This is a genomic window from Photobacterium panuliri, from assembly GCF_059920555.1.
Map to the genome: position 1 here is coordinate 573051 of NZ_CP197192.1, position 115343 is coordinate 688393.

Annotated in this window: 108 protein-coding genes and 4 tRNA genes (2 of these 112 cut by a window edge); 63 read left to right on the forward strand and 49 right to left on the reverse strand. The window is 52.0% G+C overall.

Going from position 1 to position 115343, the window contains the following annotated elements; genetic code table 11:
- Together pssA and ACSF8X_RS02865 are read right to left on the reverse strand one after the other, a co-directional pair.
- A protein-coding gene (pssA, locus tag ACSF8X_RS02860) for a CDP-diacylglycerol--serine O-phosphatidyltransferase (RefSeq protein WP_500850652.1) crosses the window boundary here: on the reverse strand, positions 1-1295 show its 5' portion. The gene continues 55 nt to the left of window position 1, outside the view; only the first 1295 of its 1350 coding nucleotides appear in the window; the start codon lies at positions 1293-1295; its stop codon lies beyond the left edge, outside the window.
- A 130-nt stretch (positions 1296-1425) separates the two neighbouring features.
- Positions 1426-1845: a GNAT family N-acetyltransferase gene (locus ACSF8X_RS02865; protein ID WP_500850653.1), complete on the reverse strand. Its 420-nt coding sequence runs from the start codon at positions 1843-1845 to the stop codon at positions 1426-1428.
- A 72-nt stretch (positions 1846-1917) separates the two neighbouring features.
- On the opposite strand from ACSF8X_RS02865, the gene murB reads away from it, so the two are divergent.
- From murB to rpoC, 16 genes are all read left to right on the forward strand, one after another.
- On the forward strand, positions 1918-2967 hold the full coding sequence (murB, locus tag ACSF8X_RS02870; RefSeq protein ID WP_500850654.1) for a UDP-N-acetylmuramate dehydrogenase: 1050 nt from the start codon (positions 1918-1920) through the stop codon (positions 2965-2967).
- Positions 2954-3916 carry a bifunctional biotin--[acetyl-CoA-carboxylase] ligase/biotin operon repressor BirA gene (gene birA / locus ACSF8X_RS02875; protein ID WP_500850655.1) on the forward strand — a complete coding sequence of 321 codons (963 nt, stop codon included), beginning with the start codon at positions 2954-2956 and terminating at the stop codon, positions 3914-3916. The genes murB and birA overlap by 14 nt, the downstream gene beginning before the upstream one ends.
- Entirely contained in the window at positions 3916-4647 is a 732-nt protein-coding gene (locus ACSF8X_RS02880; protein WP_047881217.1) for a type III pantothenate kinase, read from the forward strand. The genes birA and ACSF8X_RS02880 overlap by 1 nt, the downstream gene beginning before the upstream one ends.
- Before the next feature lie 96 nt (positions 4648-4743).
- Positions 4744-4819: transfer RNA gene (locus tag ACSF8X_RS02885), tRNA-Thr, on the forward strand.
- Between the two features lie 37 nt (positions 4820-4856).
- A tRNA-Tyr gene (locus ACSF8X_RS02890) sits at positions 4857-4941 on the forward strand.
- Positions 4942-4980: 39 nt separating this feature from the next.
- Positions 4981-5055: transfer RNA gene (locus ACSF8X_RS02895), tRNA-Gly, on the forward strand.
- Positions 5056-5067: 12 nt separating this feature from the next.
- Positions 5068-5143, forward strand: a tRNA-Thr gene (locus ACSF8X_RS02900).
- 107 nt (positions 5144-5250) lie between these two features.
- Positions 5251-6435, forward strand: a complete 1185-nt coding sequence (gene tuf / locus ACSF8X_RS02905) for an elongation factor Tu (protein ID WP_500850656.1) — start codon at positions 5251-5253, stop codon at positions 6433-6435.
- Between the two features lie 211 nt (positions 6436-6646).
- Positions 6647-7024 (forward strand): preprotein translocase subunit SecE, encoded by a 378-nt coding sequence (gene secE, locus ACSF8X_RS02910; protein ID WP_047878450.1) that lies wholly within the window; start codon positions 6647-6649, stop codon positions 7022-7024.
- 11 nt (positions 7025-7035) lie between these two features.
- The gene (nusG, locus tag ACSF8X_RS02915) at positions 7036-7581 is read left to right on the forward strand and encodes a transcription termination/antitermination protein NusG (RefSeq protein WP_047874630.1); all 546 of its coding nucleotides are present in this window, start codon (positions 7036-7038) and stop codon (positions 7579-7581) included.
- Between the two features lie 120 nt (positions 7582-7701).
- Entirely contained in the window at positions 7702-8130 is a 429-nt protein-coding gene (gene rplK, locus ACSF8X_RS02920; RefSeq protein ID WP_047878449.1) for a 50S ribosomal protein L11, read from the forward strand.
- A 4-nt stretch (positions 8131-8134) separates the two neighbouring features.
- On the forward strand, positions 8135-8836 hold the full coding sequence (gene rplA, locus ACSF8X_RS02925; RefSeq protein ID WP_047878448.1) for a 50S ribosomal protein L1: 702 nt from the start codon (positions 8135-8137) through the stop codon (positions 8834-8836).
- 245 nt (positions 8837-9081) lie between these two features.
- Positions 9082-9576 carry a 50S ribosomal protein L10 gene (gene rplJ, locus ACSF8X_RS02930; RefSeq protein ID WP_047878447.1) on the forward strand — a complete coding sequence of 165 codons (495 nt, stop codon included), beginning with the start codon at positions 9082-9084 and terminating at the stop codon, positions 9574-9576.
- 59 nt (positions 9577-9635) lie between these two features.
- A complete protein-coding gene (gene rplL, locus ACSF8X_RS02935; RefSeq protein WP_047878446.1) occupies positions 9636-10001 on the forward strand; it encodes a 50S ribosomal protein L7/L12 in 366 nt (121 codons plus the stop codon).
- Between the two features lie 224 nt (positions 10002-10225).
- Positions 10226-14251 (forward strand): DNA-directed RNA polymerase subunit beta, encoded by a 4026-nt coding sequence (gene rpoB, locus ACSF8X_RS02940; protein WP_047878445.1) that lies wholly within the window; start codon positions 10226-10228, stop codon positions 14249-14251.
- A 100-nt stretch (positions 14252-14351) separates the two neighbouring features.
- A complete protein-coding gene (gene rpoC / locus ACSF8X_RS02945; protein ID WP_047878444.1) occupies positions 14352-18569 on the forward strand; it encodes a DNA-directed RNA polymerase subunit beta' in 4218 nt (1405 codons plus the stop codon).
- 178 nt (positions 18570-18747) lie between these two features.
- Here the strand turns inward: rpoC and rsd are convergent, their stop codons facing one another.
- Positions 18748-19236, reverse strand: coding sequence for a sigma D regulator (gene rsd / locus ACSF8X_RS02950; RefSeq protein ID WP_205626065.1), 489 nt, complete (start codon positions 19234-19236; stop codon positions 18748-18750).
- A 150-nt stretch (positions 19237-19386) separates the two neighbouring features.
- Between rsd and nudC the strand changes: the two genes are divergently transcribed.
- Complete coding sequence (nudC, locus tag ACSF8X_RS02955; RefSeq protein WP_500850657.1) at positions 19387-20163, forward strand: NAD(+) diphosphatase; 777 nt, start codon at positions 19387-19389, stop codon at positions 20161-20163.
- Positions 20164-20387: 224 nt separating this feature from the next.
- The gene (gene hemE / locus ACSF8X_RS02960) at positions 20388-21455 is read left to right on the forward strand and encodes a uroporphyrinogen decarboxylase (protein ID WP_500850658.1); all 1068 of its coding nucleotides are present in this window, start codon (positions 20388-20390) and stop codon (positions 21453-21455) included.
- Between the two features lie 166 nt (positions 21456-21621).
- Here the strand turns inward: hemE and ACSF8X_RS02965 are convergent, their stop codons facing one another.
- Both ACSF8X_RS02965 and ACSF8X_RS02970 read right to left on the reverse strand, forming a co-directional pair.
- Positions 21622-22233 (reverse strand): uracil-DNA glycosylase family protein, encoded by a 612-nt coding sequence (locus tag ACSF8X_RS02965; protein ID WP_500850659.1) that lies wholly within the window; start codon positions 22231-22233, stop codon positions 21622-21624.
- 17 nt (positions 22234-22250) lie between these two features.
- Positions 22251-23165, reverse strand: a complete 915-nt coding sequence (locus ACSF8X_RS02970) for a D-2-hydroxyacid dehydrogenase (RefSeq protein ID WP_500850660.1) — start codon at positions 23163-23165, stop codon at positions 22251-22253.
- Between the two features lie 97 nt (positions 23166-23262).
- Here ACSF8X_RS02970 and ACSF8X_RS02975 point away from each other — a divergent pair, with 97 nt between their 5' ends.
- Both ACSF8X_RS02975 and brnQ read left to right on the forward strand, forming a co-directional pair.
- Positions 23263-23850 (forward strand): YjaG family protein, encoded by a 588-nt coding sequence (locus ACSF8X_RS02975; protein WP_047878439.1) that lies wholly within the window; start codon positions 23263-23265, stop codon positions 23848-23850.
- A 481-nt stretch (positions 23851-24331) separates the two neighbouring features.
- Positions 24332-25642, forward strand: coding sequence for a branched-chain amino acid transport system II carrier protein (gene brnQ / locus ACSF8X_RS02980; protein ID WP_500850661.1), 1311 nt, complete (start codon positions 24332-24334; stop codon positions 25640-25642).
- Positions 25643-25702: 60 nt separating this feature from the next.
- Here the strand turns inward: brnQ and ACSF8X_RS02985 are convergent, their stop codons facing one another.
- A complete protein-coding gene (locus ACSF8X_RS02985; RefSeq protein ID WP_047878437.1) occupies positions 25703-26758 on the reverse strand; it encodes a CNNM domain-containing protein in 1056 nt (351 codons plus the stop codon).
- A gap of 227 nt (positions 26759-26985) precedes the next feature.
- On the opposite strand from ACSF8X_RS02985, the gene hupA reads away from it, so the two are divergent.
- Together hupA and ACSF8X_RS02995 are read left to right on the forward strand one after the other, a co-directional pair.
- Positions 26986-27258 carry a nucleoid-associated protein HU-alpha gene (gene hupA / locus ACSF8X_RS02990; RefSeq protein WP_047878436.1) on the forward strand — a complete coding sequence of 91 codons (273 nt, stop codon included), beginning with the start codon at positions 26986-26988 and terminating at the stop codon, positions 27256-27258.
- Between the two features lie 40 nt (positions 27259-27298).
- Positions 27299-27997 (forward strand): DUF1481 domain-containing protein, encoded by a 699-nt coding sequence (locus tag ACSF8X_RS02995; RefSeq protein WP_500850662.1) that lies wholly within the window; start codon positions 27299-27301, stop codon positions 27995-27997.
- 64 nt (positions 27998-28061) lie between these two features.
- On the opposite strand, the gene purD is transcribed toward ACSF8X_RS02995, so the two are convergent.
- Together purD and purH are read right to left on the reverse strand one after the other, a co-directional pair.
- Positions 28062-29354 (reverse strand): phosphoribosylamine--glycine ligase, encoded by a 1293-nt coding sequence (gene purD, locus ACSF8X_RS03000; protein ID WP_500850663.1) that lies wholly within the window; start codon positions 29352-29354, stop codon positions 28062-28064.
- A 218-nt stretch (positions 29355-29572) separates the two neighbouring features.
- The gene (gene purH / locus ACSF8X_RS03005) at positions 29573-31165 is read right to left on the reverse strand and encodes a bifunctional phosphoribosylaminoimidazolecarboxamide formyltransferase/IMP cyclohydrolase (protein ID WP_500850664.1); all 1593 of its coding nucleotides are present in this window, start codon (positions 31163-31165) and stop codon (positions 29573-29575) included.
- Positions 31166-31361: 196 nt separating this feature from the next.
- Between purH and zntR the strand changes: the two genes are divergently transcribed.
- On the forward strand, positions 31362-31823 hold the full coding sequence (gene zntR, locus ACSF8X_RS03010) for a Zn(2+)-responsive transcriptional regulator (RefSeq protein WP_047878433.1): 462 nt from the start codon (positions 31362-31364) through the stop codon (positions 31821-31823).
- A 7-nt stretch (positions 31824-31830) separates the two neighbouring features.
- On the opposite strand, the gene ACSF8X_RS03015 is transcribed toward zntR, so the two are convergent.
- Positions 31831-32040 (reverse strand): hypothetical protein, encoded by a 210-nt coding sequence (locus ACSF8X_RS03015; protein ID WP_047878432.1) that lies wholly within the window; start codon positions 32038-32040, stop codon positions 31831-31833.
- A gap of 174 nt (positions 32041-32214) precedes the next feature.
- On the opposite strand from ACSF8X_RS03015, the gene ppnP reads away from it, so the two are divergent.
- Complete coding sequence (gene ppnP / locus ACSF8X_RS03020; RefSeq protein ID WP_500850665.1) at positions 32215-32496, forward strand: pyrimidine/purine nucleoside phosphorylase; 282 nt, start codon at positions 32215-32217, stop codon at positions 32494-32496.
- 63 nt (positions 32497-32559) lie between these two features.
- On the opposite strand, the gene ACSF8X_RS03025 is transcribed toward ppnP, so the two are convergent.
- Both ACSF8X_RS03025 and ACSF8X_RS03030 read right to left on the reverse strand, forming a co-directional pair.
- Positions 32560-33081, reverse strand: a complete 522-nt coding sequence (locus ACSF8X_RS03025; RefSeq protein WP_047878430.1) for a fasciclin domain-containing protein — start codon at positions 33079-33081, stop codon at positions 32560-32562.
- A gap of 163 nt (positions 33082-33244) precedes the next feature.
- Positions 33245-33712 carry a hypothetical protein gene (locus ACSF8X_RS03030; RefSeq protein WP_500850666.1) on the reverse strand — a complete coding sequence of 156 codons (468 nt, stop codon included), beginning with the start codon at positions 33710-33712 and terminating at the stop codon, positions 33245-33247.
- Positions 33713-33855: 143 nt separating this feature from the next.
- Here ACSF8X_RS03030 and ACSF8X_RS03035 point away from each other — a divergent pair, with 143 nt between their 5' ends.
- The 3 genes from ACSF8X_RS03035 (at position 33856) to ACSF8X_RS03045 (ending at position 37811) form a co-directional block, all read left to right on the forward strand.
- Positions 33856-35082, forward strand: a complete 1227-nt coding sequence (locus tag ACSF8X_RS03035; RefSeq protein ID WP_500850667.1) for a vWA domain-containing protein — start codon at positions 33856-33858, stop codon at positions 35080-35082.
- 114 nt (positions 35083-35196) lie between these two features.
- The gene (locus ACSF8X_RS03040) at positions 35197-36303 is read left to right on the forward strand and encodes an AAA family ATPase (RefSeq protein ID WP_500850668.1); all 1107 of its coding nucleotides are present in this window, start codon (positions 35197-35199) and stop codon (positions 36301-36303) included.
- A 281-nt stretch (positions 36304-36584) separates the two neighbouring features.
- On the forward strand, positions 36585-37811 hold the full coding sequence (locus ACSF8X_RS03045) for a tyrosine-type recombinase/integrase (RefSeq protein ID WP_500850669.1): 1227 nt from the start codon (positions 36585-36587) through the stop codon (positions 37809-37811).
- Between the two features lie 289 nt (positions 37812-38100).
- Here ACSF8X_RS03045 and ACSF8X_RS03050 read toward each other — a convergent pair whose 3' ends face one another.
- From ACSF8X_RS03050 to ACSF8X_RS03150, 21 genes are all read right to left on the reverse strand, one after another.
- The gene (locus ACSF8X_RS03050; protein WP_500850670.1) at positions 38101-38784 is read right to left on the reverse strand and encodes a hypothetical protein; all 684 of its coding nucleotides are present in this window, start codon (positions 38782-38784) and stop codon (positions 38101-38103) included.
- Positions 38785-38843: 59 nt separating this feature from the next.
- On the reverse strand, positions 38844-38978 hold the full coding sequence (locus ACSF8X_RS03055) for a hypothetical protein (RefSeq protein WP_500850671.1): 135 nt from the start codon (positions 38976-38978) through the stop codon (positions 38844-38846).
- Between the two features lie 10 nt (positions 38979-38988).
- Positions 38989-39129 carry an alpha-amylase gene (locus ACSF8X_RS03060; RefSeq protein ID WP_500850672.1) on the reverse strand — a complete coding sequence of 47 codons (141 nt, stop codon included), beginning with the start codon at positions 39127-39129 and terminating at the stop codon, positions 38989-38991.
- A 188-nt stretch (positions 39130-39317) separates the two neighbouring features.
- Entirely contained in the window at positions 39318-42563 is a 3246-nt protein-coding gene (locus ACSF8X_RS03065; protein ID WP_500850673.1) for a type I restriction endonuclease subunit R, read from the reverse strand.
- Positions 42560-43948, reverse strand: coding sequence for a restriction endonuclease subunit S (locus ACSF8X_RS03070; protein ID WP_500850674.1), 1389 nt, complete (start codon positions 43946-43948; stop codon positions 42560-42562). The genes ACSF8X_RS03065 and ACSF8X_RS03070 overlap by 4 nt, the downstream gene beginning before the upstream one ends.
- The gene (locus ACSF8X_RS03075) at positions 43948-46344 is read right to left on the reverse strand and encodes a type I restriction-modification system subunit M (RefSeq protein WP_500850675.1); all 2397 of its coding nucleotides are present in this window, start codon (positions 46342-46344) and stop codon (positions 43948-43950) included. Before ACSF8X_RS03075 ends, ACSF8X_RS03070 begins: the two co-directional genes overlap by 1 nt.
- A 293-nt stretch (positions 46345-46637) precedes the next feature.
- Complete coding sequence (locus ACSF8X_RS03080) at positions 46638-47258, reverse strand: YagK/YfjJ domain-containing protein (protein ID WP_500850676.1); 621 nt, start codon at positions 47256-47258, stop codon at positions 46638-46640.
- A 171-nt stretch (positions 47259-47429) separates the two neighbouring features.
- Positions 47430-47654 carry a helix-turn-helix transcriptional regulator gene (locus tag ACSF8X_RS03085; RefSeq protein ID WP_500850677.1) on the reverse strand — a complete coding sequence of 75 codons (225 nt, stop codon included), beginning with the start codon at positions 47652-47654 and terminating at the stop codon, positions 47430-47432.
- A gap of 2 nt (positions 47655-47656) precedes the next feature.
- Complete coding sequence (locus ACSF8X_RS03090; RefSeq protein ID WP_500850678.1) at positions 47657-47842, reverse strand: helix-turn-helix transcriptional regulator; 186 nt, start codon at positions 47840-47842, stop codon at positions 47657-47659.
- A 125-nt stretch (positions 47843-47967) separates the two neighbouring features.
- Positions 47968-48615: a hypothetical protein gene (locus ACSF8X_RS03095; RefSeq protein ID WP_500850679.1), complete on the reverse strand. Its 648-nt coding sequence runs from the start codon at positions 48613-48615 to the stop codon at positions 47968-47970.
- Between the two features lie 98 nt (positions 48616-48713).
- Complete coding sequence (gene fis, locus ACSF8X_RS03100) at positions 48714-49010, reverse strand: DNA-binding transcriptional regulator Fis (RefSeq protein ID WP_005372656.1); 297 nt, start codon at positions 49008-49010, stop codon at positions 48714-48716.
- Between the two features lie 22 nt (positions 49011-49032).
- On the reverse strand, positions 49033-49998 hold the full coding sequence (gene dusB / locus ACSF8X_RS03105) for a tRNA dihydrouridine synthase DusB (protein ID WP_500851135.1): 966 nt from the start codon (positions 49996-49998) through the stop codon (positions 49033-49035).
- Positions 49999-50146: 148 nt separating this feature from the next.
- Positions 50147-51031 carry a 50S ribosomal protein L11 methyltransferase gene (gene prmA / locus ACSF8X_RS03110; RefSeq protein ID WP_500850680.1) on the reverse strand — a complete coding sequence of 295 codons (885 nt, stop codon included), beginning with the start codon at positions 51029-51031 and terminating at the stop codon, positions 50147-50149.
- 99 nt (positions 51032-51130) lie between these two features.
- The gene (gene panF / locus ACSF8X_RS03115; protein ID WP_047878428.1) at positions 51131-52588 is read right to left on the reverse strand and encodes a sodium/pantothenate symporter; all 1458 of its coding nucleotides are present in this window, start codon (positions 52586-52588) and stop codon (positions 51131-51133) included.
- Positions 52581-52862: a YhdT family protein gene (locus ACSF8X_RS03120; protein ID WP_047878427.1), complete on the reverse strand. Its 282-nt coding sequence runs from the start codon at positions 52860-52862 to the stop codon at positions 52581-52583. Before ACSF8X_RS03120 ends, panF begins: the two co-directional genes overlap by 8 nt.
- Positions 52863-53076: 214 nt before the next feature.
- Positions 53077-54420, reverse strand: coding sequence for an acetyl-CoA carboxylase biotin carboxylase subunit (gene accC / locus ACSF8X_RS03125; RefSeq protein WP_047878426.1), 1344 nt, complete (start codon positions 54418-54420; stop codon positions 53077-53079).
- A gap of 16 nt (positions 54421-54436) precedes the next feature.
- Complete coding sequence (accB, locus tag ACSF8X_RS03130) at positions 54437-54898, reverse strand: acetyl-CoA carboxylase biotin carboxyl carrier protein (RefSeq protein WP_047878425.1); 462 nt, start codon at positions 54896-54898, stop codon at positions 54437-54439.
- 18 nt (positions 54899-54916) lie between these two features.
- Positions 54917-55372: a type II 3-dehydroquinate dehydratase gene (gene aroQ / locus ACSF8X_RS03135; RefSeq protein ID WP_047878424.1), complete on the reverse strand. Its 456-nt coding sequence runs from the start codon at positions 55370-55372 to the stop codon at positions 54917-54919.
- 345 nt (positions 55373-55717) lie between these two features.
- Positions 55718-57667, reverse strand: coding sequence for an acetate--CoA ligase (gene acs / locus ACSF8X_RS03140; protein WP_500850681.1), 1950 nt, complete (start codon positions 57665-57667; stop codon positions 55718-55720).
- A 266-nt stretch (positions 57668-57933) separates the two neighbouring features.
- Positions 57934-58563 carry a 3'-5' exonuclease gene (locus ACSF8X_RS03145; protein ID WP_500850682.1) on the reverse strand — a complete coding sequence of 210 codons (630 nt, stop codon included), beginning with the start codon at positions 58561-58563 and terminating at the stop codon, positions 57934-57936.
- A gap of 24 nt (positions 58564-58587) precedes the next feature.
- A complete protein-coding gene (locus ACSF8X_RS03150; RefSeq protein ID WP_500850683.1) occupies positions 58588-60393 on the reverse strand; it encodes a DUF294 nucleotidyltransferase-like domain-containing protein in 1806 nt (601 codons plus the stop codon).
- A gap of 234 nt (positions 60394-60627) precedes the next feature.
- Here ACSF8X_RS03150 and ACSF8X_RS03155 point away from each other — a divergent pair, with 234 nt between their 5' ends.
- Both ACSF8X_RS03155 and ACSF8X_RS03160 read left to right on the forward strand, forming a co-directional pair.
- Positions 60628-61794: a 3-phenylpropionate MFS transporter gene (locus ACSF8X_RS03155; RefSeq protein WP_047878420.1), complete on the forward strand. Its 1167-nt coding sequence runs from the start codon at positions 60628-60630 to the stop codon at positions 61792-61794.
- 141 nt (positions 61795-61935) lie between these two features.
- Positions 61936-65412: a PAS domain-containing hybrid sensor histidine kinase/response regulator gene (locus tag ACSF8X_RS03160; protein ID WP_500850684.1), complete on the forward strand. Its 3477-nt coding sequence runs from the start codon at positions 61936-61938 to the stop codon at positions 65410-65412.
- Between the two features lie 102 nt (positions 65413-65514).
- Here ACSF8X_RS03160 and flhA read toward each other — a convergent pair whose 3' ends face one another.
- The 7 genes from flhA to ACSF8X_RS03195 are packed head-to-tail and all read right to left on the reverse strand — an operon-like array spanning position 65515 to position 71837.
- The gene (flhA, locus tag ACSF8X_RS03165; protein ID WP_047878418.1) at positions 65515-67617 is read right to left on the reverse strand and encodes a flagellar biosynthesis protein FlhA; all 2103 of its coding nucleotides are present in this window, start codon (positions 67615-67617) and stop codon (positions 65515-65517) included.
- A gap of 18 nt (positions 67618-67635) precedes the next feature.
- Entirely contained in the window at positions 67636-68763 is a 1128-nt protein-coding gene (flhB, locus tag ACSF8X_RS03170; RefSeq protein ID WP_047878417.1) for a flagellar biosynthesis protein FlhB, read from the reverse strand.
- Positions 68763-69539, reverse strand: coding sequence for a flagellar biosynthetic protein FliR (fliR, locus tag ACSF8X_RS03175; RefSeq protein ID WP_500850685.1), 777 nt, complete (start codon positions 69537-69539; stop codon positions 68763-68765). Before fliR ends, flhB begins: the two co-directional genes overlap by 1 nt.
- A 2-nt stretch (positions 69540-69541) precedes the next feature.
- Complete coding sequence (locus ACSF8X_RS03180; protein WP_047878415.1) at positions 69542-69811, reverse strand: flagellar biosynthetic protein FliQ; 270 nt, start codon at positions 69809-69811, stop codon at positions 69542-69544.
- A gap of 21 nt (positions 69812-69832) precedes the next feature.
- Positions 69833-70567 (reverse strand): flagellar type III secretion system pore protein FliP, encoded by a 735-nt coding sequence (fliP, locus tag ACSF8X_RS03185; protein ID WP_047878414.1) that lies wholly within the window; start codon positions 70565-70567, stop codon positions 69833-69835.
- Positions 70564-70923 (reverse strand): flagellar motor switch protein FliN, encoded by a 360-nt coding sequence (gene fliN / locus ACSF8X_RS03190; RefSeq protein ID WP_047878413.1) that lies wholly within the window; start codon positions 70921-70923, stop codon positions 70564-70566. Before fliN ends, fliP begins: the two co-directional genes overlap by 4 nt.
- Positions 70924-70931: 8 nt before the next feature.
- Positions 70932-71837, reverse strand: a complete 906-nt coding sequence (locus ACSF8X_RS03195; RefSeq protein ID WP_047878412.1) for a flagellar motor switch protein FliM — start codon at positions 71835-71837, stop codon at positions 70932-70934.
- A gap of 644 nt (positions 71838-72481) precedes the next feature.
- Between ACSF8X_RS03195 and ACSF8X_RS03200 the strand changes: the two genes are divergently transcribed.
- Genes ACSF8X_RS03200 through ACSF8X_RS03235 form a run of 8 tightly spaced genes read left to right on the forward strand, consistent with a single transcriptional unit; the run spans position 72482 to position 80306 of the window.
- On the forward strand, positions 72482-73324 hold the full coding sequence (locus ACSF8X_RS03200) for an OmpA family protein (RefSeq protein WP_047878411.1): 843 nt from the start codon (positions 72482-72484) through the stop codon (positions 73322-73324).
- An 11-nt stretch (positions 73325-73335) separates the two neighbouring features.
- On the forward strand, positions 73336-74727 hold the full coding sequence (locus ACSF8X_RS03205; protein ID WP_500850686.1) for a sigma 54-interacting transcriptional regulator: 1392 nt from the start codon (positions 73336-73338) through the stop codon (positions 74725-74727).
- Between the two features lie 27 nt (positions 74728-74754).
- Entirely contained in the window at positions 74755-75099 is a 345-nt protein-coding gene (gene fliE / locus ACSF8X_RS03210; RefSeq protein ID WP_047878410.1) for a flagellar hook-basal body complex protein FliE, read from the forward strand.
- A gap of 20 nt (positions 75100-75119) precedes the next feature.
- A complete protein-coding gene (gene fliF / locus ACSF8X_RS03215) occupies positions 75120-76844 on the forward strand; it encodes a flagellar basal-body MS-ring/collar protein FliF (protein WP_500851136.1) in 1725 nt (574 codons plus the stop codon).
- Positions 76831-77838, forward strand: a complete 1008-nt coding sequence (fliG, locus tag ACSF8X_RS03220; RefSeq protein WP_047878409.1) for a flagellar motor switch protein FliG — start codon at positions 76831-76833, stop codon at positions 77836-77838. Before fliF ends, fliG begins: the two co-directional genes overlap by 14 nt.
- Entirely contained in the window at positions 77838-78542 is a 705-nt protein-coding gene (gene fliH, locus ACSF8X_RS03225; protein ID WP_047878408.1) for a flagellar assembly protein FliH, read from the forward strand. The genes fliG and fliH overlap by 1 nt, the downstream gene beginning before the upstream one ends.
- Positions 78535-79878 (forward strand): flagellar protein export ATPase FliI, encoded by a 1344-nt coding sequence (gene fliI, locus ACSF8X_RS03230; protein WP_500850687.1) that lies wholly within the window; start codon positions 78535-78537, stop codon positions 79876-79878. The genes fliH and fliI overlap by 8 nt, the downstream gene beginning before the upstream one ends.
- Positions 79878-80306, forward strand: a complete 429-nt coding sequence (locus ACSF8X_RS03235; protein ID WP_047878407.1) for a flagellar FliJ family protein — start codon at positions 79878-79880, stop codon at positions 80304-80306. The genes fliI and ACSF8X_RS03235 overlap by 1 nt, the downstream gene beginning before the upstream one ends.
- 55 nt (positions 80307-80361) lie before the next feature.
- On the opposite strand, the gene ACSF8X_RS03240 is transcribed toward ACSF8X_RS03235, so the two are convergent.
- The 3 genes from ACSF8X_RS03240 to flgA form a co-directional block, all read right to left on the reverse strand.
- A complete protein-coding gene (locus ACSF8X_RS03240) occupies positions 80362-80796 on the reverse strand; it encodes a flagellar protein FlgN (RefSeq protein WP_500850688.1) in 435 nt (144 codons plus the stop codon).
- A complete protein-coding gene (locus tag ACSF8X_RS03245) occupies positions 80796-81056 on the reverse strand; it encodes a flagellar biosynthesis anti-sigma factor FlgM (protein ID WP_047878405.1) in 261 nt (86 codons plus the stop codon). The genes ACSF8X_RS03240 and ACSF8X_RS03245 overlap by 1 nt, the downstream gene beginning before the upstream one ends.
- Positions 81057-81136: 80 nt before the next feature.
- The gene (gene flgA, locus ACSF8X_RS03250; RefSeq protein ID WP_500850689.1) at positions 81137-81847 is read right to left on the reverse strand and encodes a flagellar basal body P-ring formation chaperone FlgA; all 711 of its coding nucleotides are present in this window, start codon (positions 81845-81847) and stop codon (positions 81137-81139) included.
- 109 nt (positions 81848-81956) lie between these two features.
- On the opposite strand from flgA, the gene flgB reads away from it, so the two are divergent.
- From flgB to ACSF8X_RS03370, 24 genes are all read left to right on the forward strand, one after another.
- Entirely contained in the window at positions 81957-82331 is a 375-nt protein-coding gene (flgB, locus tag ACSF8X_RS03255) for a flagellar basal body rod protein FlgB (protein ID WP_047878457.1), read from the forward strand.
- A gap of 2 nt (positions 82332-82333) precedes the next feature.
- Positions 82334-82753 carry a flagellar basal body rod protein FlgC gene (gene flgC, locus ACSF8X_RS03260; RefSeq protein WP_047878404.1) on the forward strand — a complete coding sequence of 140 codons (420 nt, stop codon included), beginning with the start codon at positions 82334-82336 and terminating at the stop codon, positions 82751-82753.
- An 8-nt stretch (positions 82754-82761) separates the two neighbouring features.
- Positions 82762-83439 carry a flagellar hook assembly protein FlgD gene (locus tag ACSF8X_RS03265; RefSeq protein WP_500850690.1) on the forward strand — a complete coding sequence of 226 codons (678 nt, stop codon included), beginning with the start codon at positions 82762-82764 and terminating at the stop codon, positions 83437-83439.
- A gap of 27 nt (positions 83440-83466) precedes the next feature.
- Positions 83467-84678: a flagellar hook protein FlgE gene (flgE, locus tag ACSF8X_RS03270; protein WP_500850691.1), complete on the forward strand. Its 1212-nt coding sequence runs from the start codon at positions 83467-83469 to the stop codon at positions 84676-84678.
- A 9-nt stretch (positions 84679-84687) separates the two neighbouring features.
- Positions 84688-85419, forward strand: coding sequence for a flagellar basal body rod protein FlgF (locus tag ACSF8X_RS03275; RefSeq protein ID WP_047878401.1), 732 nt, complete (start codon positions 84688-84690; stop codon positions 85417-85419).
- 62 nt (positions 85420-85481) lie between these two features.
- Complete coding sequence (flgG, locus tag ACSF8X_RS03280) at positions 85482-86267, forward strand: flagellar basal-body rod protein FlgG (protein WP_047878400.1); 786 nt, start codon at positions 85482-85484, stop codon at positions 86265-86267.
- Positions 86268-86280: 13 nt separating this feature from the next.
- Complete coding sequence (gene flgH, locus ACSF8X_RS03285) at positions 86281-86943, forward strand: flagellar basal body L-ring protein FlgH (protein WP_047878399.1); 663 nt, start codon at positions 86281-86283, stop codon at positions 86941-86943.
- Positions 86943-88049, forward strand: a complete 1107-nt coding sequence (locus ACSF8X_RS03290; protein WP_500850692.1) for a flagellar basal body P-ring protein FlgI — start codon at positions 86943-86945, stop codon at positions 88047-88049. The genes flgH and ACSF8X_RS03290 overlap by 1 nt, the downstream gene beginning before the upstream one ends.
- A gap of 12 nt (positions 88050-88061) precedes the next feature.
- Positions 88062-88571 carry a rod-binding protein gene (locus ACSF8X_RS03295; protein ID WP_053062418.1) on the forward strand — a complete coding sequence of 170 codons (510 nt, stop codon included), beginning with the start codon at positions 88062-88064 and terminating at the stop codon, positions 88569-88571.
- Entirely contained in the window at positions 88568-89971 is a 1404-nt protein-coding gene (gene flgK / locus ACSF8X_RS03300) for a flagellar hook-associated protein FlgK (RefSeq protein ID WP_500850693.1), read from the forward strand. Before ACSF8X_RS03295 ends, flgK begins: the two co-directional genes overlap by 4 nt.
- Positions 89972-89983: 12 nt before the next feature.
- Positions 89984-90898 (forward strand): flagellar hook-associated protein FlgL, encoded by a 915-nt coding sequence (flgL, locus tag ACSF8X_RS03305; RefSeq protein ID WP_047878396.1) that lies wholly within the window; start codon positions 89984-89986, stop codon positions 90896-90898.
- Positions 90899-90925: 27 nt separating this feature from the next.
- The gene (locus ACSF8X_RS03310; protein WP_500850694.1) at positions 90926-92017 is read left to right on the forward strand and encodes a hypothetical protein; all 1092 of its coding nucleotides are present in this window, start codon (positions 90926-90928) and stop codon (positions 92015-92017) included.
- Between the two features lie 410 nt (positions 92018-92427).
- The gene (locus ACSF8X_RS03315) at positions 92428-93771 is read left to right on the forward strand and encodes a flagellin N-terminal helical domain-containing protein (protein ID WP_500850695.1); all 1344 of its coding nucleotides are present in this window, start codon (positions 92428-92430) and stop codon (positions 93769-93771) included.
- A gap of 223 nt (positions 93772-93994) precedes the next feature.
- Positions 93995-95608 (forward strand): flagellar filament capping protein FliD, encoded by a 1614-nt coding sequence (gene fliD / locus ACSF8X_RS03320; protein WP_500850696.1) that lies wholly within the window; start codon positions 93995-93997, stop codon positions 95606-95608.
- An 84-nt stretch (positions 95609-95692) separates the two neighbouring features.
- Positions 95693-96100, forward strand: coding sequence for a flagellar export chaperone FliS (gene fliS, locus ACSF8X_RS03325; RefSeq protein WP_047878392.1), 408 nt, complete (start codon positions 95693-95695; stop codon positions 96098-96100).
- A complete protein-coding gene (locus ACSF8X_RS03330) occupies positions 96097-96402 on the forward strand; it encodes a hypothetical protein (RefSeq protein ID WP_500850697.1) in 306 nt (101 codons plus the stop codon). The genes fliS and ACSF8X_RS03330 overlap by 4 nt, the downstream gene beginning before the upstream one ends.
- A gap of 12 nt (positions 96403-96414) precedes the next feature.
- Entirely contained in the window at positions 96415-97617 is a 1203-nt protein-coding gene (locus ACSF8X_RS03335; RefSeq protein WP_500850698.1) for a flagellar hook-length control protein FliK, read from the forward strand.
- 43 nt (positions 97618-97660) lie between these two features.
- Positions 97661-98149, forward strand: a complete 489-nt coding sequence (locus tag ACSF8X_RS03340) for a flagellar basal body-associated FliL family protein (RefSeq protein ID WP_500850699.1) — start codon at positions 97661-97663, stop codon at positions 98147-98149.
- Positions 98150-98158: 9 nt separating this feature from the next.
- Positions 98159-98914: a FliA/WhiG family RNA polymerase sigma factor gene (locus ACSF8X_RS03345; RefSeq protein ID WP_500850700.1), complete on the forward strand. Its 756-nt coding sequence runs from the start codon at positions 98159-98161 to the stop codon at positions 98912-98914.
- 12 nt (positions 98915-98926) lie between these two features.
- Entirely contained in the window at positions 98927-99775 is an 849-nt protein-coding gene (motA, locus tag ACSF8X_RS03350; RefSeq protein WP_047878390.1) for a flagellar motor stator protein MotA, read from the forward strand.
- A gap of 2 nt (positions 99776-99777) precedes the next feature.
- Positions 99778-100806 carry a flagellar motor protein MotB gene (locus ACSF8X_RS03355; protein WP_500850701.1) on the forward strand — a complete coding sequence of 343 codons (1029 nt, stop codon included), beginning with the start codon at positions 99778-99780 and terminating at the stop codon, positions 100804-100806.
- 1 nt (position 100807) lies between these two features.
- The gene (gene fliB, locus ACSF8X_RS03360) at positions 100808-101995 is read left to right on the forward strand and encodes a flagellin lysine-N-methylase (protein WP_500850702.1); all 1188 of its coding nucleotides are present in this window, start codon (positions 100808-100810) and stop codon (positions 101993-101995) included.
- 163 nt (positions 101996-102158) lie between these two features.
- The gene (gene parM / locus ACSF8X_RS03365; protein ID WP_500850703.1) at positions 102159-103190 is read left to right on the forward strand and encodes a plasmid segregation protein ParM domain-containing protein; all 1032 of its coding nucleotides are present in this window, start codon (positions 102159-102161) and stop codon (positions 103188-103190) included.
- The gene (locus tag ACSF8X_RS03370; protein ID WP_047878386.1) at positions 103183-103983 is read left to right on the forward strand and encodes a hypothetical protein; all 801 of its coding nucleotides are present in this window, start codon (positions 103183-103185) and stop codon (positions 103981-103983) included. The genes parM and ACSF8X_RS03370 overlap by 8 nt, the downstream gene beginning before the upstream one ends.
- Positions 103984-104104: 121 nt before the next feature.
- On the opposite strand, the gene ACSF8X_RS03375 is transcribed toward ACSF8X_RS03370, so the two are convergent.
- From ACSF8X_RS03375 to ACSF8X_RS03385, 3 genes are all read right to left on the reverse strand, one after another.
- The gene (locus tag ACSF8X_RS03375; protein ID WP_500850704.1) at positions 104105-105808 is read right to left on the reverse strand and encodes a sodium:solute symporter family protein; all 1704 of its coding nucleotides are present in this window, start codon (positions 105806-105808) and stop codon (positions 104105-104107) included.
- Between the two features lie 10 nt (positions 105809-105818).
- Complete coding sequence (locus tag ACSF8X_RS03380) at positions 105819-106085, reverse strand: DUF4212 domain-containing protein (protein WP_500850705.1); 267 nt, start codon at positions 106083-106085, stop codon at positions 105819-105821.
- Positions 106086-106300: 215 nt separating this feature from the next.
- Positions 106301-106936 carry a response regulator gene (locus ACSF8X_RS03385; protein WP_500850706.1) on the reverse strand — a complete coding sequence of 212 codons (636 nt, stop codon included), beginning with the start codon at positions 106934-106936 and terminating at the stop codon, positions 106301-106303.
- Positions 106937-107115: 179 nt separating this feature from the next.
- Here ACSF8X_RS03385 and ACSF8X_RS03390 point away from each other — a divergent pair, with 179 nt between their 5' ends.
- A complete protein-coding gene (locus tag ACSF8X_RS03390) occupies positions 107116-108255 on the forward strand; it encodes a membrane-associated sensor domain-containing protein (protein WP_500850707.1) in 1140 nt (379 codons plus the stop codon).
- A 71-nt stretch (positions 108256-108326) separates the two neighbouring features.
- Here the strand turns inward: ACSF8X_RS03390 and ACSF8X_RS03395 are convergent, their stop codons facing one another.
- The 4 genes from ACSF8X_RS03395 to aspA all read right to left on the reverse strand — a co-directional run bounded on the left by ACSF8X_RS03395 (position 108327) and on the right by aspA (position 114829).
- A complete protein-coding gene (locus ACSF8X_RS03395) occupies positions 108327-110213 on the reverse strand; it encodes a protein-disulfide reductase DsbD (protein WP_500850708.1) in 1887 nt (628 codons plus the stop codon).
- 143 nt (positions 110214-110356) lie between these two features.
- Positions 110357-111247 carry a LysR family transcriptional regulator gene (locus ACSF8X_RS03400; RefSeq protein ID WP_240478280.1) on the reverse strand — a complete coding sequence of 297 codons (891 nt, stop codon included), beginning with the start codon at positions 111245-111247 and terminating at the stop codon, positions 110357-110359.
- Positions 111248-111955: 708 nt separating this feature from the next.
- Positions 111956-113263 (reverse strand): anaerobic C4-dicarboxylate transporter, encoded by a 1308-nt coding sequence (locus ACSF8X_RS03405; RefSeq protein ID WP_047878380.1) that lies wholly within the window; start codon positions 113261-113263, stop codon positions 111956-111958.
- A 102-nt stretch (positions 113264-113365) separates the two neighbouring features.
- Positions 113366-114829 carry an aspartate ammonia-lyase gene (aspA, locus tag ACSF8X_RS03410; protein ID WP_047878379.1) on the reverse strand — a complete coding sequence of 488 codons (1464 nt, stop codon included), beginning with the start codon at positions 114827-114829 and terminating at the stop codon, positions 113366-113368.
- A 458-nt stretch (positions 114830-115287) separates the two neighbouring features.
- Here aspA and ACSF8X_RS03415 point away from each other — a divergent pair, with 458 nt between their 5' ends.
- On the forward strand, positions 115288-115343 hold the start of the coding sequence (locus ACSF8X_RS03415; RefSeq protein ID WP_500850709.1) for an FxsA family protein. It continues 511 nt past the right edge of the window; 56 of the gene's 567 nt are visible here — the first part of the coding sequence; the start codon lies at positions 115288-115290; its stop codon lies off the right edge, out of view.

Genomic DNA, 115343 nt, shown 5'->3' on the forward strand with positions numbered 1-115343 from the left:
AGCTTCCTTACCTGTGCCGGGTATGTATCGATTTTCTCTATGAACTTGTAGCTGCCCACTAGTTGGGTATGTTCGAGGATCCTATCCAGTTCTTGCTGTTTTTGTTCGGCAAGTAATTGATTTTTATCGTTAACGAGAATGGCGTTTTCTAAATCAAGTTTCCAGGCTCGAGGATTAAGGTTATTACCTGTTATTAGCATGAAAGTTCGGTCAACCCAAATTCCCTTGAGGTGGAAACTATTATCGCCGTCTTTCCATAAATGAATGGCTAATTGACGTCGTGCAATTGCTGATTCATTTTGCTTTGCGAAATGGCGCAGATTTACTTCATAAAGATAGGGGAGTCCCGCAATCGTTTTAAAGGGTTCGCTAGGCGGAATATAAAAGTCGTTGGCGGTTTTATCACCTACTACAATTGTGACTTTTACACCGCGTCGCAATGCGCGTTTAACTTCCCGACTTATCGAACGCGGGAAGTTAAAATATGGAGTGCAGATAGTCAGCTCTTGTTGGGCACTGGCAATTAAGGTGCAGATATGCTGGTTCAGTGTGTTTTTGCGCTTACCTAGGCCGACCAACGGTGTCAAACCGACTTCCATTTCGCTGATGGCGTCGGGGCTGTATTGGTAGCTTGCCCTACTGAGTTGTTGGCGGAAGGCTTTAATTGCACCCTTCAGTGTCTTCGTTTCAGGCCGAAGGGGCTGACTGAGGCAATTCACAGCATCGTTATTAACCAAATTATTGATAATAAACTCAGCCATACTGTTTGCTAATTTTGCGTTACTAATGACATGGTAACGATCGTAGCGGTAGCGGTTGTGTTTTGCCAGATAGACGTCGTTGAGGCTTGCGCCGCTATAGATCACCTTCTCGTCAATGACAAAACCTTTGAGGTGCAGGACACCAAAGACTTCACGATTACGGACCGGGACGCCAAGAACTTGGATTTGATGGGTATAGCGTGAGGCGAATTCTCGATAAACCGCAGTATTGCCATCAGATTGGGCCGCGCCGATAAGGCCGCGTTGTGCACGGTGCCAGTCTACCAATACTTTGATATCAAGCTCCGGTCTGGCCTGTTTCGCTTCGTAGAGTGCCGTCAGTATCTCACGACCCGCATCATCATCTTGCAGGTAAAGGGCTACGAGATAGATACGATTCGTAGCATTGCCAATTTCGTGATGAAGACGCTTTCGGAACGACTCGGCGTCAAAAAGGGTTTCTAAATCTTCTGGGTTGTGTGCAATACACGGCAGCTGCTCAATGCGTTGCTTGTTAGCAATAGCTGAATCCATTATCGCCTCGTTTACGCGACCCTATTTCAGGTAATCGATGAATTAAGGGGGCAATTATACCAGAAAATCCCCCGAGTCAATCTATCAGACGCTGCTTGCAGCATGGATAGTTGAAAGATCCGTCATATCTTTACAATTTCATTGCGATAAGATCTTTTCCTGCTGCACGGTATCGGACTAGGCGAGATAGGAGAGCTTCAGGAAGATCGTGGTCCCCAATTCTGGAAAAACCGGCTGACTCGTAAAATTGTTCAAGATAACTGAACGCCAAGCAGTAGCACGGCTGCAGTGTCTGCTGGGGACGACTGGCATGCAAAAGTTGGCGACCGATCCCTGTACCGCGTCGTTCTGGAGCGACGACCATTCCTGTTAGGAGTTGGAAACCATCAAATAGCTTGAATCTAACACAGCAGCATATTTGTTTGTTATCTTCACCTGTCCATATGATTTCGTCTTTCTTGGCTTTACCTGCTGGGTAATGCTGTTTGTAAAAACGGTTGACTAGGGGGAAGCGGAGAGGTTCAAGAGGATGAAAACTAAGCTTGTCCATGGGAAAACACTGCCAAGAGAGAATGAATCAGTTAAAATGCAGCCCAAGTATAAGGTATAGGTCATAAAACGCATGAAGGTTTTGCAAGATAGATCGCTGGCACCGTTTCATACATTTGGACTTGATGTAAAAGCCAAGCAAATTGTAATGGTTGAGACAGATGCGGAGTTGGTGTCCGTCTGGCTGGACGACAGTTATCGTGATTGGCCGAAGCTGATTATCGGGCAAGGCAGCAACCTTCTGTTTTGTGAGGACTTCGATGGGCTGGTTATCGTAAACAGAATTCGGGGTATTTCTATTACCGAAACTGACGAGGCATATTGTTTGCATGTTGGCGCGGGAGAGGATTGGCACGGACTGGTTGAGATGACTGTCCATGCTGATATGCCGGGACTGGAGAACATGGCGTTGATCCCGGGGTGTGTGGGATCATCTCCGATCCAGAATATCGGTGCCTATGGGGTTGAGCTTAAGGATCGCTGCCAATATGTAGACACCGTAGTCCTTGCTACGGGTGAGCATCGACGTTTGATGGCGGATGAATGCCAGTTCGGTTACCGAGACTCTGTGTTCAAGCATGCGCTGCAGCAAACCCATGCCATCACGGCCGTGGGTTTGCGTCTGGCGAAAGAGTGGCACCCTAATATTAGCTATGGCCCTCTAGCACAGTTTGATGCAGATAGCGTAACGGCGGCTGAAATCATGGCTACGGTGTGTGCGGTGCGTATGGAGAAACTGCCTGACCCTAAGCAGTGGGGTAATGCCGGGAGCTTTTTTAAGAATCCGGTTGTGCCGGCAGCGCTAGCCGAGGAGCTTGCGGGCCAGTTCCCTTCGATGCCTGCCTATCCGGCAGGTAGCGGCTGCAGCAAACTGGCTGCGGGCTGGTTGATTGATCAGTGTGGCCTTAAAGGACACCAAATTGGCGGTGCGCGCGTTCATGACAATCAAGCTTTGGTCTTGGTGAATTATCAGGGCGCATCATCAGCTGATTTGCTGGCGTTGGCAAAGTATGTCGTCGAGAGTGTCGAACGACGTTTTGGTGTGACGCTTGAGCATGAAGTTCGATTCATGGGACGGCAGGCCGAGACATCATTAGCCGAGGTCTACAATGAGAGATCATAGCACACGACTGGCGCTGATCCAGATGCTGGTTGACGGTGCGTTCCATTCGGGGGAGGAGCTTGGAGAGGCTTTGGGGATCTCGAGGGCTGCCATTAGCAAGCATATGAAAGTGCTGCGTTCATGGGGGCTGGATATCTACCGGGTTCAGGGTAAGGGATACTGTCTGTCGGGTCAGTTTGAGCTTTTGGATGAAGCGAAAATAGCCGCATTGGTTTCGTGCCCGAACCTGGATGTGATTCCGGTGATTGACTCTACGAATCAGTATTTGCTTGAACGTGTTGGGCAGTTGCCAAAAGGGGCTGTATGCCTGGCGGAGTATCAAGCAGCCGGGCGTGGCCGCCGGGGACGTCAATGGCTGTCGCCATTTGGCAGTAACCTCTATTTGTCCATGTACTGGCGTCTGGACGCCGGGATGGCAGCTGCGATGGGCTTGAGCCTTGTTGTTGGGGTTGCGCTAGCCGAGACGTTGCAATCCTTCGGTGCAGCTGATGTGAAAGTCAAATGGCCGAATGACCTTTACTATCAAGATAAAAAGCTGGCAGGGATCCTAGTTGAAATGACAGGGCAGGCCGGAGATGCAGCACACCTTGTGATTGGGATGGGCTTGAATATTGCCATGCCGGAACACGAGGGAGAGAGCATCGGTCAGGCCTGGACTAATTTGACTGAGGCGTGCGGCGCGTTGCCTGGCCGGAACGCACTTGCTGCCAGCTTAATTGAGCGGCTTCAGCGAACATTGGAAGATTACGAAGAAAAAGGACTCGAGGGGTTCCTCGATCGCTGGAATCGTCTGGATAATTATTTGGATCGCCCCGTGAGGTTGCTGATGGGAAACCGCGAAGTTGAAGGCGTAGCTCGTGGGATCAATGCACAGGGGGCGTTGTTACTGGAAACCGTCGATGGGCTTGTTCCTTTTATCGGTGGTGAAATCAGCCTCAGAGGTTGTTAATGCAGATTTTGATTGAAGCGGGCAATACCTATGTCAAGGTTGCCCAGTTTTTGGATGGCGGGAATTTTACTCTATTAGGGCGTTACCCTAGTCGTAAGCTTGAAATGGTATTAGAGCCATTGCTGGAAAAAGGGATCGAACGGATTGTCTTTGCCAGTGTCGGGCCGGTAGAGGTGGATAACTCGATACAGCGCATTTCGCAGTTGGCCAATATTCCCGTTTTGCAGGTCAAGACATTACGCAAGGACTTCGGAGTCAAGAACGCCTATAGCGAATACCAATACCTTGGTGTCGACCGTTGGCTGACATTAGTTGCCGTGCACCAGCAGTTCAAACGCCCTACGGTGATTGTTGATATCGGCACAGCCTTGACCTTTGATGTAATGACCGAGGAAGGTAAGCATCTTGGTGGGTGGATAGCCCCTGGTTACCAGTTGATGATGAAGTCAGTACTTGAGAATACAACGAAAGTATTTTCAGATCGTGAGCATAGCGATACCCTGACATTTGCAGACAACACGGCGGATGGCTTAAAAAATGGATGCCGAGCGGCGTTGGTTGGCTTGATTGAGTTTGGTTTGGCACAAGCTCGTGATCGATTCAAGGTTGAGCCCGATGTGATTCTTTGCGGCGGCGGTGTTCGTCATTTGCCGGCCGGGTGGGGGAAACACTTCTTGCGTCGTTCTGATCTGGTTCTGGAAGGCTTAGCTTTATACGCAAAATGCCGATAACGGCTGTTTTTCGAGCGGGCGAATAAAAAAACATAAAAAAAACACGATAACCTATTGCAAGGGTTGTGATAGTTATCTAGAATGCGCAGCACTTACGCCGACTTAGCTCAGTAGGTAGAGCAACTGACTTGTAATCAGTAGGTCACCAGTTCGATTCCGGTAGTCGGCACCATTTCCTCCATTGGGCGGAAATGTTAAAAAAGAATTTTGGAGGGGTTCCCGAGTGGCCAAAGGGAGCAGACTGTAAATCTGCCGGCTCCGCCTTCGATGGTTCGAATCCGTCCCCCTCCACCATTTTCAAACGATTGAATAGCTTAAAGAGTTACGAGTTTTGCGGGCATCGTATAATGGCTATTACCTCAGCCTTCCAAGCTGATGATGCGGGTTCGATTCCCGCTGCCCGCTCCACACATCTTGTGTGCTGATATAGCTCAGTCGGTAGAGCGCACCCTTGGTAAGGGTGAGGTCGGCAGTTCGAATCTGCCTATCAGCACCACTCTCCTCTCTTAAGTTACTTCCACTCTTTTGATATATACTCTACAAAACCCATGATTGGTTGTGTGGTCGTAATGCCACCAAATACCGTGCCTAGAGGGACAATCCATGTCTAAAGAAAAATTTGAACGCGTAAAACCGCACGTTAACGTTGGTACTATCGGCCACGTTGACCACGGTAAAACAACTCTAACTGCAGCTATCTGTACTACTCTTGCTAAAGTTTACGGCGGTGCTGCTCGTGACTTCGCATCAATCGACAACGCTCCTGAAGAGCGTGAGCGTGGTATCACAATCTCTACTTCTCACGTAGAGTACGATACTCCGACTCGTCACTACGCACACGTTGACTGCCCAGGACACGCCGACTACGTTAAAAACATGATCACCGGTGCTGCTCAGATGGACGGTGGTATCCTAGTTGTTGCTGCAACTGACGGCCCTATGCCTCAGACTCGTGAGCACATCCTACTAGGCCGTCAGGTTGGTATCCCTTACATCATCGTGTTCATGAACAAGTGTGACATGGTTGATGACGAAGAGCTTCTAGAGCTAGTAGAAATGGAAGTTCGTGAACTTCTATCTGAGTACGACTTCCCAGGCGACGATTGCCCAGTAATCATGGGTTCTGCTCTAGGTGCACTTAACGGTGAAGAGCAGTGGGAAGCTAAAGTAATCGAGCTTGCTGAAGCGCTAGATAACTACATCCCAGAGCCAGAGCGTGCGATCGACCGTCCGTTCATTCTTCCAATCGAAGACGTATTCTCAATCCAGGGCCGTGGTACTGTTGTAACTGGTCGTGTAGAGCAGGGTATCATCCGCGTTGGTGACGAAGTTTCTATCGTTGGTATCAAAGACACCATCAACACTACTTGTACTGGTGTTGAGATGTTCCGTAAGCTTCTAGACGAAGGCCGTGCTGGTGAGAACGTTGGTGTTCTTCTACGTGGTACTAAGCGTGACGAAGTTGAGCGTGGTCAGGTTCTTGCTAAGCCAGGTTCAATCACTCCACACACTACTTTCACTTCAGAAATCTATGTTCTTTCTAAAGATGAAGGCGGCCGTCACACTCCATTCTTCAAAGGTTACCGTCCACAGTTCTACTTCCGTACAACTGACGTAACTGGTACTATCGAGCTACCAGAAGGCGTTGAAATGGTAATGCCTGGCGATAACGTTTCTATGACTGTTACTCTAATCGCTCCTATCGCGATGGACGAAGGTCTACGTTTCGCTATCCGTGAAGGTGGCCGTACAGTTGGTGCCGGTGTTGTTGCTACAATCGTTGAATAATATTTGACGACTAGGTACTAAAAAGGGCATCATTTGATGCCCTTTTTCTGCGCTATAGCATAAAATTGTACGATTTTTACGCTATGGTGTAGAGGAAACCTTTTACGATGAAGTTGTTATTGTAATTAAAGCCTTAGGCTTTCCTTCATTACTGGCCTCGCATATGCGGGGTTATTTTCGTCTATATTGAGACTAGTTACAGGTTGGTTGTATGAAAGCGAATGCCGAAAACCAAAGCAGCTCCAGCAGTGTCGATGGCCTTAAGTGGGTTGTTGTCTTTGCTTTGCTAGCTGCCGCTGTGGTTGGTAATTACCTGTACAGTGATGTTTCTGTAGTGCTCCGAGCTGCTGCTGTCGTTGTCCTTGTGGCAATTGCAGGCGGTGTTGCTGCACTCACAGCAAAAGGTAAAACCGCGATTGCGTTTGCCCGCGAATCGCGCATGGAAGTCCGCAAGGTAGTATGGCCTACTCGTCAGGAAGCTACGCAGACAACCTTTATCGTTTTAGCTGTCACTGTCATTATGGCGTTAGCCTTATGGGGCATCGACGGCATCATGGTCCGTCTAGTCCGCCTAGTTACCGGTGTATGAGGTAAGAGTTCATGAGCGAAGCTCCAAAAAAACGATGGTATGTAGTACAGGCCTTTTCCGGTTTTGAAGGTCGTGTCGCCCAGTCACTACGTGAGCATATCAAAATGCACGGCATGGAAGAGCATTTCGAAGAAGTGCTAGTGCCTACTGAAGAAGTAGTCGAAGTTCGTGCCGGCCAGCGCCGTAAGAGTGAGCGTAAGTTCTTCCCAGGCTACGTGCTTGTTCAAATGGTGATGAACGACGAGACATGGCATCTGGTACGCAGTATCCCTCGTGTAATGGGGTTCATCGGCGGTACTTCTGACCGTCCGGCTCCGATCTCTGATAAAGAAGCAGATGCTATTCTTAATCGTCTTGAGAAAGCGAGTGAGTCACCAGTTCACAAAACTGTCTTTGAGCCGGGTGAAGTTGTCCGTGTTACTGATGGTCCGTTTGCTGACTTTAACGGTGTCGTGGAAGAAGTCGATTACGACAAGAGCCGCGTGAAAGTATCTGTATCGATCTTCGGTCGTGCAACGCCAGTTGAACTGGAGTTTGGCCAAGTCGAAAAGAGTTGAGCAATTAGTAATCAATTCTAGTTGTCAGGGGCGTGAAGTTGTTCTATAATTTCGCGCCCTTTCGTTAGACGGGGAGTCTATCTCTGATAGACGTTTGAACCCAAATTAAGGTAAATAGCAATGGCTAAAAAAGTAGAAGCTTATATTAAGCTACAAGTTGCCGCTGGTATGGCGAACCCAAGTCCACCAGTTGGTCCAGCTCTTGGTCAACACGGTGTTAACATCATGGAATTCTGTAAAGCGTTCAACGCAAAAACAGATTCTATGGAGAAAGGTCTACCTACTCCAGTAGTTATCACTGTATACAGCGACCGTTCTTTCACGTTCATCACTAAGACTCCTCCTGCTGCTGTTCTTCTTAAGAAAGCTGCTGGCGTTAAGTCTGGTTCTGGCCGTCCAAATACTGAGAAGGTTGGTACTATCACTGACGCACAGATCCAGGAAATCGCAGAAACTAAAGCTGCGGACATGACTGGTGCAGACATCGAAGCTATGAAGCGTTCGATTGCTGGTACTGCTCGTTCAATGGGTCTAGTGGTAGAGGGTTAAGACAATGGCAAAACTAACTAAGCGTATGCGCGTTATTCGCGAGAAAGTTGATGTTAACCGTGAGTACGACATCAATGAAGCTGTTGCTCTTCTGAAAGAACTAGCTACTGCTAAATTCACTGAAAGCGTTGACGTTGCTGTTAACCTTGGCATCGATGCACGTAAATCTGACCAGAACGTTCGTGGCGCAACAGTGCTACCACACGGTACTGGCCGTGACATCCGCGTAGCGGTATTCACTCAGGGTGCAAACGCTGAAGCTGCTAAAGAAGCTGGTGCTGATCTAGTGGGTATGGAAGATCTTGCTGAGCAAGTGAAGAAAGGCGAAATGAACTTCGACGTAGTTATCGCATCTCCTGATGCAATGCGCGTTGTTGGTCAGCTTGGTACCATTCTTGGTCCACGCGGCCTAATGCCAAACCCTAAAGTTGGTACTGTAACTCCTAACGTTGCTGAAGCGGTTAAGAACGCTAAAGCTGGTCAGGTTCGTTACCGTAACGACAAGAACGGTATCATCCACACTACTATCGGTAAAGTGGACTTCGATGCTGCTCAACTAAAAGAGAACCTAGAGTCTCTTCTAGTTGCTCTGAAGAAAGCGAAGCCTTCTTCAGCTAAAGGTACTTTCATCAAGAAAGTAAGCCTGTCTACCACTATGGGTGCAGGTGTAGCGCTAGACCAGAATACTCTGGAAACTAACGTTTAATGATTTGCAGAAACGTCAAATTTGTGTATAATTTGGCGTTTCCGAATTCATGGCTGAGGTTGCAGCGTAAGTTGTGACCTTCGTCAAAGACCGTAGGCGTTTAGACCCTTTGGGTAGAAACTTAATATCACCTACGTAGACGGTGCCAGAACATGATTGATGTAAGTCTTTCTTGGATCTGCGCCGTACAAACTCTCCTGCCATTTCGGCAGTGAGTGGTGTCAAACAATCCAGGAGCAAATCCAATGGCATTAAATCTTCAAGACAAAAAAGCAATTGTTGCTGAAGTCAACGAAGCTGCCAATGGTGCCCTGTCTGCAGTTGTTGCTGACTCTCGCGGCGTTACTGTGGGTGCGATGACTTCTCTACGTAAACTAGCTCGTGAAAACGGCGTTTACCTGAAAGTTGTTCGTAACACACTAGCACGTCGTGCTGTTGAAGGTACTGATTTCGAATGTCTTACTGAGACTTTCGTAGGTCCTTCACTAATCGGTTTCTCTAACGAGCACCCAGGTGCTGCAGCGCGTCTTTTCAAAGACTTCGCTAAAGAGAACAAAGATTTCGAGATCAAAGCTGCTGCATTCGAAGGCGCTATTGCTAACGTTGAAGTACTAGCAACTCTACCAACATACGACGAAGCTATCGCACGCCTAATGATGTGCATGAAAGAAGCGTCTGCTGGTAAACTTGTACGTACTATCGCTGCAGTACGTGATCAGAAAGAAGAAGCTGCTGCTTAATTGCCGCACTTTATCTGATTACTATTTAAACTATTTGTTGATTTTTAAAGAGAATTGTTATGTCTATCACTAACGAGCAAATCCTAGACGCAGTTGCAGAAATGTCTGTAATGCAGGTTGTAGAACTAATCGAAGCAATGGAAGAGAAGTTCGGTGTAACTGCTGCTGCTGCAGTAGTAGCTGGCGGCGCTGCTGCTGAGTCTGCTGAAGAGCAAACTGAATTCGACGTAATCCTAACTTCTGCTGGCGCTAACAAAGTTGCTGTAATCAAAGCAGTACGTGGCGCAACTGGTCTAGGCCTGAAAGAAGCTAAAGCTCTAGTAGACGGCGCTCCAGCACCTCTGAAAGAAGGTGTTGAAAAAGCTGAAGCTGAAGCTCTTAAAGCTCAGCTAGAAGAAGCTGGTGCTTCTGTTGAAGTTAAGTAATAATTACTTAATTTCTTAGCCTTAATTGGCTAATGGCTGGTGGCAAAAATGCCACCGGCCTTTTTGCGCTGTAGGGTGGTGGTGTTTTCACATTGTTTTGCGACCTCCACTCGTGCAAAAAGCAGTCCATCTTTCTCAGGACTGTTCCTACAACAAACAGTGTTATTAGTCACTGCTCCTCGTTTTGAGCAGTTTGGATCACTTATCAGCGATCTGAGGAACCTATGGTTTACTCTTATACCGAGAAAAAGCGTATCCGTAAGGATTTTGGTAAGCGTCCACAAGTCCTGGATGTTCCATATTTGCTGTCGATCCAGCTTGAGTCCTTTGATAAGTTCATCGAGCAGGATCCAGAAGGGCATTACGGTCTAGAAGCTGCCTTTCGTTCTGTTTTTCCAATTCAGAGCTATAACGGCAATTCCGAGCTGCAATACGTTAGCTATCGTCTCGGTGAGCCGGTCTTCGATGTCAAAGAATGTCAGATTCGTGGCGTAACCTACTCTGCACCACTTCGCGTTAAACTACGTCTTGTGATGTATGATAAAGACGCGCCTGCGGGCACCGTTAAAGACATCAAAGAACAAGAAGTTTACATGGGCGAAATTCCGCTCATGACAGATAACGGTACATTCGTTATTAACGGTACCGAGAGGGTTATCGTATCCCAGCTGCACCGTAGCCCGGGTGTGTTCTTCGACAGCGATAAGGGTAAAACCCACTCCTCAGGTAAAGTGCTATATAACGCACGCGTAATCCCTTACCGTGGTTCATGGTTGGATTTCGAATTTGATCCTAAGGATAACGTATTCGTACGTATCGACCGTCGTCGTAAGCTTCCAGCATCAATCATTCTGCGTGCGCTAGGTTACAGCACCGAGCAGATCCTTGACATGTTCTTCGAAAAAGTAAACTTCGAAGTTCAGGGCAAGTCTCTTGTGATGGAGCTGGTACCTGATCGCCTACGTGGTGAGACCGCTAGCTTCGATATCGTTGCTAACGGCACCGTTTACGTAGAGCAGGGCCGCCGTATTACAGCTCGCCATATCCGCCAGCTGTCTAAAGACGGTGTTGACCACATCGAAGTACCTGTTGAGTACATCGTGGGCAAGATTGCCGCTCGTGACTACGTGAACGAAGAAACTGGCGAACTGATCGCCGCTGCTAACCAGGAACTAAGCCTGGAAACGCTAGCGATGCTGTCTCAGGCTGGTTACAAGTCATTGGAAGTTCTATTTACCAATGATCTAGATTTCGGTCCGTACATGTCAGACACCCTACGTGTCGACAACACGACTGACCGTCTAAGTGCGCTAGTAGAAATCTACCGCATGATGCGCCCTGGCGAGCCGCCAACGCGTGAAGCCGCTGAGCAGCTATTCGAAAGCCTATTCTTTACAGAAGAGCGCTACGACCTGTCTGCTGTTGGCCGCATGAAGTTCAACAGCTCTCTGGGCCGTGAAGAAACTACCGGTGCCGGTACTTTGGATCACGCGGATATCATCGACGTAATGCGTCGTCTGATCGACATCCGTAACGGTAAAGGCGAAGTGGACGATATCGACCACCTTGGCAACCGTCGTATCCGTTCTGTCGGTGAAATGGCAGAAAACCAGTTCCGTGTTGGTCTAGTACGTGTTGAGCGTGCAGTTAAAGAGCGTCTAAGCCTAGGCGATCTTGATGCTGTAATGCCTCAAGACCTGATCAACGCCAAGCCAATTTCTGCGGCAGTGAAAGAGTTCTTCGGCTCTTCTCAGCTGTCTCAGTTTATGGACCAGAACAACCCACTGTCAGAAGTTACTCACAAACGTCGTATCTCGGCGCTTGGCCCAGGTGGTCTGACTCGTGAGCGAGCTGGCTTTGAGGTTCGAGACGTACACGCGACCCACTACGGTCGTCTATGTCCTATCGAAACGCCTGAAGGTCCAAACATCGGTTTGATCAACTCACTGTCAGTATTTGCTCAGTGTAACCCATACGGTTTCTTGGAAACTCCATACCGTAAAGTGGTTGACGGCAAAGTGACAGAAGATATCGACTACCTGTCAGCGATCGAAGAAGGTCAATACGTTATTGCACAGGCGAACGCCGTGCTTAACGAAGACGGTTCTTTCGCCGATGAACTGATCACCGCTCGTCAGAAAGGTGAATCAGGTCTGCACCCACGTGACCATGTCCAGTACATGGACGTTGCAACCAACCAGGTTGTATCGGTAGCAGCCTCGCTAATCCCGTTCCTTGAACACGATGATGCTAACCGTGCCCTTATGGGTGCGAACATGCAGCGTCAGGCCGTTCCAACACTGCGCGCTGACAAGCCGCTTGTAGGTACTGGTATCGAGCGTAACGTAGCGGTTGACTCCGGTGTAACGGCAGTTGCTAAACGTGGCGGTATGGTTCAGTCAGTAGATGCATCTCGTATCGTTATCAAAGTTAACGAAGACGAGTTGGTACCAGGCGAAGCGGGTATCGACATCTACAACCTAACTAAGTACACCCGTTCTAACCAGAACACTTGTATCAACCAGCGTCCAACTGTGATGCCGGGTGAACCTGTGGCTCGTGGTGACGTGCTGGCCGATGGTCCTTCAACAGACCTTGGCGAACTAGCACTAGGCCAGAACATGCGTATCGCGTTCATGCCTTGGAACGGTTACAACTTCGAAGACTCCATCTTGGTATCTGAGCGTGTTGTACAGGAAGATCGCCTGACAACTATCCACATCCAAGAGCTATCTTGTGTGGCGCGTGACACCAAGCTAGGCGCAGAAGAAATTACAGCCGATATCCCTAACGTGGGTGAAGCTGCACTTTCTAAGCTGGATGAGTCAGGTATCGTTTACATCGGTGCTGAAGTTAAGGGTGGCGACATCCTCGTTGGTAAAGTGACACCTAAGGGTGAAACTCAGCTAACTCCTGAAGAGAAGCTACTACGTGCAATCTTCGGTGAGAAAGCCTCTGACGTTAAAGACTCTTCTCTACGTGTACCAAACTCAGTGTCTGGTACGATCATCGACGTTCAAGTCTTTACTCGCGATGGCGTAGAAAAAGACAAGCGTGCGCTTGAAATCGAAGAGATGCAGCTGAAAGAAGCGAAGAAAGACATCACAGAAGAATTCCAGATCCTTGAGGGTGGTCTTCTTGCTCGTGTACGCACGCTTCTACTTGCTTCTGGCTACAGCGAAGATCGACTAATGTCGATGGACCGCGAGAAGCTATTTGCACAGACGTTGGATGACGAAGGTCAGCAAAACCTACTTGAGCAGCTTGCTGAGCAGTACGACGAACTGAAAGCTGAGTTCGATAAGAAATTTGAAACCAAGCGCCGTAAGATCACTCAGGGTGATGACCTAGCGCCGGGTGTCCTTAAGATTGTTAAGGTATACCTAGCTGTTAAGCGTCGTATCCAGCCTGGTGATAAGATGGCGGGTCGTCACGGTAACAAGGGTGTAATCTCTAAGATCAACCCTGTTGAAGATATGCCGTACGATGAAAAAGGTCAGACAGTTGATATCGTACTAAACCCACTGGGTGTACCGTCTCGTATGAACATCGGTCAGATCCTGGAGACTCACTTGGGTCTTGCAGCGAAAGGTATCGGTGACAAACTTAACGAGATGCTAAAAGAGCAGCAGGAACTGCATCAGTTCCGTAACTTCCTGCAGAAGGTCTACGATCTAGGTGATACTCGCCAGAAAGTTGACATCGCAGAGCTAAGTGATGCTGAAGTACGCACTCTGGTACAGAACCTGCGTAAGGGTCTACCAATCGCGACACCAGTCTTCGACGGTGCGCCAGAATCTTCTATCAAAGAGCTTCTGAAGTTGGGTGATCTACCAGAATCTGGTCAGCTAACACTGTTTGACGGTCGTACCGGTGACAAGTTTGAGCGTCCTGTAACTGTTGGTTACATGTACATGCTGAAACTGAACCACTTGGTTGACGACAAGATGCACGCCCGTTCTACCGGTTCTTACAGCCTTGTTACTCAGCAGCCGCTAGGTGGTAAAGCTCAGTTCGGTGGTCAGCGTTTCGGTGAGATGGAAGTGTGGGCACTAGAAGCATACGGTGCAGCATACACCCTACAGGAAATGCTAACTGTTAAGTCGGATGACGTTAACGGCCGTACGAAGATGTACAAGAACATCGTCGATGGCGACCATCGTATGGAACCTGGTATGCCGGAATCGTTCAACGTATTGTTGAAAGAAATCCGCTCGTTGGGTATCAACATCGAGCTGGAAGACGAATAAGCCTCGGTTTCATACCAAGATTTATTAGTTACTCCGGTATAAATATGAAGGCGCCAGTAGACTGGCGCCTTTATGGGTCAACTCCTCACAGGAGCCGAATGTGAAAGACTTACTTAAGTTTCTGAAAGCACAGCACAAGACTGAAGAATTTGATGCAATCAAAATCGGTCTTGCTTCACCTGACATGATTCGTTCATGGTCTTTCGGTGAAGTGAAAAAACCAGAAACCATCAACTACCGTACCTTCAAGCCTGAGCGTGACGGCCTTTTCTGTGCACGTATCTTTGGCCCGGTAAAAGACTACGAGTGTCTTTGTGGCAAATACAAGCGCCTGAAGCACCGTGGTGTTATCTGTGAAAAATGTGGTGTTGAAGTTACTCAGACCAAAGTACGCCGTGAGCGTATGGGTCACATCGAGCTAGCTTCTCCTGTTGCCCACATCTGGTTCCTGAAGTCACTGCCATCTCGTATCGGTCTGCTAATGGACATGCCGCTACGTGATATCGAGCGTGTACTTTACTTCGAATCATACGTTGTTATCGAACCAGGTATGACCAACCTTGAGCGTAGCCAGCTGCTTTCTGAAGAGCAGTACCTGGATGCACTTGAAGAGTGGGGCGACGAGTTCGACGCGAAGATGGGTGCCGAAGCTGTTCAAGCATTGCTTGGCAACATGGACCTAAGCGCTGAAATCGAACTGATGCGCGAAGAGTTGGAAGAAACTAACTCTGAGACCAAGCGCAAGAAGCTAACCAAGCGTCTGAAGCTTGTAGAAGCATTCCTGCAGTCAGGTAACAACCCTGAGTGGATGATCCTGTCTGTTCTGCCAGTTCTGCCGCCGGATCTACGTCCGTTGGTACCGCTGGACGGCGGCCGTTTCGCAACGTCTGATCTGAACGATCTGTACCGTCGCGTAATCAACCGTAACAACCGTCTGAAGCGTCTATTGGATCTGGCTGCTCCTGATATCATCGTACGCAACGAAAAGCGTATGCTTCAGGAATCTGTTGACGCACTGCTTGATAACGGTCGTCGCGGCCGCGCTATCACGGGTTCAAACAAGCGTCCTCTGAAATCTTTGGCTGATATGATCAAAGGTAAGCAGGGTCGTTTCCGTCAGAACCTACTTGGTAAGCGTGTAGACTACTCTGGCCGTTCTGTTATCACCGTAGGTCCATACCTGCGTCTGCACCAGTGTGGTCTTCCTAAGAAGATGGCACTAGAGCTATTTAAGCCATTCATCTACGGCAAGCTGGAAACTCGTGGCCTAGCGACGACAATCAAAGCTGCCAAGAAGATGGTAGAGCGTGAAGAAGCGGTAGTTTGGGATATCCTGGACGAAGTGATTCGCGAACACCCAGTAATGCTTAACCGTGCACCAACACTGCACCGTCTAGGTATTCAGGCATTTGAACCAGTACTGATCGAAGGTAAAGCGATTCAGCTTCACCCACTTGTGTGTGCGGCATACAACGCCGACTTCGATGGTGACCAGATGGCGGTACACGTACCTCTGACTCTGGAAGCGCAGCTTGAAGCTCGTGCTCTGATGATGTCTACCAACAACATCCTATCGCCAGCGTCTGGTGATCCGATCATCGTACCTTCTCAGGACGTTGTATTGGGTCTTTACTACATGACGCGTGACAAGATCAACGCGAAGGGTGAAGGCATGTACCTAGCGGGTCCTGCGGAAGCTGAAAAAGCTTACCGTACAGGCAACGCTGAACTGCACTCACGTGTAAAAGTACGTATCACTCAGTTTGTGAAAGATGCACAGGGCAACCTGACTCCTGAAACTAAGCTAATTGATACGACTGTTGGTCGTGCAATGCTATGGAAGATCGTACCAAAAGGTCTGCCATACAGCCTAGTGAACACAGAAGCACTGGGTAAGAAGCAAATTTCTAAGCTACTGAACACCTGTTACCGTGAACTGGGCATGAAAGAGACAGTCGTCTTTGCTGACCAGATCATGTACACCGGTTTTGCTTACGCGGCACTGTCTGGCGTATCGGTTGGTATCGACGACATGGTTGTACCTGAAGCCAAGTACACCAAGATCGCAGAAGCAGAAGCGGAAGTTGCTGAAATTCAGGAGCAGTTCCAGTCTGGTCTGGTTACTGCCGGCGAACGTTACAACAAAGTTATCGATATCTGGGCAACAGCCAACGAGCAGGTTGCTAAGGCGATGATGGATAACCTGTCTTTCGACACCGTTATCAACCGTGACGGCGAAGAAGAACAGCAGAAATCGTTCAACAGCGTATACATGATGGCCGACTCTGGTGCGCGTGGTTCTGCCGCTCAGATCCGTCAGCTAGCGGGTATGCGTGGTCTGATGGCTAAGCCGGATGGCTCGATCATCGAAACACCGATCACAGCGAACTTCCGTGAAGGTCTGAACGTACTTCAGTACTTTATCTCAACCCACGGTGCTCGTAAGGGTCTTGCGGATACCGCACTTAAGACTGCGAACTCCGGTTACCTGACTCGTCGTCTAGTAGACGTTGCGCAGGACGTTGTGATCACGTCTGACGATTGTGGTACACACGCTGGTATCACTATGATGCCTCTGATCGAAGGTGGTGACGTTAAAGAGCCTCTAGGTTCTCGCGTACTAGGCCGTGTTGTTGCTGAAGATGTGATGAAGCCAGGTACTGAAGAAGTACTTGCTCCACGCAACACCCTTCTTGACGAGAAATGGTGTGACATTCTAGAAGCCAACTCTGTTGACTTCGTGAAAGTACGTTCTGTTGTTACCTGTGAGAACGACTTCGGTTGCTGTAAGTTCTGTTACGGTCGTGACCTAGCTCGTGGTCACCTGGTTAACCAAGGTGAAGCAGTTGGTGTTGTAGCGGCACAGTCAATCGGTGAACCGGGTACACAGCTGACAATGCGTACGTTCCACATCGGTGGTGCGGCATCTGCGGCAGCGGCTGAAAACAGCATCCAGGTTAAGAACAACGGTTCTGTGAAACTGCAAAACGCTAAGTTCGTTATCAACAACGACGGCAAGCTAGTTATCACATCTCGTGCGTCTGAAATGACCATCATTGATGAATTTGGTCGTACGAAAGAGAACTACAAGCTACCTTACGGTTCTCACCTGTCTAAAGCAGACGGTGAAGAAGTGGCAGCTGGCGAAGTAGTTGCGAACTGGGACCCACACACAATGCCAATCATCACTGAAGTGGCAGGTCGTGTGCAGTTTGTTGACCTGATCGACGGTGTGACAGTTTCTCGCCAGACTGATGAGCTAACAGGCCTGTCTATGATCACTGTACTTGACGCTGCAGAGCGTACCGGTGCGGGTAAAGACATGCGTCCTACCATCAAGCTGGTTGACGAAAGCGGCAACGACGTGATGATCGCGGGTACTGAAATGCCGGCACAGTACTTCCTACCTGGTAAAGCAATTATCCAGCTAGAAGACGGTGCAATGGTTGGTATCGGTGATACGCTATCTCGTATTCCACAGGCATCTGGCGGTACTAAAGATATCACCGGTGGTCTACCTCGCGTAGCCGACCTGTTCGAAGCACGTAAGCCGAAAGAGCCTGCAATCCTAGCGGAAATCACAGGTACTGTATCGTTCGGTAAGGAAACTAAAGGCAAGCGTCGTCTGATCATTACGCCTGCTGAAGGTAACGCTTACGAAGAGATGGTTCCTAAGTGGCGTCAGCTGAACGTGTTCGAAGGTGAGCGCGTAGAGCGTGGTGATGTTATCGCCGATGGTCCAGAGTCTCCACACGATATCCTGCGTCTGCGTGGTGTTCACGCGGTAGCGGATTACATCGTGAACGAGGTTCAGGAAGTTTACCGTCTACAGGGCGTTAAGATTAACGATAAGCACATCGAAACGATCATTCGCCAGATGCTGCGTAAGGTAACGATTGTTTCTGCGGGTGACTCTGAGTTCCTACCTGGTGAGCAGGTTGAATACTCTCGCGTAACTATCGCGAACCGTAAGCTTGAAGCTGAAGGTAAGCTAGTTGCGACTTACGAGCGTGACCTACTGGGTATCACGAAGGCATCGCTAGCAACTGAATCGTTCATCTCTGCGGCATCGTTCCAGGAAACAACGCGCGTTCTAACAGAAGCCGCTGTATCTGGTAAGCGCGATGAGCTACGTGGTCTGAAAGAGAACGTAATCGTTGGTCGTCTGATCCCTGCAGGTACCGGTTTCGCGTACCATCAGCAGCGTCAGCGCCAGCGTGATGCGGAGCTTGAGCCAGTAGCACCTCAGGTAGATGTTGAGCAAGCGTCTCAGGATCTTGCAGCATTGCTAAATGCTGGTCTGAGTGACGAGAACTAATCTCGGTCGTTAAGACAATGAAAAAAGGGTACCTTCGGGTACCCTTTTTTATTATCTGTTATTTTTGATTGGGCAAGTCATAAAGCTAGCTATCTGCAGCAAGTATGCTGGTGGAGAAAGCGTCTGAAAGCCCCCGCCTTGCATTTGCAGGGCAGGGAGTGCTTCAGAGGTTGCTGTATCAGGCACCTGGTGGACAGGCTAGACTTTCACCGATCAGATCAATCAGGGTATCTTCAAGCGCGAAACGCAGCTCAATGAGTTCACCGATTGCCGACAAATCATCATTGAAGTCTGGCAATTCATCGTCATCTTTGACTTCGGTATATTTATCGGCGAAATTGAGAAGTGGATCAGTGGTTTGGGTAATTGTAGCGTAGAGTTGGGAGATTTCTTCGGTAGGCGAGTAGCCAGTCGCATTCCAGCGAGCCATTACCATATCGTAGATTTTAAAATGGCCTTCAGAGATGTAATCAACGAGTTGTTGGCAGAAAAGCTGGAGTTGGGAGGTGGTTGGCAGTTGTCGGCTATTGTGTTCGAATGGCGGCATGCCGGCCAGCTTGCAGTAATCTATCAGTAATTGCTGCCTCGACATCAGCCAGTGGTCAATCACATCGCTGCTGCCGCCCCATTGCTTTTGTACTTGCTCAAATTTGCTTAACATGACCATGCCCTCATGATCTACAGTACCGAAACGGGGGTACTGATAACAATACCTGTTAATCTCTTATAAAAGAGAACCTTGGATTACGGACTCACTTCCGTATTACGTTTAGATTGCCAGCAAAAGCGATACCCTGCAAGGATGGATGTGAAGTTGATGTTAAAAAATCAAGAATTAGCCTATTGGTGCATTGTTAGAGAACGCCTTATTTATTTGGAAGATCAACAGCTTCCCCTGACTTCCCGAGCTACGGCGGCGTTTTCGTCGGAGAACGCCGTTGAAATTGGACAATATCAAGGCCGCCCGGTTTACTGGCTTGAGGCGCCGGAGTCTCTGCCTGACGAGAAATTCCATAGCCTGAGAGCATTGCTTAGTTGCGATGCCAGCTTGTTCAACTTGGCCGGACGGGCCTCCCAGTTATCTCATATGCGCCATACCCAAGCCTATTGCTCCCAGTGCGGATCGCGCTGTCGGTTTGATACGCAAGCCGTGGCAATGGTATGTGAGCAGTGTCATGGGGTGCATTATCCCCGTGTCTCGCCTTGTGTGATTGTCGCTGTTCGCAAAGACGATAAAATTCTGCTGGCCCAACACCCTCGTCATAAAAATGGTATGTACACGGTGATCGCTGGTTTTGTCGAAGCGGGCGAAACGCTGGAGCAGTGCGTGGTACGTGAAGTGCGTGAGGAGACAGGGATAGAAGTGACCAATGTTCGGTATTTCGGTAGCCAACCTTGGGCGTTTCCGTCCAACTTGATGATGGGTTTTCTGGCCGACTACCAAAGTGGCGAACTCAAGCCGGATTATGCCGAGCTGACGGATGCGATATGGGCGACCAGGGAGACACTGCCAGAGGTTGCCCCAGCCGGTACGATTGCTCGCGGTCTGATCGAGGAGACCTTGGTTCTGATAGCAGATAAAGGCCAAGCATAAAAAAACCCTCCGATAGGAGGGGTAAGGTGCAGTTATTTTGCCTTCTACGAGCAAAATCATTGTTATTATTGCTAGCGCGCAGAATTTGTACCACGATAAGGCGACTTGCCGCAAATTTGGTGAATGGATTGTTGCTCTAAACTTGATCCGCTTAACAAAGCGCTTCTTTAGTTGCGATAGGTTAGTGATACAATAGCTCGCTGAAACACACCATGGAGTCCCTAATGAGTGAATTAAAGAATGACCGCTACCTGCGTGCTTTGCTGAAGCAGCCAGTAGACTGCACACCTGTATGGATGATGCGCCAAGCTGGCCGCTACTTGCCAGAGTACCGGGCAACCCGCAGCGTGGCAGGTGACTTCATGTCGCTATGTAAAAATGCCGAGTTGGCCAGTGAAGTGACTTTGCAGCCGCTGCGCCGTTTTCCGCTGGACGCGGCGATCCTGTTCTCTGATATCCTGACGATCCCGGATGCGATGGGATTGGGATTGCGTTTTGCTGCAGGCGAAGGCCCGGTTTTTGACCGCCCGATCACCTGCAAGGCCGATGTCGACAAGATTGGTCTGCCTGATCCTGAAGGCGAGTTGCAGTATGTGATGAACGCCGTGCGCCAGATCCGCAAAGATCTTCAAGGCGAAGTGCCATTGATCGGTTTCTCCGGTAGCCCGTGGACGCTAGCGACTTACATGGTTGAAGGCGGTAGCTCAAAGGCATTCACCAAGATCAAGAAAATGATGTACGCCGAGCCGCAAACCCTGCATCTGTTGCTGGATAAGTTGGCAGACAGCGTGACCGAATACCTGAACGCTCAAATCAAAGCCGGTGCTCAGTCGGTGATGATCTTCGATACTTGGGGTGGTGTACTGACACCGCGTGATTACAACGAGTTTTCACTGCGCTACATGCACAAGATTGTCGATGGTTTGATCCGTGAAAACGAAGGCCGTCGCGTACCAGTAACGCTGTTCACCAAAAACGGCGGCATGTGGCTAGAGCAAATCGCAGCAACGGGCTGTGATGCAGTCGGCCTAGACTGGACCATTGATATTGCTGATGCCAAGCGTCGCGTGGGTGATAAAGTTGCCCTGCAAGGCAACATGGATCCATCTATGTTGTATGCCCAGCCTGAGCGTATTTGCCAAGAGGTGGCAACAATTCTCGAGGGATACGGCAACGAAGGTACCGGCCATGTGTTCAACCTTGGTCACGGTATCCATTTGGACGTGCCGCCTGAGAATGCGGGCGTGTTCGTGGAAGCGGTGCACGAGCTGTCTAAGCCGTACCACAAATAATACCTTGATGCTTCACGGCTGGGCTCAATGGCAGCATCGAAAGTGCCCATTTATGCTTATAAACTGCGCGCTTTCTCTTTGCTCTTAACCCCAGCCGCTCTGCCTCAATGCATTATTGCTCCCTGATAAAGCCCACACAATGAAAGTTGTGTGGGCTTTTGTTTATCTATTCCTTTGTTAATCCAAGGTGCTGGTGGACGTAATCGCGGATATAGGGCACGACCTCTTCCTCGAACCACGGGTTGCGCTTGAGCCAGAGGGTGTTGCGCGGCGAAGGGTGCGGCATCGGGATAAAACGCGGTGCCCACTGCTGCCACCGCTTGACGGTGTCGGTGAGGGCCTTGGGTTTGTCACTGAGGTAACGTTGCTGGGCATATTGGCCGATCAGCAGCGTCATGCCGATCTGTGGCAGCAAAGGCAGAACTTGTGGGTGCCATTGTGGGGCGCATTCTGGTCTGGGCGGCAAATCACCGGATTTTCCTTTGCCCGGATAGCATAACCCCATCGGCATAATGGCAATGTGTTGTGGGTTGTAGAATGTATCACGGTCAATCTCTAGCCATCGGCGCAGGCGCTCACCGCTTTGGTCGTCCCAAGGGATCCCGCTGGCGTGGACACGGGTGCCGGGTGCCTGACCGATAATCATCAGCTTGGCACTGTTGGCGGCTTGGATCACAGGGCGGGGGCCGAGCGGCAGGTGATCCTTGCAGATCTCGCAGCTGCGTATTTGATCGAGCAGTCCATCTAGCGGTGCTGCATGGCTTGTACATGTCTTCATTGATGCTTGTCGGCTTGTCAGTATCCTTGATTGAAGTCTATCAGGTACCGGAGCGGCTTGTTGTTCGCCAGCAGAGAGTAGTTGTCGGCGAAGATATCGACAACATCCTCGGGAAAGCTGACTGCAGCAATATGAGGGGTGACGGTGATTTGCGGGTGCTGCCAGAAAGGATGCTCCTGCGGCAACGGTTCTTGTTTGAATACATCGAGGAAGGCATGGTGGATTGCGCCGCTAGCGAGTGCTTGAAGCAGGCCTTCCTCGCACAGGGCATTGCCTCGACCGACATTAAACAGCAAGGCTCCTTGGCATAGTCCTAGCCGCTCGGCATTGAGCAGATCATCGGTTTTCGGGGTTGCGGGTAGGGTTGATACCACTATATCGGCAACGGGAAGCCAGCGATCCAGCATATCTATCTTGGCTATATCATCAAAACCTCCGGCGTTGCTCGACTGACCGCTACGGTTGACGCCAACAGAGCGCAATCCCAGTGCGCGTGCAGCGGTGGCGAGTTGGTTGCCGATACTTCCGGTGCCGAGGATCAGCATGGTCAGCCCGGCCAGACTTCGGTAGGGTTTGGGAGACCACTGATGTTGCATTTGCAGCTGGTGGTAATCGCGTAAATGGCGGGTAAGAGCAAGCATATTGCCGAGCACGTATTCGCTGATGAGCTGGCCGAAGCAGCCTCGGACATTGGTAAGGAGATAGTCCCGGCGCAGTCCCGGTGCGGTTAGGGTGTCAATGCCGGCATAGGTCGACTGCAACCACTGTAGGCGGGGAAAGTCTTCTAGCCTATTTGCGACAGCGGGTGGGTCAGCCAGCAGGATGGTGGCAAGGCGAGGATCGTCGGTCAGCTCCATACCGGGGAGTTCAAGGGCTTCGATCTGTTGCTGGTATCGGTGCGGATCATTGGTGCAGATCATCAGATTGTGCATAGGAAATCCTTCTATGGATGCAGGGGGTGTTCCATGTATTGCAGTAGGTATAGGATCAAAGTAAGATCCGGGGCAAACCATAACTGCAGATGATCCTATGCTAAAGAATCCTGTTCAGCTTCGTCTAGAAAAATTAGAACCATGGCAACACATTACCTTTATGGTATCGCTTTGTGAAAGAATGTACCCAAACTACGCATTCTTCTGTCAGGAAACCGAATTTGCAGAGGCGCATAAGTACCGCTCTATTCTCGACAGTATCTGGGAGATACTGACGGTCAAAACAGCGAAGATCAACTTCGAAAACCAGTTGGAGAAGCTCGAAGAGCTAGTGCCAAACGCTGAAGATTTCGATTTGTACGCCGTAAACCCGGCTATTGACGCCTGTGTTGCGTTGGCCGATCTGCTGCATGCGATGCTTGATCGTGACTTGATGCTGGAAACCTTGGTCAAACTGAGCTCGCTGTCAGCGGAAACGGTGGCCGATCTGGAATATGCCCAGACTGGAATCGAAGTGACCAATGAAAACCAAAAAGAAAATGAGGCGATCTGTGCCGAATGGGATATGCAGTGGGCTATCTTCCGTGCACTGAAAGAAGCCGAAAGACGTGACATCGAGTTGATCAAGGGTTTGCGCAAAGAGCTGCGTGATGAACCTGTCAGCAACATCGGTATCGAGCTGTAATCGGGTACTTGCGTTATCAAAAGAAGAGCCGTCAGCGGCTCTTTTTTTACGCCTCAATAAATACGCAAAAAGAATATAACTGCCATTGCTAGTTTAATGTTTTAATTCTTTGTGAGAATTTGGCGTTAAATGCTGGTTTTTTACCGCCATTCAGGGTCTCTACACTTATTTTATATTGCCGCTTGTTTTCGGGGGCGGCTGGCGTTTATAACAGTAGACGAACCGGAAAGCGTCATGCTTTCTTTTTACTGACCTGTTAGCGAGGAATGAGCATGCGCGGATTGATAGCAATATCACCTCTTGCCCACAATGGGATCTCTCCTGTTGTTGCCAGCCTACTCCTCCTGCTCCCTCTGGAACTTATCCGGGGCTGACAGGCCGCACCTATTTTCTGTCAGCTTGCGTTGAAGCTGACAGGTCAAATTTTCCCTCCGATTTTTTCCTCTCACTTTACGCCAAGCGACTGCTGTAGAGGATGACTATGCTAAGCATTCGTAATATCGCCGCACTGGGTTTCATGACTTTTGCCATGTACTTGGGGGCGGGTAACTTGATCTTTCCGCCATTCTTGGGCTTTCAATCTGGCGAGCACTTTGTCAGTGGGATGGCCGGATTCCTTCTTACCGGGGTGGGTTTGCCGGCTTTGGCACTGGTGATGGTAGCCTTGGTTCGTGGGTCGGATAATCTGACGGCGGTACTGCCACGGCCGCTGGCAACCAGTTTCTGGGTGATGGTATTTGTGGTGATTGGCCCGGCATTTGTCGTGCCTAGGGCGATCACCGTTGCTTACCAGTTCAGCTTGGCCCCTTTTTTCGGCGATGATTTCCTGCTGCCGTTCACGGTCATTTTCTGTCTGCTTACCATCTTTTTTGCCTTGCATCCGGGCAAGCTGATCGACAGCCTTGGCAAGTGCCTGACCCCTTTGCTGGTGGTGATATTGGCGGTGTTGGTGACCGCGGCATTGGTGTCACCGGCGGGTGAACCGTTGGTCGCCCAAGGTCCCTATGTGACGGGTGCCTTGGCAGAAGGGTTGACCCAGGGTTACATGACGATGGATGCCTTGGGTTCGATTGGCTTTGGCTGGATTATTTTCAGGGCAATCCAGTCTATGGGGGTGAGTTGCCCGCGAGCTACGGCAAAATACACCCTGATGGCGGCCTTGATGTATGCCGTTGCAATGACAGTCGTTTATATCGCGTTGGCCTATGTCGGCTCAACCAGTGCCTATCTAGGCACGGCATTTACCAATGGTGGCGATATCCTGACGGCGTTTACCCGTTATCATTTCGGCAATGCCGGGACGGTTCTGCTTGGCGTGGTGATGGTACTGGCTTGTCTGACGACAGCGATCGGGGTAACAACCGCGGGCAGCGAATTTTACAGTCGGACATTTTCACGGGTGCCTTATCGCGCTGCGGTTTGGGTTGCAATGGCTCTGGCTGGGCTGGTGGCCAATATCGGTCTTGAACAATTGTTGGCGATAACCTTGCCTGCAGTTGTTGCCCTGCACCCGGTTGCGATTGCCCTTTTGTTGATCGCACCGCTACGAAAGCACATCGCATCGGCATGGGTACTGGCGGTAATGGCAACAGCATTGGGCTTCGCGGTGCTGGATGCCGTTCATATTCTGGGAATTATGCCAAGTGCTGCGGATCAGGCTCTGAACGCCTGGTTGCCGCTGTATGGTTACTTTGCAGGATGGCTTGTACCTACGCTTATCGTATTGGCCGTTGGCCTTGTGGCAAGCCGTCAGAGGGCTTATATGGCGAATGTCGGACAGTGTTATCGGTAAATATCAGTGATAGCGATAAAAAAAGGGGCCTGGAGGCCCCTTTTCTGTATGTTGCAACGGTTATTCGTCGTCTTTGCTTTCGATAACGCCGTGGGTTTGCTTCCAGCGCTCCCAGCGTTGGAATGCTAGTTGCTGCATGTCGGTATTCTTGTCGGCCTCGTCGACAATTTCCTCGCCGACCAGATGCTCGAAGATATCTTCCATGGTCACAAGGCCTTGTACCGTACCGTATTCATCGACGACCAGTACTAGCTGAGAGCGCTCTTTCATGAGCTGCTCGAAGGCCTTTGGTACGCTCGAGGTGTTCATGATCACCGGCAGCGGGCGCATCAGGGTGCCCAGTTCACGCTGGCCTCGGCCTGCTTGGCTTTCGGCAAACAGTTCCAGGCGGTGGACAAAACCGATGATGTTGTCTTTCTGTTCGGTGTAGATCAGCGGGCGCGAGAACGGGCTGTCCTTGTGCTGGGACAGGAACTCGTTGATTGGCTGCTCGGCATCAACTCGGAACAGAACTGGGCGCGGGGTCATTATCTTGGTGACATTGACATCGCGGAACTGCAGCAAGTTAGCAAGGATTTTTGACTCGCCTTCGGCAAGTTCGCCGGATTCCTGGGCAAGCATCGCCATTGCAGACAGTTCGTCGCGAAGCTTGGGTGCTTGATGGCCACGAGACAAGCGGCGGGTGATTTGCTCAGAGACCCAGACCAGTGGCATCAGCAGCAGTACCATCCAGCGCAGCAGGCTTGCTGTCACTGGTGCGAGCTGGCGCCAGTAGGTTGCACCGATAGTTTTTGGGATGATCTCAGAAAGAAGCAGGATACCCACGGTGAGCGCGGCAGAGAATACGCCGAGCCACTCGCTGCCGAACACAACGGTTGCCTGGGCACCGGCCGTTGCCGCACCGATGGTGTGGGCGATAGTGTTCAGGGTCAGGATCGAGGCGAGCGGGCGGTCGATGTTATCTTTGAGTTTGCTTAGGCGCTCTGCCGCCGGGTGGCCCTGGTGGCGCAGCGTACCAATGTAGCTAGGGGTGATGCTCAGGAGGACCGCTTCCAGAACCGAACAGATGAACGAAACACCTATCGCGACAGAGATGTAAATCGTAAGGAGTATCATGCTTACCTTAGTTGGCTAGTATCAGGGACGCCTATATTAATCGGGCTTCGAGCGAATAAATACAACTATTTCACATGCTAAATGCGTAACATTTTGTGAACTTGCGCTCAGTTTGTGGTTAAAGAGCCCGCACCTAACCACATCATAGCCGACAAACCTTTGCCACACGGGCTTCTTTTGAATTAGAGTTGATGCGTCTTAAAGAAAAACCTTAGAAGGGAAACCTAATGAACAAGACCCAACTGATTGACCTGATCGCAGAGAAAGCTGATCTTTCTAAAGCTCAAGCTAAAACTGCACTAGAGTCTGTACTTGACGGTATCACTGATGCCCTTAAGGAAGGCGACCAGGTTCAACTAATTGGCTTTGGTACATTTAAAGTGAACCACCGCGCAGCACGTACTGGCCGTAACCCACAAACTGGTCAGGAAATTCAAATCGCGGCGGCAAACGTACCTGCATTCGTAGCAGGTAAAGCACTGAAAGACTCAGTGAAATAATCTATACTCCGCCAGATAAAATTATCTGGCGGAGTTTTTCATGAAACATCTCATCCCTTTTGCCTTCTTTGCCCTTCTTGCGGGCTGCACCTCCACTCCGACCATTCCGGAAAACAACCTGACTCCTATCGTGACCCATACCGGCGGTCAACGCCAGGGTGACACGACCTTGCTCTATTGGTATACCTCGCAGCAGAATCGTCCTGTGCGGCTGTCTGACAGGGTTTTTGCCGGGGATTCTGGCAACTATCACTCCGACTACCTATGGCGCGAGGGATTGCTGCGCGAGATCAAGCGTCAGGGCCAGGCACTTGACGAGCAGAAGCTCAAGCCCTACACCCTTCATGTGCGTTACGATACCCGAGGCAGTGCGGTATTCCAGCGTTATACTTTGGCTGGCGACGTGATCCCGCTAACCAATGGCCAGCTTGAACAGTTGCGCAAGGAAGCAGAGCACGGCATGGCAGTCGTCCAACAATTACGCGAAGAAGATATGGCGATGGTGCAGGGGCACTGGAAGCAGGGCAAGTTCTACCGCTGTGGTGATAATCGAGAATTGAGCGTGACATTCAACCCGGTACTGTCGTCCCAGTTAGCCGGACAGGTCGCTGAATATCAGGATCAGGGGTTTATGGCGGTGAACGGTCAAGTTCGCCGTGATAGCCTGACAGCCAGCCAATTGCTGGTTCTCAAGGCACCAGAAATGCAGTGTCTGGCTGCGCCGGTCTTGATTGATTGATGCATTCAGTATGGTAATAAAAAACGCGCCTATAGGCGCGTTTTTTATGGCAATCGCCTTGGCGTTATTTGGATGCCTGCTCGCGGGCAATGGCCCGGTAGCCGATGTCGTTGCGGTGGAACATGCCATCCCAACTAATCTGCTTGGCTAGCGTATACGCACGTTGCTGGGCTTCTGAGACGCTGTGGCCAAGTGCCGTGGCACACAGCACTCGGCCGCCGTTGGTCACGACCTCACCGTTGCGGTTGGCCGTACCGGCATGGAATACCTTCTCGCCCTCGGTTTCATGCTGGGGCAGGCCAGAGATCATATCCCCCTTGTCGTAGGCTGACGGATAGCCACCGGCTGCCAGTACGATCCCGATAGAGGCGCGTGGATCCCATTTTGATTCAACGTGATCCAGCTTGCCGTCAATGGCGGCCAGGCACAGTTCGACCAAATCCGATTCCATCCGCATCATGATCGGCTGGGTTTCCGGATCGCCGAAACGGCAGTTGTACTCAATGACCTTCGGTGTGCCGTCAGTGTCAATCATCAGACCCGCATAGAGGAACCCTGTGTAAGGGGTGCCTTCGGCGGCCATTCCTCGCACCGTTGGGTAAATCACTTCCGCCATAATGCGATCGTGGATAGCGGGCGTTACTACAGGGGCAGGAGAGTAGGCACCCATGCCACCGGTGTTAGGGCCGGTATCTTTGTCGCCCACGCGCTTATGATCCTGGCTGGTGGCCATTGGCAGCACATTCTCGCCATCCACCATCACGATGAAGCTCGCTTCCTCACCCTCAAGGAATTCCTCGATCACCACGCGGCTTCCGGCATCCCCGAATACGTTGTCTGCCAGCATGTCCTTAATGGCGGCTTCGGCTTCCTCTAGCGTCATCGCGACGATAACGCCTTTACCGGCGGCTAGACCATCGGCTTTCACCACAATCGGTGCACCTTGCTCACGTACATATGCCAAGGCTGGCTCGATCTCGGTAAAGTTCGCGTAGGCACCGGTAGGGATCTGGTGACGGGCCAGAAAGTCCTTGGTGAAGGCTTTAGAGCCTTCCAGCTGCGCCGCCGCTTCGGTCGGGCCGAAAATGGGCAGCCCGGCTTCGCGGAACGCATCGACCACGCCGATAACCAACGGGGCTTCCGGGCCGACAATGGTCAGCTCGATTTGTTTCTCTTGTGCAAAGGCAACCAGTGCCGCGATGTCTTCCACGCCAATGTCGACGTTTTCCAGTTTCGGCTCTAGCGCGGTACCGGCGTTGCCCGGTGCAACGAATACGGTCTCAACGTTAGGGTTTTGTGCGGCCTTCCAGCCCAGTGCATGTTCACGACCGCCAGAACCAATAATCAATACATTCATGTTTTAAAATCCTTATAGCATCGTCAGTTTTTTAATTTCGGCATCAAAAGTGCTCATTTATGCTTATAAACTGCGCGCTTTTTCCTTGAACTTAAAGTCACTGACTTGCTCTATGTATTTCAAATATCGGAATACTTAAAAAACCAAATTATAAGTTTTGCTCAAAGTAGTTGGTGAAAGCAGCTAACGGCGCCACAGTGCCAAATACGAAGAGGAAATTAGTGGCGGAAGTGACGCATGCCGGTAAAGATCATCGCCATGCCGTGTTCGTCAGCGGCGTCGATCACCTCTTGGTCGCGCATTGAGCCACCCGGCTGGATCACACATTTGATACCGGCTTCGGCAGCGGCGTCGATCCCGTCGCGGAACGGGAAGAAGGCATCGGAGGCCATCACGCTGCCAGCGACTTCCAGCCCTTCGTCGGCAGCTTTGATACCTGCGATCTTGGCCGAGTACACGCGGCTCATCTGGCCGGCACCGACGCCGATGGTCATGTCACCCTTGGCGTAGACGATGGCGTTCGATTTCACGTACTTGGCCACTTTCCAGCAGAACAGCGCATCTTTGAGCTCGTCCTCGGTTGGCTGACGCTTCGAGACCACGTTCAGATCGCCCAGTGTCACCATGCCTTGGTCGCGTTCTTGCACCAATAGGCCGCCGTTAACGCGCTTCACGTCAAAACCGGTGGTCTTGCTTGACCACTGGCCGCACTCCAGCAGGCGCACGTTTTTCTTTGCGGCAACCACCTCAATAGCTTCAGCGGTCACTGTCGGCGCGATGATCACTTCCACGAACTGGCGATCGACAATGGCTTGTGCCGTGGCAGCGTCAAGCTCACGGTTGAAGGCAATGATGCCGCCAAACGCAGAGGTTGGGTCGGTCTGGTAAGCGCGGTTGTAGGCTTCTAGAATGTTTTCCCCTAGCGCCACACCACATGGGTTGGCGTGCTTGACGATCACACAGGCAGGCTCGTCGAACTCTTTCACACACTCCAATGCGGCATCGGTATCGGCGATGTTGTTGTAAGACAGGGCCTTGCCCTGAATTTGGCGTGCAGTGGAGACAGACGCTTCTTCAGGGGTCGCTTCCACGTAGAAAGCGGCCGCCTGATGGCTGTTCTCGCCATAGCGCATGTCTTGTTTTTTCTCGAACTGCTGGTTGAAGGTACGTGGGAAAATGGACTCCTCGTCGCCTTCTTTGTTGTCGCCGTAAGATGGCACCATGGTGCCGAAGTAATTGGCGATCATGCCGTCATAGGCCGCAGTGTGTTCAAATGCAGCAATGGCTAAATCAAAGCGGGTTGCGTGAGTCAGTGAGCCATCGTGGGTGGCCATTTCGGTCAGCACGCGGTCGTAGTCGTGGGCATTAACCACAATGGTCACGTCTTTGTGGTTTTTCGCGGCAGAGCGAACCATTGTCGGGCCGCCGATATCGATGTTCTCGATGGCGTCTTCCAGTGTGCAGTTCGGGTTGGCTACCGTCGCAGCAAACGGGTAGAGGTTCACCACCACCATGTCGATAGGGGCAATGCCGTGCTCGGCCATGACTGCATCATCGGTACCGCGACGGCCCAGCACCCCGCCGTGGATCATCGGGTGCAGGGTCTTCACTCGGCCATCCATCATTTCCGGGAAGCCAGTGTGGTCAGAGACTTCGGTGACGGCAATGCCTTGTTCGGCGAGCAGGCGTGCGGTGCCGCCCGTTGACAGAATAGCCACGCCACGATCGGCTAGGGCCTTGGCGAACTCTACAATACCGGTTTTGTCAGACACGCTGATCAGTGCGCGGCGGATAGGACGAGCGTTTTCCATTGCAACCATCTCTCTAGTGAACACGGGGATTATTTGCCAAAAGACACCGTGTGCAGTGGCTTTTGGCAAATACCCTCGGCTAGAATCGGTTAAGGGTGTCCCTGTTGGTTGTTGTGTGATCAACGCGGCATATTTTACATGAATCCATGATTTGCGCAAACGTTTGCTTTTTGTCGCTATCGAAGAAGGAAATGAGATGTACCTGATTGGTCAATTGGCAAAACGCTCAGGGATAAGCAGCGATACATTAAGGTTTTATGAGAAAAATGGCTTGCTGGAGCCAGCCGGCCGCAGTGAAAGTGGCTACCGCCTGTACAGTGAAGAGAACTTATCGCGGGTGCAGTTTATCATGCGCTCTAAGGCGGTGGGGTTGAGTTTGGACGAGATCCGGGAGCTGCTCGATATCCGTTTGGAGGCAAGTCGGCACAGTTGCGCTGAAGTGAAAGCCATTACCCAGGCTAAGCTTGACGAGGTCGATACCAAGATTGCTGAGCTGAGCCGAATTCGGGTGGCGCTGAAGAAAATTAATGATGCGTGCTGTGGGCATGCCGATGATGATGCTAGCCACTGTTCTATCTTGGAAGCGCTGGGGGATGAGCATGGCAGTGAGGGAAAATTCCCGGCAGAGCAATGCTGTACCGGGAAGTGTCGTCGGTAACGCCTAATTAACTGTCATTTGACGAGGTCGTTTCTTTGGCGTTCTTGATGACATCTTTAGTGGTGTCTCGGAAAAAGTGCCCCGTGGCTTTCGATGCATCGCGGGTAGCATGGCCAATATCACGAAAGCCCGCTTTGATATCTTGTTTCTCCTGCGCCGAACATCCCATCAAAACTAGGCTGCTGAGGGCAGCAACTAGCAGAATTGCTTTTTTCATTGTTGTTTTCCAATTAGTTAAGTGAAAAATATTGCCGTAGTGTATCGGAATATGACGGTTAAAAACTTTCCAGATTGTCAAAAATTCGTCTAATAAAGGTCGGTGTTTTTGCTAGGGAATGATATGTAAGTGTGATAGCTTCAAAGCATGGCATTGTTTTTGATAGGGAAAGTCATGTTGAAAGTGAATGAGTATTTTGATGGTCAGGTGAAGTCGCTCGGTTTTGAATCATCGGGCGAGCGTGCCAGTGTGGGGGTGATGGCTCCCGGGCTGTACACTTTCGGAACGGCGGCGCCAGAGAAGATGACGGTAGTCAAGGGTGCGTTGACCGTGAAGTTGCCGGGCCATATTGATTGGGAAACCTATTATGCCGGCGATGATTTTGAGGTAGCGGGGGATTCATCGTTCGAAGTGAAGGTTGATGTCCCAACAGCTTATCTGTGTGACTACCTATAACCTGCCCGCTAAAAAAGCTTCGCCTTGGCGAAGCTTTTTTTATTGCTGCTATACCTTGCATTGTTATTCTGCTTTTTGAGGTGGGATCAGTACCGTGTCGATAACATGGATGATCCCGTTGCTGGCCGGAAGATCGGCAATCAGGACTTTCGCCCCGTTAATCGTCACTCCGTCATCAGTATTTTCTATTTTCAATGTATCGCCTTGCACCGTTGCCGGGAGTTTCAATTTGCTTACTTCTTTGGACGAGATCGCCCCTGGCAGAACATGGTAGGTAAGCAGCGCCTGAAGTTTTTCTTTGTTCTCGGGTTTTAGCAGTTCGGCCAAGGTGCCCTCTGGCAGTTTGGCGAAAGCCTCATCAGTCGGAGCCAGTACGGTAAACGGTCCTTTGCCCTCGAGGGTTTCAGTGAGGTCAGCTGCTTTGATGGCCATTACCAGCGTCTGGAAGTCATCGTTGTTGGCGGCTACTTGGACAAGATTCTTCTCGGCTTGGGTTTGCTCGTGGTGATCAGCAAGGGCAAGGGTGGGTAGGCAAAGGAGCCACAGCATTGCGGTACGGCGGAAAAAAGTAAATATGTTGTTCATGAATAGAGCCTCATTGTGATTAACGCCTAAGGGGGAACGTTCAAAGAGGGAGTATGGTTCACTCTAGGTGGGTAGGTGTCTTAACAATGAGAGCCGCGCCGGATCCTGAAAGATAGCCGCCAGCAATAGCTGGCGGCGAGTGCTGTGACAACGGGGGAAAGAACTATTCGTCGATGACTGGCGTGTTCTCGTCGGTGAGGATCTGACAGTCAGGATTGGCCTTGCGAAATGCTTCGGGTATTTCAATCGGGCGGTAGCTCATTGTGTCGTAGCCGGTGTGGTAATCGGGCTGTCGGGCGCGGCGCATGTCAATCCATTGCAGGGACGGCATATTTATCAGTACCTGAGGGAAGGTTTCAAAATGGTTGAAGCTCAGATCTAGGTGCGTCAATGCCTGCAATGCCGTTAGCTTGGCCGGTAGCTTTTCTAGACGGTTGCGCGATAAATTCAAGTGGGTGATATGGGGGTACAGCTCGATATCCACCGGTAGTGTTTTCAATAAACAGTTGCGAGCATTGATTGCCTGAACGGGAGCGGACAAACGCTCAGGGGCCGGTAACCGGGTATTTTTCTTCTTGAGATCAGAGAGGTTGCGGCTCAGGTAAAGAGTCGGGCTGCGGTGTATATTCATCAGGCGCTTTGTGCGCTGCTCCGGTGCATCTTTGGGGTCACGCCACTTTGGCCATACTATTACAATAAATTCTTTTCAATCATAACTTTATGTTATCGTCTCGGCAGCAACATGCTGTTCCTGCAGACACACTTGGGTGACATATGTCTTTAACGTTATTGCCAGCATCGCAAAGTATCAGCACTGCTATGGTGCGTTTGATGCTAGCCGAACCTTTTTACGGCCATTATCTGACGGTCATGAATAAAGTCATTGCCGCACCAGAATGTGGCGATCAGGCCCTTTGCCTAACATGGCAAGAGGACGGTGAGTTGGTACTGCGTTGTCAGCCTGAACAATGGATGCAGCTAACGAAGCTGCAACAGCAAGGGGCATTGAAACATGAAGCGCTGCATTTGGTTTTAGGCCATGTGTGGCGGCGTCAGCATTACTATGATCTGGTGATCTTTGACTGCGCGGCGGACTTGGTGGTTAACCAGTATTTGCGACAGGAACAGATTTGCCCGCCGATGGTCACGTTGGCGAGCATCAATGCGTGGCTCAGCACGCTGGGCCTGCCGCCGCTCGACCCATTTTTAGGGGTAGATGACTATTATCAGGCCTTGTTGCCATTACGTTCCCAGCTAGTTCAGTCGATGCCGGAATTAGGCCACAGCCCTACATCGCCCGGTTCGGGGTGGCTATGGCACCAGAGTTGGCAAGCTATATCCCAGCAGGGGGATGCCATACTCAAGCTGCAGCAAAGCCAATGGCAGCAGCATGCGCTCAATGCGGCACATCGCGTGGGGGAGGTAGGCTGCGGTGACTTGCCACAGGAGTTGCGTGAACAGTTGGCCGAGATTGAGGCGCGGATGAAGGCCCAGATCAATTGGCGCCGATTGCTGCGCTTGTTTGCGCATAATGCCCGCAAAACAAAGTTGAAAAATACCCTGCGCCGTCCTTCCAAGCGCTATGGCACCGTACCCGGTATCCAGGTGCAGCCGCTGCAACGTATCTTGGTGGCGGTAGATACATCTGGAAGCGTATCGGCGACGCAGCTCAGCCAGTTTTTTGATGAGATTTACTGGATTTGGCGAACGGGTGCCGAAATCATCATTGTTGAGTGTGATGTCGACATTCAGTGCCAGTACCACTATCGCGGCGAGCCTATCTCAGAGGTGAGTGGCCGTGGGGGAACCGATTTTAATGCCCCTATCAAGCTCGCCAACCAGCTACGGGTGGATGCGCTGATCTACTTTACCGATGGCGAAGCCGCTGCGCCTATTGAGCATCCGCGCATGCCCTTGCTGTGGCTTTTGCATAACCCTGCACATGATAGGGTTACTGCGAATTTAGCACCGAGCGGTCGCGTACTGACGATGACCGCCTGATCCCCTTCGGACGATGAGTTTGTTTTATTTCAGATAACCGCAATGGCCGTTACGCATCGTTATATTGCACTGCATGCTAACGTGCCGTCAGGTGATTTAATCTTGGGAGCCCCCATGAGCAAGACCGCTCTACATTATCAATTTTATGGCCAGCGCTGCGACGCACCGTCGGTCCAGAATTTTCTGGACCATTTGTTAGGCAGCCAACTCCGTACCCCTGTGTGTATTTGGGGACGTCATGGTATAGGCAAAACCGAATTGGTGGCGCAAATAGCCAAGGCAAAAGGCATGGCCTTTCGCGATATTGCCCCCGCCCAATTTGAAGAAATGGGGGATTTGTTGGGCTTGCCGCAGCTCAAAGAGGTTGATGGCAAGAGTATCACCCAGTTCGCCCCACCGGAGTGGGTTCCCCGCGAGGACGTGCCGGGTATTTTGTTGATCGACGATGTCAACCGAGCCGATGACCGTATTTTGCGCGGTATTATGCAGCTGCTGCAAAACCACGCCTTGGTGAGCTGGGCGCTGCCGCCGCAATGGCGGATCGTGCTGACAGCCAACCCAGATGGCGGCGACTACAGCGTGACGCCGATGGATGACGCTATGCTGACACGGATGATGCATATTACCCTCGAGTTTGATCCGAAAGCGTGGGCGTGGTGGGCGCAACAAGCGGGTATCGACTCGCGGGGGATCGACTTTGTGCTGATTTACCCTGAGCTGGTGAGCGGCGCGCGTACGACCCCGCGCTCGTTGGTGCAATTTTTCAAGAGTATCGAGGGGATCGCCGATCTGAAAGCGGAACTGTCATTGGTTCATCAGCTGGCACAGTCTTGTCTGGATGAGGCCACCTCGGCGGCTTTCGTGACGTTTGTTCGACAAAACCTCAGTGCGTTGGTGAGTGCTGAAACCATTGTCACGGCCAAGGATTTTGATAAACAGGTACTGCCGGCGATTGCTCGCAGTGTGGGCAAGGACACGCCGCGCATCGATGTGCTTGCAACGCTGTGCACGCGTTTGTGCCATTATCTAAAGCAGAACCCTAAAAGCCTCAAGGGGACGGGGTTAACCAATGTCCAGCGTTTTCTGAAAATGGAATTACTGCCCCATGACCTGCGTTTGGGGCTGATGCAGGATTTAATGCAAAGTGGCGATCCTGCACTGAAGGCGGTATTGGCTGACGTTGAGTTGGCCCAGCAGTTCCTGAGTGTATCCATTGCCTAGCCGTGGTTTGTTGGTCCGGATATGAAAACGGGCCGCATTTTTCAATGCGGCCCATTTCAATACAGGGATTTACTGATTGTTTATCAGTTCATGCCGTATTATCAAAGTTGATGTTTTTGCTTGTTTCTCATTGTCTCTGTTTGATGTTGTAATCTCTTTATTTATAATGGTTTGTGGCGTTTTCTTGTTTTTGTTTGTCTTGGTTTGTTTTCATTTTTGTGGTTAACTCGGGGTACATATAAGGGTACACGTAATGTCATATGTACCCTGTCGAGGGAATCATGGCAAAACTATTCGATAAACAGCTCAAAGCATTGTTGGATAAACCCCAAGGAAAAACAGTGGTCTATTCTGATGGTGACGGTTTGGGCGCACGGGTGTCACCGCTGGGCTCAATACGGTGGCAGTTCCGCTATAAAGTAGATGGAAAGAATAAGCGGATTGATTTTGGCGATTACCCAGAGCTCTCAATTCAGAAAGCGAGAGAGGCAACGAAGCAATGCCGGGCTTGGTTGGCTGAAGGACTTGACCCAAAACTGCAACGAGATTTGGATCGTAGTGCAACGTTAAAGCCCGTCACAATCAAAGAAGCGTTAGAGTATTGGCTGGTGGAGTATGCGGAAGATAATCGGGCAAATGCGAGCAAGCATCGCGCCCAATTTGAAAGGCACATTTATCCTTATATTGGTCATCTTCCTTTAGAGCAGACAGAAACCCGTCATTGGCTGGAATGTTTCGACCGGATACGAAAAGGGATTGCAGGCAAGCAGCGCCCGGCTCCTGTTGCTGCGGGTTATGTGCTGCAGAATGCCAAACAGGCACTTCGTTTTTGTCGAGTACGGCGTTATGCCACCAGCCGTGTATTAGATGATTTAATCGTAAAAGATGTCGGTAGCAAGCAAAAGAAAAAGGATCGCGTACTGTCCGGTAGTGAATTGGCAGATGTGTGGAGGTTGACCACTGGTAACACATTGTTGCCTTATTACCGGAACATGATAAAGATGCTGATTGTTTTTGGTGCTCGAACTCAAGAAGTTCGGTTATCGACATGGAAAGAGTGGGATTTAAATACGGGTTTATGGACTGTACCGAAAAGCCATAGCAAAACGGGTGATAAAATTGTTCGCCCTATTCCTGAACAACTTCAATCATGGTTATCTGAGCTAAAAGCCGTTAATGCAGGTAGTGACTATCTGTTAGGTGAGCTAAAAAAGCCAGAGGCAGTAAGCCAAAATGGCCGTTCATTGTGGAAACGACTTGGGCATGATGAAGCGTGGACACTGCATGATTTACGGCGAACTCTTGCGACTCGTATGAATGAACTTGGCATCGCTCCGCATGTGGTAGAGCAATTGCTAGGGCACAGTCTTGGTGGTGTGATGGCAATTTACAATCGCAGTCAGTATTTGCCAGAAAAACAGAATGCATTGGCTAAGTGGTTGGATTATGTTGAGTTGTTAGCTGATCCACAGGATAACGTTGTGCCGTTGAAGGTTCGAAGCAACTAACGTTGAAAGTAAAAAGCCAGACGATACGTCATTAAATACGTATGGTCTGGCTTACCCACCCCTATCCCATATTACTAAGGATTTTTTCGGTTACTTGGCGCGCCGTTTTCACCTAGCCAGTGGCTAATCACTTAGTACCGGAAATGCGTTAACACGACCAAGCTTCATCTTGGATGCTTAGTGGTGCAGCGTTTGCTTTAGCATTGATAGTAAAGTTGCGCATCCAACTTCATGCAGGAGATAAGCTCTCCTTGGGCTGTTTGGGTTCGGTTATTATCTTTGTATTCGCTTAGAGATCAACAATGTCATCTGAGCTATAGCCATGTTTAAGTAATATCTGCCTTACTATGAATTTTAGAGGTAGTGCATCTTCATATACGAGTAGGTCGATGTGCTCTTTTGAATGACAGTATTTATTTACAATGGAGTCTATACGTTCCACCAGCTCCTTTGGTGACAAGTTTTTGTGTGTGTCTGTTAAATGCCAATTTGCTTGCTCGTTGCTAAGTGATTGTTTTGACCAGATATCACTAACATTTAAGCCATTGTTATTTAGACCGTTCTTCTTCTGTTTGAGTAGGTGAAATTTCTCACCGTTACGGATAATGATGAATCTATAGAGCCCTGTTTTTCTAAATCCCTTCCGATCTTTACTTCGATAATAAAGGGTATGCGTTAATAGAATCTCACCTTCTATTTTATGATAGGTAAATTCAAATGCCTGCTCTGTTTCACAATAAAACAGATGTTCCATCTTACGCTTGAGTAGGTGTCCCAACTCGTTGATGAAGTACTGTAACTGGCGTTCAGTGGCTAGAGCTTTGCCATTGCGCCAGCGTGATACGGCTGCTAGAGACTTTGGGCTCAATCCCGCCTTTACAGCAATATCTTGATTTGTGTATCCATTTTCGATGGCTAGTCTAACTAGTTGCTTGGTGTAACGGTATTTTTTCTCTTTTGTATCTTCAGTCATTGTATTACTCACCATTGAAAATGGCTGGTGGATAAGATTCGTTATCCACCAGCAGTAACTCAATCATCTAAATAATCGTCGTTATTGGGATTGTGCGCATCTGCCCAATCGTCCATGTCTGCATCATTGTTCGGGTTGTTAATGTCAGACCAGAGGTCAAGTTCATCTTGTGTCATATCTGATGTATCAGGCATAGCTTACTCCTTATTTTTTACCTTGGAAGCGTGGATTATTGGGATTCAGTTGGTTACTTCTATTATCCTGCACCTTTTGATGTGCGTGGTTTGTACCAGTAGTCCCTTTGTTGCTATTGCCTTGATTGGCTTTGTGGTTATTGTTTGCCATGATTTGCTACCTCGTTGAGTTGTTGATGGTAACTTTATGGTTTTAAACAATAAAAGTGCAGTGATAAGGAGGTGATAAATCGGTGATGTTTTGTGATTATCAGTGATGAATTATCAGGAGTTCAAAATGTGAGCAATAAAAAGGCTATAAACAGATGTTCATAGCCTTAGTTGGATGATTAAGGATACTTACCCCTTCAACATATCAAACACCACACGGGCGAAGCCTTTTGCCAGTTCTGGGTTTGATAGGTACTGCATCATCATTTCTTGTTGTGCTTCATTGCTATCCATTACCGCATCATCAATTGCTTGAGGGAAGTCACCAAGCATGGCTTGTTCACGGGTGTTGTTAGCTATCTGCGTCATCACTGCTTCGTTTTCAGATAACTTATCACGCACCGTAAAGGCATAGTTGATCATATCCTTATCGGTGAGGTTATCAGTAACGAACAGCTCGTTTAAACGCTCTAGGATGCGAGATAAGAAGTCTTCTTTCTTATCCTTAGGCTTTGCCGTCCCCACATCAGTTGTTGGCTCTAGCTTGTAATCCTCGGCATCTTCTTTGAGTTTGATGTCCTGTTCACGGATCTTTGATAAGCGATAGTGGCTCATTTCCACGTTGCTTAAATCAATCTCATCTTCTTGCACGTTTTGCTCATGCAATAGAGGACGTAGATAACGGGCAAACAGGCTCAGTTTCTCAAGCTCTTTATCTTCGTAGTCAACAATTTGTGACATGAACTCAAAGAAGCGCACAAAGCTACCCAAGTCTTTCTTGAAGATCTCTAGGCGGTCTTTTTCCTGCTTACACTCTTTGAAAGCATTCTCAGCGTTAGCAATCAGTACCGTATCTTTGGTCTTCTTGGTGCGCTCGAACATCTCTTTAGATTGAATGTATGCTTCAATCGCTGATTTATAACGATGCTGCCAACGTTCAACGGCTGGTTTACAGATGTTACTGACTGCCGCATTGGATTTTTTCTTGGTCAGGAAGGCAACACAGAATTGCTCGACCTCATTCCATAAGAAAATACCGCTTGAGCGTAGCTTCTCAAACAAATCAAACACAAGGTTAGGGTTGGTAACATCCACCAGCTCAGCGGTTTGATAGTAAGGCTGGAACGCATTTAAGATGTCGTCAGGCTCATTAAAGAAATCTAAAACGAACGTGCCGCATTCGGCTTTACCTGCGTAGGTTCGGTTCAAACGAGATAAGGTCTGAACACATTCCACACCACCTAACGGTTTATCGACGTACATGGCACAAAGTTTTGGTTGGTCAAAACCTGTTTGGAACTTGTTCGCTACCAGCATCACTTGGTAATCATCACTATCGAACGCTTTACGCATATCACGACCCTTTAAGTTCGGGTTCATGTTGTTCTCAGTGAATTTCTGATTGAGTAATGCAACGCTGTCTGGATCGTTTTCGTTAAACTCTACTTCACCAGAGAACGCCACCATTGCCGCAATACGTTGATAACCATGATCGGTAATGTATTTATCAAACGCCAGCTTATAGCGTACCGCTTCTTTACGAGAGCTAGTCACCACCATGGCTTTTGCCTGACCGCCTAATAAGTGCATTACATGGTTTTTATAGTGCTCAACAATCACTTTAACTTTCTGTGAAATGTTGTAATCGTGCAAGCGTACCCACTGATTAAGCTTGGTTTTGGCTTTCTTGCTGTCTACCTCTTTATCAGCGGCTTCCATCTTCTGAACCAGCTTGTATGCCACTTGATAGCTGGTGTAGTTCTTGAGTACGTCTAAGATAAAGCCTTCTTCGATTGCCTGACGCATAGAATACACATGGTAAGCTTGTGGCTTGTTGGTTTTAGACGCTGGCTCATCAGGATTTGGCAAGCGACCAAACAACTCTAAGGTTTTCGCTTTAGGTGTTGCAGTGAACGCATAGTAATTAAGATTATTACTGTTCTTACGTGCCGCCATAGTTGCATCAAGAATATCTTCTGACGATAACATCACATCATCATCGGCTTCTTCGGTCATCAATACTTCTTTAAGCTTGCGAGCGGTAGAGCCGCTTTGTGATGAGTGGGCTTCATCGGCAATCACCGCATATTTGCGTTGTTTTAAGCTAACGCTGTTTTCAATCGCACGTAGTACATACGGGAAGGTTTGAATCGTCACAATGATAATAGGTTGTGAGTTCTCAAGCGCAGCCGCCAGCTTTTCAGATTTAGATCCATCACCTTCTTTGTTGTTGATACGCCCAACCACGCCATCAGCGTGTTCAAACTGATAAATGGTATCTTGAAGCTGATCGTCCAGTACGGTGCGGTCTGTTACTACAATCACTGAATGGAACTGCTTTTCACCTTGCTCATCATAAAGGGTTGAGAGCTGGTGAGCTGTCCATGCAATGGAGTTTGATTTCCCCGAACCTGCACTATGCTGAATCAGGTATTTATTGCCAGTACCTTCAGCAACGGCAGCACCGATAAGCTTACGCACCACATCCCATTGATGGTAACGAGGGAAGATCAGGGTTTCTTTCTTGTACTTGCGTCCTTCCCAATCTTCTTTTTCTTCAATTTGCAGGTGAATGAAGCTACCTAAGATTTTAAGTAGGTTCTCAGGCAGTAATACTTCATTCCACAGGTAATCCGTGGCATAACGGTTTTCATCTTCGGGTACATCGTTACCTTTACCACCTTCTTTTGTGCCTTTGTTAAATGGTAGGAAGAAGGTGTCATCACCAGCTAACTTGGTTGCCATGAAGACTTCGTATTGGCTTACAGCAAAGTGTACCAATGCACCACGTTTGAAGATAAGTAATGGCTCTGGCTTTTTGGTTTCAGGATCTTTTGGTAAACGTGTTTGTTTGTATTGCTTAATGGCGTTGTGTACCGCTTGTTTGAACTCGGATTTCAGTTCAAGGGTTGATACAGGTAAGCCGTTTACAAAGAGTACCAAGTCAATACGCCATGCTTTGGCTTTCTTGCCTGTTAAGGCTAAGTGCTCGGCAGTAGCGTAAGGACTATAAACCAGCTCTGGCACGACACGGCAGATGTTCTGCTCATAGCGTGCCAGTGTTTCAGGGTTAAGGTTGTGCTCAGGCTTAAACTGACACAGCGAGAAACGGGCATTACGAATCTTTAAACCGTGACGAAGCACGCCTAATGTACCGTAAGTGCGAGAAACGGCATCGGTAGCGTTACTGTCGGCTTTTTTTAGTTGTGCCACCAGCGCATCAAGGAAGTGACGCTCTGTGTCATTGGGGTACACCTTGGCAAACTTTTCCCATTCTTTGGGTTGAGTGGTTTGCACAAAGTGAAGTGCATCTTCGCAATACAAAGCACGTTCACGATCATAGCGGTCAGGTTTACCGATTTTCCAACCGTTAGCGACCATTTGAGCGATCATTTCGTCTTGAAAGATACGTTCTTGCGTGGTGTCTTTACTCATGCTGTCACCTCCTGCTGTACCTCATTGGTGTCACTGCTGGTGGCTGGTGCTACCCAATTGCGAACATCAATCTTACCTGTTACGGCTGCTGAAATAAGAGCTGTGCGGCGTTCTTGCATTAGTTTGATGGCTTGTTGTGCTTGCGTCTCTAAATTGTCAAATAACTCTAATTGAGACTTTATAGTACAAATGATTTTTTCTTGTTCTTCTTTTGGTGGCACAGGAAAATAGCTATTTGCTAAGTATTCATGCTCAATACTTTCTACTGTTGCACCTTCTTTTGACCATTCAAGAAGAAGTTGAGGTATGTTACCAATAATAAAATATGCGGCATATTCAGTTAACATTTTGTTATTGAATAATAGAGCTTTCATATCTTGGTTCATGGTTACAGGAACAGTGTTTATAGCGATAGGAATTGTTCTCTGCAAGATCCCAGAGCGGACAACCATCATTAATGAACCTTCAAAAATAATATTTGTTGAGGATTCTTTTACTGCTAATTCAGTTACATAATCTTGGGTTTTATTTATCCAAAAAGATTTCATATCTTTGGGTGATACCCACGGAATTGTTCCATTTTTCCAATAATTAAGGTTATCTTTGGTTGGTGTTCCGCCACCTTTAAAATTACATAAATACTTTAATGGTGTTAAATCCCAATGCTCAGGCACTTCACCCAACCACTCAACACCCGAATCTTTCATTGGTGCGTCAGGGTTTAGCCCTTTTGTGACCGCATGGCTAATCACCGCTTGGCGTTTTTCTTTAAGCAGTTCGATAAGTTGCTGCTGCTTTTCGATAAGCGTGTCGATTTTTGCCGTTTCGTGATCGAGAAAGGCTGCGATTTGGGTTTGATCATTAGTCGTTGGTATAGCAATGGTGAAATTATTAACTGTTTCTGATGGTACTCGTTTTAATCCACCAGCTCCTGTCATTGCCCCAGTAGCTACAGCCATAAAATTATCTTCTTGTAGGCGGTAGTACAAAAAACGATTATTTATTAAATCATTGGGTCTTAATACATAAATTTCTGATGAGCCAAAGCCTATACCATTGGTTAAGCCAGCAGCAATAGCCATGTTTTTGTTTTCGAAGCATGGGGTTACTTTGGCTATTAAAACATCACCATCTTTAAAGTAGGTATAGCCGTCATAAACATCTTTTACTGTGCGTATTTCATCAAGAGTGATTGAATTTAATTTAAGCTTCTCCATCGGTAGAAAAGTACACTTGTCTGACATGATGGATTCTTCTAGCTCTGATTTTTTAGGTGTCAGTTCCGCTAGATATTTTAGAGGGACTATAGACCAGTCTTTTGGTATTTCTTTTAGCCACTCAACCCCAGAATCCTTATATTCTGGGTACGCTTGATACTTGCTCATTAAGAACGCACCTCTTGCAGTAAGTTCATGATCTCATCACTGACTAATGCTAAATCTTCATCAATGGCTTCCAGTGCACGAGGTGGCTGATACACATAGAAATGGCGATTAAACGGGATTTCATAGCCTACAATACCAATTTCACCATCTTTCTCATCACGCTTATCGGCATTGATCCATGCATCGCTAACGTGTGGTAATACTTCACGCTTCACGTAGCTTTCAATTAGCTCTGTGGTGGTAATGTTGGCGTCTAGCGGCACGTTTTCGTTATCACGTAAGTCACCATCTTGTTGGAACTCAACCACCTTACCGTTGTAGTTAAATGAACCGTATAATGGCTGTGCGGTTTCTTTTAGCACTTTCTTTACCACAGGCTCAGCTTCTGGATTCTTAAACGTTACCGCATCAAAGAATTGTTTCTTCTCTTTGGCATCAAACTTAATACCCGTTGCTTTGAATGCGCCTTTCATGGTGATGTCAAATTGGTTGAAATCGTTGCTTACCACATTCCGACCACCAGCATTGTTGGCGATTGCTGCTTGTAGTTGTTGGGCTTTGTCCATTAGTGATCGTTGGAATAACCACAACTTGCTGTCTAACAGGTCTTTGATTTGTTTTTCTTTCAGCTCGCTAAATTCGGCTTTGATGAGTGCACGCACTTCGGTTTCGACTTCAGCAAGGTAGCCATAATTATCGTAACCATGGCTATCTTCGTTCCACGCTGTGCCAAACTCGTTATATAAACGCTCCATCGGCGCATTGAGTGGCTTTGGTGCAAAGCGTAGGCTTTCAATCGCCGCATCGGTGATTTGTGCCGATAGACGTAATGGGCGTTCAATGGTTAAGCGGCGGTAGCCAAAGTCTGTACTATTGAAAATCTTACTAGCGAATGTCTTTGGTGCTTCTGTTTTGCTGGTGGAACTCTTTGTTGCAGAAGAAGTACGACCACGGCTAGATTTTTGTTCTGCTGGCTTATCTAACTCACGAGCATCAACCACTTCAAAGTGACCAAAAGTACGGGTGATGAGTTTGATGTCGTCTTCGCTCATTAGATTACGCTTAGAGCCTAACGATTTACGCATCTTGCCACACAGGTTAGAGCCATCAATCAGTTGAACTTTGCCTTTACGCTCAGATGTTTTCTTGTTGGACAGCACCCACACATAGGTTGCAATACCTGTGTTGTAGAACATATCGGTTGGTAGGGCGATGATGCCTTCCAATAAATCCGCTTCAAGGATGTAACGACGAATTTCGCTTTCACCACTACCAGCACCGCCTGTAAACAGTGGTGAGCCATTTAGGATAATGCCGATACGACCGCCATCATTTACACTGCCATCAACGTTATGAGTGTCACGCATCTTACTGATAAGGTGCATCAAGAACAGTAATGAGCCATCAGATACACGGGGTAAACCTGCACCAAAGCGACCATCAAAACCTTTTAGGGTATGTTCGTCTTTGATTTCGCCTTCGATTTTCTTCCAATCCACACCAAACGGCGGGTTAGACAGCATGTAATCGAATTGGTCGGCGGGCAGTTGGTCATTCGATAGGGTGTTACCGAGCTTGATACGGCTAACGTCTTGCCCTTTGATCAGCATGTCGGCTTTACAGATGGCGTAAGACTCAGGGTTTAGCTCCTGACCAAAAGCACGCATGACGGCTTTGGGGTTCAATTCGTGAACGTATTCCATGCCGGATGATAGGAAGCCGCCAGTACCTGCCGTTGGATCGTAGATAGTACGGATGATGCCATCTTGTGTAAGGGCTTCATCATCTTCCATGAACACCAGTGATGTGGTTAAGCGAACGATATCACGAGGGGTAAAGTGCTCACCTGCGGTTTCATTTGAGCTTTCAGCAAAGCGACGGATTAATTCCTCAAACACTAAGCCCATTTCGTGGTTTGATACTTTACTTGGGCTAAGGTCTGTTGTTGCGAATTTCTTTACTACTTTGAATAGCAGGTTTGCGTCATCCAATAAACCGACAAATTCATCAAACTTGAAGTGTTCAAAGATTTCACGGGCATCGGTAGAAAAACACTGAATGTAGTTTTCTAGGTTATCTTTAATATCACTTTGACCCATTTTGCCTAGGTTCATCGGTGAGGTATTGAAGAACGACAAGCCCTTAGGTGCTGATGCTGAAATAGTATGGCGCTTGAGCATTTTTTCTTTAGCGTCTTCAGTGATGCTCATTGCATTGATTGTTGGGGCTTGAGCAACCACTGCATCTTTGCTTTCTTCCAGCACGCACTCAAGGCGGCGCAGTAGGGTAAATGGCAGAATCACACGACCGTATTGAGATTGCTTGAAATCACCGCGAAGTAGGTCAGCGACAGACCAAATAAAGGCAGCGGTTTGGGTAAAATTAGAATTAGGCATGAAGGCTTCTTACGAGAGTAGACATTAAGGAAATTGGGAGGATTGTAGCAGAAGGGTTATGTGCAAACATCCACCAGTTCTCCGAACTGTGGCTATGTTGTATTGCGCAAAATTGTGATCATGTAAAATTGCGCAATTTTCCCCTCAGTGCGCAATGCGCAGTTGCCATGTGCAAGATTGCGCAGTTTATGGGTTGTTGTAAATTGCTGTATCAATTGGCTTTTGGTTGCAGTGGCGACAGTTTTTCTTTCCATTTTCCAGTTTATTTTGTTTCAAGCCGATCACATAAGTGATCACATTATTGGGGTTATAGAGGCAAATTTGGGGTTGGGTTTGATTTGGCTAAAACCAAACTTGCGTACATTACGAGGGATGGTTTCTTTAGTTCGAATCTTGGCTGCATAGCTTAGGCGCATTAAAGCATTGCGCAAAGTCCATCCACTCTTATCGTTACGTTTGATGAGAAAGATCCCCCTCTTATTGTGGAATATAAACCCATCATGGCTGATGCTTTGCCAGATTACTTTGGCTTGCTCAAAGAGGTAATAACTAGATTGGCATTTATGACCATTCAGAATGATTGCCAGGTGGTAATGGGGGCAGTCATGGGTTTGCTCTCTTGCCCAGCAGTAAGCGATTTTGTGGCATTGATAGTGTTGCTTGAGTGAGGCTATCAGCTTTTTGAGAAACATGGATATCAATAGGTTATTGGCACATGGTTCCTTGTGATGGATAGTAAGCAATACAATACTGATTTTTGAGTAGTGGCTGAGCATGCTATAGGTTTGTTCGAATGACCGTTTGAGGGCATCTTGATAGATACCTTCCGGATAGTAGAAGATGGGGTGTACAGCTTGTTTGAATACGTAATAAGCGATGTTTTTTTTGTTTATGGGGATGTGGATAGTATTCATAACAATATTATTTACCTGCAAGATCCCTTGCTATTCAGAACTCCAAAGGTAGAGGGCAACGGACATCAGCCATTTTTGAAAGCAAAGAACTTAGGGTGAACCTTTGCCTAATGTGGACAATTCGAGACATCATATGGAAAAAGAAAAGGGCTCTCGCCCTTTTCTGCCAACTTATCTTCGTTGTTGTTTGCTCCAATTGGTGATTTCTTCACAGAGCCATCCTTGTGTATAGCCCTTAGGGCTCTTCAATGGAGGGGGCAACTGGTGCGACTTGATCATGCGATACACCGTTCGTAAACTCACGCCCAATAGTTTTGCTAGCTCTTTTTTGGATACGATCCGCAGTGCTGATTGAGATACGGTTCGGGCAAAGTCAAAGTTGCTATCTTTTTTCATCCTTATCCCTTTTCTTTAATCCATCGCAATAGTTCACTGAGTCGCCATGCGCAGCTTCTTGAGCCGATCTTGATACGGGCAGGAAACAACCCTTTCTTTTCTAGTTGGTAGGCCTGTGAACGTGATATTGAGGTGATTTGCTGTCTTTCTGCTTCTCTGACCAACCTATCTATAACATCTGTTTTCATTTTGCTTTAGTTGTCTTTGTTTGTTTAAGTTATTGAAATTTTGACAAATAAAATAAACTTGTCACTAGTGCTACCTTGCTTTTAAGTAACAAAGAGAGGGGGTGGGAGGGATTTAAGAGCAAAAGTCACTGATAGAACTGGTGATATTTACCAAAGAATAAATGAAGTTTTTTTTCATGCTCAGCCATGATTTCTTTGCTTTGCCGTGTTTTGGTGAAAATGTGGTGGGGCAATACGTTCGAGATAACCTTATCAAAAGTATTTCGGCTTAAGCGGGCAAGGGGAAGTTTGTCGAACTGGTGGGTCTTTAGAAAGGCGAACAAGGCATTTTTTGATAGCGTTGAAAATTGTTTCAATGAAAACAAATGTTTTACACATCTAGCCAGTTTCTCGCATTGCTGCTGTTTGTCTTTCGATATGCATGTACCCGCAATGATGCAACGTATTCGCTTTTGGAGTGCTTGCTGGTCATCTTTACTCAACGGAAAAACGTCTGGCAGTCTTTTGCTTTGCCGGAGGCTTTCCAGCACTTGATGGAGTGCGGATTCTGGCTGTTTTAGTTTTTTTAAGTAGCAGAGAGTGAAAGCGGTGATTTCCTGCTCTTGCCGTTTTTGGGTATTTCTAGCAATGAAAGCAATGACTATTTTCTCTATCGTCGACTCGAACACTGTTTTAGGGCGCGTAGTGGGCTGAGCGTTATGACGTGCTCGAGCTAAAAGATCTTGATAGCTGGGAACTGTAATAAGGGCTTCGGGAGTTATTTGAATGAACATACAAACACCTCAGTGTACATGTGGGGGTACATATAAACAAAAAGGGGGTCTTCAATAATGAAGACCCCCTTAAAATACAGGGATTTACTGATTGTTTATCAGTTCATGCCGTATTTTTTCAGTTTCTTGCGTAGAGTACCACGGTTGATACCCATCATAGTTGCAGCACGAGTCTGGTTACCGCGAGTGTACTGCATGATAGTGTCAAGCAGAGGCTGCTCAACTTCAGCAAGTACTAGCTCGTACAGATCATCGACTTCCTGACCGTTTAGTTGAGCCAGGTAGTTTTTCAGCGACGCTTTAACAGAGTCACGAAGTGGCTTCTGTGTGATTTGGTCCTGTGAAGTAACAGTTGTTACTGTCAATGCTTCGGAAGTCAGATTTTGTTCGAACATATTCTGTAAGCTCTTCTCGTATTTATGCAACGTTGTCGAAGTAGCCTTGCAGCGCGTCGAGTTGCTGTTGGGCATTCTCGATTGCGTTGAAGGAGCGGCGGAACGAATCAGCTGTGGCCTGTTCTTTCAAGTACCAACCCACATGTTTGCGGGCGATGCGCAAGCCAAGAAAATCGCCGTAGAAACGGTGAAGATCCTGAACATGACCCAGCATGATACTGCTGACCTCGTCGGTAGACGGTGCCGGCAGGTGTTCGCCAGTTGTTAAGTAGTGGTGGATTTCCTGGAAAATCCACGGACGCCCCTGCGCAGGGCGGCCAATCATCAAGCCATCGGCACCGGTGTAATCCAGTACAAAGCGTGCCTTTTCCGGTGAATCGATATCACCGTTCGCAATTACCGGAATCGAGATCGCCTCTTTCACGGACTTGATGTAATCGTATTCTGCCTCGCCTTTGTACATACAGGCTTTGGTCCGGCCATGAAGGGCCAGTGCCTGTATGCCGCATTGTTCGGCACGTTTGGCAATATCGACACAGTTTCGGTTGTCGAGATCCCAGCCGGTACGGGTTTTCAGTGTCACGGGGACATCTACAGCATCCACAACGCTGCGAAGAATATCTTCGATCAGCTCGGGGTACTGTAACAGTGCCGAGCCAGCAAGGCGCTTGTTGACCTTCTTGGCCGGGCAGCCCATGTTGATGTCGATGATTTGGGCACCGTTCTCAACACTGAACTGCGCCGCTTCGGCCATCAGTATCGGATCGCTGCCGGCAATCTGCACCGAGCGCACCCCTGATTCACCTTCGTGCACCATGCGGTTCTGGGATTTGGCGGTTTTCCACAGGTCCGGATTAGACGACATCATTTCGCTGACAGCCATCCCCGCGCCGTAGCGCAGGCATAACTCGCGGAATGGCCGATCGGTTACGCCCGCCATTGGGGCAACTATCAGCTGGTTTTTTAGTTGATATGGACCGATCTTCAAACGTCTATTCCCGACAATGCCAGTAAGGGCGCGCATTTTACGCATTTTTTCCCTTTCTGAAAAGGCCAATAATTGAGCATTTAGGTTTTGCATTACAAAACTGTACTTTTTTCAATCAATTGGCCATTAATGCAAGAGGGAAAAGTGCTTAAGCTTTGTAGCCTGAAATACGGCACCATTCTTCGCGTGCAGCGATTGGATCAAGCGTCAGCTCGTCGCCGTAGTAGCTGGCAACGTCCTCGGCCTGGCTTTCCAGAACACCGGAAATAGCCAGTAGGCCGTCTTCTTTGACTAGGCTCTTGATCACCGGTGACAGCTCGCGAAGCGGGCCGGCCAGAATGTTGGCAACCACGACATCGGCTTGGATATCGGCAGGCTGGTCTTTTGGCAGGTAAAGCTCAAGGTTGTCGGCAACACCATTGCGCTCGGCGTTGTCGCGCGAAGCCTGAATAGCCTGCGGGTCGATGTCGATACCGATAACCTTGGCCGCGCCTAATTTCAGGGCTGCGATAGCCAGAATGCCTGAGCCACAGCCGAAGTCGATCACTGTCTTGCCAGTCAGATCTTGGCCGTCAAGCCACTCTAGGCATAGTGAAGTGGTTGGGTGGGTACCGGTACCGAATGCAAGACCTGGGTCAAGCATGACGTTAACCGCGTCTGGTTCTGGCGCCTCGCGCCAGCTAGGGCAGATCCACAGGCGGCGGCCGAAACGCATTGGGTGGAAGTTGTCCATCCACTCGCGTTCCCAGTCCTTGTCTTCGATCTGCTCGATTTTGTAGGCAAAATCGTCGGCGATCAGTGGGCTGTTCTTCAGCATATCAAGGACGATATTCATATCGGTTTCTGCATCGTACAGGCCGACCACATCGGTATCCCCCCACAGGCGGGTCTCACCCGGCAGTGGTTCGAATACCGGTGTGTCCTGAGCATCCAGGAAAGTGGCCGATACGGCACCGGTCTCTTCCATCAGCATATCGCCGATGGCTTCAGCATTTTCAGCCGTTGCGTTCAGTTTGATTTGAATCCAAGGCATGGTCTATTCGCTTATGTTAGCTACGGTTCAAGGATGCGGAGTCTAGCATGAAATTTAGGCAGTGGTAAAAAGATAGCACCCGAGGGTGCTATCTGACAGTTAGGCTTGTTGCGGGGTCGAGACCCTGACCGGCCGGGCGAGGCTGCCGCCAACGAAGGCGGCAAGGCTCAGCAGCAGGGTCGGGACAATGGCGTGGACGCCGCCCAAATCCGGCTTGGCAACAGAGAGGCCGATGTAGCAGGACAGGCCCACCGCCATGGAGGCAAACGCCCCTGTGGCCGAGGCTTTTTTCCAGTACAGGCCAAGCACCAGCGGCCATAGGAATACCGCCTGCATGCCGCCGAAGGCCAGCAAGTTGAGCCAGATGATCATATCCGGCGGGTTGGTCGCGGCAACGAAGACCAGCAGCGAGAAAATGCCGGTTACCCACAGTGACAGTTTCGGCAGGCGGCGCTCGGCCTCCTCGCCCTCTGCGGCCTGGGGGTTGATGTAATTGAGGTAGAGATCCTTGAGCAGGGTCGCCGAGGCTTGGATCAGCTGCGAGTCGATGGTCGACATGATGGCGGCCATCGGGCCGGCCAGGAAGATCCCCGCGACAACCGGCGGCAGTACCGTCATCATCAGGGTCGGCATGATCTGGTCCGGGCTGGCGATATCAGGCACGATAGCTCGGCCCAGCGCGCCGGCAAGGTGCATCCCTAGCATCAGGAAGGCCACCATCGCGGTGCTGATCACCATTCCCTTGTGCAGCGAGCCGCTCGATTTGTAAGACATGCAGCGAACTGCGGCATGGGGCAGGCCGATGACGCCAAAACAGACCAACACCCAGAAGCTGAGCATGAACGGCTGGCTGAGGAAGTTGTCGGGGCCGAACGGGCTCAGCAGCGCCGGATCGATCCGGTGTAGCTCACCCATCATCTCGCCGATGCTGCCGCCGGCGTGGACGATCCCGACCAGCAGGGCAATGGTGCCGATGATCATCATGATCCCTTGGATGGTATCGGTCATCACCACGGCGCGGAAGCCGCCGATAGTGGTGTAGAGGCCGACGGTCACCGCGAACAGCATCAGGCCGTGCTGGTAGGAGAGGCCGGTGACGGTTTGCAGCAGGCGGGCACCGCCGACGAACTGGACCACCATGGTGCCGAAGAATGCCAGCAGCAGGGCCAGCGAGGCGAAGATCACCACCCCGCGGTTGCGGTAGCGGGCATAGAGGATGTCGTTAAGGGTCAGTGCATTGTGGCGGCGGGCCTCGATGGCAAATTTCTTGCCGAGCACCCCGAGGGTCAGCCACGCGGCGGGCAACTGGATCATCGCTAGCAATACCCAGCCCAGCCCCATCTTGTAGGCGGCCCCCGGGCCGCCGATGAAGGAGCTGGCACTGGCATAGGTGGCAGCCAAGGTCATGGCGAGGACGAAGCCCCCCATACTGCGGTTGCCGACAAGGTATTCGTTGAGGAAGCCGTTGCTATTGCTGCGGCCGCGTCGTGAGTAGAGCGCCACGGCAAATACTGCCAAAAGGTATAGGACAAGAGGGATCAGCAGCTGACTATTCATTATGGCTCTCCTGCTCGATATCAAGCGGCATGTCGCGGTAGAGGTACTTGACCATCAGGCCGCATAGCACGGTGAATACGACCGGGCCGACGATGCAGGCGAGGAGGAACCACAGGGGGAAGCCCCAGTAGAGTGATGGCATGGCATTGTCAGCCCCGGCAGGAGCAAAGGCATAGGCGGAAATATACCACCAGGCAAAATAGGCCAAGGCCAGCCCAATCGCCCATTTGGCTTCCCGATGGGCTTGGCGATAGCGCGCAGCAAGCGTTTTCATGGCAAAAAGATTCCGTTGTTAAGCTTGTTGAAATGAGCACCTAGTGCCCCATTGTGCTTAATCTTCATACAAAAAAGGTGGGGTATTGTGGCAAAACTTGGCGTGAATCGCTAGGAAATGGCAGTGAATTTAGCTGCGATGGCGCCGTAGGGGTAGGGCCCAGCATGGAGGCGGCAAGAAAAAAGGCTGCCGTGGCAGCCTTTTGTAATGGCAATCAATGCATGCCGAGTTTCTTTTCCAAATAGTGGATATTGGCACCACCGTGCTGGAAGTTCTCGTCGGCCATGATCTCCTGCTGGAGCGGGACGTTGGTTTTGATCCCGTCGATGATCATTTCGCTCAGGGCGTTCTTCATGCGGGCAATCGCCACGTCACGGTTCTCGCCGTAGGTGATCAGCTTGCCGATCATCGAGTCGTAATGAGGTGGCACGGTATAGCCCGAGTAAATATGCGACTCCCAGCGTACGCCCATGCCGCCAGGGGCATGGAAGCGCTCGACCTTGCCCGGTGAAGGCAGGAAGCGAACCGGGTCTTCGGCATTGATACGGCACTCAATGGCATGGCCCTTGATCTTGATGTCATCTTGGGTGAATGACAGCGGCTGGCCGGCTGCAATGCGAAGCTGCTCTTTGATCAGGTCAACGCCAGTCACCATCTCGGTCACTGGGTGCTCAACCTGAATACGGGTGTTCATCTCGATGAAGTAGAACTCGCCGTTTTCGTACAGGAATTCGAACGTACCCGCACCGCGGTAGCCGATTTCGATACATGCACGGGTACAGCGCTCACCGATGTACTTGCGCATCTCCTCGGTGATGCCCGGTGCCGGTGCTTCCTCGACCACTTTCTGGTGGCGACGCTGCATCGAACAGTCGCGCTCGCCAAGGTGGATCGCACCGCCCTGGCCGTCGGCAATCACCTGGACTTCGATATGGCGAGGGTTCTCGAGGAACTTCTCCATGTAGACCATATCGTTGCTGAAAGCCGCCTTGGCTTCGGCACGGGTCATGGCGATGGCATTGATCAGCTCGCCCTCGCTGCGTACGACGCGCATGCCGCGACCGCCGCCGCCGCCCGATGCCTTGATGATCACCGGGTAGCCGATACGCTTGGCAATGGCCTTGTTCTTGGCTTCGTCGTCGCCCAGCGGGCCGTCAGAACCAGGAACGCATGGTACGCCGGCTTTTTTCATAGCAGAGATGGCTGATACCTTGTCACCCATCATGCGGATCGTGTCGGCTTTCGGGCCAACGAAGATGAAACCTGAGCGCTCAACCTGCTCGGCAAAATCGGCGTTTTCAGACAGGAAGCCGTAACCCGGGTGGATGGCAACGGCCCCGGTGATTTCTGCCGCACTGATGATGCGAGGAATGTTCAGGTAGCTCTCGGAGCTCTTGGCCGGGCCGATACAGATCGACTCGTCAGCCAGCAGTACGTGCTTCAGATCGCGGTCGGCTGTAGAGTGCACCGCGACCGTCTTGATGCCTAGCTCTTTACAGGCACGCAAGATACGTAGGGCAATTTCGCCTCGGTTGGCGATGACGACTTTATCTAACATAATGAACCCCGATCGGTTATTCGATAATAACAAGCGGCTGGTCGAATTCTACCGCGTCACCGTCTTCAGCCAGGATGGCAACAACAGTACCGGCTTTGTCCGATTCGATCTGGTTCATCATTTTCATGGCTTCAACGATGCATAGGGTATCACCTACGTTCACCGACTGGCCGACTTCGATAAATGGCTTCGCTTCTGGGCTTGGCGCACGGTAGAAGGAGCCGACCATTGGCGACAGTACCTGATGACCTGCTGGCGCGGCAGCAACGGGTGCGGTTTCTGCGGCTGGCGCTGCGGCAACAGGTGCTGGTGCGGCTACTGGCGCAGGGGCTGCGACAGTTTGTACCGGTGCTGCAACCTGTACGGCTGCGGTTGCGCGGCTGATGCGTACGGACTCTTCACCTTCGGAGATTTCCAGCTCAGCAATACCAGACTCTTCTACTAGCTCAATCAGTTTTTTGATCTTACGAATATCCATTTATCTTTCTCTTTATGTTCAGTTGGCGGCTGCACGCAGGCGGTTGACGGCTGCTTGCAGAGCAAAATCATAACCATCGGGCCCAAGGCCACAAATAACCCCCACTGCCTTGTCTGACAGGTAGGAGTGATGGCGGAAGGGCTCACGGGCATGGACGTTGGACAGGTGCACTTCAATAAACGGAATGCTAACCCCCAGCAACGCATCCCTGATTGCAACGCTGGTATGGGTAAATGCCGCGGGGTTGATAAGGATGAAATCAACCTTGCCGTAGGCATTATGGATTGCGTCAATCAGTACGTGTTCTGCGTTGGACTGGATGTGCTCTAGCGTCACACCGAGTTCGGTTGCCTTGGCTGTCAGATGGTCCACGATCTCGGCAAGCGACTGCTGGCCGTAGTGGCCGGGCTCGCGCAAACCGAGAAGATTTAGGTTTGGACCATTGATTAATAAAATTCGTTGATTGGTCGACATCTTGACGTTAATTCACCTGTTCTTGAGGGTTAACTCGGTAATTGTGCACGAACGTGTAAATTACCTTCCTTGTGTTCCAATTTTATCAGCCAAAGCGTGCGTGAAGTGCAATTATAGAGAATTCACAGCAAATCGCAGCAAAATACTGGTCTAATCACCACAGTTTAGAGTGAACAGCTGTACGCTGACTTAATTTTTATAAAGCGGTGGCCTATGGTTGACTATAGGCCGAATTTAGCACTATGCGTGAGTTATGTGGTGGGGGCAACCTCTTGTCGGGGATGAGGTTATCAGAGTTGGCGGTGGATCAAAAAAGCCGCTTGTAAGCGGCTTTTTTGCTGAGAGTTATAGGACTTTTTGCTTCTCGGCGATGAGTTTATCGACCACGCTCGGATCGGCCAGCGTTGAGGTATCCCCAAGCGAGGCGGTGTCTCCGGTGGCAATCTTGCGCAGGATCCGGCGCATGATTTTGCCCGAACGGGTTTTCGGCAGGGCATCGGTCCAGTGGAGGAAGTCTGGGGTGGCAATCGGCCCAATTTCCTTGCGGACCCACTCTTTGACTTCTTTGTGCAGTTCGGCGCTTGGCACTTCGCCGTCGTTGAGGGTGATGTAGGCGTAGATAGCCTGCCCCTTGATGTCATGCGGAACCCCGACAATCGCGGCCTCGGCGATTTTGTCGAAGGCAACCAGCGCCGACTCGATTTCGGCGGTCCCCATCCGGTGGCCGGAAATGTTCAGGACATCGTCGACCCGGCCGGTGATCCAGTAGTAGCCGTCCTCGTCACGACGGGCCCCGTCACCCGTGAAATACATCCCCTGAAAGGTCGAGAAGTAGGTTTGCTCGAAGCGCTCGTGATCGCCCCATAGGGTCCGCATCTGGCCGGGCCATGAATCAATCATTACCAAGTTGCCCTCGGTAGCACTGTCGAGGATGTTGCCCATGTTGTCGACCAGTGCAGGCTGGACGCCGAAGAACGGACGGGTAGCCGAACCGGGTTTGAGTGCCGTGGCCCCCGGCAGCGGGGTGATCAGGATCCCGCCGGTCTCGGTCTGCCACCAAGTATCGACAATCGGGCAGCGGCTGTCGCCGATGGTGCGGTGGTACCATTCCCATGCCTCCGGGTTGATAGGCTCGCCCACCGAGCCCATGATCCGCAGCGAAGCGCGGTTGGTGCCGGTAATGGCTTCCTCGCCCTTGGCCATCAGGGCGCGGATAGCGGTCGGTGCGGTGTAGAGGATATTGACCTGATGCTTGTCGACTACTTCGCACATGCGGCTGGTGGACGGGTAGTTGGGGACGCCTTCGAACAGCAGGGTGGTGGCCCCGTTGGCCAGTGGGCCGTAGACCAGATAGCTGTGTCCGGTGATCCAGCCGACATCAGCGGTACACCAGTAGATCTCGCCCTCTTGGTAGTCGAAGACGTGTTTGAAGGTCATGGTGGCGTAGACCAGATAGCCCCCAGTGGTGTGCAAAACACCCTTGGGTTTGCCGGTTGAGCCGGAGGTATAGAGGATAAATAGCGGATCCTCGGCGTTCATCGCCTCGGGCTCGCAGTGGGTCGAGGCCACCGCCGTGGCGTCGTGCCACCAGACATCGCGCTCGCTGTGCCACTCGATAGCCCCGCCGGTACGCTTGAATACGATAACTTTCTCAACACTGGTCACGGCCTTGTTGGCCAGCGCATCATCGACATTTTTCTTGAGCGGGACACTGCGCCCGCCACGAACACCCTCATCAGCCGTGACCACGACCTTGGCATTGGAATCGGTGATCCGGCCGGCCAAGGCTTCAGGCGAGAAGCCACCGAAGACAATGGTATGGACGGCTCCAATCCGGGTACAGGCAAGCATTGCCACGGCGGCCTCGGCGACCATCGGCATGTACAGGCAGACGACATCGCCCTTGCGCACGCCTTGGCTCTTTAGGGCGTTGGCGAATTTGCAGACCTGCTCATGCAGTTCGCTGTAGGTCAGGGTCGCATCATCGGCCGGGTCGTCGCCTTCCCAGATGATGGCTGGCTGGTCGCCGCGGGTGGCGAGGTGGCGGTCGAGGCAGTTGGCCGAGACATTGAGGGAGCCGTCTTCGAACCACTTGATACTGACGTGGCCGGTATCGAACGAGGTGCTCTTCACCTTGGAGTAAGGTTTGATCCAGTCAACAATCTGGCCGTGCTCGCGCCAGAACCCCTCTGGGTTGATGACGGATTGCTGGTACATTTCGCGGTACTGTTCGTCGGTGATGTGGGCGCTGGCTGCGATATCCTGATTGACTGGATACACATGAACTTCACTCATCCTATTCTCCTTGTGCTCCGTTGGTGCCCCTTCTGGGCCGGATTCTTCTCTGTGTTATGTAGGGCACGCTAGTGCGGGTGTCTCGTTTCAGGGTTGCCCCGTGTTCTCTTTAACTTCCGACAGAACGGCGCAAGCCTCAATTAGACTTTAGGATGAGATGGTAAAAAATGTGCGTCAATCACCGCCGTTGCAGTGCGATTGCAGGGAAAAACTAGCCTTCGAACATGCTTCATTTATTGATTGCCCGACCGCTAAGGCGGTGCGGATTAGGCCGCAGGCCGCGAAGGGGATGGGAGATCGCCGTGTTTTAGCCTGATGTAGATCATTGCTGCGGCAATAGCGTCTTGGAGGGCGTCGTGCCGAACCAGAACCGGCAGGCCAAGATGGCGGCTGATGGCGTCTAGGCTTAGGTCGAAGCAAGCATTGGGCAGTTGGCGCTCGAGCTGTTGGTGGTAGAGGTGGCTGACCTCGATCTGGGTATTGGGCAGCGGGAAGCCGAAATAGCGGCGGAAGTAACGATCGAGGATCGTTTTGTCATAGCGGATATGGTAGCCCACCAATGGCCGGTTGCCGATAAAGTCCAGCAGTTGGGATAGCGCGACTTTTTCGCTGACACCGTGGCGAAGATCCTGATGCCGCAGCTGATGGATGGTCACGGACTCTGCATCGAGACTGACAGGGGCCTTCAGGGTAATTTGTAGTGATTGGCTGGTCAGGATCCGGTTGGCTTTGATTCGGGTGGCGGCAATGGTGACCAGTTCGGCACGTTGCGGATCGAGGCTGGTCGTTTCGCAGTCGAGCGAAACCAGTTCGTCGCCTTGGTAGCGTCTGAACAAGGGACGGAAGGGGGAGCCTGCCAGTTTGTGGTACAGCCAGTAACGGTGCAGAACGTTCATAGGAAAGGCCTCGCGGTTGCCGGTTCAATCCCGGATCTGGTAGTGGTAGCCGAGCCATTGCTTGAACTTCTTGACCACATGCAGGCTATGGCGGAGCAGGTCGCGCTCGGCCCGGCTGATCTGTTCTAGCCGGAGGTGCTGGAGCATGCCGCCAGCGTCCTGTTCCAGCTGTTGGCGTAACCGGAGCTTGATGAATAGTTTGAGGGATTCGGCGAGGTTGGACGCGGTTTGGGGCTCCAGCACCTTGCGTTCGGCGAGCTGTTCAATACGGCTGAAGGTATTGGTCACCGCCACCCCGTACTCGAGGGACAGCGCCCTGATCCCGTGGATAATGGGGAACATGCCGCCCTGCTTGATATCCAGCCCCTGCTTGCCGGCCTTGAGGTTGCCGAACAGAGACAGCGGCAACTGGAAATGCAGGGCGGGTCGGGTAAAGGCGGAAAGCAGCAATTCGTGTTCGGCCATATGCAGGTTGAGGCGTTCATGCAGGGGGGGGAGCAGCGAACGGTTACCTGCCACGGCATGGCTGTCGGCGAGGATGGCCAGTTCCATCATTGCGTTGCCGTCACCGCGACGGATCAGGGCGTCCAAGGTGTCTAGCCATTGGGACTGGGACTTGACCCATTTCGGATTGTTGACCATGACCTGCCCGGGGCACAGCGGGTAGCCCAGCTGTTGCAGGGTCTGGGTGAGTGTTGCCATCACCTGCGGTAATGCCGGCCAGTCGATGCCATCTTCGAGGATCAATGCGTTGTCTTGGTCGGTCTTGAGGATTTGCTCGCCTCGCCCCTCCGATCCCATGACGACGAGGCAGGAATGAGCGTGGAGCGGCTGCGGGACCACGAGCTGAAAGGCTTTTTCGATGATTTGTTCATTGAGCGCGGCGATCAGCTCCATCACGAACCGGGTGTGGATACCGTTATTGAACAAGGTCGCGACCAGCCTCTGCTGGCTGCTGGCAGCCACCGCCAGCTCGTCGACGGTGGTGGCGCGGGCGATGCGCAGGGTCAGGACGTGGGAGTGGGTCGAGAACAGGCTGAGAATTTGGGTTAGGCTCAGCATTCCGGCCAAGTCGTCCCCCGCCATGACGGCCACCCGCTTTATCTTGTGGCGGGTCATTGCCAGCATGGCATTGAATAGATAGTCGCCCTTGGAGACGCTGACGACCGGGGTGGTGGCGACCTCCCCAACCTCTGTGTGGTGGGGCAGGCCATCAAGCATGACGGCATGGAGCAGGTTGGTTCGGGTCACGATCCCGATGCCGTTGTCCAGCGTGACCAGGGCAGAATCCATTTTCTGTTGGTGAAGCTGCTCGGTTGCGGCCTGGAGGCTGCATGTTTGCGCGAGGATCAGGCATGGCTGGAGGTTGCCGTTATCGATCCTAGTGAGGATGAATTCGGCAAGATTCTGTTGCTGCTGGGCATGTTCCAGCAGCTGTTGTCGGCGTGCCAGACTGGTGTCGAAGTAGGCGGCAAACTGATGGTTGCCACGGTAGAGCTCGACGAACAGCTGGCGCGGAAGCAGGTAGCAGAGGGTATCCTCGATAGCGACATAGCGGTGGCGGCTGGTGCCCTCCAGTTGGGCTCGGACATCGAACAGGTCATCGCTGGTGTAGTGGGCATAGATTTCATTGCTGCCGGCAGGAGAGGGGCTGCTTTCCTCGACACTGCCTTTGATAATGATATACAGCGCCTCGCAATGCTCTCCGGCTTCTATAAGGGTTTCTCCGTGGCGGAAGTAGGCGACATCAAGGGCGCCTACCAGCTGTTTCCGTTGGCTATTGCTAAGCCGGTTGAACGGGGGATGGCTGGTATCAAAGCGCTCGGTCATGGCGGCACTCCTTGCTAGCTGCTAGCGTATGGGGATAGCGGTACTCCTTGCAGTGTCTGCTTCTTCGAAAGAAAAAGACAGACGACTTTAGTCTAGCCCCACTATAAAAGGGGAAAGAACCGTGGTTGATAATTTCGTTGGGAGGCGGGGCGGTAATAGGCATAATAGCCCCGCCGTGGGCCGGAGGCCTGTCGGTATATTTCCCCTGCATCTACTCTACCAATAGGACATGGCATGTTTCGTAGTAGCCCCTTCGGCTGGACCGCACAGTATCTGGTCGGCTTTTTCTTCAATTATGGTGTCTATCTTCCTTTCTGGGCTCTGTGGCTCAGCCATCTTGGGGTCAGCCCTGCGGACATCGGCTTGCTGCTCGGTCTGGGCTTTGGCGTTCGCTGTATGGCTAACTTGGTACTTACACCGCGGATCCACAAGGTTGAGCACCTGATCCCGGCGCTGCGCGGTTTCGGTTTTGCGGCGTTGCTTAGCTGTATCGGTTATATCTACTGTGGCGGCAGCCTATGGGCACTGGTGGCGATGACGGTCATCTATAACATGATGGTCGGCCCGATAGTGCCGCTCTCCGATGCGCTGGCCAATTACTATGCCAAGGAAGGGCATCTTGACTATGGCCGTACCCGTTTGTGGGGGTCGATTGCGTTTATTGCCGGTTCGACCGTGGTGGGCGTCTTGGCCAAGGCTTACAGCCCTGCGGTTATCCCTTGGGTGGCTCTGGCCGGTTTGATGGCGGCCTTGTTGCTGTCAATGCGCCAGCCACAAGTGGTACCGGTATCCGATGCGGACAGCCATAGCCAGCCCCGCCCGGCTTTGCTGCACCTGATGCGGGATCCCAAGGTACTGCGCTTTTTGACTATTATCGCCCTGCTGCAGGGAAGCCATGCTGCGTACTACAGCTTCAGTACTATTTACTGGAAGGGCGCGGGCTACAGCGAAGATGTGATTGGTTACCTGTGGAGCTTCTCGGTGGTGGCTGAGGTAGCCGTGTTTGCGTTGAGCCAGCGGTTGTTTGCTGGGTGGAGCGTAATGGCGATGTTCCGTCTCGCGGCTGTCGGTGTTCTGGTTCGCTGGGGGATGACGGCAAGCATGATTGAGCTGCCGATCCTGGTTGCGGTTCAGGCCCTGCATGGGGTGACGTTTGCCGCGGCGCACTTGGCGACAATCCGCTATATCCAGCAGGCGGACAACAGCAAGATGGTGGCCTTGCAGGCACTTTACAACGCCTTGCCGATGGGGGCCTTTATGGCATTGATGACCGCACTGAGCGGCTGGCTGTTCGAGTTGTGGGGCGGTGATATTTTCTGGCTGATGGCGGTGATGGGGATCCCTGCGCTGTTTATGAAGATTGAGCGCGCACCGCAGGCGGTTGCCGAGGTGAATCGCTAACAGACCTTTCCTGCTGCTGGCTCCCCTTGTTACGGGTTGCTGACAAGAAGAATTGTGATCCTGCTGATTGGTCGTGGCCCGGGGTTTGGTTACACTGGGTCACATCAATAACGTGTTACCAATTTGCTAAGGATGGCATATATGGCACAAGGATGGCTTGTCGTGCCCGTGACATTGGCCTATCTCGGCCTATTATTTGGGGTTGCGTGGTATGGCGACCGCCATAAGCAGTGGCTGGCCCGCTGGCGGCCATGGATCTACAGCTTGTCCATTGCGGTTTACTGCACCTCATGGACCTTTTATGGCACTGTCGGCCAAGCAAGCCGCGATGTCTGGTCCTTCCTTCCTATCTACCTTGCCCCGATCCTGGTCTTTACGCTGGGGTGGCGGATTATTGCCCGCCTGATCCTCATAGCCAAACGCGAGCACATCACCTCTATTGCCGATTTTATCGCTGCCCGTTACGGCAAGTCGCAGTGGCTGGCGGTCTGGGTGACCCTGATTGCGGTCATCGGGATTCTGCCTTATATCGCCCTTCAGCTACGGGGGATCACGCTCGGGCTTGAACAGGTTGCCCCTGCATTGGGGGAAAAACTGCTGTCCCCTGCGGGATCCGCCGCAAGCGGCGGGCCGGTCGATATCGCTTGGGTTGTCACCTTGGCATTGGCGCTATTTACGGTGTTGTTTGGGACCCGGCATATCGATGCCACCGAACACCACCGCGGGATGATGATGGCGGTGGCTTTTGAGTCCTTGGTGAAGCTGGCGGCCTTCTTGGTCGTTGGTTTTTTTGCGGTCGGCCTGTTGCTCGATGTCCCGCTGCTTGGTCAAACCGCGATAGATCTGCTGGTATGGGATACCCCAGATTTCGGTAGCTTGCTGATCCATACCTTGTTCACGATGGCGGCAATTATCTGCCTCCCGCGTCAGTTCCATACCACTGTGGTGGAAAATGAGCGGGCGCAGGATCTCCACCGAGCCCGTTGGATATTTCCTGGCTACTTGGTGCTGATGGGGATCTTTGTGATTCCGTTGGCATTGGCCGGGCAGATTTGGTTGCCTGCGATCTCGCCGGATACCTATGTGATCAACCTGCCGTTGATGCAGGGGGCGGATGGCATCGCCTTGCTGGCTTTTGTCGGCGGTACATCGGCTGCCAGCGGCATGGTGATTGTTTCGACTATCGCCTTGGCGATTATGGTTTCCAATGATTTGGTGCTGCCGTTGTTGTTGCGCCGCCTGAAAGTCACCGGACGTAACTTTCAGGCATTCTCCGGTATTTTGCTCAATGTACGGCGCGGCCTGATCCTGTTGTTGCTGCTGGCGGCATGGGGGGTCTATCGTATTCTCGGCGACATTCCCTCGCTGTCGGCGATCGGCTGGTTGTCATTTGCGGCCATTGCCCAGTTCGCCCCTGCCTTGCTGGGGGGGATTTATTGGCGCGAAGGGAACAGAAACGGTGTTTACGCGGGGTTGCTGGGCGGTATTGCGATCTGGGTGGTGACCATGATGGGCCAGACTGACATGCTGGCGGGGACGTCGCAGAGCAACATCCTGCTGTGGCTGCTGATGCCGCCACGCCTGCCCGGCCTTGCTGGTCTGTCGATGGTGGATTGGGGGATGCTGCTTAGTCTGGTGGTTAACCTTGCCCTGTTTGTCGGGGTGTCGCTGTTGACCCGTTCGACCCTCACCGAACGGCTTCAGGCTGCATCGTTTGTTGGGGCGCCGTTACCGGAAAACGGTGATGCCAGCCTGTACCAGACCCGGGTGACGGTTGCCGAGCTGGAAATGCTGGCGGCCCGTTTTGTCGGGCGCAAGCGGGTTCGCTTCGCCTTCCAGCACTACAGCGAGCAGCATCAGGTGCTGATCCAGCCGCAGATGCAGGCTCCGGCGGGCTTGATCCGCCATACCGAGCGGGTGCTTGCCGGGGTGTTCGGGGCTTCGTCGGCACGGTTGGTGCTGACCTCGGCCCTGCAGGGACGGAAGATGCAGCTCGAGGAAGTCGCCACCATTGTTGATGAGGCTTCCGAGCTGTTTGATTTTAGCCGGGGGTTGTTACAAGGGGCGATAGAGCATATTAATCAGGGCATTGCGGTTGTCGACAAGCAGTTGAGGCTGGTGGCGTGGAACCAGCGCTACCTTGAGCAGTTTACCTTCCCTGCGGGGTTGATTCAGGTCGGCAGGCCGATTGCCGAGGTGATCCGCCACAATGCCCAGCTTGGGCTCTGTGGGCCTGGCGATCCCGAAGCGCATGTTGCCAAGCGGGTGGAGCACCTCAAGCGGGGAACAGCCCATACCTCCTCGCGGATCCGTGCCGATGGGCAGGTTATTGAAGTGCAGGGCAACCCGATGCCCGGCGGCGGATTTGTAATGAGTTTTACGGACATAACCGAGTTCCGCAATGCGGAGCAGGCACTCAAGGAAGCCAATGAAACCTTGGAAGAGCGAGTGCGCCAGCGTACCAGCGAGCTGGAGCGCCTCAACCGGCAACTGGTGTCGGCCACCCAGCAGGCGGAGCGTCAGGCACAGTCGAAGGGGCGTTTTCTGGCCGCGGTCAGCCATGATCTGATGCAGCCTCTCAATGCGGCGCGGCTGTTCTCGTCGTCGTTGGCCGAGGTGGCGGTGGACGGCGAGGCGGCGACACTCTCCCGCCATATCGAAAGTGCGCTCGGCGCGGCGGAAGATTTGATCGGAGACTTGCTTGATGTGTCGCGCCTTGAGGCCGGCAAGCTATCGGTTAATGTACGTCCTTTTCGGCTCAGTGAGGTTTTCGATACCTTGAGTGCCGAATTTGGTGCCTTGGCGAAATCGCAGGGGATCCAGTTTGAGGTTGTGGCCAGCAAGGCGGTGATTGAGTCCGATCCCAAGTTGTTGCGGCGCGCATTGCAAAACTTCCTGACCAACGCGTTCCGCTATAATCCGCGTGGTCGGGTGGTGCTGGGGACTCGTCGGCGTGGGCAGCGGCTGCAGATCGAGGTGTGGGACAACGGTCCGGGGATCCCTGAAGAGAAACAGGCGCATATTTTTGAGGAGTTCACCCGGATTGAGCAGAGTACCGCTGAGCACGGGTTGGGGCTCGGGCTGGCGATTGCCCGTGGCATCAGCCGGGTGCTGGACCATCCATTGTCGCTGCGATCATGGCCGGGGCAGGGCACGGTGTTCTCGTTGTTGGTCCGGTGTGGTTGTTTGTCCGATGTTGCCGCGCCATCACAGGAGCTGGCCCCGAAGATTGCACCGCTGGCTGGCCTGAAGGTTCTGTGCGTTGATAACGAGCCGGATATTCTGATCGGGATGGAGACCTTGCTGTCGCGTTGGGGATGTGAGATCCGGCTGGCAGAAACGGTTGCGGATGCGATGGCCCGGCTTGACGATGGCTGGCAGCCTGAGGTGGTGCTGACCGATTACCATCTGGCTAATTGCCAGACCGGGTTGCAAGTGCTTCAGCAGTGCAGTTTGCGGTTGGGGCCGATATTTCGCGGGGTGGTGATCAGCGCCGACCGGACGACGTTGACGCGCGAGACAATCGAGGGCCACGGCTTTACCTTTATCAGCAAGCCGGTCAAGCCGCTTAAGCTAAGGGCGTTGCTGAACAGGCAGGTTCCAACTCGGCAGGTGTAGCAGACATTTGGCCGAGCTGCCTTCGGCGAAGGGCTGCTTTATGGGGAGCCATTGATATAACAAGGCCCGGCATTTGCCGGGCCTTGTGTTTTTCAGGGCGAGTTAGCCGAGGTGGCCGACGACCGAGATACTGCGGTTGTCGGGGATCTCGTTGAACGACAGCACATGAAGGCCGCGGGCACAGATCCGGGCATAGCGAGCCAGCAGCGGGCGTAGCTGAGGCATAACCAGAAGCAGTGCCGGATAACCGTTGAGGCGCATGTTGTCGAGCGCTTCGGGCAGGCTGCGCTGGAGTTTTTCGATAACCCCCGGCTCGAGGGTAAAGCCGTCAAGCTGGACATGGCCACCGGACTGGGCCTGGCTCAGGGCTCCGAGCAGGATGTTTTCCAGTTCGGCCGACAGGGTCAGGGCCGGAATGTCCAATCGGGCTCCGACCAGGTTGTTGAGGATCACCCGGCGCAGTACGCAGCGCACATCGGCGGCCAGCAGGATTGGATCTTTGGTCAGCTCGGCCGATTCGACCAGCGAGTTAGCAATGGTCACCATATCGGTCAGCGGCACGCCGTCAACGGTTAGCTGGCGGAATACCCGCAGCAGTTGCTGGTTGGTCAGCTTCTGCTGAAGATCGTCAGAGAGCTTGCCATTGAGCGAGTTGAGTCGCTCAAGGATACCGTTGACCTCGTCAGGGCCGAGAATGTCTTCGATATGGTCGTTGATCACCTTGCTGACATGGGTCGAGATAATCGTTGCGTGGTCAACCACGGTATAGCCGAGGTTGACGGCTTTGTCTTTGTCGTTTGGCGATATCCAGACCGCATCCATCCCGTAGGCCGGATCCTTGGTGATGATACCGTTGACCTCACCGTAGACCTGGCCCGGGTTGATAGCCAGCAGCTTGTCGATTTCGACATCGGCGGAAACCGCGACGGCGCCGCGTACCATAATCTGGTACTGGCAGGCATCAAGGGCGAGATCATCACGAATATGAATATGCGGGATCACAAAACCACGTTGTTCGGTCAGGGTCTTTCGGATACCCAGTAGACGGTTTAGCAGCTCGGCACCTTGCTGGCGGTCAATAAGGCTGACCAAGCGGTAGCCGACACTCAGGTTCATGGCGTGGACAAAAGGGATGTCGCTGACGACCAGCTCTTTGGTTTCCGGCTGGACGTTTTGCTCAACGATTTCCTCTGCGCGTAACAGATCTTCGTTGTTGACCTCGGGCTCTTGGAAGGTATGCATCCGCCAACCGGCGAAACCGACCACGGCACTGAAGCACAGGAAGGCCATGTGCGGCATGCCCGGGATCAGGCCGAGTACCAGCATGATGCCTGAAACCACGAACAAGACGGTTGGCGAAGCCAGCACCTGTCTAGAGATTTGGTCCGATAGGTTGTCGCTGTCAGCAACACGGGTCACGATAATCGCCGCGGATGTTGCAAGTAGCAGTGATGGAATCTGGGCAACCAGGCCGTCACCGATAGTCAGCAGGGCGTAGGTCTGGAAGGCATCGCCGAAGGTCAGGCCATGCTGGAACACACCAATGCTGATACCGCCGATGATGTTGATGAACAGGATCAGCATACCGGCCACGGCATCGCCGCGGACGAACTTGGACGCACCGTCCATTGAACCGTAGAAGTCCGCTTCCTTGGCGACTTCTTCACGGCGTGTCTTGGCAGCAAGGTGATCGATGATCCCGGCGTTGAGGTCGGCATCGATAGCCATCTGCTTGCCCGGCATCGCATCGAGGGTAAAGCGCGCGCTTACTTCGGAAATACGCTCACCACCTTTGGTGACCACCACGAAGTTAATGATCATCAGGATGACGAACACCACGGCACCAACTACGTAGTTACCGCCGATCACCACGTCACCGAAGGCCTGGATTACCTTACCGGCGGCATCGCCGCCGAGGTGGCCTTCAAGCAGTACCACACGGGTCGAGGCGACGTTCAGTGCCAGTCGGAGCAAGGTAGCAACCAGCAAGATGCTAGGAAATACCGAGAAATCCAGCGGCTTGCGGCTGTAGACACTGACCAGCATCACCAGTAGCGCGAGCACGATGTTGAAGGTGAACAGCATATCCAGCACCATCGGCGGGATAGGCAGCATCACCATGGCAAGGATGGTCATCAGCAGCAGCGGGATCCCGAGCTGCCCTTTGGCCAGAGCCTTGAAAACAGGGGCTAGTTTTTGTTTCATAGTCTCAGTTTATGTCCGTTAACGGCGCAGTTCCCGAGGAATTGAAATCCTTGGGAACTCAGGTTTGCTTGGTTGCCTGCCCTTGCGGTATTGCTCCATCTGGAACACGAAGGTCAGGATATGGGCAACAGCCACATACAAGGGGGCAGGGATTTCCTGCCACTCGTTGGTGGAGTAGTACACGGCCCGCGTCAGTGGAGGTACCTCTACCACTGGTATCTCATGCTGGCGGGCGATGCCCTGCATTTGCAGAGCGCTATGATCCAGAGCCTTGGCGATGACATAGGGGGCCTTCGCTTTGGTTAAATCGTATTTCAGAGCCACGGCGTAATGGGTCGGGTTAGTGATCACTACGTCGGCCTGGGGGACGGTATTGACCATCCTGCGCTGGGCCATTTGGCGTTGCAACTGGCGGATCCGGCCTTTGATTTCCGGGTTACCATCAGTGTTCTTGTGTTCCTCTTTGGCTTCCTGCTTGGTCATCTTGAGCTGTTTGGTGTAATCCCAGCTTGAATAGGGCATTTCCAATATCGCAATCACCAGCAATGCAATGCCGAAGCTGAGCAGGCCGGACAGCAGAATATCGACACTTTGGGCGATGGCACTGTTGAGCGGAAGGCGGTGGAGCGCCATCATCTTATCGAGGTTGCTGTCGATCAGCTGGTACAGGGTACCGGCAATCAAGGTGACCTTGAGGATACTCTTGATCAGCTCCACCATCGACTTGGCCGAGAACATTCGCTTGATCCCGCTGATTGGGTTGAGCTTCGACATTTTCGGTTGTGCTGCCTTGCCAGACAGGTTCCAGCCGCCGCGAATCACATTGCCCAAGACAGAGATAGCCATCATCAGGGCCAGCATCGGGACAATCGCCTTGAGCATGATGATACCGCTGGTGCCGAGGTGAACCAGCATCATGGCCGGATCGAAGGCTGCCTCGCGGTCCAGCGAGAGATTGAGCTCGCTGACGGAGACGGACATACTGGCCAACTCGCGGGAGAACGCCCCGATAAGCAGGGCACTGCCTAGGATCAGGAGTGCCGTGACCAATTCGCGGGAACGGGGGAGGTTACCTTCCTCCCGCGCCTTGCGGATTTTCTGTTGACTGGGCTGTTCCGTTTTGTCCTGACTACTGCTCTCACTCATCAGACGCCTCCTTCTAGGTAGCGCATCAGCTCAAGCGTTTCGCTACACAGTTGAACGAAGTTTTCCGGTATTCCGGAGTTGGAAATCAACAGGCACACCAAGCCGAGCAGCATGGTCATCGGGAAACCGAGGGCAAAGACGTTGAGCTGCGGCGCGGCGCGGTTCATCATACCGAACGCCCCGTTGACCAGCAGCATGGCAGTGACGGCCGGCAATGCCAGCAGCAAGGCGGCAGCCATCATCCAGGTAAAGCGCAGCGCAAGGGTTTGCAGCGCTGCCTGACTCATGAACGTGCCGACCGGCCAGACATCGAAACTGCGGACGAAAATTTCCAGCGCGACCAGATGCCCGTCCAGCGACAGGAACAACATGAACGTATAGAGCTGGTAGTATTTACCCATCGCCGGAACACTGACCCCATTGACCGGGTCGTTCATCATCGCCATGCCCAGACCCATCTGCATGGATAGAATCTGGCCCATAGTGGTGAAGACGGCGAACAGCAATTCGAGCTGTAAGCCGAGAAGGACGCCGATCAGCACCTGTTGGCCGGCATAAATTATCGCTTGGGCTGAGAGGGGATCGACCTGTGGCATTGCAGGCATCAATGGTGCCGCGATGATGCTGATGAGCATCGCCAGCCCGATCCGGATCTGGACCGGCATACTGCTGCCACCGATGATCGGCATCGCCATCAGGGCACTGCCCAGACGAACGAACGGCCACCAGATTTGGCCGAGCCAGGCGGTAAATTCAGCTGCGGTGAAATCGAACATGGTCAGCCGATAAGGTGTGGGATATTGAGAAACAGCCGGGTAAACAGGTCGCTCAAGGTACGCAGTAGCCACGGGCCGGCAAAACCGAGCATGGCAAGGGTGATCAGCAGCCTCGGGAGGAAGCTCAGGGTTTGTTCGTTAATCTGGGTGGCGGCCTGGAATACGCTGACAACCAGACCCACAAGTAGGCTCGGTACGATAAGGACCGATACCATGCTGACAATGATCAGCAGGGCATCACCAAAAAATGTCGCTACAAATTCTGAACCCATGGTGTTCTGCTCCGGATTGGATCAGCCAAAACTGGCGCTAAGGGTACCGACTGTCATTGCCCAGCCATCAACCAGAACGAAGATCATCAGCTTGAACGGCAGCGAGATAATCAGTGGTGATAGCATCATCATACCCATTGCCATCAGTACGCTGGCGACCACAATATCGATAATGAGGAACGGGATAAACAGCATGAAGCCGATCTGGAATGCCGTTTTGAGCTCGCTCAACATAAAGGCCGGCATGAGCAGCAGAAAGTCGAGCTGGTCATAGTTATCCGGTGTTGGTTCGTTGGCAATTCGCAGGATCTGCTCAAGGTCAGTTTCACGCGTTTGTTGAAGCATGAATGTCTTGAGCGGTGGCGTTGCGGCATTGGCTGCTTCTTGCAGGGTGATTTTGCCTGCTTGGAAAGGCACGACGGCATCTTGGTAGATGGTATTGATCACCGGACGCATGATAAACAGGGTCAGGGTCAGCGCAATGCCGATCAGAACTTTGTTCGGTGGGCTCTGCTGCAGACCAAGGGCTTGGCGCAGAATACCCAGTACGATGATGATACGGGTAAAGCTGGTTACCATCAGCAACATGGCAGGCAAGAAAGCCAGCGCCGTCATTAGCAGGAAAACCTGCAGCTTGATGCTGACTTCTTCTTGGCCGCCTGGACCACTCATACTGAGCAGCGGGATGTCCTGTGCCAGCACCGGCTGGCACAAGAGCAAAAGGCCAACGGCTAGCAAAGGACGCCATTGTTTCACTTGGCTAGCCCTTTGAGCATGTCGCCTTCGTCGACAACGTCAATCAGGCGCAGGCCGTACTTGTTGTTGACGATAACAACCTCGGCATGGCCCAGCAGTGTGCCGTTGACTTTAACATCCATCGGTTCACCGCTCAGCTTGTCGAGCTCGATAACGGTGCCCAGACCAACATTCATCAGATCGCCCACCATCAGTTCGGTGCTTGCAACTTCCAACGTCAGGTTCACTGGGATATTGCGGATAAAGCTCATGTCTTGGGCGGAACGGCCATTGGCCTCGGAAGGCATGTTCTGCTCTAGGGTACCAAGATCGATATCATCAAGGTCAATTTTCAAATCATCAATATTTTCAGACATGGGTCTACCTAGGATGGGTTAATAATGTGTTGGATCTGCAAAACGAGGCTCGCGTTGTTTTCGGCAACCCGGGCCTTGAAAAGCGGGGTACTGCCAGCTCGAACCGTTACCTGCTCCGGAAGCTCTACCGGGATGACGTCACCCGGGCGGAGATCCATGACCTGTCCCAAGTTCAAGCGACGCTCGGCCAAGGTCGAGTGTAGTCGGACTGGTGCCTGACAGATTTTCTGCTGGATACGCGCCTGTAGCTCAGGATCGGTATCGATGTCAGCGGTCTGACACTGCTGATCGCGAAGGAAGTCCAATCCGGCAAAAGGCAGTGAAATTTCCAGCCAGCCAGATTTTTGGTTGCCGATTTCAATATTGAAGCGACATACCTGGTACAGCTGGTTGTTCTGGATCGGACTGAACAGGTTCAGGGTGTTTTTGGCCTGAAGCTGGCTGTTCCAGTCGGTGATGCTGTGCCAGCTGGTTGAGAACTGGTGGAGCAATGTTGTAAAGAAGCGTTCAACCAAGCGAAGCTCGGTGTCACTGAATTCTTGGTGGCGGGCACTTGAGCGGCCGTTGCCTCCAAAAAACAGATCAACCATGTAGAACAGCAGCTCACCTTCGATGGCAATGGTGCCATGCAGGTCGTGCGGCGTCACCATGAACTCACGGTACACTGAAGGCTTCTTCAATTGCTGGAGGTACTCCTGCAATTTCAAGGTGTCTTGCTGGACCAGTTTGAAATCTGTCTTTTGGCGAAGCAGGTTATGGAAGGCATGTCGTGCCAAGCGCTCAAACTGCTTGCCGATGTTATCTATGATCGACTGTAGGGCGCCAATTCGATGCTCTGGGCTCGCCAAGTCGAAATCACGGATGTCGGCTTGGTCAGGGCTGGCAATAACTTTGCTCTTATGGGTTAGCTTCATTATCGTGACAGTTATTCTACTAGTGGTTTTTGGTTTAATACCTGACTGGCTTTATTCCTAAAGACATTCAAGGTCACGGCGCGGATGGGTGATTATAATTAAAGCAGAGATATTTACTAATTAATGTGGCAAAAAAAATTGATCTTTTGCCCAAGATTAAAATCGCTGTAATTTTTATACTCAATACGGTCAAAAAATAACCACTATCGAGTAGCCATGTAATTTAGTATATTATTAATTGGAATTAGCGGCACCAAAACCAATTACCTTATTATATTACTCTGGTATTGTGGTAATGAAAATAGTTTCACTCTTATTAGTGATTTTTCCACGAAGAGTAATTATTGCCCTATCCCTAGCGCGTCAAAAATATGGCGTCAATAAATTCGCGTTGAGGATTTATTGGCAGTTGACACTTGACCTATAGTGTTTTCTCATAGTGCACTATTTCTCTTTGGTATGGATATTATTATATTAATACCATGCCAAAATGCACCTCAAGAATGCCATAATGGAATGGCTTCCTAGAAGGTGTATGCATTAAAGTTTTTTATAATAACGGCGTGAAAAATTTATCTTGGACGATGACGTATTTTTCCCGATTTCTTTAGTGGCTAACTTATATTTGTAAGTGGGTGTGGTTGATGTATATCCAGGCGGTACTGGCATGTTTTCTATTGCTATATTCAGTTGCGTCTCAAGCAACGTTGGTTAAATGGCACAATAGCCTAGAAGACAGTACATGGACATTTACCGGTAGCGCAACTGAATGTACGTTGAGCCAGCCTGTTCAGGGCTTTGGTACTCTGTCATTTAATTTGCAAGCTGGCAAACCGTTGTCTTTCCAACTTAGCAGTAATCGCGTTAAGCAAGATACGTATTTCATTGCATTGCATGTGATGCCGCCGGCTTGGGAAAACTTCGCCCCCTTCGAGCTCGAAGGGGTGGGATCGGCAATTGTTTCCGGGATTACCAGCAAAATGGTGATCAATAATGCTGCCCCGATGTTTGAGCAGTTAATGCAGGGTCATTGGCTCAATGTGGCGATCAGTGTCGCTAGCGGTGCGGCCAATATCGAGGTCAGCAATGTGCGCTTTACCCGTGCATCAGATGAGTTTCTTGCTTGCCAGAACCGTTTGTTGCCGATGGGCTTTAGCCAAGTCAGGGACAATACCTTCTTCTTGTCCCCTTATTCTACCAAGTTGTCAGAGCTTGACCTGATGCGATTGGACGGCATTGCCCGTTATATCGAAGCCAAAGGCAACATCAAAAAGGTCTTGGTTGACGGTTACATGAACAGTAACGCTCGCAACAGTATCAAGTTGCGTCAGTCAAAAGAGATTGCGGATGAACTGGCATCATTACTGATCGAGAGAGGCGTTTCGCCGAAGCTGATCAGCGTCCGGGTCCATGGTGGACGCTACCCTAAGGAGAAGGGTCAGCCAGCAGACAAGGGGCGGATTAGAGTCCGGGTCGTACAACAGTAGGGGCACAAGCTATGTGGCAAAAGAGCATTCTGCTGTTCCATCCTCGCCATGAGGCGTTGGAGCAGGTGTTGGCGTCATCGATTGCAGCAGATTTGAACATTGAGTGGGTGACTAGCCTACCTGAGTGTTTGGCAAAGGTTGCCGAGCAGCAATGGGATATGGTGCTGATCCCGGCAATTTTCGGCGAGGGTGTCGAAGCTGCTGAAATTATCCAGCAGCTGCATTGGCAGGATTGCCGCAGTGCTGTCGTTGTTCTGTCGGAAGTTCATCAGGCGGCGCAGGTGACTCGCGCCCTGAAAAAAGGTGCGATGGATTACCTGCTGTTGCCGTTTGAAGCCCATCACTTGAATCAGCTTTTGCAACGTATGGCCGTCATGAAAACGCAATCATCTCAAGTGGTTGCGGAGTCAGAGCAGAGTCGTCAGTTGTTCCAGTTAGCCCAACGGGTCGCTCAGACCGATGCCTCTGTGTTGATTAACGGCGAGAGCGGCACCGGCAAAGAGGTGCTTGCCCAGTTCATTCATCGTTCTTCAGCTCGCGAAAATGGCCCGTTTGTTGCAATAAACTGTGCAGCTATTCCCGAAACGATGATCGAATCGATTTTGTTCGGTCACAGCAAGGGGGCATTTACCGGCGCAGTGAGTGCCAATGCCGGCAAGCTGGAAATGGCCAATAACGGTACTTTGTTCCTCGACGAGATCGGCGAGTTGCCGATGACGCTGCAGACTAAGCTGCTGCGGGTATTGCAAGAGCGTGAAGTGGAGCGTCTGGGCAGCCACCAGAAGATCAAACTCAATATTCGGGTGCTGGCAGCGACCAACCAAAACTTGGAAAGCGCGGTAGCGGAGGGACGTTTTAGAACGGATCTGTATTACCGTCTCAATGTTTTTCCACTGACCTGCCCGCCTCTGCGTGAGCGCCCTGAAGATATTGTGCCGCTGGCCAAGCACTTGCTGAAGTGCCATCAGCCTCAGGGGACGAGCATGTTCACCGAGGCTGCCAAGCAGCGATTGCGTGAATACCAATGGCCCGGAAACGTCCGCGAGCTAGATAACGTAGTACAACGCGCCCTGGTGATGAGCCGGGGCTGTTTGATTCGTGAGGAAGAGCTGATGCTGCCAGCCATGATGGCTACGGCATCTCAGCCGATGGCCGTGCTGGGCAATGTCGATGAAGAGACGCAACCCCTGAACTTGCAGCAAAGCCGCAAGCAGGCCGAATTTGAGACGATCATCGCGACCTTGAAGCGGTTTAATGGCCATAGAAACAAAACGGCGCAGGAGTTGGGCGTGACCACTCGTGCGCTTCGCTACAAGATCCAAACCATGCGCGAGCAGGGGGTGGATATAGAAAAATTGCTGGCAGGTACCGACGGTACGGCCGAGCAAACCCTGATCAACTAAGCCCACATTGAGAACTGAGACCGAATAATGCAAGACAAAATCATGAACATGCAGCTACCGCTGAGCCAGATGAGCGAAATCCAGGCACAGATTCAGTTTGCAGAACCGCTGCAGATTGCGGCTAACCCTTTATCTGCCGGTGCGGATAAGCAGGTCGATTTTGGCAAGATCATTACTGATATGGTTAAGGATGTGGATCAGAAGGGCCAGCAGGCTTCTGCCAAGATGACTGCGGTTGATCTGGGACAGAGCGATGATCTTGTCGGTGCGATGGTTGCCAGTCAGACAGCAAGCCTGTCTTTTTCTGCAATGGTACAAGTGCGTAATAAGCTGCTGACAGCTTATGACGACGTTATGCGAATGCCGGTTTAAGGGGCTGTTCGGTGGCAGAAATGATTAAGCAGCGGCTAGGTAAATTGGCCAGCATGGGTAGCACAGGCATGGGCAACACGGGGATGGCCGCGCGCTCTCCGGCCTTGCGTAACCTGATGGTATTGGTATTGGTTGCCGCGATTGTAACCGCGGTTGTCGTGATTGCCCTGTGGCAGAGTAACAGCCAGTACCGGCCATTGTATGGCGAGCATGAGCAGTTTGACCGGGCACAGGTTATTGCCGTGCTTGAAGAAAACGGCATGGATTATTACATCGAACCGCAGCAGGGCCAGGTGATGGTCGAGCGCAGTTCGGTTGGCAAGGCGCGTATGGCGTTGGCAGCTGCTGGGGTAAAGGCCCAGTTGCCGACTGGTCTTGAAATTCTGGCGCTGGATGCCAGCCTAGGCACCAGTCAGTTTATCGAAAATGCCCGTTACCGCCACGGTCTGGAAGGCGAGTTGGCCCGCAGCATTATGGCGATTGATGCAGTGGGTAATGTCCGGGTGCATCTTGCTATTCCCAAGCAGACGTTGTTTGTTCGCCGCGATAAAGAGCAGGCCTCAGCATCGGTGGTGATTTCTCTGTTGCCGGGCAAGCATTTGGAACCGCATCAGGTGGCTGCGATCGTCAACTTGGTTTCAGGCAGTGTGACTGACCTGCCGCCGGATCGCGTCAATGTGATTGACCAGCATGGTAACTTGCTGTCGTCGCAGGAAGGGCAGGGACACGGTGGACAGGCCAATGCCGCTTATCTGAAATACCGTGACAACCTTGAGCAAACCTACATTGACCGTGCCGCTAAGATGCTGCAGCCGATGGTGGGTCTGGATAATTTCCGAGTAGAAGTCGCGGCTGAAATTAACTTTGACCGTACTGAATCGACAGTAGAAAGCTATGCCCCAGAAGGCGTAGTGCGCTCTGAGTTCTCGTCTTATGACCGCAAAGTGGGTAAAGATGCCAAAGGTGTTCCTGGGGCATTGAGTAACCGTCCGCCGGAAGAGGACGAGGAAAAAGATCCGAATATGCAAAACGAGCGCGGTGAGTCATCGCGTGATTATTTGGTCGATCGTACTCTCAAGCATGTTAAGTACCAGCAAGGTGCGATGGAGCGACTGAGTGTATCGGTGGTGATTAACGGCAAGGCTGACAGCTACACGCCGCAGCAGCTTGACGATATCAAGGTGATGTTGGGTAACGCGCTGGGCCTGACGGCTGATCGTGGTGACAGCATCAGCATTAACGTGTTCCCGTTCAGCAAAGCGGATAATGCCGCGATTGATGCCAATCCGGAATGGTGGCTGCAGCCAATTTGGCTAGAGTACCTGCGTTATCTGCTATCGGCGATCGTGGCATTGGTGATCCTGCTGGTCGTAGTCCGTCCGTTGATGCGCCTGCTAAAGGGCAACAACACTGAAGCGCAGCCACTGGCCAAAGCAGCCAACAGCAAGACGCTGCCGGCCGCCAAGGACGGTAAGGATGCCGATGCGCTGGAAAGCGAAACCGACGGCGAAGGTAAGAGCAAGGCCAAGATCAGCGCCGAAGAGGTGGTTGCGAAAGCCGTGGAAGCTGGAACGATTTCCATGAGCCCGGTGGTGGAACGAGAGAGCATTTTGGCGGATCTGCCAAGTCCTGAGACTGGCTTGGAAGTACAGTCTTCTTACTTGCAGATGCTGTCAGAGAAAGAACCCGAGCGCGTTGCGCATGTTGTAAAACAATGGATCACACCGAAAGATGCAGACAACTGAGATTAAATCGGACATTGAACAGGCAGCTATTTTGCTGCTTAGCATGGGCGAAGATGCTGCAGCGAATGTGCTGCAGCAGCTGGAGCGCGAGCAGGTACGCCAGTTGTCAATTGCAATGGCGGGGATCCCGGCGGTCAAGAAAGATCAGGCAGAAGCGGTATTCCGCCGTTTCTTTGAGGATTTTCGGACTGAATCGGGGATCTCCGGGGCATCGCGCAATTATCTGGAGCGCACCCTGAACAAGGCGCTGGGGCAGTCATTGTCCCAGCCGTTGCTGGACTCGATCTATGGTGATTCGCTCAAGCATAACTTGCAGCGTCTGCAGTGGCTGGAGCCGAACAAGCTAGCAGAACTGATCGCCGGTGAGCACCCGCAGATGCAGGCCGTGTTTTTGGCCTATCTGGATCCTGAAGTGGCGACCAAGCTGTTGGGCTTGCTGCCATCCGAAGGGCTCGATGATTTGCTGTACCGACTGGCGAACCTCAACGAGATTCACCCGGACATGATTTATGAGGTGCAGGTGCTTCTCGAGAAGTTCCTTGCTCAGGTCGGCCAACAGAACAGTACCATGATCGACGGTACCCAGAAGGCGACCGAAATCATCAACCGTCTTGAGGGCCGCCGTAGCGAGGCCGTGCTTAACGGTTTGCGTACGCTGGACCCAGAGCTGGTGAGCAAGCTAGAAGCCAAGATGTACAACTTTAGCCTGCTGCTTCGCCAGAGCGAAGAGACCTTGGACCGTCTGGTGACCGAAGCCGATCAGGACATGCTGGCGACTGCGCTCAAGGGGGCAGATGCCGAGCTGCTTGACCGTATCTTTGCCACTATGCCTAAACGTGCCGCGCAATACTTGCGCGAAGCCATTGAAGGTAAGGGACGAGTACGTATCAGCGCCGTCGAGGAAGCCCGAGATCAGTTGGTGCAGTTGCTGCGCCAGCTTGCTGAGCAGGGTGAGGTCGAGCTGCAGCTGTTCAGTGAACCGGTGGTGGAATAATGAGAAAAGATCAGTCCGTGACGGTAATTACTCCGGGATTGGGTGGTTTTCGCAACTACCACTACCCGCCGTTGGTTGATGCGCCTGACGATGACCTGTTTGGTGATGAGGGTGGCTCCTACCAGGACGAATTCAATAACGGTTTCCAAGATGGCCTGCAAAAAGGCCATGAGCAAGGCTATCAGGACGGCATGAACCAAGGGCTTCAGTCCGGTCAGGTTCAGGGGCTCGAGCAGGGCCGCCAGCAAGGCCGGCAGGAAGGTATGCAGCAAGCCAGCCAGCAAGTGGCAGGCGTGGTGCAGTCGACCAACCAGCTTATGGAGCAGATCCAGCTGGCCTTCCATCAGCATGTTCAGCAACAGAGCGAAATGCTGTGTGATTTGGTGATGAAAGTCGCGCGCCAGGTGATTCGTGCCGAATTGGCATTGCAGCCGAGCCAGCTGGTGAACCTGATTGAGGAAACCCTCGCTCAGTTGCCCGACCACAAGCCGGATCTCAAGGTCTATTTGAATCCGCAGGACAGTCAGCGTCTGACCGAGTTGGTACCTGAGCAGGTGGCGGCGTGGAACCTGATTGCCGATGATACCCTGGCTATCGGTAGTTGCCGTGTCGTGACCAGTGACTCTGAAGCATTGGCTGACAGCGAAGAGCGATTGGCTGCGTGTATGGATGTGGTAAAGGATACTTTGTTAGCTGATGCGTAATTTATCCGAAGAACTTGCCACCAAACTGAGTATGGCCATGGATCGGGTGCCAGATGTGCCGGTGGCCCGCACCTACGGGCGTCTGGTGAGGATGGCTGGTCTGACGATGGAGGCGGTGGGATGCCGCCTGTCCACCGGGCAGCGTTGCATGGTGGAAACGGATCAGGGCGACTATATCGAAGCTGAGGTGGTGGGTTTTGACCGCAACGCTTCGGTACTGATGCCTATTCGACATGCAACGGGGTTGCGCCCGGGTAGCCGCGTGCTGCCGCTGCATGGCGACAGCAAGATCAGCGTCGGCTACGGTATGCTGGGCCGGGTATTCAATGGCCTTGGCGAGCCGCTGGACGAAAAAGGTGCTTTTACCCAAGAGCACCGGATCAACTTGCAGGGCGAGTCTATCAACCCGCTCAAGCGTCTGCCGATTTCACGTCAGCTTGATGTTGGTGTCCGTGCCATCAACGGCATGCTCAGTGTTGGCAAGGGCCAGCGTATGGGTCTGTTTGCCGGTTCGGGTGTGGGTAAGAGTGTCCTTCTGGGCATGATGACCCGCAACACGACGGCTGAAATTACCGTGGTGGGGCTGATTGGCGAGCGTGGTCGTGAGGTTCGAGAGTTCATCGAGCACTCATTGGGCGAAGAAGGCATGAAGCATGCCGTGGTCATTGCCTCCCCGGCCGATGATCCGCCATTGATGCGTTTACGCGCATCGGTACTGTGTCACCGGATCGCCGAGTATTTCCGCGATCAGGGTCATGACGTGCTGCTTTTGATGGATTCGCTGACCCGCTATGCGCAGGCCCAGCGTGAGATCGCGTTGGCCGTCGGCGAGCCGCCGGCAACCAAGGGCTATCCGCCTTCGGTGTTCAGCTTGCTGCCGCAGTTGGTGGAGCGGGCCGGTAATGGTGCGACCGAGCGGGGATCGATCACGGCTTTTTATACCGTTCTGTCAGAAGGTGATGATCAGCAAGATCCGATTGCCGATGCCGCACGAGCTATCCTCGATGGCCATATCGTTCTGAACCGAGAGCTTGCCGAGCAGGGGCACTACCCGGCGATAGATATCGAGCAGTCGATCAGCCGTGCAATGCCGCAGGTGGTGAGCCCTGAGCAGTTGTCTCAGGCACAGCGGGTCAAGCAGCTTTACAGCCGTTACCGTCAGGTTCAGGATTTGATTTCGCTCGGTGGTTACCATCCGGGGCAGGATCACCAATTGGATTTGGCCGTTCAGAGTTATCCGATGATTTGTCAGTTCCTGCAACAGAAGATGAACGAGAAGGTGACGCTGGAAGATAGTCAAATGCAGTTGTTGCAGTTGTCTGGAGGACAGTTCTGATGCGTCGGTTAGCGGTACTTCAAACCTGGCAGCGTCAGCAGGAAGGCAAGTTCGACGAGCTCAAGCAGAATCAGGGCCAGTTGCAGCAGCAATACAATGCTCACCAGCAACGCCTTGAATTGCTTGAGAGTCTGCCGGGGCAGTACTCCTTGGGTCATGGCGTGGAGACCTCGGCATTGTTGCTCAAGGGGATCGGGCGTTTCCGCCATCAGGTCGATAACTTGGTGAAGCTTCAACGTCAGGAAATGGCGTTGACGGAAGTGGAGATGCGCAGTGTCAGTACTCGGCTTGTCAACCAGCACCGTCAGGTCAAGATGGGTGAAAGTCTGATCACCAAGCGGGAGTCGGCATTGCAGTCCCGTCGTGACAAGCAGGAGCAGAAAATGTTGGATGAGCTGGCTATGCAGCGCTTTATGCGCCGCCGCTAGCGATTCATGAGCGGTCTATTGCGAACGGTTTGTGGTGTCGTGGATAAGCGGGCCGTTAGATCCCCGGCCCGTAGCAGTACTGCTGCTCGGGTTTGAGCAGTTTGTCGATCATCTGTTTGTGGCGTGCCAGCAGGCGACCGTTTTGGTTGTTGAGCTCTTGGCACTCTTGGGTCAGCTGAAATAGCTGTTGCCACAACTGTTGCCCCTGTTGACCGAGGGTGGCAGGCAGTGCTTTGAACAGGCGCTGCATCCCGCTATCATCTGGGCTCAGTCCCATTTTTTCCAGAACCTGTGTCCTTTGCTGGGCATGGCGATATAGATCCCCCATCAGAGCGTTTAGCTCATCATTGAGCGCAGGCAAGGTACGACTGTCCCGGTTGACCAGCAGTTGGTGCTGTTGCTTGAGCTTGGCAGACAGTTGCTGGTAGCCCTTCACATCGCGAGAAAGCTCCGTCAGCAGCTGTTTGATGGCTGCACTATGGTTGCTCATTACGCATCGCCTTGGTAGAAGTCGAGCATTTTGTCAGCCAGGCTGTCGAGGTTGACGCTGTTGTCACGGCTGCGTAGTAGGGCTTTGGCCGCGGCGACTTTGTCCATGTCCACATCGCTGTGCTGGGCGGCATCATGCTTGGCCTGCTGCATTGGTGACAGGTTGTTTTTTGCCGGCGCTACGTCAGAGGCGGGTTTTGCCTCGGCTGCGCTGGTTGGCCGAAGTGTCGGCTGGGTGTTGAACGTTACTTTTCCAATCATTTTCGTTGCCTGTGTATCGGTGGGCTACGGGTCTATTTTGAACTAGCGACCACCCCTTAAGCGATCTTAAGATGAAAGAGTCAAAAAGTTGTCTCTACGATATTGGCCGACTTAACTGTCGCGGTGATGGTTTTCCCCGACGACTGGTTGCGTACCCGAATCCGCTCCCCTTTCTGTCCATCTTCTAACGCAATGCCTTTCATGCTGGCGGTAAAGCTGTCGCGCTTGGCCCTGATTGTGACCATATCGTCTCGTCTGATCAAGGTTGGCAGCTCGATCATTCTTGGGGTCAGCACGGTGCCGGCACTTAATTTCCGCTTGCTGAGCTTGCCGCTGACTTTGGCGATGGCCGTAAAGTACCCCAGCCTGAGGGATTTCAGGCTCGTTCGGCGCAGTATGAGGTGTTTGCTGCTGAGTACCTGCTCCCGATCGACATTGCGGCGCAAGGTGACCAGCGGCAGGAAAACATCCACATCGGCACGAACCCGTGTCTTCCAGTATTTGGGTTGGTGGCACTCGGCGGTGACCGTCACCCGGCCTAGCGGCCGTTCGGCTCGGTTCATGCTGAGCGAAATGGGTTCTCCACAGGGGGCGGGCACGTCTATCGGCTTGATATCGATACGATAGTCCCGGCTTCCTACCGTGCGGGCATACTGGCTGACCTGCTTGGTCAGGTAGCGCTCGACTTGCTGTTGCAGCGGATGGCCTTGCACCGGAAAGGCAATACCTGACAGCAATAGGTATAGTCCGGCAAGGCCGGGTGTTCCTGTGCGGAAGTAGGAGTTCCGCATTGTGTCATTCCTGATCGTCATTTGGTGTTAAGTGCCTGATACGGCTTTAGGATAAAGTTGGCATGATAAGTGCATTAACCCGCCTTCAATGATTGGAGGCAGCGAGCTGATGGCAATCGATTTTGAACAGGCCCTGGGGGTACACCCTAATACATTGGCCTTTAGAACACAACGCGCAAAAGTGTTGGCGAGTAACCTGGCCAATGTGGATACCCCGCACTACAAGGCGCGGGATATCAGTTTCAGCCAGGCGATGGAAGAAGCGGCATCGGCATCGCGCCACAAGCACCTTGCCCGCCGTCACCAGAATGTGGAACACGAATTGATGTACCGGCTGCCGCAGCAGCCTTCACAGGATGGAAACACCGTTGAGCTCGGTGTCGAGCAGGCGGAATTTGCCGGTAATGCGATGGCATTCGAAACCAGCATGACTTTTCTCAATATGAAACTCAGCGGCCTGAAAAAGGCGATTAACGGGCAGTAAGCATGTCATTTTCAAGTATTTATGAGATTGCCGGTTCGGCCATGACGGCGCAGACCATCCGTTTGAACACGGTGGCGAGCAATATGGCCAATGCCGACGTGGTTGCAGGATCCGACGCGGAGGGCTATCACGCCAAGCGTCCGGTGTTCTCGACCGTGATGATGGATTTGGATAACGGTACGCCGGGCGCCAAGGTGAAAGTGGATTCGGTGGTGGAAAGTGACGAGCCGTTGCACCGCCGCTATGAGCCTAACCACCCGAAAGCCGACAAAGAGGGCTATGTCTTCTATTCGACGGTCAATGTCGTGGAGGAGATGGCTGACATGATGGCGGCATCGCGTAGCTTTGAGACAAACGTTGACGTAATGACCCGTGCCCGCAGCATGCAGCAAAGCATTTTGCGCCTTGGTCAAACTAGCTAGGAGAGGCAATGAGCTTAGCGCAGGTAAAAACAACGGCCCAGTACAGCCATGAATCGGTGCGTACCGCATCGGAGCCAAATGTACAGCAAAACGGCCAGGTGCCAACCAGCAACAGTTTTCTGACCATGATGGTTGCTCAGATCCAAAACCAGAACCCGCTCAACCCGACGGACGGTACCCAGTACCTGACCCAGTTGGGGATGATGTCGGCGGTTGAGAGCCTGGAAGGGGTCAAGATTGGTTTGGCAAACCTCAACATCGGCATGACCAACGTAGAGATGCTTCAGGCGACCAACTTGGTTGGCAAGAAGGTGTTGATGGAAGTCAACGGTGAGCTTGAAGTGAGCGAGAGCCAGACGCTGGAAGGTCGCGTTAAGTTCGATAAGCCTGTCGATAAGGCCACAGTGATGGTTTACAACGACAAGGGCGAAGTGGTCGACAAGATTGAGCTTGGCCCACAAGGCTCGGGTATGTCCGAGTTCAAGATTGAGGGTGATGATCTGGGCAGTGGCGAGTATACCTTCGAGGTCGTGGCCGAGAAGGGTGACGAGGCCTGGACCCAGAAAATGATGATTGCGGCTGACGTTGAGTCGGTCAATATCCCTGCCGATGGTGGCGCAATTCTGCTTAGCCTGAAAGGCGTGGGCACCATGTCGATGTACGACATGCGCGAAATCACAGCCTGATAATCAAATATAACAAGGAGCATATAAATGTCTATTAATGTCGGCCTGAGCGGCCTGCGTGCTACCAGTGAGCAGATGAACACCATCAGCCACAACATTGCCAACGTGAATACAGCGGGCTACAAGTCGTCACGTACCGAGTTTCAGGATATCTACGCGCCGGAGTTCGGCGGTGGCCAGATGAACGGTGTTGAGGTTTCTGCGGTTCGCCAAAGTTTCGTTACCGGTACCACGACCCCGACAGGCCGTAACGGTGACCTTGCGATCAACGGCGAGGGCTTTTTCATGGTTAAGGCCAACGGCCAGAACATGTATACCCGTAACGGTGTGTTCAGCATGGATGCCGATGGTTACCTGGTAGCCAGCGACGGCAGCCGTCTGCAAGGCTATGGCGTAACAGCCACCGGTAACCTGCAGACAGGTTCGTTGAGTGACCTGCGTATCGGAACCGGTGATATGCCAGCCAAGCCAAGTAGCGATATTCAGCTGGGCCTGAACCTGGATGCGACGTCGGCGGTTATCGATCAGGCTAAATCGCCGTTCGACCCAGAAGACCCGACAACGTTCACCTCTAGCTCTACCACAACCGTCTATGACTCGCTGGGTGGTGAGCATGAGATGACCCAGTACTACGTCAAGACCGGCGAGAACCAGTGGGATGTGCATTACCGTGTTGACGGCGAACTTCCGACTGCGCCAGCGAGTGGCAAGGCACAATTGACGTTTGACCAAGACGGTAAGCTGACCAGCAGCAATGATATGGCGGTTTCCTTCAAGCCGAAGAACGGTGCGGGCGAACTGGCGATGAAGTTGCATGTTGATGATGTGACCCAGTTCGGTAGTGAGTTCACCGTGAACAAGAACACCCAGAACGGTTATGCGCCGGGCAAACTTGCGGGTTGGTACTTCGACACTGATGGTTCTGTGTATACCCGTTACTCGAACGGCCAGACTGAACAACAAGGCCAGATTGCCCTTGCGCGCTTCCCTAATCAGGAAGGTTTGCAGCAGGCGGGCGGTACCGCATGGACCCAGACGTTTGCATCGGGTGCTCCACTGACAGGTGCGCCGGGTACGGGTCAGCTAGGTGCACTGCGTACCGGTATGTACGAGAACTCCAACGTGGATCTGACCAGCGAGATGGTTGGCTTGATGTCGGCCCAGAGTAACTACCAGGCCAACGCAAAGACCATTCAGGTATCGCAGGAAATGACTCAGATCCTGTTCCAGAACCTGTAAGGCTAGCCGATGGATAAGATGATCTTTACTGCGATGTCGGGTGCCAGCCGCACCATGATGGCGCAGCAGGTTCACGCCAACAACCTTGCCAACGTTAATACGCCGGGGTTCCGTGCTGATATCGAACATGCCGATACGGTAGAGGTTCACGGCGAAGGGTTTGATACCCGAGCTTTGGTGGCAGCCCGTGCCGGTGGTACGGACTTCTCGGAAGGTACCTTGCAGCGTACTGATAACCCGTTTGATATGGCCATTCGCGGTCAGGGTTTCTTTGCGGTACAGGCTGGCGAGAATGACGAGGCATATACTCGGGCGGGTAATTTCCACCTGACTGCCGATCGCGAGCTGATGCTAGGTAACCGTCCAGTGATGGGTACTGGTGGGCCGATTGTTCTGCCGGAGTTTGCTCACCTAGACGTGGGTAGCGATGGCACGATTTCCATCGTCCCGCAGGGCGGTGGCTTGGTGCAGGAAGTTGATCGCCTCAAGCTGGTCAAGCCGGATGCTGGCAACCTGTACAAGGCGGAAGACGGCTTGTTCCGTCTCGCTGGCCAGGGCAACGCCGATGCCGATGATACGGTGACGGTTGCCTCGGGCTACCAAGAGAGCAGTAACGTCAATGCGATTGATGCGTTGGTCAGCAATATCACGTTGTCTCGGAACTTCGAATTCCAAGTCAAGATGATGAAAACGGCTGAAGAGCTGGCAACCGCCGGTAATAGAATTATTCGTGGCAGCTAACCGTTGTTGCGGGAATGTCCAGCAGCAGGTTCGCCTGCTGCTGTCTTATTAGGAGTTTCACTATGCACCCAGCATTATGGGTAAGTAAGACGGGTCTTGCAGCGCAAGATACCCAAATGCAGGTTATTTCGAACAACCTGGCTAACGTCAACACGGTTGGCTTCAAGCAAGACCGTGCGGTATTTGAAGATCTGTTCTACCAGATGAAGAAGCAGCCGGGTTCGATGGCCGACCAGCAGAACGAAGTGCCGGGTGGCCTTCAGCTGGGTAACGGTGTCCGGGTCGTGGGTACTCAGAAGCTGATGAAGACCGGCGCTTACCAGAACACTCAGGAAGCAATGGACTTGGCGATTATGGGTCAGGGTTTCTTCCAGGTAGAACTTCCTGATGGCACGACGGGCTATACCCGTAACGGCCAGTTCCACCGCAACTCAGAAGGCGCGCTGGTGAATGCCCAGGGCATGCCGCTGATCCCGGGTATCGAAGTGCCTGCCAATGCCAAGACGTTTACGGTCGGTAGCGACGGTATGGTTACCATTACCACTCAGGGTAATACAGATCCTGAGGAAATTGGCCAGATCACCGTGGTGAACTTCGCCAACCCGTCAGGCCTAGAAGCTCTAGGCGGCAACTTGTTTAGCGAAACAGGTTCGTCAGGTGCGGCGATCGAGGGCGTTGCCGGTGAAGACGGCATTGGTGCGATCAGCCAGCATACCCTGGAAGGTTCTAACGTGAGCGTGGTGGAAGAGATGGTCAATATGATCACGACCCAGCGTGCCTACGAGATGAATGCCAAAGTGGTATCAAGCGCGGATCAGATGCTGCAGTTTGTCAGCCAGTCAATGTAATAGCAGGGGCAATATGAGACAGATTTTACTACTGGCGCTCGCGATGCTTTTGTCTGGCTGTATTGCCCCAGTATCGGAAATTGTAGACAGCCAGCCGGAAGAGCATGAAGTTGATATGGCTTTTCCTGCATACAAGGTTGACCCTGACGGCAGTTTGTTCAGTGCCAACTACGGGATGGCGCTGTTTCAGGATCGTCGTGCATTCCGTATCGGCGATATCCTGACGGTTGAGCTTAACGAGCAGACCCGTTCAAGCAAGCAGGCTGGTACCAGCTTCGGCAAAACCAGCAGCGTAGGGGTATCGGCACCGACACTGGCTGGTACGCTTTACCCTAAAGGCCAGATGGCGCTTGATGCCGAGCGGGATTTTGCCGGTTCTTCATCGAGCTCCCAGCAGAACTCGCTGAGCGGCAATATCACCGTGATGGTGCAGGAAGTGCTGCCGAACGGCGTGCTGCGTATTCGCGGCGAGAAATGGCTCAAGCTAAACCAAGGCAATGAGTTTATCCGCCTGTCGGGATTGGTGCGTGTTGATGATATTGACGGCACCAACCGGGTATCATCCCAGCGCCTTGGCGATGCGCGCATTACCTATTCAGGCCGTGGTGCCCTGGCCAGTGCCAACGAGGCAGGCTGGTTGTCGCGGTTCTTTAACAGTTCATGGTTCCCAATTTGATGAAAAAGACACTATTGCTCGCGCTGACATTGCTGGTCAGCCCGGCTATGACCGCAGCCCGCCCATTGCTGAGTCTGGTTGATATCCAAGGGGTACGGGAGAACCAACTAGTGGGCTACGGCCTGGTGGTGGGCCTGAGTGGTACTGGTGACAAGAGCCAGACTAAGTTTACCTCGCAGTCGGTCAAGAACATGCTGAGCCAGTTTGGTGTTCAGCTTGGGGCGAAAGACGATCCCAAGCTGAAGAACGTGGCTGCGGTAGCGGTACATGCCACCTTGCCAGCCTTGGCGGGCAGGGGCCAGACGCTGGATATTACGGTATCGTCAATTGGTGATGCCAAGAGCTTGCGTGGCGGCACCTTGTTGCTGACGCCGCTAAAAGGTGTCGACGGCCAAGTGTATGCGATGGCCCAAGGTAATCTGGTGGTAGGCGGTGTGAACGCCCAGGGCAGCAGCGGCAGCGGTGTGACAATTAACATTCCTACCGCGGGCCTGATCCCAAACGGCGCAATCATTGAGCGTGAAATCCCGTCGTCATTCCAAACCTCGTCGGAACTGGTTCTGAACCTCAAAGACCCGGATTTTGGCACGGCGCGTAAAATCGAGCGTGAAATTAACACATTGTTTGGCCCTGGTGTCGCAACAGCAGAAAGCCATGCTCGAATCAAAGTTATGGCACCGCATGAATCGAGCCAGCGCGTTGCTTTTCTGGCGATGCTGGAGGATGTTGATATCGTACCGCACAAGGAATATGACAAGGTCGTGTTCAACTCCCGGACCGGCACCATTGTTGTCGGCAAGGAAGTGCGCGTGCATACCGCAGCGGTCAGCCACGGTAACCTGACGGTTAGCGTGATGGAGAAATCCAACGTGAGCCAGCCAAATGCGTTTGGTCGCGGCAATACAACTGTCACGCCTGAATCGGATGTGAGTATCGATGAAGAGCGAGGTAAGGTGTTTATCTGGCCGCAGAGCGAAGGCACGACCTCGCTGCAGACCATTGTTAATGCCGTTAACAGTTTGGGGGCATCGCCGACCGACTTGATGTCGATTCTGATCGCCTTGGACGAAGCTGGAGCCCTTGAGGGCGAACTCATTGTGCTGTAAGGAGCCAACGGGATGAAAGTATCTGAATTTGAGAACCACTCCCCCCTCTACAACGATATGTCGAGCCTGCAGGCGATCAAGAGCAATCCGGATCAGCAGCAGGCGCTAGAGCAGGCGGCCGAACAGTTTGAGGCAGTGTTCTTGCAAAGCGTGCTCAAACACATGCGGCAGGCCAGCGAGGCCTTGCAGGACGAGAGCGACGACAACCCGTTCAACAGCCGCCAGCAGCAGTTCTACCGTTCGATGTATGACAGCCAGCTGGCGATAGAAATGAGTCGCCAGAAGAGCCTAGGTATTTCAGATATGCTAGTTAAGCAACTTGGGCACCACGAAGCATTTAAGCCGCAGTCGCAATTGGTCGCTATTACTGGACAAGGAACAGCCTTGGCGCCGCAAGCTGAAAACAGCTTGGCGCAGACGCCGGTCGCCCGACATCCTTTCAGCCCAGTGCAAAACTGGGCGCTGTCGGCTGGCCCGCTGGCTGAGCACATCAATAACCTAGGTGATCCAGAAGAACAATGAGTCTAATTAATATCGGATTGTCCGGCCTGAATGCATCCAACGCGGGGCTGTCTGTGACCGCCCACAACACCACCAACGTCCTGACCCCGGGTTACAGCCGTCAGCGGGTCGGTTTTGGTGCTCAGGTCAGCGGTAGCATGGGCGCCGGTGTCGGCGTGACGAGCGTCGAGCGCATGGCTGACAACTACCTTAACCAGCAGATTTACAAGCAGCGCGGCTCGTGGGGCTACAACTCCATCAGCTCGCAGTACATGCAGAAGGCCGAATCGCTGCTCAACAGCGACAGCACCAGTGTCAACACGGGTCTTGACCGTTTCTATGCGGCACTGGGTGAAGCATCGACTGCCCCGCAGGACATTGCCCACCGCCAGAGCATTATCAGCCAGAGCCAGTCCATGGTTCAGCGTTTCAATAACCTGAGCAGCCAGTTGGAAAACCAAGCCGATCAGGTCAATGGTCAGCTGGATGCCTCTATCTCTGACGCTAATACGCTGATGGCCAGCATCGCTAGCCTCAACGAAAGCATCAAGGCGAACTCGGCCAGCGGCAAGGATGTCAGCAGCTTGCTGGATACCCGTGACGAGGCGATCAAGCAGCTTTCCGGCATGATGGATGTCAACACTACCTACAATGATGACGGTACCGTGAGCCTGATGCTCGATCGTGGCCAGCCATTGGTGAACGGCACCAGTGCCAGCCAGCTAAAGAAAAGCAGCGATGGTACTTTGACTCTGCTGCGTGGTAATTCAGAACTGGCGATCGACGATAACCTAGGTGGTACCATCGGCGGCCTGATGAACTACCGCGATGGTGAGCTGAAAGATCTCCAGCGCCAGCTGGATGTAATGGCCTATAACTTTGCCACCCAGTTCAATGAAACTCACACCAAGGGCTTCGATTTGAACGGTGATGCTGGCGAAGCGGTGTTCGGCGGTGTTGATTCGATTGACGGTGCGGCCAAGAACCTGACTTTGCTGGTGGATGATCCGAAGAAATTGGCGTTCTCGTCAAAAGCCGATGAACCGGGTAACAGCGAAAACCTTGAAGCGCTTAATGATCTGCGCAATTCATCGGTGAACGTTGACTTGACCAAACTGACTGCTGAAGAGCAGGAAAAGTACGGTGATGCGGTAGGTCGCCTGAACGGCAAGTCGATTTACGAAGGTTACACTGGCCTAGTCGGTGACTGGGCGATCAGGACCGCCCAGCTTGAGGCGGATGCTAAGTCGTCAGAGTCGTTGGTCAAGCAGGCTCAGGGTGACCGCGATGCGATTGCCGGGGTGAACCTTGACGAGGAAGCGGCCAACATCATGGTGTATACCCAGATGTACCAGGCTAATGCCCAGGTTATCTCGACAGCGCAGCAGCTGTTCGATGTTACTATGTCTATGTTCCGCTAACGGGAGGCTGCAATGCGTCTAAGTACATCCCAACTTAATGATGTCATGCTGACCAGCATGCAGACCTCGACCACCGGGGTTAACAAGGCCTTTATTCAGCTTAACAGCGGTGAGAAGATGCTCAAGCCATCTGACGATCCGCTAGGTTCGGTCCAGTTGATGATGCTGGACCGCGAACAGGCAACCATTGACCAGTTCCAGAAAAACATTGCCAACCTCAAAGGGGATTTGGCTCAAACTGAATCTAATATTGATGCCAGCAACAATGCCCTGCTGCGGGTTGAGGAGCTGACCAACAGTATCCTCAATGCCAGTAACTCGACGATGGAAGGCCGCGAGGCGATCGCCACCGAGCTGGAAGGCTTGCTTGATCAGCTAACGGATATTGCCAACAGTAAGTCACCAAACGGTGATTACATGTTCTCCGGTACCAAGACCGATACTCAACCGATAGCCAAAGATCCGGCGACAGGCAAATATGTCTACAACGGTAACAGTGATCAGCGCGAGGTTCGGATTGACGAATCGATGACGGTACCTGCTAACCAGACTGCTGATTCTATGTTTTTTAACGGTGGTGATGATATATTCAACACCTTGGATCAGTTGGTGACAGATTTGCGCGATCCGGCGGTAGCGGGTGACAGCCTGACGAGTGCCGTGACCAGTGCCCAAGGTTCGATTGAATCAACCCAGAACTCAGTCAACAAAGTGATGACTGCGGTGGGTGGTCATATGAATTCGCTAGAGCGTGTTGATGGTGCCCATGAGGACAACAAGCTGCTCAATAAGAATATGATCAGCGAGGTTAAAGATCTGGATTACAGTGAGGCCATTTTGGATCTCAATACCCAGATGGCCGCATTGCAGGCAACCCAGATGACCTACAGCAAGATCCAGAATCTCTCATTGTTTAAGTTGATGTAATCGCACAGCAAGATAGGCGAGGCACCTTTGGTTAACCATATTAATTCCAGCACCGGTACCCTGCGCAGTGGTGACAGCACCCAGCTTGGCCGGGTTGCGAGCCAGCAGCCGGTTGCTCCGCTTTCGCGGGTAGTGGAAAAGAAAGAAGATTCGGCGCGGCGTCAGGGAGCCGGCAACCAGCATACATCCAGTATGCTGGTGCAAACCTCTCGCGCCCACCGTCAGGCCGCTCAGGCCGAAAGTGCCATGCAGGCGCTTAAAGATGCCAACAGCTTGTTGGGTCAGTTGCGTAACATGGCTCGCCGTTCGTTGAACGCGCAGGAAAACAAGAAAGACCAGCTCCAGCAGTCGTTGCACCAACTCAAAGGCAAACTGGTTCGTTTGACCCGTGAAGCCAGCTACGGCGGCGAAGCGGTGTTGCATCATGATTTGACCCCTAGGTTGGATGGAGATGCCCAGACCGAGCAGTTCTCGATCAAAGGCATGCGTCTGAATACCATGCGCCAGCAAGACGAGATCTTGCGGTTCCAGTTCGAGGAAGGCCAACCTTCTTCGGTGCGCGCTAAAATTGAATCGCATCATTCGACGGATGAAATTGCGGCAGTGCTGGATAAGGCGTTTGCCCCGCGTGATATCAAGGTTGGGGTCGACCGCTACGGCGATCTGTCTTTTACTGCCCCGAAAGAGGCATGGCCGGAAATCCGCCGTGGTGTTTGGATGTCAGGGGGCGGCCAAGTGTTGCCGTCGGGCAGCCCGGTCAAGGCCAAGGTGGAAAACCGCGACAAGGGCCAGGTTGAACCGCAACAGCTAGAGTTCGGCAAGCCGCAGTCAACCCGCAAGGCACTGGCGGATATCGACCGGATGATGCAGAAGGTGGCTCAGTCGCTGGCACAGATCGAGAAACAGCAGCAGGCTGTAGTTCAGCAGCTCGAAGAGGTCTCTCGTAGCATTACCGCCAAGTCCGGTGTGATCAACAGCGATGGCAGTATCGAGGCCAGCTGGTTGCAGGCGCCGGAAGACGTGTCGTTGTTACTGATCGACAACGCGGTACCGACCTTGTTGGCTCAGGCCAACGCGACCCGCCACAACGTCGTGGCGCTGCTGGAACCGGCGGTATAAATTTCGTTTATATAAAAGCGTATTAGAGATAAACGCCAAAGGGCGAGGAATAAGAAAGGGGATAACTCTTTATTGTTCCTCGCCCTTTTGTTTTGTTCTTTGCGCTGTCACGTGATCCGAACTGTTGCTGTTTTTGTGTGTTCTTTTTGTATATTCGGGGCAACTCGCTTTGGGGTGGCATGTTTCGTGATAACGGGGTATGCCTGTGGCGTATTTCTATATTGTTCTGTTTGTCTCGTCATCCTGCTCGGTTTGAATTTGTTGTCTTGCTTCCAAAAAACAGTGCCATGAAAAAAAAATGCGAAAAAGGGTTAAGTGAACAGGTTAGGGGGTCGCTTGATGGAAATAGCAAAAGCTTAACCGCCGGCAATCAAGCCGGGAGATGTTAGTCCATATAGAGGAATCGCCCCATGGCAATGACTATCAACACCAACTTCGCATCAATGAATGCGCAGCGTAACCTTCTAGGTACTCAGGGTTCACTGAATACTTCTCTACAGCGCCTATCTACTGGCCTACGTATCAACAGCGCAAAAGATGACGCTGCTGGCCTACAGATTGCTAACCGTATGACTTCTCAGGTTAACGGCCTGAACGTTGCTAAGCGCAACGCTAACGACGGTATCTCTATGGCACAGACTGCTGAAGGTGCACTACAGGAATTCACTAACATCCTGCAGCGTCAGCGTGATCTGTCTGTACAGGCGAAGAACGGTTCTAACTCTAAGTCTGACATCGCAGCACTAGACAAAGAATTCAAATCTCTAACTAAAGAACTTGACCGTATTGTTGAAACAACAACTTTCGGCAAGGGCGAGAAGTTGTTTGATAAACTAGGTAAAGGTGTTGATTTCCAAGTAGGTGCTGATGTTTCAACGCCTCCTGCGACTGACACTGCAACTCTAACTACAGCAAGCAAAGCAGATGCTCAGCAACTAGTAAACGATGCACTTGCTGGTCTAGGTCTAGACACACCTGAAGATGCGAAGAAGCTAGCTACGCTAAATACAGTACTGACTAACCTAACAGGTACTGACTATACTACAGCAGCAGAAGTTACTATTGATAAACTAGGTGCAACAAAATCAGGTTCAGACGAGAACTCAGCACTTGCTGATGCTCAGAAAGCTATTGATGATCTAGGTCTAAGCGATTATGTAACACTTTCTGCTGCTACTACAACGAAGGACGGTGGCTCAGTTAAGCTTGAAGTGACAACTGGTGATAAAACTTCGCTAACAAACTTGAAGAATGTTGCAAGTAAACTGACACCATTTGTGGATGCGACTTCGGGTGAATTGAAGGATGCTGCATTTACTGATAGCAATGATGTGAAAGCACTTGCTGACGATATGAAGACTGCATCAATGGCATCTGAAATTCTACAGCCAACCGATCCAAACGTGATCAGCGTGAAGCTAGACAGCACTAAGTTGAGCACAGATTCTTTGGCTCCAGGCCTAACTGATGCAGCTTCTGCTGGTAAGGCAATGGAAAACATCGATGCGATGATCGATGCAGTTGGCGCAGTACGTGCTGACCTAGGTGCGACTCAGAACCGCTTCCAGTCAACTATCAACAACCTGGGCAACATCGCAGAAAACATGTCTGTTGCTAAGGGTCGTATCATGGACGCAGACATCGCGGCTGAATCTGCAAACATGACTAAGCAGAACACCATGATGCAGGCAGGTATCACTGTACTGTCTCAGGCAAACCAGATGCCAAGCATGGTTTCTCAGCTACTACGTTAATCGATTCTTCCTATCGATTTTCATTTCCGAGCGGAAGTTTTACTTCCGCTCGTTTTTTATCTGACGTCTTAAAAATTCCCCTTATTTTTTAGAAAAACATCCAACTGTTTGAATGGTCGCCATTCAAATAAGTGGTATGTTTTTTGCTTAATATGCCGTTGGCTCTAGCAGTGTCACGTAAGGTGTGAGCTAGCTCGGCCGGGCCATGACAGGAGAACGCCGTATGTTTATGACAGGTATTGGTTCAGGCCTCGATTTTAACACCATGATCGAGGTGATTGTTGCCGCCGAGCGGGCACCGAAAGATAACCAGCTCAACCGCCAAGAAGCGATGAACGAAGCAGAGATGGATGCGCTGAAAGAAATTCAGAATACCATCAACAGCTTCCGCGATACGGTGGAAGATCTGAACTCCGCCACAGAGCTTAATAAGCTGAAATCTGAGCTGAGCAATAATGATGTGCTTGGGGCCAGTGTGGGTGCCGGTGCAATGGCGGGTGAATACAACTTCAACGTGACCCAGTTGGCGCAGGCCGGCCGTGATAAGTTGCTGACTGTCGAGAAAGATAGCCTGCTATCGCAAGGGGTGATTAAGTACACCACCCCTAAAGGCGAAGTAACACTGGATATTGCGGCAGAAAAGCAAAAGCTCAGCCAGGCTCAGGCGGATAAGAAAGACGCCTATATCAACGACAAGCTGACTGAGATTGCCAACAAGAACAATATCGAGACTGATCCGGCGAAAAACCCGAATTGGAAAGACGAAGCCAAAGCCAAGTTGGCTGAAGACAAAGATGCCCAAGAAGCCTTTGACAAGGGCGTTGTCGAATTCGATAAGGAAATTGACCGCCTGAACAATCATGGGATGTCAATTGAAGAAGTGCAAATAGCGCTGAACAACCATGAGAATGCCGACGGTGCCAAGGTCTCGCTGGTGCAGACCGATGGCAAGGTGACCATGGTGCTCAATGCCAAAGATACCGGTCTGGCTAATGCCAACGCTAGTTTATCAGTGACGGGTGTTGCAGCGGTCAAGCTCGATGATACCGGCAATGTGGTGACGCCGCCGCCGACAATTACTGATCTGGGAACATCCCTTCAGGTCGCCAAAGATGCCAAGGTAGTGCTGGGTGAAACTGATGCTGATGGTAAACCGATCAACGGTGCGATTGAGCTGACATCTGCCACCAACAAGATGGAAAATGTACTCGACGGTTTGACCTTGACCTTGAAAGAGCCGGGCAAGGTAACGGTTAAGGTGACTCGCGACGAGGCCGGGGTCAAGGACACGGTCAAGAAGTTCGTCGATAGCTACAACAAGGTGATGGAAACCGTCAACACCTATACCAAGTCTAGCGAAGAACAAGCTGCGGCCCTATCTGGTGATGCTGGTGTACGCTCTATGGTGTCGCGCCTGCGCGAGGTGATTTCGGCAGAATACAGTGCCTCGAGTTTGGAAACGCTCTCGCAGTTGGGGATCACCACCACCGTCAGCGGTACGCTGGAAATCGACCAGACCAAGATGGACAAGGCGCTGGAAGATAACTTCGACGAAATCGCCAATCTGTTCATGGGCGACCCGTTAGATGACAGCAAGCCGGGCATGATGACCAATATGCTGACGGTGCTTGATGACTACCACAAGAACGGTGGTTTGTTTGATATCCGTCAGGACCGTTTGGATGCTGATAATAAGCGCATTATTGAAGAGCGCGAGCAACTGGATAAGCGGATGGAGGCCAAGACGGTATCGTTGCGTGATTACTACGCCAAGATGGATAGTCAGATCGCCCAGATGAACCAGACTCAGAACATGATGCTTAGTATGCTGATGTAAGCTTTGTTTTTAGCCGGGTAGCAATACCCGGCTTTGTAGTTTGGAAAATATGCGTCAAATAACAGAATACGAAAGATAGACACCATGATGAACCAAGAAGGCTTGGGGGCCTACCAAAACGCCCAGAATAATGCCCAGGCGGCTTCTGCCAGCCCGCACCGTTTGATCCAGATGCTGCTTGAAGGCTTGTTGGACAATCTCAGCCGCGCCCGTGGTTTTATGGAGCGAGGCCAGATAGCCGATAAGGGGCTGACCATTTCCAAGTGCCTCGATATTCTCAACGGCCTGAGCTCGGTGCTCGACGAAGAGAAGGGCGGTGAGGTGACTCAGGAGATGTTCCGTCTGTACGACTACTGCGGTCGTCGTCTGTTCGAGGCCAATATCAATAACGATGTGGCCGGGATCGACGAAGTCACTCGGTTGATTACCGATATCCTCGAAGGTTGGGTGGTACTCAAGCCAGAGAATGTCAAAGTGGGTGCCGCGCAGTGAAGCGACCTACTGTGAGCCGTATTGATCAGCAGTTGGCGGCGATGTTGATGCGGATGCAGCAGGCGCTGGCCGCCGGAAACTGGGATCAGTTGGCCGAGCTTGACGCCAAGCTGCAACAGGCCCTGCCAAAAATACAGGGACGCCGCTCCGAGCCGGATGTTCAGCACCAACTGCGTCAGCTTAATGCGTTTTACAGTGAAATGATTGCGGCTGGAGAAACCGAAAAGGCTGCGATCCAGCGTCAAATTACTCAACAGGCCGGCAACCGTGAAGGGGTGCTGGCCTATTTGCAACACCAGTAACGGAAAATCACTATGCAAGTTTCTGTATCCTCGTCCCCTGCTGTGCCGAACAGCGCGGCACCCGCCTCGGTGCAGGCTGGTCAGGGCAATAGCGATAGCGCATCGTCGTTTGAGCAAGTTTTGCGTGAAGGGGATAACTCAGCCACTCAGGCCCAGCCTGATCAGCAAAACCTTCAGGCTCAGGTCGATGATGTCGTGCAGATGGCTGCACCTGATCGTGAGGCATTAATCAAGGAGTGGTTGCAGGGAAAAAGTCAGGCTCAGAGAGACGAGGCCGATTTGGTAGCCATGCTGGCCCAGTGGCTGGCGGCTCAGCCGGATCCCGAGCAGGCATTGCAGCAGCTTGAGCTTCAGGCACAGCAAGGTGCGTTGCCGAAGGCGCTGACAGGAGTCGTGGCTCAGTTGGGTCAGTCATTGCCGCAAGGGGAACTGGCTGCCAGCCAGCCGTTAACAGTGGGTAATAAACCATTGGCATTTCAGGCCAATAGTTTAATGGCTCAGCCAAGTCATGGTATGGCGGCGACCTCTGTTACAGAGGCTGCCTTGATAGGGCGTCAGGCTCAGCCCGAGGTGACGATTATGCCGCAGTCATTAGCCGCAGCGGCCAGTTCTGCGCCGGCTCAGCCCGCTAGCCACACACCGCAGCTGACTGAGTCATTGGGGCAATTGTTGGCTCAGGTTAATGGCCAGCCAGTGGTGCTTGCTCCGGCGGCAATGCCGGCGGCAGGGACCGCACCCACTCCAACCGCGATGACGGCAACAGGCAGTGACGCTCTGCCGCAGCAATGGCAGGCCCAAGTGGATGTCAGCGAGCCGGACTGGGGGCGTGATTTGGTGGAACAGCTGCGCGCGCGAATGAGCGTGAGCAGTCAGGATCACTTGCAAAAAGCGCATGTTCGTCTCGACCCGCCAGAGTTGGGTCGGCTTGAGGTGACGGTGCGAGTTGATGGTGATAAAGCCAGTGTGCATTTCACGGCCGCCCACCCTCAGTTGCGCGAGGCGTTGGCGGCTAACGCTGACCGCCTGCGGATGGATTTCGGCATGAGTAATATGGACTTGGTGGATGTGTCGGTGTCGAGTGGCACCCAGCAGCAGAACCAATCACAGCAGCAGCCTTCAGCGGATGAAGAGCTGATTGCGACTAATGATATTGTGCCGGCGATGGGGTCAATCCCTGCCTATACGCTGGGTTCGCGTTTTGAATCCATGGTGTAACCCTTAACGTTGGCCAGCGTTCGGCTGGCCTGTGAGTAGCGATATGACAGAAGATGTTCAACCAAAAAAGAATAATAAATTAGTGTTGGCAGCCGTTGCTGTGCTGGTTCTAGCCCTTGCCGGTGGTGGTGGCTGGTTCTGGTGGCAGCAGTCGCAGGCTAATACTGTGGCACTCAAGCAGGCACAGGCTGCGGCAGGAGCGGCAGTACGGGTCAAAAAGCCGATTTTCCAGCCGATGACCAAATTTGTGGTCAGTGTGCAGGGTGATCAGCACTTGCATTATCTGATGCTGGAAATCGCCCTAATGGGGTATGACCAGTCACAGATGGACTTGCTTGCCGATTACACCCCGTTGGTTCGTAATACGGTGATTTCTGCGGTGAGCCAGAAAGCTTATGAGGATTTAACTGCTCAGAATGCAATTCCGGCACTCGAGGCGCAACTATTGACTGATATCCGTAATGTGATGCAGAACATGGCTGGCAGTAGCGGCCTTGATAAGGTGTTGATCACCAAAATGGTTATCCAGTAAGGAGGCGGTGTGCAAGGCGCGCTTATTTCCCCGGCTCAAGAAGGGCTGATGGCCTATCAGCAAAGCCAGCAGGCGGTCGATCGGGCTAGAGAAGAAGGCTTGCTTCGTCGCCATGCCGGTTTGGTTAGGCGGGTGTGTCGTCATATGACGGCGCAGGTAACATCCTTGATGACTCTTGAAGACATGGAGCAGGTCGGTCTGGTGGCATTGTTGGAGGTGATCCGCCGCCATGCCGAGATTGACGGCGAGGCTCTGGAGCGGATCGCTGTGCAACGGATCCGAGGGGCGATCCTCGATGATCTGCGGCGGATGGACTGGCGTTCGCGCCGGACCCGCCAGCGTGGTCACGAGATGCGGGATCATGAACGCCAACTCAGCCGTAAGCTGGGGCGGACGCCGACCGAGCGGGAGCTCGCTGATGCGCTGGACATTCCCCTCGAGGAAGTGCAGCAGCGCCGTTTGGATAACGAGGCTGAACACCTTGGTAGTTTCGAAGCGGTGATGGAGAGCGGGGAGCAGTTCTTCGGCCTGAGTTTTCAGTGTCACTCCCATGAGCGCGAGGCACTCAAGGGGGCATTGAAGGGGGCGTTGAGCCAGTTAAGCGAGCGCGAGCAGCTGATCCTGACCTTTTATTACGAACATGAAATGAATCTTAAAGAAATAGCCTTGGCCTTTGAGGTGACGGAAGCCCGTATCAGTCAGATCCACAGTAAGGCACTTAAAACGCTAAATTCTTTGCTGGCTGATTGGCGGGAATCAGCGTAACGGAGCGCAACAATGCAAACGATCCTTGGTTTTATTATCGTCTTTGGTAGTGTAACCGGCGGTTACCTGATGGCGACCGGCAAAATGGCGGCCCTGTGGCAGCCTGCTGAATTTATTATTATTCTCGGGGCCGCTATTGGTGCCTTGGTAATTTCCAACCCATCGTATGTGATCAAGAATATCCTAACTCGGATCAAGATGCTGATGGGTAAAGGCTACAGTCAGGATTACTACAAAGCCCTGCTGGAAGTGATGTTTGAATTGCTGGAGATTATCCGTAAAGACGGTATCAAGAAGCTTGATGATCATATTGAGAACCCAGCAGGTAGCGATATTTTCAATCGTTATCCAGAAATCGCCAATTCCAATGTCCTGCTCAGTTTTATCACCGATAACTTGCGGATGATGGCGATGGGCAAAATGAACCATCATGATCTTGAAGCGGCGTTGGAAGTGGAGCTACATACTCTGGAAGAAGACTTGCTGCGTCCGTCAAAGGCGATGGGCAAAGTGGGTGAGGCAATGCCGGGCTTTGGTATCGTGGCGGCGGTATTGGGTATCGTGGTGACTATGCAGAATATCGGTGGCCCGCTAACCCTGATCGGGGTAAAGGTTGCTGCGGCATTGGTGGGTACATTCTTTGGTGTATTGATGGCCTACGGGGTGTTCGAGCCGTTGGCATCGGGCATGGCTGGTCAGGTCAAAAAAGAGATGATGGCACTGAACATGGCTGCAGCGATTTTGGTGGCTCAGGTTCAGGGCAAGCCAACCCTGCTGGCATTGGATGCTGGCCGTAAAGTGCTGCATACCGAATACAAGCCGTCGTTTTCCGAGATGGAAGGCTGGGTAGCCAAGGGGTAAGTATGGCCAACGATCACCCGATAATTATTATCAAAAAGAAAAAAGGCGGTCATCACGATGAGTCGCATGGCGGGGCGTGGAAGGTCGCCTTCGCCGACTTCGCTATCGCGATGATGGCCTTTTTTATGGTGCTGTGGATTATGGAGATTGCCTCTCAGGAAGAACGGGAGGAGATCCAGTATCAGCTGCAGAATAGTAGCGTGTTCGACAGCATGGATAACTTGTTTGATATCCGCAACAGCCCGTTTCCTATTGACTTTGGTGGCCAGGCTTCGCCATTTGAAAATCCGGTACAGTCCAAATTCAATGGGCCTAATGCCCTTGGCCCTTCTTTGCATCAGCAATTGCCGGAAGGGGAAATTGCCGCCAATGCAGGCCGTGGCCGACAGCTTAACTCAATGCTAAAAGGGCAGTATTTGACAACGTCTCAGTTGAGTATGCTGGCAAATGAGGTGTCGCAGATGGCTGAAGCTTTGTCGGCTAGCAGTAACCTAGTGCTGGAGCTGGTTCCGCAAGGTCTGCGAATTTTGATCCAGGACACTGATCATCATTCGATGTTTAGCCGCGGCAGTGCGGTGATCACACCGTTTTTTGAAGATATGCTGTTTGAACTGGCACCGATGCTGGGGCAAATCAAGAACCGTTTGGTGATAAGTGGACATACCGATAACACCCACTACCGCTCAAAAAACTATAGTAACTGGAACTTGTCTGGCGATCGGGCCTTGGCTGCACGCCAATTTATGGTGGACACCGGATTGCCGCCAGAGAATGTGATGCAGGTGGTGGCGATGGCCGAGCGGATGTTAATTGATGAAAAGCACCCGAACAGTGGCCAGAACCGCCGGATTGAGATCATGGTCTTGACCCCAGAGGCCGATGCTCAATTGGCAATGTTATTCGGTAAGGGGGGCTCACAGCAGCTATCTCAGTCACAAGCCCCACACCACCAAGGCTTGGCCCTTGAACAGGCCCGCCATTTTGCAGAAACTAATCAGCCAGTGTCACGACTAGATGTGATGGTAAATTAAGATGAGACAGATTGAATTAATCCCGCAGTTTGTAGAGCGTTTTTCCTGTATTGCCGACCGGTGTGAAGACCACTGCTGTCATGGCTGGAACATTCACATTGATAAGCCAACCTACCGTTTTATGACCGAGAAAAGCGTGTTCAAGGACAAGGCGCGACAGGTGATCACTAAGACTCCAGAGATCAAAGCTTATGCGAAGATTAAGTTGGATGAGCACGGTGTATGCCCGTTTCGTGATGCTCAGGGCTTGTGTGATGTGCACAAGCATCATGGTCACCAGCGCCTGTCCACCACTTGCAAGACCTACCCGCGTACCGATGCGGTGCGAGGTGATCGCCTTGAGCGCGGCCTGACCTTGTCATGCCCGGAGGCGGCCCGTCAGGTATTATTGAACCCATCGGCAATGTCGTTCAGCGAGAAAGTCAATTTCATTGCTGATACTAAGCCAGCTGTCTACCGTACCCCGTATTACTATCAGGCGTTGCGTCAACTCTATGTGGATGTGCTGCTGATGGAAGGGGTTTCACTGGAAGCACGTATTTATATGCTGGGTATGAGCCTCAAGTTGCTCGATGACAAGAAAGACGATGAGCAGGCATTCTCGCAGATGTTGGATTTCTGTGTTGACAGTATTGTTGATGGCAGTTTCCTAGCGATGTTTGAGCAAAGCGGTACCATGCTCGATATGCACGCGACCTTTTTGATCCGTTTGTACAATGCCAAATTGGCGGTGGGTGTTCAGGAAAATTATGAGCATGTTATCGCCCGAATCAAGCAGGTTCATGACCAGCTTGTGGATACGCTCGGCGAGGCGGGTGATGATGTTGCGGCCCAACAGGCCATTTTGCTAAAAGGTTACCAAGGCCATTATCGCGAGTATTTTGAAGCAAATCCGCATGTGTGGGTGAACTATTTCTTGTACGGGATGTACCGGGTTGATTTTCCGGCCAAGGGACTGTATGAGGTCTTCTCCGAGCAGGTGATTGATTTCTTTATGCTTCGCGGCGCGTTGATGGCGATAGGCTCATCCCGTGAATTAGTCGATAACGATGTGGTGCATGTTGTGCAGAGCTACCACCGGGCACGCAGCCACGGGGTAAAAGTACCAGCGATTATCAAAGGGTTAATCCACAATCACCTGCAGATTGATGAGGCCATGCTGCCTTTGTTGTTGCTGAAAGTCGCGTAGCGTATGCCTGCGGTGTATAATCGCGCGCCTTGCTTGATAGAGAATGCGCTACGGTGGGAAGGCCGATGGCGGTTCGCGCGAGCACCTTTTTTATTAATAAATGAATTGTCAGGGCTGTGGCTCTGAATGAATGTGAGAGTAGTAGACGATGACGGTATCGGCATTGACAATCGCAGTAGACGACGGCTCAACCAACGTAAAGGTAAGCTGGATTGAGAACAACCAGCTAAAGACCGTTGTGTCGCCAAACTCATTCCGCAAAGATTGGAAGAGCGCGGCCCTGCGCCGCGACAAGCAGGTGTACAACTACACGGTTGGCACGACCAAGTACACCTATGACGCAACGTCGGACAAGGCGCTGGAAACCACCCATGTAGATTACCAGTACGATGACCTAAATCTGCTGGCAGTTCACCATGCCCTGCTGCAGACCGGTCTGAAGCCATGCCCTGTATCACTGGTTGTTACCCTACCAATTACCGAGTACTACGATCCGGAAGATTGCCAGCGTGACGAAGCCAACATCGAGAAGAAGCGCCAGAACCTGATGCGCGAGATCTCCCTGAACAAGGGCGAGCTGTTCGAGATTGTTGATGTGCAGGTGATGCCTGAAAGCGTACCGGCGGTACTGTCTACACTGCTTAACTCTAACTGCAACGAGTTCACCCGTTCGCTGGTCATTGACTGCGGCGGTACGACGCTGGATATGGGCGTGGTTGTCGGCGAGTTCGACGACGTGTCTGCGGTATACGGCAACAAGGAAATTGGCGTATCTATGGTCACTGACTTGGCGCGCAAAGTACTGGCCGCTGCCGACAGTGATGCGAGCTACTTGGTGGCCAACGAGCTGATCAAGCGCCGTCACGATGTGGAATTTGTCAAAGAAGTGGTTAACGACGAATCCCAAATCGATGCGATTCTGACGAAGATCGAGAACAAGGTTGCCGAGCTTGGCAATGCCGTTGCTATCGAGGCGAAGAAATTTGCCAAAAACCCTAACCGTGTTTACCTGGTTGGTGGCGGTGCCCCATTGATTTACCCTGCGGTTAAAGAAGCGTATGCAACCTTGGGTGAGCGCGTGGTGCTGATCAACGATTCGCAGTCGGCCTTGGCCCGCGAGCTTTGCATGTACCATGCTGAAGATCTGGATGTGAACGTTGAGCCCGAAGCCCTTGTAGAGGTTATGGATGACTAACCAACTCAAGCGGGTCAATTGTTCGCTATTTCTTGATCCTGTGAACTCGGATGCTGACCGCTATGCGGTTAGCATCATGCAGCGCTGGGTGGAAGAGCGAAAGCAACTGGTGGAAAACCCCAGTGCGGGCAAGGCCCTGCATGAGAATCTGCACAAGCACAAAGATATCTACCTTTCGGGGTTGTTTCTGCACTTGCTGAGCCCGGCTTTGACGCGCCAGTTGGCGACGGTGTTGTCACCTAGCAATGTGACGATGGCAACCTTGGGCCAGAAGCTGGAAATGTGCGGCTTGGTTTTGCCGAACAAAGGCCAGGATGCGGCAACCAGTACGGCGCGTTCGGCTGATGTCGAGCAGGAGTTGGTGCAGTTGCGACAGACCATGATGTCGCAGTTGGCCGAGGTGAGTGATCAAGTGAGTGCGACGGCACAGGTTCAGGCTGAGACCCTGACCGATGCGATGGCACAGTTGCAGCAGCAGGCTCCGGCATCGGCAACAGCCGAGTTGGATCCGGCAGCGCTGGAGCAGGCACTGACCTCTATGAAAGGTCATTTGGTTGCCGAGCTGAGCGAGCAGATCCGGAAGGATATGGCAGCACAGCTGAAGGCGCAGAGTCAGGCGGCCGAAATTGCCGAGCTGAAAGCGTTGCTGTCTGCCCAGAACCAGCTGATCCGTGCGATGCAGCACAGTGGCGTGGCGGCACCCGCCGTGGCCGCAACCCCTGCCGAGCCGGAGATGAACCTGAGCGAGCAGATTGCCAACGTACGCAAGATCAAGAAGAAAGGTTTATTCTGATTGCGAGAAGCATTGCCGAAAGGCTGTGCCTTAGCAGGAATGTACCGACAAAAAACGGAGCCAGTGGCTCCGTTTTTTGTTTATGGTTTGTCTGTGGCTCCGCTATTTTTTCTGTGGCCCATTAGTGGTTATGGGCTTCACCTGCGCCTTTCGGGTAGCGGATGGATTCCACCATCTCCTGCACGTCATCTGGGACTTCGGCAGTGAATTTGTTCACCACAATCGAGACCATGAAGTTCAGGCACATGCCCAGCGTTCCGATCCCTTCCGGGCTGATCCCGAACCACCAGTTATCCGGTGTGCTGGCTGCCGGGTTGATGAACTTGAAGTAGATAATGTACGAGGCGGTAAACAGAATACCCGTCAGCATCCCGGCGATAGCCCCTTCTTTGTTCATCTTCTTGTAGAAGATCCCGAGGGTGATTGCCGGGAAGAAGGAGGCTGCGGCCAAGCCGAACGAGAAGGCAACCACCTGTGCCACAAAGCCCGGCGGATTGATCCCCAGATAGCCGGCACCGACAATGGCTACCGCTGCCCCGACCCGGGCTGCGAGCAGTTCTTGCTTGTCGGTCATATTCGGTTTGAAGCCCTTCTTGAGTAAGTCATGGGAAATTGAGGTTGAGATCACCAGCAGCAAGCCTGCTGCTGTTGACAGGGCGGCAGCGAGGCCACCGGCTGCCAGTAGGGCGACGACCCAGTTTGGCAGGTTTGCCAGCTCGGGACTGGCTAGCACGATGATGTCGCGGTTGATGTCCATTTCGTTGCGCTCGTCACCTGAGTAGAACATCTTGCCGTCGTTGTTTTTGTCTTCCCATTTGACCAATCCGGTTTTTTCCCAGTTGGTGACCCAGCTTGGTGCCTGCTTTGCTGCGACACCTTGCATCTCTGGCCCGTTGATGGTTTCGATCATGTTGACTCGGGCAAAGGCGGCGACCGACGGTGCGGTTGTGTAAAGCATGGAGATAAACAGCAATGCCCAACCGGCAGAAATACGGGCATCTTTCACGCGTGGGACGGTGAAGAAGCGGATGATGACGTGTGGCAGGCCGGCGGTGCCGACCATCAGCGCGGCACAGATGAAGAAGACATCCACCATGCTTTTCGAGCCGTCGGTATAGGCGGTAAAGCCAAGCTCGGTGGTCAGGCCGTCGAGTTTATCCAGCACATAGGTTTCCGAACCGCTGATAGTGGATCCCAAACCCAGTTGTGGGATCGGATTACCGGTGATCATGATCGAGGTGAAGATCGCCGGAACCAGAAAGGCAAAGATGAGGACGCAGAATTGGGCGACTTGGGTATAGGTGATCCCTTTCATGCCGCCGAGAACGGCGTAGAAGAAGACGATCCCCATCCCGATGATGATCCCCATATTGATGTCGACCTCGAGGAAGCGGGCGAACACCACCCCGACGCCACGCATTTGGCCTGCTACGTAAGTGAAGGAAACGAAAATGGCACAGAAAACGGCGACCATACGCGCTGTTTTCGAGTAGTAGCGCTCACCGATGAAGTCTGGCACGGTGAACTGGCCGAATTTGCGCAAGTAGGGGGCAAGGCAAAGCGCCAGCAATACATAGCCGCCGGTCCAGCCCATCAGGTAGACCCCGCCGTCATAACCGACAAACGAGATAATACCGGCCATAGAAATAAAAGAGGCTGCCGACATCCAGTCGGCAGCGGTTGCCATGCCGTTGGCGACCGGATGGACGCCGCCACCGGCGACATAGAACTCACTGGTTGAGCCGGCCCGGGCCCAGATCGCGATGCCGATGTAGAGGGCGAAGGTGATGCCTACCAAGATAAATGTCCACGTTTGGATTTCCATTAATTGCCCCTTAGTCTTCCTGTACGTTGAACTTACGGTCGAGTGCATTCATACGCACTACGTAGACAAAGATCAGTGCTACGAAGGTGTAGATGGCTCCTTGTTGGGAGAACCAGAACCCGAGCTTGAAGCCTGCAAATTGAATACTGTTAAGGGGATCGACGAACAGGATCCCGGCTCCAAAAGAGACGAGAAACCAGATGGCCAGCAATGAGCCCATCGTTGCGAGGTTTTCTTTCCAGTAGGCCTGTGCCTGCTCCTTGGATTCAAACGCCATTGTTATCTCCTTTCATGTCGCTGTATATCAGGTTAATGAAATGTTACGAGATAACCATAACAATGATTGCGCGAGGAGGCTGTGCAACTTTAGTCGAGCGCAGGGGCGGGGATATCCCGCCTGAACTGGGCTTTTGTGAGGCAGAGCGGTGAAAATGGCAGGGTAGGGAAAGTGGCCGTTAGCCAAAGGTCTAACGCCCCAAACGGTATTTTTACCTAGCGGGAAAAATCCATCTGCTGTAGCAGGATCACGGCTTGGGTACGGTTTTTTACCCCGAGCTTACGGAAAATCGCCGTCATATGGGCTTTGATGGTGGCCTCTGAGACATTCAGTTCATACGCGATCTGTTTGTTGAGCAGGCCGTCTGCGAGCATGCTCAGTACCTTGTATTGTTGCGGGGTGAGAGCGGCGATACGTTCGGCCAACTCGCTGAGTTCGGTATCGTCATCACCCAGCCCGTCGGGAAAGACCGGCTCGCCGTCCAGTACTTGGTTAAGGGCAGCAATCAGTGCCCGCATATCGCTGGACTTAGGGATGAAGCCGAACGCGCCGTGGCTGCGAACCTGGCGTACTACGCTGGTTTCCTCGCTGGCAGACACGACCACAACCGGCAGGTCGGGGTATTGGTTGCGCAACTGAACCAGCCCAGACATACCGTTGGCGCCGGGCATTTTCAGATCCAGTAGGAGCAGGTCGATATCCGGCTCTTTTTCAAGCAAGGCGAGCAGGGTATCGAGCGAATCGGCCTCGAGCAGGTTGGCGCCGCCAATTGCCATATGGACGGATTGAAACAGGGCATTGCGAAACAAGGGGTGGTCATCGGCGATGACGATGGTGTATTGATCTTCCATGGCGATACTTCATGATCCTTTTCTTACCAAACTATCATTGCCAATTGCGCAGATCAATTTGTTAACACTTAAGATCTGAGCTGGATCATCAGGAAAATAATCGTATTGATGGTTCAAGATTGCAGTAAAATGGCCGTTCAATTTTAACTTCTTGTCTTTTACGTAGGATCTAACATCGTATGCCTCGCCAGTTAACGCCTGAAATGGATGGGCAAAGCTATTTTGAGCACCAACAGCTTTATCGCCAACAACAAGGATGGAAACTCGTTTCGCTGACTTTCCTGTTTTTATTTGTGCTGGTGGCAGTAGAGGTTTTTGCCGTGCGCCAATACGAACCCGAGGGGGCTAAACTCCTGGTGCAGGTTATCGCATGCGCGGTGATGGGCGGGCTATTGCTGCTGGCAAGCCTGCGCCATCTTATCCCGTCGGTGATGCGCTGGCAGGTAATATCGTCGGTCATGGCGCTGATTTTCGGCCTTGGCTGGGCGGCGCTGTTTATGCTGCCGCTTTATGGGGGGCGCTATGAGTCGGTCGCCCTGTACAGTGACTTGTTTACCATTATCGCGGTGATCGGCTTTTTCAGTTACCGCAGTGCGACCTATTGTGCGGTGTTGCCAGTACTGGCAGCCTGGATGGTGTCGGATATGGTCGTCGCGGGCAGTATGCAGCCCTTGGTCTTTTTCACCGCGATGGTGAGGCTGACGATCGTGGTGGTGGTGCGTGAGTACCTGTTTTACTGGTTCCACTCATCGGTTTGGCGCAGTTATGAAGAGCAGCGCTTGCGCCTGGAGCTGGCCAACGTTGCATTGATCGACAACGTGACCGGCCTGCAAAATGACCGCCATTTCTCGATGATGCTCTCGCGTGAGGTGCTGTCTGCGCGGCGCCAGAATACCGCCCTGTCGGTTGTTGCGCTCTATATTGACCCGCTTCGTGAGCACGGTATGACCTACGGTCAACAGGAGGCCAAGGAAGTGCTGCGCCGTATCGGTCGCGGTTTGCGTCGGGGGGTGTTTCGCCCGCGCGATTTTCTGGCCCGTCAGGGCAATGATGAGTTTGCCCTGCTACTGCCTTATACCAATGAGGAAGGCGCTAAGATCGTCGCAGAGCGACTGAGTGATCAGGTCCACCTAAGCTGCGACCATACGATTCGCGAGCGATTGAAGAAGCCGGTAGCGGTGAAAGCCGTTGTGCTGGAGTGGCAGCCTGATATGAGCGAGGTGATGGTGCGCCAGTTGATCCGGACATCGCTGGAGGCATTGCGCGAAGAGAATGCGGAAGGGGACTGTGTGCGCATCTTGAGCCACAACCTTCAGTAAGACTCAGAGAATAGCAGAAAAAAAGCGTCTAGAGATAGACGCTTTTTTTATATCTGTAAGGCGATTTGCGATTACTGAGCTAGCTGGTGGTTTTGCAAATGGTCGAGGAACGGCCCGGCTTCCATGAAGCCTGTCAGGCGGGCACCGTTGATACGGTTGCCCTGCGTGTCCCAGAATTCCAACGTTGGCAGCCCGAGAACATCCATCTGCTTGAGCAATTCGATATCGGCAGGGGTATTGCGGGTGACATCAGCCTGCAGCAAAACGAACGGTTGCAGCTTTTCGGCAACAGCCGGGTCGTGGAACGTGTATTTTTCGAATTCCTTGCAGGCCACGCACCAGTCGGCATAGAAGTCTAGCATGACAGGCAAGCCCTGAGCTTTGGCATCGGCGAGAGCAAGATCCAACTCGTCGATATTGCTGATGGTTTTGAAGGTGACACTCGGGGCTGGCTGGGTCTCCGTAGTTGTCGTGCTCTTGCCGGTCAGCAGCGGGTAGAGCGGCTGTACTGACAGGAACAAGCCGACGATGGCCACGACGGCCAAGGTGCTGCTACGCCATGAAACGGTCAGTGTCTGCTTGACGTGGTAGAGCCAGCCGAAGGCGGCAACGCCCAGCAGAGCCCACAGATAAGGCATCAGGTTGTGCGGCAGGATACGCTCTAGCAGGAACAGCGGGACGGCAAGAAGGACGAAACCGAAGAAGGTTTTGACGTGGGTCATCCAGTTGCCGGCCTTTGGCAGCAGGGTATTACCGAACATCGCTGCCAAGATCAGCGGGATACCCATACCGATGGCAAGGGCGTACAGGGCAACGGCCCCGGTCAGCAGATCACCGCTCTGGGCGACATAGATCAGGGCGCCGGAGAGCGGGGCGGTGGTGCATGGCGAGCAGACTAAGCCGGAGATCGCCCCCATCGCGAAAACGCCGCCGCTATTGCCGCCTTGCTGCTTGTTGCTCAGCCCATTGAGCCATGTCTGGACGCTGCTTGGCAGTTGCAGGGTGTAGGCACCGAACATTGAGAAGGCCAGTGCGACAAACAGTACGCTCAGGCCGATCAGGATATACGGATGCTGCAAGGCGGCCTGAAACTGCATCCCCGCCGATGCCACGACCAGGCCAAGCAGGGTATAGGTCAGGGCCATACCCTGAACATAGGTGAAGGCAAGGCGGAAAGCGCGGCCTTGGCTGAGTTGGCCGTTGCCAAGCACGATACCGCTGAGGATCGGATACATCGGCAGGACACAGGGGGTAAAGGCTAGGCCGATCCCCAGCGCGAGGAAGATCAGCGGCGTCCACCATTGGTCAGCCAGCTTGCTGGCAAGCTCATCCTGCTCAGATAGTGGGGGATTGACCGTGGCATTGGGTTTGTGTGCACTTACTTTTTCAGTGCTTCCTGACAATGGCTGATTGTCGTTCTGTGCGCTTGCCGCGACCACTGTTGCAGGGACTGCTGCTGGGTCTGAGGCGCTAGCGACTACGGCGGTCAGCGGGATCTGGCGGACTTCTGGCGGGTAGCAGAAGCCGGCCTCGGCACAGCCTTGATAGCGCACGGTTAGGGTGTCGCTGTTGGTTGCCGCATTGATCGGTACACTCAGAGTGAGGGGCTGGGTGTAGATATTGACCTTGCCGAAGAATTCGTCGTTATAGGGCTTACCCGGTGGGATATCTACCTTGCCCAGTGTGGCATTGCTGCTACTGACAGACAGCTGGTGCTGGTAGAGGTAGTAGCCGGGCTTGATGTGCCAGTCGAGGTAAACTCGGTTGCCCTGCTGGGTGAAGTTGAAGGCGAAGGCTTCGTCGACAGTGACAAATTGGTTCTCGCTGCTGGCAAAGCCGGGCAGGTCGAAGGTATAGCCCGGCATACTGGTTAGCAGCAGGCAGGTTGTCAGGCTAACTGTAGCCAGTAGGGATAAGGTGCGGCGCACCGTGCCGTGTAGGCGCTGTAATAATGTCATCGGAACTGACTCGTCTCTGAGTGCCCGGAAACACGCCGGGCGGTATCACGAAAAGGGACCCATTGCCGCGCATCATAGCAGCAATGGGTATACCTATCACTATACTCGGTGAGACCGTGCTTTGATGGGTTTGGTTTCAACACTCAGGAAGAATGTTGGAAGGCATCCCGCATGAAGTCGATGAAGAGCCGGATATGGGCGGGGAGATAGCCCATTCGCTGGTAGAGCATATAGATAGGGCGCGGCGGCGAATGCCATTGCTCCATCATGGTGGTGAGCTGGCCGCTTGCTAGGGCATCGGTGACTACATAGTTGGGGAGGCAAGCAATACCGAGCCTATGAATGGCAGCCTGCTTGATGCTGTTGAGATCGGCAATAGCCATCCTGACCGGCGAGTTGATCCAGATAGTCTCACTTTGCCCTTTGTTAGTTAGTGCCCACTCAAATTCGGGCACGCTGGCCAGCCTGGAATGCTGGTTGAGATCGTCGGGATGCAAGGGGGCACCGAATTGAGCCAGATAATCGGGGCTAGCGACCAAGATACGCTGTGACTGGCCGATACAGGCAGCAGCAAAACTCGAATCAGCCTGTTCACCGACGCGAAAGACCACGTCGTATTGTTCGGGGCTGTAGTCGTGGTGCTGGTTCGACAGATGAGTCAGCGACAGGGTGATCTCCGGATATTGGGCCAAAAATTGGTTGAACAGCGGGGTGAGCCGATAGGTCAGCAACCCAACCGGTGCCGAGATGCGCAGAGCGCCGCGTGGATCGCTATGGCTGCTGTCGTGCAACTCGGAAGTGGCCGCCTCCAGCTCGCTTAGCAATGGCTGGCAGCGGTCGGTGTAGCTCTGGCCGAGTGGGGTCAGGGAGACATTGCGGCTGTCGCGGATCACCAACTGACTGCCGAGAGTGTCTTCAAGCCGCTGGAGGCGGCGGCTGAGTGTTGTCGGGGGGATATCCAATGCACTGGCGGCTGCTCTGAAACTTCCGTGTTGGGCAATCGCAATCAGGGTGCGCAGGTCATCTAACTTCATACCATTTTTGCATCGCTGCATAACGCTTTTACCTCTATAACCGCGGTGTCTCAGCCGCTATTATGTTTTGGCAGGCTTTCCTGTCTTGCCTGCTCTGTAGCAAAAAAGAGACATGATACCGGTTCACTCGTTGGGATTGACGATTGCTCCGGACAGGGCAAATATGTTGGAATCCATATTTGTTCTTGTCTTCGCCCTAGGACGGGGCGGAGACAGTTATTTTCAAGTTTACCTATCTTTATGGTTCGCTTCCTGAACCACTCCTTCATTCTCTATTCTTTGTTTTTGGGTGTTTATCACCAAGGCCTCTTGCGTGCCTCGTATGGGCGTATTCGTATTGAGCCCCTACCAGTTTGCAGTACCGTTCGTTCTCACCCGCGATAATTGCTTTGCCATTGAATGTAAGCGTGTACTTACATTCTGTCTGGCTCCAGATATTACTGGCTAAATCCTATATCCCCTACGCTATTTCTTTAACTGTTTTAGGGGAAGGAAGGATGCTTGGCGGATAGAGAAAAATAAAGCAGCTCCCCTTAAGAACATACAGTTACATCAGTGCTATCTGATTGCAAAGAATAGCAAAGAGGATGCCTAACTTGCTCTGTTAGAGTCGGTACTGGAAGCTGTGAGGCCAGATAACTTTATCTGTCTTCTATATATATATGAAAAAGGCTGCCCTGAGGCAGCCTTTGAGGTTCTTGCGGTGGCTTATAGAATCATGCCACCAACAACGAAACCAAGAATAACCGATGTTGCGATAGTCACCACGCCAGGGATGAAGAATGGGTGGTTGAATACAAGGTTACCGATACGGGTTGAACCTGTGTCGTCCATTTCTACTGCCGCAAGCAGTGTTGGGTAAGTTGGTAGTACGAACAGAGCACTTACCGCTGCGAAAGATGCGATAGCGGTCAGTGGTGCAACGCCGATAGCCAGTGCCGCAGGCATCAGGGCTGTTGTTGTTGCGCCCTGAGAATAAAGCAGCATAGAGGCAAAGAACAGTACCATCGCTAGCATCCACGGGTAGTCTTTCAGTAGAGCGCCCGCAACTTCTTTGATGCCGTCAACGTGGCCGTTAACGAAAGTAGAACCAAGCCATGCCACACCCAGTACACACACACACGCTGTCATACCAGAGCGGAACGTTGGTGCTGATGGGATTTTCGCAGCGTCGATGCCAGTTGTGAATACGATAGCAGCAGCGGCAGCCAGCATGAATGTCATGATTGCTTCGTTACGGCCTAGGGCTGGGTTTTCGATTAGGCCAATAGAGCTTGAGATAGCCGCTGCGTAAGCAACAACAATCACGATAGCAGCCAAGAAGATGAAGGTTGCTTTCTTTGCAGAAGCAGGGATTTCACGCTTGGTTGTACCTTGTAGTTTGATTAGGCCTTTTGCCAGACGCTCTTGGTAAACTGGATCGTCTTTTAGTTCACAGCCTAGGAAGTTAGCAACGAAAGCACCAACCATACAAGCAGCGAAAGTTGTTGGGATACAGATAGCAAGTAGCGTTAGGTAGCCCACTCCGAGCGGTTCAAGAATGCCTGAGAAGAAAACAACCGCAGCGGAGATAGGCGATGCTGTAATCGCGATTTGTGAAGCAACCACGGCAATAGACAGTGGACGAGAAGGACGGATGCCTTGCTCTTTGGCTACTTCAGCGATAACTGGAAGTGTTGAGAATGCAGTGTGGCCAGTACCTGCCATTAGGGTCATCAGGTAAGTCACGATAGGTGCGTAGAAAGTGATATGTTTAGGGTTTTTACGCAGGAAGTTCTCGGCTAGTTCAACCAGCCAGTCCATACCACCGGCGACCTGCATGGCAGCGATTGCGGTGATTACAGACATGATGATAAGGATTACGTCGATAGGGATGTAGCTTTGGCTTGTTGGCATGCCCAAAATAAGGGAAAGCACGATAACACCGGCGCCACCTGCCAGACCAATACCGATACCGCCGATTCGTGCGCCAAGGAAAATGAACGCGAGAACGACTAAGAGTTCTATTCCAACCATATGATTGTCCTGTCTTTAAAGTTAATAAATATAAAATGGGAAATCTGTAGCAAAAAATGGCGGATCTTCATCCTGAAAATCCGCCGGGTTTGTCGTTACTTATTAGTTGTAACGCTTCGCTTTATATTCTGGGTGCATTAGGTTCTGAACAGAGAAGATGTCATCTAGCTGCTCTTCGGTCAGTAGACCGCGCTCTAGGACAACTTCACGTACGCTCTTACCTGTTTCAGCACAGATCTTACCTACGATGTCACCTTCGTGGTGGCCGATGAACGGGTTCAGGTAAGTTACGATACCGATAGAGTTGAACACGAAGCTTTCGCAAACTTCTTTGTTCACTGTGATACCGTCGATGCACTTGTCGCGAAGGTTAATACATGCGTTCTTCAGCAGGTCGATTGACTCGAATAGTGCCTGACCGATTACTGGCTCCATTACGTTCAACTGAAGCTGACCAGCTTCTGCTGCGAAAGTGATGGTTGTGTCGTTACCGATAACCTTGAAGCAAACCTGGTTAACCACTTCTGGAACAACTGGGTTAACTTTTGCAGGCATGATTGAAGAACCCGCTTGCATTTCAGGTAGGTTGATTTCGTTCAGACCCGCACGTGGGCCAGAAGAAAGCAGACGTAGGTCATTACAGATCTTAGATAGTTTCACTGCAGTACGCTTAAGCGCGCCGTGAACCATTACGTAAGCACCACAGTCAGAGGTTGCTTCGATTAGGTCTTCTGCTGGTACGCAAGGAAGGCCAGTTACTTCAGCTAGACGCTGAACTGCTAGCTCTTGGTAACCTGTTGCCGCGTTCAGACCAGTACCGATCGCAGTTGCACCTAGGTTAACTTCAAGCAGAAGCTGTGCAGTGTACTGAAGGTTTTTGATTTCTTCTTTTAGAAGAACCGCGAACGCACGGAATTCCTGACCAACAGTCATTGGTACAGCGTCCTGTAGCTGGGTACGGCCCATTTTCAGGATGTCTGCGAACTCAACGCTCTTCGCTTCGAAACCTTCTTTTAGGTATTCCAGTGACTCAAGCATAGTCATGATGCTGTTGTATACAGCAACGCGGAAACCTGTTGGGTAAGCACAGTTAGTAGACTGAGACTTGTTAACGTGGTCGTTAGGGTTGACGATGTCGTATTCGCCTTTTTCCTTGCCCATAAGCTCTAGTGCAAGGTTAGCGATAACTTCGTTGGTATTCATGTTTACAGAAGTACCAGCACCGCCTTGGTAAACGTCTGATGGGAATTGATCCATGCACTTGCCTGTTTCAAGGATCACATCACACGCTTTGATGATGAACTCGCCAACTTCTGATGGGATTGCGCCTAGCTCTTTGTTAGCCATCGCAGCGGCTTTCTTAGTGAAAACCATACCACGAACGAATTCTGGTACATCAGAAATAGTCGTCTTAGAGATGTTGAAGTTTTCAACAGCGCGAAGAGTGTGAACACCCCAGTATGCGTCTGCAGGAACGTGACGCTCACCTAGTAGGTCTTCTTCGATACGGGTTGCAACGTTGTTTACCATTGCTTCATTCTTTTCAATATCAATCATCTGAGACATAACGTAGCCTTAGTGGAATCTGCTAATAAAATTCATATATAGAGCCAATTCTGTAACCTTAGAATCCATTCCGCAGAGAGTTTGGCTAGATGATCGTACCTGACACCTATTGTATGAGGCCGATAATACTCCCCTTTAGGGGTAAAAACATAACCCAGATCACTTTTTGAAGCACACTGAAAACATTTACACTGTAATGAGATCTCTCTCACAAATTCTGTTAATAATCCGCGGCCTGTTTATATTGAAAAATGACCAATTATGACAATATGTGAAGTGAATGTTGTATGGGTGCTGAGGGGGCTATAGTAACGGTTGGTTACGATATATGCTTATAGAGCAAAGTTGAAAATGGCCTTTTTGCTCCCATTATTACTAAACGAGGTTCGGTGTTATGTAGCAACGAGGAATTGTGCTACAGCGCTGGCCGTTATATTTCAAACTGCAAGGGGAAAACCGTGTTTCCGATTTTACTGTTTATGTTTATTGTTGTGCCGATTGTCGAAATCGCCCT

Bases quoted from the DNA above. Each gene is read 5' to 3' on its own strand.
- ACSF8X_RS03075 (WP_500850675.1), bottom strand. From the start codon at position 46,344: ATGCCTAATTCTAATTTTACCCAAACCGCTGCCTTTATTTGGTCTGTC.
- ACSF8X_RS03405 (WP_047878380.1), bottom strand. From the start codon at position 113,263: ATGGTTGGAATAGAACTCTTAGTCGTTCTCGCGTTCATTTTCCTTGGC.
- nusG (WP_047874630.1), top strand. From the start codon at position 7,036: ATGAGCGAAGCTCCAAAAAAACGATGGTATGTAGTACAGGCCTTTTCC.
- fliF (WP_500851136.1), top strand. From the start codon at position 75,120: ATGATTAAGCAGCGGCTAGGTAAATTGGCCAGCATGGGTAGCACAGGC.
- ppnP (WP_500850665.1), top strand. From the start codon at position 32,215: ATGTTGAAAGTGAATGAGTATTTTGATGGTCAGGTGAAGTCGCTCGGT.
- flgA (WP_500850689.1), bottom strand. From the start codon at position 81,847: ATGCGGAACTCCTACTTCCGCACAGGAACACCCGGCCTTGCCGGACTA.
- rpoB (WP_047878445.1), top strand. From the start codon at position 10,226: ATGGTTTACTCTTATACCGAGAAAAAGCGTATCCGTAAGGATTTTGGT.
- fliI (WP_500850687.1), top strand. From the start codon at position 78,535: ATGCGTAATTTATCCGAAGAACTTGCCACCAAACTGAGTATGGCCATG.
- ACSF8X_RS03335 (WP_500850698.1), top strand. From the start codon at position 96,415: ATGCAAGTTTCTGTATCCTCGTCCCCTGCTGTGCCGAACAGCGCGGCA.
- flgC (WP_047878404.1), top strand. From the start codon at position 82,334: ATGTCATTTTCAAGTATTTATGAGATTGCCGGTTCGGCCATGACGGCG.
- purH (WP_500850664.1), bottom strand. From the start codon at position 31,165: ATGGAAAACGCTCGTCCTATCCGCCGCGCACTGATCAGCGTGTCTGAC.
- ACSF8X_RS02865 (WP_500850653.1), bottom strand. From the start codon at position 1,845: ATGGACAAGCTTAGTTTTCATCCTCTTGAACCTCTCCGCTTCCCCCTA.
- hemE (WP_500850658.1), top strand. From the start codon at position 20,388: ATGAGTGAATTAAAGAATGACCGCTACCTGCGTGCTTTGCTGAAGCAG.
- ACSF8X_RS03025 (WP_047878430.1), bottom strand. From the start codon at position 33,081: ATGAACAACATATTTACTTTTTTCCGCCGTACCGCAATGCTGTGGCTC.
- flgG (WP_047878400.1), top strand. From the start codon at position 85,482: ATGCACCCAGCATTATGGGTAAGTAAGACGGGTCTTGCAGCGCAAGAT.
- ACSF8X_RS03375 (WP_500850704.1), bottom strand. From the start codon at position 105,808: ATGGAAATCCAAACGTGGACATTTATCTTGGTAGGCATCACCTTCGCC.
- flgB (WP_047878457.1), top strand. From the start codon at position 81,957: ATGGCAATCGATTTTGAACAGGCCCTGGGGGTACACCCTAATACATTG.
- rplJ (WP_047878447.1), top strand. From the start codon at position 9,082: ATGGCATTAAATCTTCAAGACAAAAAAGCAATTGTTGCTGAAGTCAAC.
- flgE (WP_500850691.1), top strand. From the start codon at position 83,467: ATGTCTATTAATGTCGGCCTGAGCGGCCTGCGTGCTACCAGTGAGCAG.
- birA (WP_500850655.1), top strand. From the start codon at position 2,954: ATGAGAGATCATAGCACACGACTGGCGCTGATCCAGATGCTGGTTGAC.
- ACSF8X_RS03070 (WP_500850674.1), bottom strand. From the start codon at position 43,948: ATGAGCAAGTATCAAGCGTACCCAGAATATAAGGATTCTGGGGTTGAG.
- ACSF8X_RS03055 (WP_500850671.1), bottom strand. From the start codon at position 38,978: ATGCCTGATACATCAGATATGACACAAGATGAACTTGACCTCTGGTCT.
- rplL (WP_047878446.1), top strand. From the start codon at position 9,636: ATGTCTATCACTAACGAGCAAATCCTAGACGCAGTTGCAGAAATGTCT.
- ACSF8X_RS03295 (WP_053062418.1), top strand. From the start codon at position 88,062: ATGAAAGTATCTGAATTTGAGAACCACTCCCCCCTCTACAACGATATG.
- murB (WP_500850654.1), top strand. From the start codon at position 1,918: ATGAAGGTTTTGCAAGATAGATCGCTGGCACCGTTTCATACATTTGGA.
- ACSF8X_RS03090 (WP_500850678.1), bottom strand. From the start codon at position 47,842: ATGAAAACAGATGTTATAGATAGGTTGGTCAGAGAAGCAGAAAGACAG.
- ACSF8X_RS03080 (WP_500850676.1), bottom strand. From the start codon at position 47,258: ATGAATACTATCCACATCCCCATAAACAAAAAAAACATCGCTTATTAC.
- aspA (WP_047878379.1), bottom strand. From the start codon at position 114,829: ATGTCTCAGATGATTGATATTGAAAAGAATGAAGCAATGGTAAACAAC.
- hupA (WP_047878436.1), top strand. From the start codon at position 26,986: ATGAACAAGACCCAACTGATTGACCTGATCGCAGAGAAAGCTGATCTT.
- accB (WP_047878425.1), bottom strand. From the start codon at position 54,898: ATGGATATTCGTAAGATCAAAAAACTGATTGAGCTAGTAGAAGAGTCT.
- ACSF8X_RS03355 (WP_500850701.1), top strand. From the start codon at position 99,778: ATGGCCAACGATCACCCGATAATTATTATCAAAAAGAAAAAAGGCGGT.
- fliR (WP_500850685.1), bottom strand. From the start codon at position 69,539: ATGTTCGATTTCACCGCAGCTGAATTTACCGCCTGGCTCGGCCAAATC.
- ACSF8X_RS03380 (WP_500850705.1), bottom strand. From the start codon at position 106,085: ATGGCGTTTGAATCCAAGGAGCAGGCACAGGCCTACTGGAAAGAAAAC.
- ACSF8X_RS03040 (WP_500850668.1), top strand. From the start codon at position 35,197: ATGAGCAAGACCGCTCTACATTATCAATTTTATGGCCAGCGCTGCGAC.
- tuf (WP_500850656.1), top strand. From the start codon at position 5,251: ATGTCTAAAGAAAAATTTGAACGCGTAAAACCGCACGTTAACGTTGGT.
- ACSF8X_RS03385 (WP_500850706.1), bottom strand. From the start codon at position 106,936: ATGGAAGATCAATACACCATCGTCATCGCCGATGACCACCCCTTGTTT.
- ACSF8X_RS03120 (WP_047878427.1), bottom strand. From the start codon at position 52,862: ATGAAAACGCTTGCTGCGCGCTATCGCCAAGCCCATCGGGAAGCCAAA.
- ACSF8X_RS03315 (WP_500850695.1), top strand. From the start codon at position 92,428: ATGGCAATGACTATCAACACCAACTTCGCATCAATGAATGCGCAGCGT.
- ACSF8X_RS03395 (WP_500850708.1), bottom strand. From the start codon at position 110,213: ATGACATTATTACAGCGCCTACACGGCACGGTGCGCCGCACCTTATCC.
- ACSF8X_RS03085 (WP_500850677.1), bottom strand. From the start codon at position 47,654: ATGAAAAAAGATAGCAACTTTGACTTTGCCCGAACCGTATCTCAATCA.
- ACSF8X_RS02975 (WP_047878439.1), top strand. From the start codon at position 23,263: ATGCTAAAGAATCCTGTTCAGCTTCGTCTAGAAAAATTAGAACCATGG.
- accC (WP_047878426.1), bottom strand. From the start codon at position 54,420: ATGTTAGATAAAGTCGTCATCGCCAACCGAGGCGAAATTGCCCTACGT.
- panF (WP_047878428.1), bottom strand. From the start codon at position 52,588: ATGAATAGTCAGCTGCTGATCCCTCTTGTCCTATACCTTTTGGCAGTA.
- ACSF8X_RS03095 (WP_500850679.1), bottom strand. From the start codon at position 48,615: ATGTTCATTCAAATAACTCCCGAAGCCCTTATTACAGTTCCCAGCTAT.
- aroQ (WP_047878424.1), bottom strand. From the start codon at position 55,372: ATGTCGACCAATCAACGAATTTTATTAATCAATGGTCCAAACCTAAAT.
- acs (WP_500850681.1), bottom strand. From the start codon at position 57,667: ATGAGTGAAGTTCATGTGTATCCAGTCAATCAGGATATCGCAGCCAGC.
- fliH (WP_047878408.1), top strand. From the start codon at position 77,838: ATGAGAAAAGATCAGTCCGTGACGGTAATTACTCCGGGATTGGGTGGT.
- ACSF8X_RS03150 (WP_500850683.1), bottom strand. From the start codon at position 60,393: ATGACCGAGCGCTTTGATACCAGCCATCCCCCGTTCAACCGGCTTAGC.
- flgK (WP_500850693.1), top strand. From the start codon at position 88,568: ATGAGTCTAATTAATATCGGATTGTCCGGCCTGAATGCATCCAACGCG.
- secE (WP_047878450.1), top strand. From the start codon at position 6,647: ATGAAAGCGAATGCCGAAAACCAAAGCAGCTCCAGCAGTGTCGATGGC.
- fliE (WP_047878410.1), top strand. From the start codon at position 74,755: ATGCAAGACAAAATCATGAACATGCAGCTACCGCTGAGCCAGATGAGC.
- ACSF8X_RS02995 (WP_500850662.1), top strand. From the start codon at position 27,299: ATGAAACATCTCATCCCTTTTGCCTTCTTTGCCCTTCTTGCGGGCTGC.
- ACSF8X_RS03240 (WP_500850688.1), bottom strand. From the start codon at position 80,796: ATGAGCAACCATAGTGCAGCCATCAAACAGCTGCTGACGGAGCTTTCT.
- ACSF8X_RS02970 (WP_500850660.1), bottom strand. From the start codon at position 23,165: ATGCACAATCTGATGATCTGCACCAATGATCCGCACCGATACCAGCAA.
- fliG (WP_047878409.1), top strand. From the start codon at position 76,831: ATGCAGACAACTGAGATTAAATCGGACATTGAACAGGCAGCTATTTTG.
- ACSF8X_RS03290 (WP_500850692.1), top strand. From the start codon at position 86,943: ATGAAAAAGACACTATTGCTCGCGCTGACATTGCTGGTCAGCCCGGCT.
- ACSF8X_RS03275 (WP_047878401.1), top strand. From the start codon at position 84,688: ATGGATAAGATGATCTTTACTGCGATGTCGGGTGCCAGCCGCACCATG.
- ACSF8X_RS03235 (WP_047878407.1), top strand. From the start codon at position 79,878: ATGCGTCGGTTAGCGGTACTTCAAACCTGGCAGCGTCAGCAGGAAGGC.
- ACSF8X_RS03265 (WP_500850690.1), top strand. From the start codon at position 82,762: ATGAGCTTAGCGCAGGTAAAAACAACGGCCCAGTACAGCCATGAATCG.
- rplK (WP_047878449.1), top strand. From the start codon at position 7,702: ATGGCTAAAAAAGTAGAAGCTTATATTAAGCTACAAGTTGCCGCTGGT.
- ACSF8X_RS03200 (WP_047878411.1), top strand. From the start codon at position 72,482: ATGTATATCCAGGCGGTACTGGCATGTTTTCTATTGCTATATTCAGTT.
- flgH (WP_047878399.1), top strand. From the start codon at position 86,281: ATGAGACAGATTTTACTACTGGCGCTCGCGATGCTTTTGTCTGGCTGT.
- rplA (WP_047878448.1), top strand. From the start codon at position 8,135: ATGGCAAAACTAACTAAGCGTATGCGCGTTATTCGCGAGAAAGTTGAT.
- motA (WP_047878390.1), top strand. From the start codon at position 98,927: ATGCAAACGATCCTTGGTTTTATTATCGTCTTTGGTAGTGTAACCGGC.
- ACSF8X_RS03065 (WP_500850673.1), bottom strand. From the start codon at position 42,563: ATGAGTAAAGACACCACGCAAGAACGTATCTTTCAAGACGAAATGATC.
- rsd (WP_205626065.1), bottom strand. From the start codon at position 19,236: ATGGTCATGTTAAGCAAATTTGAGCAAGTACAAAAGCAATGGGGCGGC.
- ACSF8X_RS03155 (WP_047878420.1), top strand. From the start codon at position 60,628: ATGTTTCGTAGTAGCCCCTTCGGCTGGACCGCACAGTATCTGGTCGGC.
- ACSF8X_RS03205 (WP_500850686.1), top strand. From the start codon at position 73,336: ATGTGGCAAAAGAGCATTCTGCTGTTCCATCCTCGCCATGAGGCGTTG.
- ACSF8X_RS03060 (WP_500850672.1), bottom strand. From the start codon at position 39,129: ATGGCAAACAATAACCACAAAGCCAATCAAGGCAATAGCAACAAAGGG.
- flhA (WP_047878418.1), bottom strand. From the start codon at position 67,617: ATGAAACAAAAACTAGCCCCTGTTTTCAAGGCTCTGGCCAAAGGGCAG.
- flhB (WP_047878417.1), bottom strand. From the start codon at position 68,763: ATGAGTGAGAGCAGTAGTCAGGACAAAACGGAACAGCCCAGTCAACAG.
- ACSF8X_RS03245 (WP_047878405.1), bottom strand. From the start codon at position 81,056: ATGATTGGAAAAGTAACGTTCAACACCCAGCCGACACTTCGGCCAACC.
- ACSF8X_RS03045 (WP_500850669.1), top strand. From the start codon at position 36,585: ATGGCAAAACTATTCGATAAACAGCTCAAAGCATTGTTGGATAAACCC.
- purD (WP_500850663.1), bottom strand. From the start codon at position 29,354: ATGAATGTATTGATTATTGGTTCTGGCGGTCGTGAACATGCACTGGGC.
- fis (WP_005372656.1), bottom strand. From the start codon at position 49,010: ATGTTCGAACAAAATCTGACTTCCGAAGCATTGACAGTAACAACTGTT.
- ACSF8X_RS03035 (WP_500850667.1), top strand. From the start codon at position 33,856: ATGTCTTTAACGTTATTGCCAGCATCGCAAAGTATCAGCACTGCTATG.
- zntR (WP_047878433.1), top strand. From the start codon at position 31,362: ATGTACCTGATTGGTCAATTGGCAAAACGCTCAGGGATAAGCAGCGAT.
- ACSF8X_RS03160 (WP_500850684.1), top strand. From the start codon at position 61,936: ATGGCACAAGGATGGCTTGTCGTGCCCGTGACATTGGCCTATCTCGGC.
- nudC (WP_500850657.1), top strand. From the start codon at position 19,387: ATGTTAAAAAATCAAGAATTAGCCTATTGGTGCATTGTTAGAGAACGC.
- ACSF8X_RS03400 (WP_240478280.1), bottom strand. From the start codon at position 111,247: ATGAAGTTAGATGACCTGCGCACCCTGATTGCGATTGCCCAACACGGA.
- ACSF8X_RS02985 (WP_047878437.1), bottom strand. From the start codon at position 26,758: ATGATACTCCTTACGATTTACATCTCTGTCGCGATAGGTGTTTCGTTC.
- fliS (WP_047878392.1), top strand. From the start codon at position 95,693: ATGATGAACCAAGAAGGCTTGGGGGCCTACCAAAACGCCCAGAATAAT.
- ACSF8X_RS02965 (WP_500850659.1), bottom strand. From the start codon at position 22,233: ATGAAGACATGTACAAGCCATGCAGCACCGCTAGATGGACTGCTCGAT.
- ACSF8X_RS03370 (WP_047878386.1), top strand. From the start codon at position 103,183: ATGACTAACCAACTCAAGCGGGTCAATTGTTCGCTATTTCTTGATCCT.
- fliB (WP_500850702.1), top strand. From the start codon at position 100,808: ATGAGACAGATTGAATTAATCCCGCAGTTTGTAGAGCGTTTTTCCTGT.
- ACSF8X_RS03195 (WP_047878412.1), bottom strand. From the start codon at position 71,837: ATGAAGCTAACCCATAAGAGCAAAGTTATTGCCAGCCCTGACCAAGCC.
- ACSF8X_RS03180 (WP_047878415.1), bottom strand. From the start codon at position 69,811: ATGGGTTCAGAATTTGTAGCGACATTTTTTGGTGATGCCCTGCTGATC.
- brnQ (WP_500850661.1), top strand. From the start codon at position 24,332: ATGCTAAGCATTCGTAATATCGCCGCACTGGGTTTCATGACTTTTGCC.
- ACSF8X_RS02880 (WP_047881217.1), top strand. From the start codon at position 3,916: ATGCAGATTTTGATTGAAGCGGGCAATACCTATGTCAAGGTTGCCCAG.
- fliD (WP_500850696.1), top strand. From the start codon at position 93,995: ATGTTTATGACAGGTATTGGTTCAGGCCTCGATTTTAACACCATGATC.
- ACSF8X_RS03340 (WP_500850699.1), top strand. From the start codon at position 97,661: ATGACAGAAGATGTTCAACCAAAAAAGAATAATAAATTAGTGTTGGCA.
- ACSF8X_RS03390 (WP_500850707.1), top strand. From the start codon at position 107,116: ATGCCTCGCCAGTTAACGCCTGAAATGGATGGGCAAAGCTATTTTGAG.
- fliN (WP_047878413.1), bottom strand. From the start codon at position 70,923: ATGTCTGAAAATATTGATGATTTGAAAATTGACCTTGATGATATCGAT.
- ACSF8X_RS03050 (WP_500850670.1), bottom strand. From the start codon at position 38,784: ATGACTGAAGATACAAAAGAGAAAAAATACCGTTACACCAAGCAACTA.
- ACSF8X_RS03030 (WP_500850666.1), bottom strand. From the start codon at position 33,712: ATGAATATACACCGCAGCCCGACTCTTTACCTGAGCCGCAACCTCTCT.
- ACSF8X_RS03145 (WP_500850682.1), bottom strand. From the start codon at position 58,563: ATGAACGTTCTGCACCGTTACTGGCTGTACCACAAACTGGCAGGCTCC.
- prmA (WP_500850680.1), bottom strand. From the start codon at position 51,031: ATGCCTTGGATTCAAATCAAACTGAACGCAACGGCTGAAAATGCTGAA.
- ACSF8X_RS03015 (WP_047878432.1), bottom strand. From the start codon at position 32,040: ATGAAAAAAGCAATTCTGCTAGTTGCTGCCCTCAGCAGCCTAGTTTTG.
- flgL (WP_047878396.1), top strand. From the start codon at position 89,984: ATGCGTCTAAGTACATCCCAACTTAATGATGTCATGCTGACCAGCATG.